This is a genomic window from Cupriavidus sp. 01T418, from assembly GCF_056398885.1.
This window is the reverse complement of sequence record NZ_JBFTQG010000008.1, coordinates 1-113,513: the sequence shown is the minus strand read 5'-3', so window position 1 is coordinate 113,513 and position 113,513 is coordinate 1. Positions and strand designations below refer to the sequence as shown.

At 64.1% G+C, this 113,513-nt stretch carries 103 protein-coding genes, 2 pseudogenes and 1 riboswitch (1 of these 106 running past the window's edge); of the genes and pseudogenes, 42 read left to right on the top strand and 63 right to left on the bottom strand.

Annotation, left to right across the window (positions count from 1 at the left end):
* Positions 1-483, bottom strand: the 5' portion of a protein-coding gene (locus AC1DQ3_RS11785; protein WP_477120374.1) for an RraA family protein. Its footprint begins 201 nt before the window's first position; the window shows 483 of its 684 coding nt (coding positions 1-483); the start codon lies at positions 481-483; its stop codon lies off the left edge, out of view.
* 62 nt (positions 484-545) lie between these two features.
* Positions 546-1,514, bottom strand: coding sequence for a tripartite tricarboxylate transporter substrate binding protein (locus tag AC1DQ3_RS11780; protein WP_477120373.1), 969 nt, complete (start codon positions 1,512-1,514; stop codon positions 546-548).
* A 97-nt stretch (positions 1,515-1,611) separates the two neighbouring features.
* Between AC1DQ3_RS11780 and AC1DQ3_RS11775 the strand changes: the two genes are divergently transcribed.
* Both AC1DQ3_RS11775 and AC1DQ3_RS11770 read left to right on the top strand, forming a co-directional pair.
* A complete protein-coding gene (locus AC1DQ3_RS11775; RefSeq protein WP_477120372.1) occupies positions 1,612-2,397 on the top strand; it encodes an IclR family transcriptional regulator in 786 nt (261 codons plus the stop codon).
* Between the two features lie 146 nt (positions 2,398-2,543).
* The gene (locus AC1DQ3_RS11770; protein ID WP_477120371.1) at positions 2,544-3,170 is read left to right on the top strand and encodes a LysE family translocator; all 627 of its coding nucleotides are present in this window, start codon (positions 2,544-2,546) and stop codon (positions 3,168-3,170) included.
* A gap of 46 nt (positions 3,171-3,216) precedes the next feature.
* Here AC1DQ3_RS11770 and AC1DQ3_RS11765 read toward each other — a convergent pair whose 3' ends face one another.
* From AC1DQ3_RS11765 to AC1DQ3_RS11720, 10 genes are all read right to left on the bottom strand, one after another.
* Positions 3,217-4,287: an MBL fold metallo-hydrolase gene (locus AC1DQ3_RS11765; protein ID WP_477120370.1), complete on the bottom strand. Its 1,071-nt coding sequence runs from the start codon at positions 4,285-4,287 to the stop codon at positions 3,217-3,219.
* Positions 4,288-4,756: 469 nt separating this feature from the next.
* Complete coding sequence (locus AC1DQ3_RS11760; RefSeq protein ID WP_477120369.1) at positions 4,757-5,299, bottom strand: CPBP family glutamic-type intramembrane protease; 543 nt, start codon at positions 5,297-5,299, stop codon at positions 4,757-4,759.
* Positions 5,300-5,317: 18 nt separating this feature from the next.
* Entirely contained in the window at positions 5,318-6,274 is a 957-nt protein-coding gene (locus AC1DQ3_RS11755; RefSeq protein WP_477120368.1) for an aldo/keto reductase, read from the bottom strand.
* Between the two features lie 9 nt (positions 6,275-6,283).
* Positions 6,284-7,699, bottom strand: a complete 1,416-nt coding sequence (locus tag AC1DQ3_RS11750) for a TolC family protein (RefSeq protein ID WP_477120367.1) — start codon at positions 7,697-7,699, stop codon at positions 6,284-6,286.
* 2 nt (positions 7,700-7,701) lie between these two features.
* Entirely contained in the window at positions 7,702-9,867 is a 2,166-nt protein-coding gene (locus tag AC1DQ3_RS11745) for a peptidase domain-containing ABC transporter (RefSeq protein ID WP_477120366.1), read from the bottom strand.
* Positions 9,825-11,093: an HlyD family secretion protein gene (locus AC1DQ3_RS11740; RefSeq protein WP_477120365.1), complete on the bottom strand. Its 1,269-nt coding sequence runs from the start codon at positions 11,091-11,093 to the stop codon at positions 9,825-9,827. The genes AC1DQ3_RS11745 and AC1DQ3_RS11740 overlap by 43 nt, the downstream gene beginning before the upstream one ends.
* A 108-nt stretch (positions 11,094-11,201) precedes the next feature.
* Complete coding sequence (locus AC1DQ3_RS11735) at positions 11,202-11,444, bottom strand: hypothetical protein (protein WP_477120364.1); 243 nt, start codon at positions 11,442-11,444, stop codon at positions 11,202-11,204.
* 87 nt (positions 11,445-11,531) lie between these two features.
* The gene (locus AC1DQ3_RS11730; protein WP_477120363.1) at positions 11,532-12,674 is read right to left on the bottom strand and encodes a cupin domain-containing protein; all 1,143 of its coding nucleotides are present in this window, start codon (positions 12,672-12,674) and stop codon (positions 11,532-11,534) included.
* Between the two features lie 566 nt (positions 12,675-13,240).
* Entirely contained in the window at positions 13,241-14,041 is an 801-nt protein-coding gene (locus AC1DQ3_RS11725; RefSeq protein ID WP_477120362.1) for a DUF1120 domain-containing protein, read from the bottom strand.
* A gap of 509 nt (positions 14,042-14,550) precedes the next feature.
* Positions 14,551-15,924 (bottom strand): MFS transporter, encoded by a 1,374-nt coding sequence (locus AC1DQ3_RS11720; protein ID WP_477120361.1) that lies wholly within the window; start codon positions 15,922-15,924, stop codon positions 14,551-14,553.
* A gap of 886 nt (positions 15,925-16,810) precedes the next feature.
* On the opposite strand from AC1DQ3_RS11720, the gene AC1DQ3_RS11715 reads away from it, so the two are divergent.
* Entirely contained in the window at positions 16,811-17,281 is a 471-nt protein-coding gene (locus AC1DQ3_RS11715; RefSeq protein WP_477120360.1) for a MarR family transcriptional regulator, read from the top strand.
* Between the two features lie 177 nt (positions 17,282-17,458).
* Here the strand turns inward: AC1DQ3_RS11715 and AC1DQ3_RS11710 are convergent, their stop codons facing one another.
* The 4 genes and pseudogenes from AC1DQ3_RS11710 to AC1DQ3_RS11695 form a co-directional block, all read right to left on the bottom strand.
* Complete coding sequence (locus AC1DQ3_RS11710; RefSeq protein WP_477120359.1) at positions 17,459-17,779, bottom strand: high-potential iron-sulfur protein; 321 nt, start codon at positions 17,777-17,779, stop codon at positions 17,459-17,461.
* Positions 17,780-18,011: 232 nt separating this feature from the next.
* Positions 18,012-18,362 (bottom strand): RcnB family protein, encoded by a 351-nt coding sequence (locus AC1DQ3_RS11705; protein WP_477120358.1) that lies wholly within the window; start codon positions 18,360-18,362, stop codon positions 18,012-18,014.
* Between the two features lie 413 nt (positions 18,363-18,775).
* Positions 18,776-19,972, bottom strand: a complete 1,197-nt coding sequence (locus AC1DQ3_RS11700) for a methyl-accepting chemotaxis protein (RefSeq protein WP_477120357.1) — start codon at positions 19,970-19,972, stop codon at positions 18,776-18,778.
* A gap of 85 nt (positions 19,973-20,057) precedes the next feature.
* Positions 20,058-20,448 (bottom strand): annotated as a pseudogene (locus AC1DQ3_RS11695) (transposase); the annotation flags it as partial.
* A 525-nt stretch (positions 20,449-20,973) separates the two neighbouring features.
* On the opposite strand from AC1DQ3_RS11695, the gene AC1DQ3_RS11690 reads away from it, so the two are divergent.
* The 4 genes from AC1DQ3_RS11690 (at position 20,974) to AC1DQ3_RS11675 (ending at position 25,347) form a co-directional block, all read left to right on the top strand.
* Complete coding sequence (locus AC1DQ3_RS11690) at positions 20,974-21,570, top strand: DUF6130 family protein (RefSeq protein ID WP_477120356.1); 597 nt, start codon at positions 20,974-20,976, stop codon at positions 21,568-21,570.
* 369 nt (positions 21,571-21,939) lie between these two features.
* The gene (locus tag AC1DQ3_RS11685; RefSeq protein WP_477120355.1) at positions 21,940-22,992 is read left to right on the top strand and encodes an alpha/beta fold hydrolase; all 1,053 of its coding nucleotides are present in this window, start codon (positions 21,940-21,942) and stop codon (positions 22,990-22,992) included.
* Between the two features lie 32 nt (positions 22,993-23,024).
* Positions 23,025-24,782: an FAD-dependent oxidoreductase gene (locus AC1DQ3_RS11680; protein WP_477120354.1), complete on the top strand. Its 1,758-nt coding sequence runs from the start codon at positions 23,025-23,027 to the stop codon at positions 24,780-24,782.
* 343 nt (positions 24,783-25,125) lie between these two features.
* A complete protein-coding gene (locus tag AC1DQ3_RS11675; protein ID WP_477120353.1) occupies positions 25,126-25,347 on the top strand; it encodes a hypothetical protein in 222 nt (73 codons plus the stop codon).
* A gap of 61 nt (positions 25,348-25,408) precedes the next feature.
* Here AC1DQ3_RS11675 and AC1DQ3_RS11670 read toward each other — a convergent pair whose 3' ends face one another.
* The 8 genes from AC1DQ3_RS11670 to AC1DQ3_RS11635 form a co-directional block, all read right to left on the bottom strand.
* On the bottom strand, positions 25,409-25,720 hold the full coding sequence (locus tag AC1DQ3_RS11670; RefSeq protein ID WP_477120352.1) for a Dabb family protein: 312 nt from the start codon (positions 25,718-25,720) through the stop codon (positions 25,409-25,411).
* A gap of 38 nt (positions 25,721-25,758) precedes the next feature.
* Positions 25,759-26,061, bottom strand: a complete 303-nt coding sequence (locus tag AC1DQ3_RS11665; RefSeq protein ID WP_477120351.1) for a YciI family protein — start codon at positions 26,059-26,061, stop codon at positions 25,759-25,761.
* 6 nt (positions 26,062-26,067) lie between these two features.
* Positions 26,068-26,949 (bottom strand): intradiol ring-cleavage dioxygenase, encoded by an 882-nt coding sequence (locus tag AC1DQ3_RS11660; protein WP_477120350.1) that lies wholly within the window; start codon positions 26,947-26,949, stop codon positions 26,068-26,070.
* Between the two features lie 74 nt (positions 26,950-27,023).
* Positions 27,024-27,989: a sugar ABC transporter substrate-binding protein gene (locus AC1DQ3_RS11655; protein WP_477120349.1), complete on the bottom strand. Its 966-nt coding sequence runs from the start codon at positions 27,987-27,989 to the stop codon at positions 27,024-27,026.
* 64 nt (positions 27,990-28,053) lie between these two features.
* Positions 28,054-29,022: an ABC transporter permease gene (locus AC1DQ3_RS11650; protein ID WP_477120348.1), complete on the bottom strand. Its 969-nt coding sequence runs from the start codon at positions 29,020-29,022 to the stop codon at positions 28,054-28,056.
* On the bottom strand, positions 29,019-29,975 hold the full coding sequence (locus AC1DQ3_RS11645) for an ABC transporter permease (protein ID WP_477120347.1): 957 nt from the start codon (positions 29,973-29,975) through the stop codon (positions 29,019-29,021). The genes AC1DQ3_RS11650 and AC1DQ3_RS11645 overlap by 4 nt, the downstream gene beginning before the upstream one ends.
* Complete coding sequence (locus AC1DQ3_RS11640; protein ID WP_477120346.1) at positions 29,968-31,476, bottom strand: sugar ABC transporter ATP-binding protein; 1,509 nt, start codon at positions 31,474-31,476, stop codon at positions 29,968-29,970. Before AC1DQ3_RS11640 ends, AC1DQ3_RS11645 begins: the two co-directional genes overlap by 8 nt.
* A gap of 85 nt (positions 31,477-31,561) precedes the next feature.
* The gene (locus AC1DQ3_RS11635) at positions 31,562-32,893 is read right to left on the bottom strand and encodes an amidohydrolase family protein (RefSeq protein ID WP_477120345.1); all 1,332 of its coding nucleotides are present in this window, start codon (positions 32,891-32,893) and stop codon (positions 31,562-31,564) included.
* Between the two features lie 324 nt (positions 32,894-33,217).
* Between AC1DQ3_RS11635 and AC1DQ3_RS11630 the strand changes: the two genes are divergently transcribed.
* Positions 33,218-34,132, top strand: coding sequence for a LysR family transcriptional regulator (locus AC1DQ3_RS11630; protein WP_477120344.1), 915 nt, complete (start codon positions 33,218-33,220; stop codon positions 34,130-34,132).
* Positions 34,133-34,154: 22 nt separating this feature from the next.
* Here AC1DQ3_RS11630 and AC1DQ3_RS11625 read toward each other — a convergent pair whose 3' ends face one another.
* The 7 genes from AC1DQ3_RS11625 to AC1DQ3_RS11595 form a co-directional block, all read right to left on the bottom strand.
* Positions 34,155-35,033 (bottom strand): NAD(P)-dependent oxidoreductase, encoded by an 879-nt coding sequence (locus tag AC1DQ3_RS11625; RefSeq protein ID WP_477120343.1) that lies wholly within the window; start codon positions 35,031-35,033, stop codon positions 34,155-34,157.
* Positions 35,034-35,088: 55 nt separating this feature from the next.
* The gene (locus tag AC1DQ3_RS11620; protein WP_477120342.1) at positions 35,089-36,156 is read right to left on the bottom strand and encodes a maleylacetate reductase; all 1,068 of its coding nucleotides are present in this window, start codon (positions 36,154-36,156) and stop codon (positions 35,089-35,091) included.
* Between the two features lie 235 nt (positions 36,157-36,391).
* Positions 36,392-37,798, bottom strand: a complete 1,407-nt coding sequence (locus AC1DQ3_RS11615) for a sodium:solute symporter family protein (RefSeq protein ID WP_477120341.1) — start codon at positions 37,796-37,798, stop codon at positions 36,392-36,394.
* A 130-nt stretch (positions 37,799-37,928) separates the two neighbouring features.
* Positions 37,929-39,101, bottom strand: coding sequence for a mandelate racemase/muconate lactonizing enzyme family protein (locus tag AC1DQ3_RS11610; RefSeq protein WP_477120340.1), 1,173 nt, complete (start codon positions 39,099-39,101; stop codon positions 37,929-37,931).
* A gap of 90 nt (positions 39,102-39,191) precedes the next feature.
* Positions 39,192-39,875, bottom strand: a complete 684-nt coding sequence (locus AC1DQ3_RS11605; RefSeq protein ID WP_477120339.1) for an SDR family NAD(P)-dependent oxidoreductase — start codon at positions 39,873-39,875, stop codon at positions 39,192-39,194.
* A gap of 93 nt (positions 39,876-39,968) precedes the next feature.
* Positions 39,969-40,910: a dihydrodipicolinate synthase family protein gene (locus tag AC1DQ3_RS11600; protein WP_477120338.1), complete on the bottom strand. Its 942-nt coding sequence runs from the start codon at positions 40,908-40,910 to the stop codon at positions 39,969-39,971.
* A gap of 24 nt (positions 40,911-40,934) precedes the next feature.
* The gene (locus AC1DQ3_RS11595; RefSeq protein ID WP_477120337.1) at positions 40,935-41,801 is read right to left on the bottom strand and encodes an IclR family transcriptional regulator; all 867 of its coding nucleotides are present in this window, start codon (positions 41,799-41,801) and stop codon (positions 40,935-40,937) included.
* 502 nt (positions 41,802-42,303) lie between these two features.
* Here AC1DQ3_RS11595 and AC1DQ3_RS11590 point away from each other — a divergent pair.
* From AC1DQ3_RS11590 to AC1DQ3_RS11565, 6 genes are all read left to right on the top strand, one after another.
* Positions 42,304-42,627, top strand: a complete 324-nt coding sequence (locus AC1DQ3_RS11590; protein WP_477120470.1) for a hypothetical protein — start codon at positions 42,304-42,306, stop codon at positions 42,625-42,627.
* A gap of 104 nt (positions 42,628-42,731) precedes the next feature.
* Entirely contained in the window at positions 42,732-43,835 is a 1,104-nt protein-coding gene (gene pdhA / locus AC1DQ3_RS11585; RefSeq protein WP_477120336.1) for a pyruvate dehydrogenase (acetyl-transferring) E1 component subunit alpha, read from the top strand.
* On the top strand, positions 43,828-44,805 hold the full coding sequence (locus AC1DQ3_RS11580; protein WP_477120335.1) for an alpha-ketoacid dehydrogenase subunit beta: 978 nt from the start codon (positions 43,828-43,830) through the stop codon (positions 44,803-44,805). Before pdhA ends, AC1DQ3_RS11580 begins: the two co-directional genes overlap by 8 nt.
* 20 nt (positions 44,806-44,825) lie before the next feature.
* A complete protein-coding gene (locus AC1DQ3_RS11575) occupies positions 44,826-45,929 on the top strand; it encodes a dihydrolipoamide acetyltransferase family protein (protein ID WP_477120334.1) in 1,104 nt (367 codons plus the stop codon).
* A gap of 60 nt (positions 45,930-45,989) precedes the next feature.
* Positions 45,990-47,171, top strand: a complete 1,182-nt coding sequence (locus AC1DQ3_RS11570; protein ID WP_477120333.1) for an FIST signal transduction protein — start codon at positions 45,990-45,992, stop codon at positions 47,169-47,171.
* Between the two features lie 14 nt (positions 47,172-47,185).
* A complete protein-coding gene (locus tag AC1DQ3_RS11565) occupies positions 47,186-48,202 on the top strand; it encodes a ribonuclease Z (RefSeq protein WP_477120332.1) in 1,017 nt (338 codons plus the stop codon).
* A 77-nt stretch (positions 48,203-48,279) separates the two neighbouring features.
* Here the strand turns inward: AC1DQ3_RS11565 and fumC are convergent, their stop codons facing one another.
* The 11 genes from fumC to AC1DQ3_RS11510 all read right to left on the bottom strand — a co-directional run bounded on the left by fumC (position 48,280) and on the right by AC1DQ3_RS11510 (position 59,988).
* Positions 48,280-49,683, bottom strand: a complete 1,404-nt coding sequence (fumC, locus tag AC1DQ3_RS11560) for a class II fumarate hydratase (protein ID WP_477120331.1) — start codon at positions 49,681-49,683, stop codon at positions 48,280-48,282.
* 154 nt (positions 49,684-49,837) lie between these two features.
* Complete coding sequence (locus AC1DQ3_RS11555) at positions 49,838-50,995, bottom strand: patatin-like phospholipase family protein (protein ID WP_477120330.1); 1,158 nt, start codon at positions 50,993-50,995, stop codon at positions 49,838-49,840.
* A gap of 234 nt (positions 50,996-51,229) precedes the next feature.
* Positions 51,230-53,323 carry a methylmalonyl-CoA mutase gene (gene scpA, locus AC1DQ3_RS11550; RefSeq protein WP_477120329.1) on the bottom strand — a complete coding sequence of 698 codons (2,094 nt, stop codon included), beginning with the start codon at positions 53,321-53,323 and terminating at the stop codon, positions 51,230-51,232.
* Positions 53,320-54,159 carry a Pnap_2097 family protein gene (locus AC1DQ3_RS11545; protein WP_477120328.1) on the bottom strand — a complete coding sequence of 280 codons (840 nt, stop codon included), beginning with the start codon at positions 54,157-54,159 and terminating at the stop codon, positions 53,320-53,322. Before AC1DQ3_RS11545 ends, scpA begins: the two co-directional genes overlap by 4 nt.
* Before the next feature lies 1 nt (position 54,160).
* Positions 54,161-55,447, bottom strand: coding sequence for an MSMEG_0569 family flavin-dependent oxidoreductase (locus tag AC1DQ3_RS11540; RefSeq protein WP_477120327.1), 1,287 nt, complete (start codon positions 55,445-55,447; stop codon positions 54,161-54,163).
* A gap of 81 nt (positions 55,448-55,528) precedes the next feature.
* Entirely contained in the window at positions 55,529-55,816 is a 288-nt protein-coding gene (locus AC1DQ3_RS11535) for an MSMEG_0570 family nitrogen starvation response protein (protein ID WP_477120326.1), read from the bottom strand.
* A 9-nt stretch (positions 55,817-55,825) separates the two neighbouring features.
* Positions 55,826-56,836, bottom strand: a complete 1,011-nt coding sequence (locus tag AC1DQ3_RS11530; protein ID WP_477120325.1) for a sll0787 family AIR synthase-like protein — start codon at positions 56,834-56,836, stop codon at positions 55,826-55,828.
* Positions 56,833-57,378 carry an MSMEG_0567/Sll0786 family nitrogen starvation N-acetyltransferase gene (locus AC1DQ3_RS11525; protein ID WP_477120324.1) on the bottom strand — a complete coding sequence of 182 codons (546 nt, stop codon included), beginning with the start codon at positions 57,376-57,378 and terminating at the stop codon, positions 56,833-56,835. Before AC1DQ3_RS11525 ends, AC1DQ3_RS11530 begins: the two co-directional genes overlap by 4 nt.
* Positions 57,375-58,508 carry an MSMEG_0568 family radical SAM protein gene (locus AC1DQ3_RS11520; RefSeq protein ID WP_477120323.1) on the bottom strand — a complete coding sequence of 378 codons (1,134 nt, stop codon included), beginning with the start codon at positions 58,506-58,508 and terminating at the stop codon, positions 57,375-57,377. Before AC1DQ3_RS11520 ends, AC1DQ3_RS11525 begins: the two co-directional genes overlap by 4 nt.
* Positions 58,459-59,475 (bottom strand): Nit6803 family nitrilase, encoded by a 1,017-nt coding sequence (locus AC1DQ3_RS11515; protein WP_477120322.1) that lies wholly within the window; start codon positions 59,473-59,475, stop codon positions 58,459-58,461. The genes AC1DQ3_RS11520 and AC1DQ3_RS11515 overlap by 50 nt, the downstream gene beginning before the upstream one ends.
* 30 nt (positions 59,476-59,505) lie before the next feature.
* Positions 59,506-59,988, bottom strand: a complete 483-nt coding sequence (locus tag AC1DQ3_RS11510) for an MSMEG_0572/Sll0783 family nitrogen starvation response protein (protein WP_477120321.1) — start codon at positions 59,986-59,988, stop codon at positions 59,506-59,508.
* Positions 59,989-60,392: 404 nt separating this feature from the next.
* Between AC1DQ3_RS11510 and AC1DQ3_RS11505 the strand changes: the two genes are divergently transcribed.
* Positions 60,393-61,784 carry an aminotransferase-like domain-containing protein gene (locus tag AC1DQ3_RS11505; RefSeq protein WP_477120320.1) on the top strand — a complete coding sequence of 464 codons (1,392 nt, stop codon included), beginning with the start codon at positions 60,393-60,395 and terminating at the stop codon, positions 61,782-61,784.
* Between the two features lie 247 nt (positions 61,785-62,031).
* On the opposite strand, the gene AC1DQ3_RS11500 is transcribed toward AC1DQ3_RS11505, so the two are convergent.
* Positions 62,032-62,379: a winged helix-turn-helix domain-containing protein gene (locus AC1DQ3_RS11500; RefSeq protein WP_477120319.1), complete on the bottom strand. Its 348-nt coding sequence runs from the start codon at positions 62,377-62,379 to the stop codon at positions 62,032-62,034.
* 110 nt (positions 62,380-62,489) lie between these two features.
* On the opposite strand from AC1DQ3_RS11500, the gene AC1DQ3_RS11495 reads away from it, so the two are divergent.
* Positions 62,490-63,056 carry a hypothetical protein gene (locus AC1DQ3_RS11495; RefSeq protein ID WP_477120469.1) on the top strand — a complete coding sequence of 189 codons (567 nt, stop codon included), beginning with the start codon at positions 62,490-62,492 and terminating at the stop codon, positions 63,054-63,056.
* A gap of 54 nt (positions 63,057-63,110) precedes the next feature.
* Here AC1DQ3_RS11495 and AC1DQ3_RS11490 read toward each other — a convergent pair whose 3' ends face one another.
* Together AC1DQ3_RS11490 and AC1DQ3_RS11485 are read right to left on the bottom strand one after the other, a co-directional pair.
* A complete protein-coding gene (locus AC1DQ3_RS11490; protein WP_477120318.1) occupies positions 63,111-63,989 on the bottom strand; it encodes a transcriptional regulator in 879 nt (292 codons plus the stop codon).
* A gap of 222 nt (positions 63,990-64,211) precedes the next feature.
* Complete coding sequence (locus AC1DQ3_RS11485) at positions 64,212-64,673, bottom strand: CopD family protein (protein ID WP_477120317.1); 462 nt, start codon at positions 64,671-64,673, stop codon at positions 64,212-64,214.
* Positions 64,674-64,961: 288 nt separating this feature from the next.
* On the opposite strand from AC1DQ3_RS11485, the gene AC1DQ3_RS11480 reads away from it, so the two are divergent.
* The 4 genes from AC1DQ3_RS11480 to AC1DQ3_RS11465 all read left to right on the top strand — a co-directional run bounded on the left by AC1DQ3_RS11480 (position 64,962) and on the right by AC1DQ3_RS11465 (position 69,998).
* Positions 64,962-66,935, top strand: a complete 1,974-nt coding sequence (locus tag AC1DQ3_RS11480) for a sensor domain-containing diguanylate cyclase (protein ID WP_477120316.1) — start codon at positions 64,962-64,964, stop codon at positions 66,933-66,935.
* A gap of 98 nt (positions 66,936-67,033) precedes the next feature.
* Positions 67,034-67,495: an N-acetyltransferase family protein gene (locus tag AC1DQ3_RS11475; protein ID WP_477120315.1), complete on the top strand. Its 462-nt coding sequence runs from the start codon at positions 67,034-67,036 to the stop codon at positions 67,493-67,495.
* 812 nt (positions 67,496-68,307) lie between these two features.
* Positions 68,308-68,658 (top strand): hypothetical protein, encoded by a 351-nt coding sequence (locus AC1DQ3_RS11470; RefSeq protein ID WP_477120314.1) that lies wholly within the window; start codon positions 68,308-68,310, stop codon positions 68,656-68,658.
* A 266-nt stretch (positions 68,659-68,924) separates the two neighbouring features.
* On the top strand, positions 68,925-69,998 hold the full coding sequence (locus tag AC1DQ3_RS11465) for an alpha/beta fold hydrolase (RefSeq protein WP_477120313.1): 1,074 nt from the start codon (positions 68,925-68,927) through the stop codon (positions 69,996-69,998).
* A 59-nt stretch (positions 69,999-70,057) separates the two neighbouring features.
* Here AC1DQ3_RS11465 and AC1DQ3_RS11460 read toward each other — a convergent pair whose 3' ends face one another.
* Positions 70,058-70,765: a GntR family transcriptional regulator gene (locus tag AC1DQ3_RS11460; protein WP_477120312.1), complete on the bottom strand. Its 708-nt coding sequence runs from the start codon at positions 70,763-70,765 to the stop codon at positions 70,058-70,060.
* A 205-nt stretch (positions 70,766-70,970) separates the two neighbouring features.
* Here AC1DQ3_RS11460 and araD point away from each other — a divergent pair, with 205 nt between their 5' ends.
* From araD to AC1DQ3_RS11425, 7 genes are all read left to right on the top strand, one after another.
* Entirely contained in the window at positions 70,971-72,710 is a 1,740-nt protein-coding gene (gene araD, locus AC1DQ3_RS11455) for an L-arabinonate dehydratase (RefSeq protein ID WP_477120311.1), read from the top strand.
* Positions 72,711-72,728: 18 nt separating this feature from the next.
* On the top strand, positions 72,729-73,457 hold the full coding sequence (locus tag AC1DQ3_RS11450; RefSeq protein WP_477120310.1) for a ribonuclease activity regulator RraA: 729 nt from the start codon (positions 72,729-72,731) through the stop codon (positions 73,455-73,457).
* An 86-nt stretch (positions 73,458-73,543) separates the two neighbouring features.
* Positions 73,544-74,548 carry a Bug family tripartite tricarboxylate transporter substrate binding protein gene (locus tag AC1DQ3_RS11445; RefSeq protein ID WP_477120309.1) on the top strand — a complete coding sequence of 335 codons (1,005 nt, stop codon included), beginning with the start codon at positions 73,544-73,546 and terminating at the stop codon, positions 74,546-74,548.
* A gap of 105 nt (positions 74,549-74,653) precedes the next feature.
* Complete coding sequence (locus tag AC1DQ3_RS11440) at positions 74,654-75,643, top strand: tripartite tricarboxylate transporter substrate binding protein (protein ID WP_477120308.1); 990 nt, start codon at positions 74,654-74,656, stop codon at positions 75,641-75,643.
* 82 nt (positions 75,644-75,725) lie between these two features.
* Positions 75,726-76,721: a Bug family tripartite tricarboxylate transporter substrate binding protein gene (locus AC1DQ3_RS11435; protein ID WP_477120307.1), complete on the top strand. Its 996-nt coding sequence runs from the start codon at positions 75,726-75,728 to the stop codon at positions 76,719-76,721.
* 69 nt (positions 76,722-76,790) lie between these two features.
* Positions 76,791-77,729, top strand: a complete 939-nt coding sequence (locus AC1DQ3_RS11430) for a 2-hydroxyacid dehydrogenase (protein ID WP_477120306.1) — start codon at positions 76,791-76,793, stop codon at positions 77,727-77,729.
* Between the two features lie 222 nt (positions 77,730-77,951).
* Entirely contained in the window at positions 77,952-78,089 is a 138-nt protein-coding gene (locus AC1DQ3_RS11425; RefSeq protein WP_477120305.1) for a hypothetical protein, read from the top strand.
* A 30-nt stretch (positions 78,090-78,119) separates the two neighbouring features.
* Here the strand turns inward: AC1DQ3_RS11425 and AC1DQ3_RS11420 are convergent, their stop codons facing one another.
* A complete protein-coding gene (locus AC1DQ3_RS11420; RefSeq protein WP_477120304.1) occupies positions 78,120-78,815 on the bottom strand; it encodes a GntR family transcriptional regulator in 696 nt (231 codons plus the stop codon).
* A 186-nt stretch (positions 78,816-79,001) separates the two neighbouring features.
* On the opposite strand from AC1DQ3_RS11420, the gene AC1DQ3_RS11415 reads away from it, so the two are divergent.
* The 3 genes from AC1DQ3_RS11415 to AC1DQ3_RS11405 all read left to right on the top strand — a co-directional run bounded on the left by AC1DQ3_RS11415 (position 79,002) and on the right by AC1DQ3_RS11405 (position 82,286).
* Positions 79,002-80,426 carry an amidase gene (locus tag AC1DQ3_RS11415; protein ID WP_477120303.1) on the top strand — a complete coding sequence of 475 codons (1,425 nt, stop codon included), beginning with the start codon at positions 79,002-79,004 and terminating at the stop codon, positions 80,424-80,426.
* Between the two features lie 43 nt (positions 80,427-80,469).
* Positions 80,470-81,465: a tripartite tricarboxylate transporter substrate-binding protein gene (locus AC1DQ3_RS11410; RefSeq protein WP_477120302.1), complete on the top strand. Its 996-nt coding sequence runs from the start codon at positions 80,470-80,472 to the stop codon at positions 81,463-81,465.
* Between the two features lie 37 nt (positions 81,466-81,502).
* A riboswitch (yybP-ykoY riboswitch) is annotated at positions 81,503-81,696 on the top strand.
* A 5-nt stretch (positions 81,697-81,701) separates the two neighbouring features.
* Entirely contained in the window at positions 81,702-82,286 is a 585-nt protein-coding gene (locus AC1DQ3_RS11405) for a TMEM165/GDT1 family protein (RefSeq protein WP_477120301.1), read from the top strand.
* Positions 82,287-82,307: 21 nt separating this feature from the next.
* Here AC1DQ3_RS11405 and AC1DQ3_RS11400 read toward each other — a convergent pair whose 3' ends face one another.
* Complete coding sequence (locus AC1DQ3_RS11400) at positions 82,308-83,378, bottom strand: MBL fold metallo-hydrolase (protein ID WP_477120300.1); 1,071 nt, start codon at positions 83,376-83,378, stop codon at positions 82,308-82,310.
* A 154-nt stretch (positions 83,379-83,532) separates the two neighbouring features.
* Positions 83,533-84,549 (bottom strand): AraC family transcriptional regulator, encoded by a 1,017-nt coding sequence (locus AC1DQ3_RS11395; protein ID WP_477120299.1) that lies wholly within the window; start codon positions 84,547-84,549, stop codon positions 83,533-83,535.
* Positions 84,550-84,743: 194 nt separating this feature from the next.
* Here AC1DQ3_RS11395 and AC1DQ3_RS11390 point away from each other — a divergent pair, with 194 nt between their 5' ends.
* Complete coding sequence (locus AC1DQ3_RS11390; RefSeq protein WP_477120298.1) at positions 84,744-85,577, top strand: class I SAM-dependent methyltransferase; 834 nt, start codon at positions 84,744-84,746, stop codon at positions 85,575-85,577.
* Positions 85,578-85,644: 67 nt separating this feature from the next.
* On the opposite strand, the gene AC1DQ3_RS11385 is transcribed toward AC1DQ3_RS11390, so the two are convergent.
* On the bottom strand, positions 85,645-87,042 hold the full coding sequence (locus tag AC1DQ3_RS11385; protein WP_477120297.1) for a J domain-containing protein: 1,398 nt from the start codon (positions 87,040-87,042) through the stop codon (positions 85,645-85,647).
* Positions 87,043-87,361: 319 nt separating this feature from the next.
* Between AC1DQ3_RS11385 and AC1DQ3_RS11380 the strand changes: the two genes are divergently transcribed.
* Positions 87,362-88,126 carry a flagellar brake protein gene (locus AC1DQ3_RS11380; RefSeq protein ID WP_477120296.1) on the top strand — a complete coding sequence of 255 codons (765 nt, stop codon included), beginning with the start codon at positions 87,362-87,364 and terminating at the stop codon, positions 88,124-88,126.
* Between the two features lie 114 nt (positions 88,127-88,240).
* On the opposite strand, the gene AC1DQ3_RS11375 is transcribed toward AC1DQ3_RS11380, so the two are convergent.
* The 5 genes from AC1DQ3_RS11375 to bglX form a co-directional block, all read right to left on the bottom strand.
* Positions 88,241-91,360, bottom strand: a complete 3,120-nt coding sequence (locus tag AC1DQ3_RS11375) for an efflux RND transporter permease subunit (RefSeq protein ID WP_477120295.1) — start codon at positions 91,358-91,360, stop codon at positions 88,241-88,243.
* Between the two features lie 6 nt (positions 91,361-91,366).
* The gene (locus AC1DQ3_RS11370) at positions 91,367-92,527 is read right to left on the bottom strand and encodes an efflux RND transporter periplasmic adaptor subunit (RefSeq protein ID WP_477120294.1); all 1,161 of its coding nucleotides are present in this window, start codon (positions 92,525-92,527) and stop codon (positions 91,367-91,369) included.
* Between the two features lie 2 nt (positions 92,528-92,529).
* Complete coding sequence (locus AC1DQ3_RS11365) at positions 92,530-93,822, bottom strand: TolC family protein (protein WP_477120293.1); 1,293 nt, start codon at positions 93,820-93,822, stop codon at positions 92,530-92,532.
* 163 nt (positions 93,823-93,985) lie between these two features.
* Positions 93,986-94,459 (bottom strand): cobalt-zinc-cadmium resistance protein, encoded by a 474-nt coding sequence (locus AC1DQ3_RS11360; protein ID WP_477120292.1) that lies wholly within the window; start codon positions 94,457-94,459, stop codon positions 93,986-93,988.
* Between the two features lie 141 nt (positions 94,460-94,600).
* Complete coding sequence (gene bglX, locus AC1DQ3_RS11355; RefSeq protein ID WP_477120468.1) at positions 94,601-96,889, bottom strand: beta-glucosidase BglX; 2,289 nt, start codon at positions 96,887-96,889, stop codon at positions 94,601-94,603.
* A gap of 174 nt (positions 96,890-97,063) precedes the next feature.
* Here bglX and AC1DQ3_RS11350 point away from each other — a divergent pair, with 174 nt between their 5' ends.
* Both AC1DQ3_RS11350 and AC1DQ3_RS11345 read left to right on the top strand, forming a co-directional pair.
* Positions 97,064-98,647 carry a glucan biosynthesis protein G gene (locus tag AC1DQ3_RS11350; RefSeq protein ID WP_477120291.1) on the top strand — a complete coding sequence of 528 codons (1,584 nt, stop codon included), beginning with the start codon at positions 97,064-97,066 and terminating at the stop codon, positions 98,645-98,647.
* Positions 98,648-98,799: 152 nt separating this feature from the next.
* On the top strand, positions 98,800-99,186 hold the full coding sequence (locus AC1DQ3_RS11345; protein ID WP_477120290.1) for a nuclear transport factor 2 family protein: 387 nt from the start codon (positions 98,800-98,802) through the stop codon (positions 99,184-99,186).
* On the opposite strand, the pseudogene AC1DQ3_RS11340 reads toward AC1DQ3_RS11345, so the two are convergent.
* Positions 99,181-99,352: pseudogene (locus tag AC1DQ3_RS11340) on the bottom strand (LysR family transcriptional regulator); the annotation flags it as partial. The gene AC1DQ3_RS11345 and the pseudogene AC1DQ3_RS11340 overlap by 6 nt on opposite strands.
* Before the next feature lie 150 nt (positions 99,353-99,502).
* Between AC1DQ3_RS11340 and AC1DQ3_RS11335 the strand changes: the two are divergent.
* The 3 genes from AC1DQ3_RS11335 (at position 99,503) to AC1DQ3_RS11325 (ending at position 101,396) form a co-directional block, all read left to right on the top strand.
* Complete coding sequence (locus AC1DQ3_RS11335) at positions 99,503-100,648, top strand: DSD1 family PLP-dependent enzyme (RefSeq protein WP_477120289.1); 1,146 nt, start codon at positions 99,503-99,505, stop codon at positions 100,646-100,648.
* Positions 100,638-101,060, top strand: a complete 423-nt coding sequence (locus tag AC1DQ3_RS11330; protein ID WP_477120288.1) for a RidA family protein — start codon at positions 100,638-100,640, stop codon at positions 101,058-101,060. The genes AC1DQ3_RS11335 and AC1DQ3_RS11330 overlap by 11 nt, the downstream gene beginning before the upstream one ends.
* A 135-nt stretch (positions 101,061-101,195) precedes the next feature.
* Positions 101,196-101,396, top strand: a complete 201-nt coding sequence (locus AC1DQ3_RS11325; RefSeq protein WP_477120287.1) for a DUF3606 domain-containing protein — start codon at positions 101,196-101,198, stop codon at positions 101,394-101,396.
* Between the two features lie 56 nt (positions 101,397-101,452).
* Here the strand turns inward: AC1DQ3_RS11325 and AC1DQ3_RS11320 are convergent, their stop codons facing one another.
* Together AC1DQ3_RS11320 and AC1DQ3_RS11315 are read right to left on the bottom strand one after the other, a co-directional pair.
* The gene (locus tag AC1DQ3_RS11320; protein WP_477120286.1) at positions 101,453-102,535 is read right to left on the bottom strand and encodes an SRPBCC domain-containing protein; all 1,083 of its coding nucleotides are present in this window, start codon (positions 102,533-102,535) and stop codon (positions 101,453-101,455) included.
* On the bottom strand, positions 102,532-102,915 hold the full coding sequence (locus tag AC1DQ3_RS11315; RefSeq protein ID WP_477120285.1) for an ArsR/SmtB family transcription factor: 384 nt from the start codon (positions 102,913-102,915) through the stop codon (positions 102,532-102,534). Before AC1DQ3_RS11315 ends, AC1DQ3_RS11320 begins: the two co-directional genes overlap by 4 nt.
* Positions 102,916-103,100: 185 nt before the next feature.
* Between AC1DQ3_RS11315 and AC1DQ3_RS11310 the strand changes: the two genes are divergently transcribed.
* A complete protein-coding gene (locus AC1DQ3_RS11310) occupies positions 103,101-103,622 on the top strand; it encodes a hypothetical protein (RefSeq protein ID WP_477120284.1) in 522 nt (173 codons plus the stop codon).
* Between the two features lie 54 nt (positions 103,623-103,676).
* Here AC1DQ3_RS11310 and AC1DQ3_RS11305 read toward each other — a convergent pair whose 3' ends face one another.
* The 5 genes from AC1DQ3_RS11305 to hppD form a co-directional block, all read right to left on the bottom strand.
* Positions 103,677-104,057: a RidA family protein gene (locus AC1DQ3_RS11305; RefSeq protein WP_477120283.1), complete on the bottom strand. Its 381-nt coding sequence runs from the start codon at positions 104,055-104,057 to the stop codon at positions 103,677-103,679.
* Between the two features lie 176 nt (positions 104,058-104,233).
* Entirely contained in the window at positions 104,234-104,614 is a 381-nt protein-coding gene (locus AC1DQ3_RS11300; RefSeq protein ID WP_477120282.1) for a DUF302 domain-containing protein, read from the bottom strand.
* Positions 104,615-104,664: 50 nt separating this feature from the next.
* Positions 104,665-105,867: an amino acid aminotransferase gene (locus AC1DQ3_RS11295; protein WP_477120281.1), complete on the bottom strand. Its 1,203-nt coding sequence runs from the start codon at positions 105,865-105,867 to the stop codon at positions 104,665-104,667.
* 58 nt (positions 105,868-105,925) lie between these two features.
* Positions 105,926-107,344, bottom strand: a complete 1,419-nt coding sequence (locus AC1DQ3_RS11290) for an amino acid permease (protein ID WP_477120280.1) — start codon at positions 107,342-107,344, stop codon at positions 105,926-105,928.
* Between the two features lie 146 nt (positions 107,345-107,490).
* On the bottom strand, positions 107,491-108,564 hold the full coding sequence (gene hppD / locus AC1DQ3_RS11285; RefSeq protein ID WP_477120279.1) for a 4-hydroxyphenylpyruvate dioxygenase: 1,074 nt from the start codon (positions 108,562-108,564) through the stop codon (positions 107,491-107,493).
* Positions 108,565-108,799: 235 nt separating this feature from the next.
* Here hppD and AC1DQ3_RS11280 point away from each other — a divergent pair, with 235 nt between their 5' ends.
* The 4 genes from AC1DQ3_RS11280 (at position 108,800) to AC1DQ3_RS11265 (ending at position 113,296) form a co-directional block, all read left to right on the top strand.
* Complete coding sequence (locus tag AC1DQ3_RS11280; RefSeq protein WP_477120278.1) at positions 108,800-109,273, top strand: Lrp/AsnC family transcriptional regulator; 474 nt, start codon at positions 108,800-108,802, stop codon at positions 109,271-109,273.
* A 52-nt stretch (positions 109,274-109,325) separates the two neighbouring features.
* Positions 109,326-110,528 carry a polysaccharide pyruvyl transferase family protein gene (locus AC1DQ3_RS11275; RefSeq protein ID WP_477120277.1) on the top strand — a complete coding sequence of 401 codons (1,203 nt, stop codon included), beginning with the start codon at positions 109,326-109,328 and terminating at the stop codon, positions 110,526-110,528.
* Between the two features lie 312 nt (positions 110,529-110,840).
* Positions 110,841-111,452, top strand: coding sequence for a DUF2760 domain-containing protein (locus tag AC1DQ3_RS11270; protein WP_477120276.1), 612 nt, complete (start codon positions 110,841-110,843; stop codon positions 111,450-111,452).
* Entirely contained in the window at positions 111,449-113,296 is a 1,848-nt protein-coding gene (locus AC1DQ3_RS11265) for an Hsp70 family protein (RefSeq protein WP_477120275.1), read from the top strand. The genes AC1DQ3_RS11270 and AC1DQ3_RS11265 overlap by 4 nt, the downstream gene beginning before the upstream one ends.
* Positions 113,297-113,513 lie beyond the last annotated feature (217 nt).

Sequence of the window (113,513 nt, the reverse complement as noted above, 5' to 3'; positions counted from 1 at the left end):
GGGATTGACCGTCACGCCGCCGACCGAGACCGGGTGCCCGATGCGTCCGCCTACTTCCTTGGTCGGGCCGTTGGGATTGGTTCCCACCGAGAATACCGGATAGTCCATCTCATCGATGTCCAGGCTGTCGCGCACCGCGCCATCCATCACCACGCCGGCGATGCCGCGCTGGCGCGCCGCATTCATCATGATGGTACCCATCAGTGCGCTGCTCTGGTCGCCCTTGCCGTCGATCACCAGCACGTCGCCGGGCTGGGCCAGCGCCAGCGCGGCGTGGATCATCAGGTTGTCGCCAGGGCGCACTTCCACGGTGAAGGCGGTGCCCGCGAGCTTCATGTGCGGCCGCAGGGCCCTGATCCGGCCGTGCAGCGCACCGCGGCGGCCGGCCACGTCGGCCAGGATCGCCGGCTGGAATTTCGCGGCCCGGGCGACGATGTCGGCGGGTACGCGGTCGAAAAATCTGATGATGTCGGGCAAGCTCATGGCAATGGCTCCTGGAACGCTTGGGGACGAGAGATAACTTGGGTGGTGAGGAATGGCGCGGATCAGTCGATCTGGGCGCCGGACGCCTTGACGGCAGCCGACCAGCGGACGATGTCCTTCTTCATCAGGGTGCCGAACTGCTCGGGCGTACCGCCCAATACCTCGGCGCCCTGGTCGTTCAGCTTCTTCTTCAGCTCGGGCACCTGCAGCGCCTTGTTGAACTCGGCATTCAGGCGCGCCACGATGTCCTTGGGCGTGGCTGCGGGCGCCACGAAGCCGAACCAGGTCACGGCCTCGAAGCCGCCATAGCCGGACTCGGCAATGGTGGGCACGTTGGGCAGGTCGTCCATGCGCTTGGCCGAGGTGACGGCCAGGGCGCGCATCTTGCCGTTGCGGATATGGCCGATCAGCGTCGGCACCGACGACAGGTACAACTGCACCTGGCCGCCGATCAGGTCGTTGACGGCCTGGGCCGCGCCCTTGTACGGCACGTGGGTGAGCTTGATGCCGGCCGTCTTCTGGAACAGCTCGCTGGTCAGGTGCGCCACCGTGCCGTTGCCCGGCGAGGCCATGTTGATTGCGCCCGGCCTGGCCTTGCTGGCCGTGACTACATCGGCCAGCGTCCTGTAAGGCGAATCCATGGTGGTCACCAGTACCAGCGGCGCGCTAGCCACCAGGCTCACCGGCGTGAGGTCCTTCGCCACGTCGTAGGGCAGCTTGCGGTAAAGCGTGGGGTTGATGGCCAGGTTGCTGGTCTGGCCCAGCACGATGGTGTAGCCGTCGCCGCTGGCCTTGGCCGCAGCATCCACGCCAAGGTTGCCACCCGATCCGGGCTTGTTGTCCACCACGAAACGCCAGCCCATGGCCATGGCCACCTTGTTGGTCACCTCGCGGGTAATGATGTCCGTGCCGCCGCCGGCCGGGAACGGCACGATCACGCGGATTGGCTTGGCGGGATAGGTCTGGGCCAGGGCCGGAAGGGCCAGGGCGCAGAGAATGGCGGTTGTCAGGCCGCGGCGCAGCAGGTTCATTGCTTGTCTCCGAATCTCGTTTTTTGTTGGAATGGATTCTGGATGTTCGTTGCACGGAGTACAATACGGTTTCACTGTACGCAACGCATTCCACGATATGGACTCATCGGACTCATCAACTCCGCTACCCGCCGGCGACGCGGCCGACGACGCCGGCGGTGGCGTCATTGCGGTAAGGCGGGCGCTGCGCGTACTGGAAGCCTTCGGCGTAAGCGATGCCCAGCTCACACTCGCCGAACTCAGCAGGCGCACGGGCTTCCACAAGACCACGGTGCTGCGCCTGGCGCGCACGCTGGCGGCCGACAACTACCTGGTGCAGAAGGAAGACGGCAGCTGGCGGCTCGGGCGTGCCGCTGGCTGGCTGGGCGCGTGCTACCAGGCCACCTTCAACGTGTATGAAGTGGTGGAGCCGGTGCTCCGGGAACTGACGATCAAGACGGGGGAAAGCGCATCGTTCTACGTGCGCGAAGGCCAGCAGCGCATGTGCCTGGTGCGCGTCGAGGGACCGCAGGCCATCCGGCACCATGTGCGCATCGGCTCCGCGCTGCCGTTGGACAGCGGCGCGCCGGGGCGCGTCATCCTCGCGTTCTCGGGAGAACCTGGCGAGCCTTATGAATCCATCCGGCGGCGGGGATATCACTTGTCGATGGGCGAGCGCGAGCCGGAAGTCTCCAGCGTTTCGGCGCCTGTATTCGGCCTGCATTGGCGGCTGCTCGGGTCCGCCTGCATCTCCGGGCCGACCTCGCGCCTGGACGAAGAGCGCTTGACTGCCCTGGCGCAAACGGTGGTGGATGCGGCCAACCAGCTTTCCTATGCGATGGCCGGGCGCCAACGTCCCTCGCCGGCGGCAGCTGCGGGCAGTCCGGCGACATGGCATCCGTGAGGCGTCATGCCGATGCGTCACCCTGACACGAAACGTTGTCAGGCTGGCAATTTCCGGATGGCGTTCCCGATGGTCCGGCCACGGCTTTCGCCCGGTACCGCATCGCAAATTGTGGCACTATCGGCAGCAACCGAGGAGTCCAATGTATGCCCCCGCTTGAGACACTATTGCCATTCTTCGGCATTGCCTTGGTGCTTGGCCTGACGCCGGGCCCGGACAATGTCTTTGTGCTGCTGCAATCCGCCATGCGCGGGCCCCGCGCCGGCATGGTCGTGGTGCTTGGCCTGTGTACGGGGCTGCTGGTGCATACGGCAGCGGTTGCCTTTGGCCTGGCCGCGCTGTTCGCCACATCCCAGGTCGCATTCGTGGCGCTCAAGATCGCCGGCGCCCTGTATCTGGCTTACCTGGCATGGCAGGCGTTCCGCGCCCCGGCGGGCGAGATGTCCCAAGGCAGCGCCGACAAGGTTGGCGTTGGCCACATGTATCGGCGTGGTGTCGTGATGAACCTGACCAACCCCAAGGTTGTGATCTTCTTCCTCGCGTTCCTGCCGCAGTTTGTCGCGCCGGACCGTGGGCATATCGCGCTGCAGTTCATGGTGCTGGGCGTGGTCTTTATCATCGCCACCCTGCTGGTCTTCTCCGTCATCGCCTGCTGCTCGGCCATGTTCGGCGCCCTGCTGCTGCGTTCGGCACGCGCGCAGCGCGCCTTGAACCGGTTCGCGGGGGTGGTGTTCCTGGGGCTCGCCGCGCGGCTGGCAACGTCGCGGATGTAGGCATGGGCCGCAATGCACGCGCTCAAGAAGAGCCTCTTGTCGCTGCCTACCACTCGCCGCGCCGATGGTTGGAAACCCAGCGATACATCCCAAGGATGTTGGGAAACCGCATCGAGTCATAAGCCGTCCACGACTTCACCTCGTCGCTGAACTTCACATTGCGGTACAGCTCATCCCATGACTGCCCTCGCCTGACCAGATCCAGCACCTGCTTGTGCAGATCGATCATATAGGCCCGCAGCGCACGCTCGTCCTGCAGCGTAGCGGGCGTGTAGTGCCCCACATCGATCACATCCACATCCTGCGCCAGCACCCAGTCCAGCGTTTCGATCCATCCGTCGTAATAGAAATCGAGAAAATCGTTGTACGGCATCGAATGGCTCTCGCACACATCCGTGCACTGCAATGCCTTGTACTTCGGAAACAGGATCATGATCATGCTGTTCGAATGGCTGGGCGCCACCCAATGCAGCAAGATGGTCTCGCCACCGAGGCGGATGGTCATGTCGCGATCGAATACGCGGTCCGGCAGGGCGGTGGGAATCCGCTCCCCCACGATCGGCTCGACCGCCCGCTGGTTCGCCACCACGATGGCCCCGTCGCGCTGGAAGACCTGGGCGCCGCTGATATGGTCCGCATGCCCGTGGGTATAGATCACGTACTTGACCCCCACCTTGAAGCGGTTCCGGATCTCGTCGCGCAGCCATGTGGCCGTGCAGGTCATGGCCGGATCGATGACCACTGCGCCTTCCCTGGTGATCAGCACCAGCCCGCTGTGCACGGCCAGGCCCGCCCCGGTGGTGTGCCGGTACAGGTTACCCTTGATCTGCACCAGTCCGCGCGGATTATCCGGGCAAGGCGCCGCGGTGAAGTCAGGCAGCAAGGGCCGCTTGGCGTAAGGGGCGCGATCGAGAGTCACGCCATCGTCCGTGGCCAGGGCTGCGCCCGCGAATAAGAACAGCGCGGCAACGGCCAGCACCAGCTTCCAGAGCGCGTTCATGAAAACGGAGTCGCCATCGCGGCCGAGGCCTGCGGTGATCCAGAAGATGTGGACTTCTTCCAGGGCTGGCGCGTGCTGAGTCTTGCGCCCATGGGGGACAGCTGTTCCTTCTGCCATGATCTACCTCGCATTGCTGACCGTGTTTTTGATCTTGTCGGCAAAGATACGTGGGATCGAAGCACGGTATCCACGGATCCAGCAAGCGAACGGAGCAGCGCCGGGGGGAGCGGCGCGATAGGTCAGGTATGCTGCATGTGATAGGGATAGTGCCCACCGCGATGGGCTGCAAAGACCTTTTGAGTATAGGGCACGGATCCCGAATCGGTTATGGTCCGCCAGCGGGCGGAAATAGTGCGCTACAACAGCCCTTTGCTTTGGATGCTGCAGCGCGGCAGCCGTCTCGAATCTCATGRCCGGAGATGTGGAAAGCCCCTGAGGTAAGGCTTACGACACGGTGAAACGCATATTGTAGGGCGGCAGAGCAGAGCCTTGTGCCCAGCGGTTTCTCGGACTATTTCTGCGATCAATTTCGATCGCAAGGGCCAGCGATGGCCCGCGTCCGCGGGCGAGTTAAAACCTTGAACGGTTAGATCGCTAGGGCCGAGAACACTATCGCATTGAAGAGCGCATGCACAAGAAAAGTCGTCGTAATTGGCCTGCCTTCCGACTTATGCCTTTCGATAATATACACTCCGGCTAACACCCCTCCGGCTATAGCCATACCAACAAACCAGCGTCCAATCGAGTCGTGGGCGCCTGCGAACACGACGATCGAGAGCAACCATGCCATTGGCCATCCCAGCCWCACCCGTCTAGCAGACGCAATCAATAGCCATTGAAAGATAAGCGTCTCGTAAAATGGCGCAATAAATACCCCAAATACGATTTGCAGCGGATAATTGTACTTCTCCAGTGGGTCTTCTGCCGTGGCGAAGTCGCCGAACAAGGCCCGGCTGGAAACTGACATTAACCATTGCAGGGCAAGAATAGCTAAAGCGGATACCGGCACCAGGATGACTCTAGACTCCGCCCATCGTGTGACGGCAAGACGCGCGAACGCGTAGCCTGCCCAAGAGTTCATATTCCCTAGACAATCGAGTAGAAAGCGGCTAGAACTGTTTTTCTTCATATCCCAACTGTCCGAATATCAGTAACCAACATCGCCGGCAGTGCATATGGCATAAATCTCTGCACGTTCAATAGTCGTCAGCTTCCATCGCTGGCTAGCCGTTACGTTATGAGCGAGTTGCTCCTGGTTGCTCGCCCCCGCAATCACTGTCGAAATGGGCTCCTCGGCAAGCAATAATCCGACGGATAACGCCACGAGGTCCATGCCCCTCTGATTCGCGTAGTCGAATAGCCTGTCTGTGATTGCGCGCTTATCTCGACTAAGATATCGCGCTGAGATTGTTGATGAATTACCCAACCTCGTGTTTGGTAGAGGTACCCTCCCGCCCCTGTACTTCCCTGTCAGAACACCACCTGCAAGTGGAAGAAAGGGGATCAGTGAGCGACCCACCCGAATTGCAGCGTCGCATTCTTGCTTCAAAAGAGAGGCCCGCAGCGCATTGCACTCCAATTGCGCAGCGATAAACCTTTCGCACCCATATTCTTCGGCCAAAAGATCAAATTTTTGCAACAGCGAGGCAGGTGCATTACAGCAGCCAATGTACCTCACCTTTCCATCTTGTTTCAAGATATCAAGGGTACGGAATACCTGTTCCATGTCATCTTCATTTTCCGGATAATGCAATTGATACAGATCGATATAGTCCGACCTCAATCGGCGCAAACTTAACTCTATAGAGTTTCTTATAAATATCGCCATCTGCCCGGGCACCTTATCGACATTTTTTGCTCCGCCGAATTTAGTGGCGATAAAAAATGATTCTCGCCCGCTTCTGAGCGTGTCTCCGAGAATAGTCTCAGCAGAACCTTGATTTCCATAAATGTCCGCCGTGTCAAAAAAATTAACACCGAGGTCCATCGCCTTTTTTATTATTGATTCGGCATCATCTCTGTAAATACGAGAACCGAATCCGTTGCATCCGAGCCCCACGGTGGACACAACCATATTTGTCTTTGCGAAAGACCTATATTCCATACCATTTCCTCACATTCTGCCTAATGCTAATGCGATCTGCAGCTTTGATAGTTCTATTTGACGCACGGCGTCGACATATTGCAGACGCGATGTAGACAAATCATCTTGCGCCCGAAGAACTTCAAAAACGTCGCCCACACCTGCCTTTTGTCTACCTCGAGCAACTTCGGAGCTTCTCTCGGCGGCCTCCAACAAACGCGACGCCGCTCTCAAGCGCTGAACTCCGCCTCGCCAGTTCACGTATCCTTGCCATGCATCCTCCGACGTTTTCCGCGTTAAACGATCTAACTCTCCTTGCCTTGCCAGTAGATCAGCCTTCGCAATCTGTATCTTTGACCGCTGTAAGAATCCGTCAAACAAAGGGATGCGCACTTGGATGACTGCGGTTTTCACTGTGGACGTTTGCGCAATCTGATCGCTTGGCAACGCGCTGCTACGCGATGCCGACATTGCGAGGGATAAAGTTGGCATCCCTTCTCGAGCGCTGGCGTGAAAAGAGTGCTCAGCCGATGCAACTTGGGCTTCTGCGGCGATTACCTTCGGGTTTCCGCTGATGGCACCGCGCGTCGCAGCATCGACAACGTCTGTATCGATTGTCGTTAGTGAATCAGGCTTCACCTCCGATAGCGTGATATCCACCTGCGGTCTTCCTCCGAGACCCACATAGAAGAGCAAATTACCCTTAGCAGCGTCAAGCGCTGTCTCTGCCTGGACTCTATTTAGAGTCGCCCTCTCGCGATTCGCCATCAACAGGAGCTCATTGGAGAGCTGTCCTATTCCAGCAAGGTGGTGTGCTGTTGCGAGCCGGAGACTCGCAATCGAACTACGCTCTGCCTCAAGATATGCATCCAGTCTCGACACCGCGGCCCGATACTCGAAGTATCTCTTCGCAGTCTCACTGAGGGTAACCTGTACCGCATCACTTAGATTCGAAGTAGCTGCCGACACAAGCCCCCGAGCTGCCGCATTCGATGCCTCGCGAGCTCCGAAGTCGTATATCAGCCATGACAAATTTGCTTGAACATTGTTTGTATTCACCCTGCTGCGCTCGCTGAAATCTATGTCATGGTATTTTATTTCCTTGTCCAGCGCTCCCACATATGCAGATGAATCGAGCTTCGGATAATAATAACTCTGATTCTGAAGTAGAATAGCGCGCCGCCTTAATATCTGTGCAAGCGATATTTTGATCTCCGGATTCCGGCATAGTGCAAGCGAAGAGAGTTCAGGCAGATCCATCTTCCTGCTAGTGTGAATATTATCACACGGGTCGCCATTCACCATTATGTCTTCGCTATTTGGCGGCGGCACCACCAAATCAAGCAAGGCCGCGTCGCATGGTATCAAAATCAAACATAATACGATGAAAAGAAATCGGTAAAAGAACACGCTGGCAGCTCGCCGACTCACAATTTTTGTCGACATCGTTAGGCGCTCACCATGTCGCTTTGGCGATTAAATATGCGGCCTTCGCGAAGTTCCACAATACGGTCAGCCGTTGCTGCCGTTTCCTCGCGGTGCGCGATCACAATTCGGGTAATTTTTAGTTTTCGCACTTCATCGTTAATCAGCTTTTCATTGAGTGGATCGAGATGACTCGTCGCTTCGTCGAGAAGTAGAATGCTCGGTCGCTTATACAGCGCACGCGCCAACATTAGTCTCTGCTTTTGCCCCCCGGAGAGACCCGTTCCAAGGTCACCTATATGGCTACGGTAACCCATTGGCATTTTTAGGATATCATCATCAATTTTAGCAATTCGACAGCATTCCTTGATCCACACAAGATCAGGATTATCCTGAAAAAATGAAACGTTCTCCTCAATGGAACCTGCAAAGAGAACGTCGTCTTGAAGTACAGCGCCGACTCTCGCGCGTAGGCCGTCAAGTCCAACCTCCGCGAGCGGGACACCCCCAATTCGGATTTCGCCTCCGGTAGGCGGATTAAGCCCTAGTATTAAATGGCCAAGCGTAGATTTTCCTTCCCCAGATGGCCCCACGATACACACTGATTCTCCGTTTTTTACTGAGAAATTGATGTCACGCAAAACGAAAGGGTCGCTAGGCGAGTAACGGAACGAAACTCCGCTGAACTGCAGTGAATAGTCGCCAAGCTCTGCGCTGGACCATGCGCGCCTTAACGACCCTTCTTGAGGAGTGTGAACAATATCCGAGAGTCGCTCCATTTGGACGTTTAGAAGCTTGAATTCGAAGAATTTATCTATCAATGACGTAATCTTCGAATCAAATTGATTCTTATAAGCGAGGTATGCGACAAAAAGCCCCGTTGTCATCTTTTCATCCATTACCGCATTTGCCGCAATCCATATGACTAGAATATTTTCTACGGCTGCAATTATGGCGTTCCCGGAGTGGAAAATAATCCCGATTTTCTGTATCGCAAGATTCGCATTCGTTTGGGTGACGAGCAGAGAGAGCCAAGCACTAACCCGTTCTGCCTGTCTAACAAAGATTTTTATTGTTCTGTGTCCGCGCAGCGTTTCCAAAAAATGGCTGGATACTTTGGCCCCGTGGATTGACTCCTCCAATGTAGCCTCTCGAAGAGGCATATATCGCAGCATTCGGCCAATCGCATAGAGGAACATGAACCCGATAGGAATCGCCGTCATCCAGGCGTTATAGTAAAGCATCAGACTTATCGTAGCGATTGCTACGAAACCATCGATAACTCCTTCTATCGCTGAGAGCGTAACGGTCCTCTGGATTATTTCTATGGTAGAAAACCGTGAAACAATATCTCCTGGATGCCGCTTGTCAAAGTAATCTGTCGGTAGCTTTACCAAATGATCCATAACTTTGGCTTTCCATTGCACGGCCAACGATGTGCCAAAGTACATTATTGCGTTGTATCGGGTAACGCTGACGATCTGTTGTACGATTGTTACAAGTAGAAATCCGAGCACGAGCAGATTCAGCAGGTCTCGATCAGATGTTACAAGTACTCCATCGATTACCCACTGTGTTAATAGAGGAACCGTGAGCGCAATGAGCTCCAGGCAAGCCGCCATCACGAATATTCTGAACAAGGAGTGCTTCAGGCCAACTAGCGCACCCCACAGTGACCCAATTGATACTGGCGGAGCCTTGGCCTTAGTCTCGAACTGCGGAGAGGGCCAAACCTCCAAAGCGACACCTGTGAATGAACGCGAAAATTCCTCGACATTTATACGTCGAAGGCCAATGGCGGGATCTGCTATAGCGTACTGCCCTCGTTTGATCTCTTTCAGGACCACGAAATGGTCAAACTTCCAGTGCAAAATCGCCGGTAGGCGTAGCTGACCTATCTCATCCAAGTCGACTTTCAAGGGCCGGGAGCCTAGATTCAGTTCTCCCGCGAGACTCATTAGCTGAATTAATGTGGTGCCTTTTAATGACTGTGGAAATTTCGTTCTGAGCTCTGATAAGCTAACTTCATGACCATAGCTTCGCGCGATCATTCCCAAGCAAGCAAGTCCACATTCACTCGATTCCGATTGAAAAATTGGAGAAAAAGTCTTTCCAAATCCAAAACTGAGCCGGTCTATAAAGTCGATCATAGTTTGCCAGAAACGGTAAACAGCGGTTCCAACGCCCATTCATATATGCGTCGTGTTTCCTGATAAATGCTTGCTTTAATTGTCATGCCAGCCTGCAGCGAGACGTCTTTTCCAAAAGCCCGGACAGTTTGTTCCTGCAAGGAGATAGTCACTCTATATACCGGCTCAACCGGGCGGCCATCTCTAGGTTCAGCAATTAGCGCCCCCGGAAGCTCATTTGGCGGTAGGGAAGTCCTCGACACGCTTGCGACCGTTCCGGACACGTGACCAAATTTTTGGTATGGAAAGGCTTGCAGTCGAATTAAGACTTCTTGGCCCGGGACGACAAATCCGATTGCACTCGAAGGCGCAAAGAGCTCAGCCACTAGGGGTTCATTGGATGGGACAACCGCCGCAATCGGTTTTGTGGAATCTGTCGATTGACCGAGATACGCTGTAATCGTCGTAACCATCCCGCTGACTGGTGAACGAATTTCCAGTTTCCCACGTGCCTCGGCCTCAATTTGATCTTCTCTTGTAAGGGCGATCTGCCTGTCCAACTGGGACGCATCATTCCTGAGCTTCAACTCCGCGGAGGCCGCCTCACTGCGGCGCGCGGTTATTTCCCTAATGACACCGATCAATTCGCGATTTAAGGCATTGACTCTTGCTTGTTGGTCAAGGTATTCTGCGCGTTTGATCTGATATTGTTCGTTTGTTACAAGATCCTGAGCGACGAGCGACTGATAGGAACCCGCAAGCTCTTTCGCAACATTGGCGCGTTCCATTGCCACCCGAATTTGAGTTCGAATCTGCTTGGTCTCCCGGACCAAACCAACGACGCGATCGTTCAGGGCACGCATCTCTTTTTGCAAAATTTCCGAAGAACGAGCGCGCTCATCGTGCAGTCTTGTCAAGCGCTCTTCGACCTGCCGCCCGATACCTTCCAAGGCGTCGCCGCGCGCAGTTATTCGATCGGTTGACACGCGAAACAACAGATCCCCCGCCTTCACAACTTGCCCTTCTTCCACCAGTTGGGCGGTTATCCGACCAGGTTGCTGCGTGTACACCTTCACAGTTCCATGCGTTGGGGTTAGTTGGCCAACTAACTCGGTGCGCCGAGTATATTTACCCAACACCATGAAAATCAGGATGCCGACAAAGACCAGCATCGCGAGCACCGCGACGGTTGAGTGTATCTTTTCACTGGCGAGAATAATTGGACCAACTTGGTGTGAAGATAGTGCTTCCGCTGCCTCGCGCCTGAACAGTTCGCTCTTCTGCATGATTCAGTAATTTCGTCGCGGCATCTAACGTGGCTTGGGGGAGCGTCACACCAAAAAAAACTAACACCAAAGGTGTGACGCTAGTTTACACATTAAGCTAAAATGCTATTAGCCATCATTGTCGGCAGTCGTCGGCGTGACCGGAATGTTGAAATCGCCCATGGCGTTATACATCGTGTCGTCCTGGATCGGCTTCGAATTGCTGTAGAAATAATCGGTAAGTTTGTTGACTCCTGCTAGCGTGTAATCTAATGCCTTACCAATAAACCATCCGATAACGGCAGCCCTTACATCGTCCTTGGGGCCACCCCCTGCAACTTGTCCGCAGGAAATTGGGTCGAGAACTTGCATAGTTATCTCCATAAAATTAGGAAAATTTACTGCCGCACGGCTGCAGAGCAATCCACAGCGCGATGCTCTTGTCCGCTTCTTAGTCGATTAGTTCGGTTGAGACATACTTATCAAGTCCTGCGTGACCATTGCCGACAGAATTGCGGAAAGCTCTTCATGACTAATACTCACAATCTCCGAAGCGATTCGGTGGAACGCTACGCCACGATGGTCTTTTGCGAGTATTGAAATTRTGTAATTAACCAATGCCTGCTCGAACCCAGTGTTCTTTATCTTTTTCTCGATACGATCACTGCGGACTGACCAATTCTTTGCGAAGATAGTATTTGCTGGATCAAACTTTGGTGTCTCTCCGAGCACGAAGTCGAGTTGATACGACGAGAACCATCGGTTGTTATTATCACGAGAGTTGCGAAAAGTCTTGAAATGCTCGTGATTGGAAAATAATGAGGCTATTCTTTCGCCGAGTTCGGCGAGCGATTCGGGAGAGCTTAATTTACTGTCCATGGAATTCCGGAAGTGGATGTCCTTTTCCATGACGGTGGATGTCAACCAGGTCACATAATCGATTATTCTGGGTGGATGCACGCCAACTGCAATGTGAAATGTTGGCTTGCCGGGCAGTGCCAGTGCGTTGTGCCACCATCCACGCGGGACGTAAAGAACGTCGCCGGGCTCTAAGATGGTTTCCAGGGCAGGCCCTTTTGGACATCGATCCTTAAATGGGCCACTTCGCTGGTCGCGGAGCGGTAACTCGAATGTTGGATTGTAAATTGTCCATTTTTTTCTACCAAATAACTGGACAGCGAATACATCATGTGTATCCCAGTGATTCCCGAAGGCCTGCTCGCCACCAATCGAAATATAGCCATTCGCCGCGGTTTCACTCGACACGTAGCGACCTATCTCTTGGCATATTCCTCGAATAGGAAGGCTGACACTTTCCATTCTATTGAAAATGATCGATGCACCGCTCTTTATGGCCTCGTAAAATTTGTCCTTTTGGATGGTTCGCCGGCGTTTCGCAATGTCCACGCATATCTCGGTATATTCACGCTCATCTAGAAAAGCTCCGCCTTTATGCAGGCGAATTCCGTCCCCCTCTTGCTCACCCAAATATAGGGTTTCTTCTATATCCCGAAAACCAAATTTTGTTTTTGTGAAGGCGTTGCGCATCAAACATGGCTTCCTCTCAAAGTATGAACGAAGAAACTCCTCACGATCCAGCATTTTGTCTCCCACATGGACTGTATAGGGGGAGCAGTCTAGTTAATTAGACGAGCTCCGACGAAACCGGCGAAATTGATCTATCGAGTCACTAATAAGCGCTAGCCACAGTTGGCAGCGCTTAATTCACGGTTTGATTAGTGAGCGCAAATTTTTATGGTAAGAGTGTGCGTAGAGGACGGACTTGGTCCCGTAGGAATGGTGGACCTGTTCGTTCAAGAATAGGAAATGTGGGCGCATGTTATCTCCCTGTATCACCAGCAGAATTTTTTTCGTTGACTTATTTTTTTGATTCTTCAGACTTTCGTGTGGGTGGTCGTACGCTTTCGCGCATGGCTTGATAAGGAGGAGCGTGGAACTGTACCGGCAGCTGCTTGGCGTGACTGCGCCCTCGATGGCACGAAACGCAGGCGACAGCACTGATGCTGAACCTGCTGTCGAATTCTGGCCGAAGCGCTCTTTTAATTCCGGATAGCGCAGAATTACTTGGACGCCACGCTGCTGCTGCACACGCGCATATGAGACGGTCAGCGGTATGTACTGACAGCGTGAGCGTGGCCAGACGAGACTTACAACATAATCAGCGTCACCGTGCCCGATCCGTCAAACTGGATGTTGGACGTGGCGGTATCCACCACGGACTTGCTTAGATTCAAACCCACGTTCACTTGACCGGAGACTTCAGTTAGTGCGTCAGGAGCGGTCGCATTGGCTCTTGCGACGAAGACGATGGACTTGCCCTTCGGAAAGTAGAGGTGCCCACCAGTGTAAGCCCAGGAACTGTTCGAGCCTGCAACGCCGGTCGTCATCAACCAGCCGGCCGGAGTCTGAAGCGCCCCCCCTACAGTTGTTTTGAACTTAAGCCCTCCCGCATAGAACCTCGCGTTGCCAATGTTCTGTCCGTTATACGTTCCCAAACCAAAATGACGATCGCCAGGTACATCAGGCGTGGCGATTGCAGTGCCATCCCGGTTGTCGGTAAAGGCCAATGCGAATTTGGTAGGCGCCGAGCAGATCACTGCCAGTGACATGCGGCCCTGTTGGGGGGGACGATAGGAGTGTCCAGAGTCAAAAGAGAGGGACCCTTTGGAAAGGCTTCCAAAGTCATTCACCCCACCGTTGCCCAGTGAAATGGTGCATGGGGACGGCGTAATGGTGCCTGCGATGGAGAAGCCGGCGGACTGCGCCTGTGCAGCGAATGTTGCCCCGGAAAACATTGCACCGACAAGTATTTTTTTGATCATGGAAAAATGCTTTCTTTGATAAATGGATAAAGTACTCAAGCCGGAGAATCCAGAAATAGGCAGAAATCGAAGCGTTTCAACCAATGCACTGCGCTGCTGCCCGGAATATTGTTGTTCTAAGGTCATAGGATTCCACTGCCTGACTCGCTCGAAAACACGTCACCCCACAAGCACTCCACTCAAAGGAGTACAGGCCCACGAAGCGTTGTGCCATACTTGGTCTTGCTTCGGCAACACAGGCGCGCCCTGCGCCCATGCAGGAACGTATCTTAGAGAACGAGGGCTCTCCTAAACATAGAATTAAATTTAAATACACGGGGAAATTCTGAGAGCCCATGGCCGGGGAGCTTCACGAACGGTGTCACGTTGGGCGACGGAGCGACCGGTCGGTCTTCCTGGCGCGCGGCGTGCCGGCGCTGGTTGCGCTGGGGGTGGCTGGCGCGGAAGCCGGGGATCACGTCGCCGATCCGCGGCGCCTCGAAGCCGAACCATATCGAGGACGCCGTGGCAGCGCAGTCGCTCGGGCTGACCGCCACCGGGATCGCCGCGCTGGCAGCACCGTACGTGTCGCACGCGCCGGTGGGGTTCTGAGCCAGCCGTCGTGATGGCCGGAACCGGTGGCTACCGGTGGCCGGTCACTCTCCCGCTGGTTGCATGGCAGCCGAGCTCGTATCGTTCGGATCCCGGGTGATCAGCCGCAAGCCGCTCGCGATGCTGGCCACCCCCGCGAAGCCCGCACCGATCGCAAGCGCCAGCGTTGGCCCGTGGCGTCCCGCGATGCCGAAGCTGAGCGCCACCAGCGCCGCGCCGGTGGCCTGGCCGAGCAGCCGCGCGGTCGCGATCACGCCGCTGGCGCCGCCGCTGCGCGAGCGCGGCGCGCTCGACATCAGCGCCTTGAGGTTGGGCGACTGGAAGAAGCCAAAGCCCGCGCCGCAGATGGCCATGCGGATGCCGATATCCAGCGCGCCGGGATGCGCCGGCAGCAAGGCCAGCGATGCCATCCCCATGCACATGACCGCCAGCCCGACGCCGCCAAGCAGGCCAGGCGGGTAGCGGTCCGACAACCGCCCCGCCAGCGGCGCCATCAGCGCGACGACCACCGACCAGGGCGTCATCAGGAACCCTGTTTCGATCGGGCTGCGCCCCAGCACGCTCTCGAAATAAAACGGCAGCGACACGAAGGCCAGCCCCTGCGCGGCGAACGAGCAGATCGCAGTCATGGTCGACAGCGCGAACATTGGGCGCTTGAGCAGGTCGATCGGCAGCATCGGCGCCGGATGGCCGCGCTCGCGGCGCAGCAGCAGCGCGAACGCCACGAGGAACACCGCCAGCGCCGCCAGCGACTGATGCAACGGCGCGCGCTGCGCGCCCTCCCCCAGCGCAAAGATCAGCGAGGCGAACATCACCACGTTCAGCCCCGCCGCGACCGGGTCGAAGCGATGCGCACCGCGCACCGTCTGCGGCAGCGCGGGCCACGCGATATAGAGCGCCAGCAGGCCGATGGGCAGGTTCACTGCGAACAGCCAAGGCCAGGGCCCGAGCGAAAGAATGATCGATGCCACCGTGGGTCCGACCGCGAACGACACGCCGACCACCAGCGCATTCAGCCCGACCCCGCGCCCCAGCCGGTGCGGCGGGAAGATCGCGCTGATCAGCGCCGCGTTCACGCTCATGATGGCGCTGGCGCCGACGCCCTGGAGCAGGCGGGCGGCGGCCAGCGTGGGCAGCGACCAGGACAGCGCGCAGACCACGGAGGCAGCGATAAACAGCATCAGCCCGCCCAGGTAAACGCGCCGGTGCCCGACGATGCCGCCGAGCGCGGCGAAGGGCAGCAGCGTGGCCACCATGGCGAGCTGGTAGGCATTGATGATCCACACGGATGCCGCGGGAGTCGCATGCAGGTCGGCCGCAATGGCCGGAAGTGCTGTGTTGGCGATCGCCGTATCGAGCGTGGCGAGCGAGACTGCCACCAGGATGGCGGCCATGCCGCGACGTTCGAGCGACGTCAAGGGCGCGTCCGCGGCGCGGGATGGAGGGTTGGAATCCGCAATGTTCGACACTGTCTGCACCGGTTACCGCCGCGGCCGGGTTGCGCCGATGCGCCACCGTCCTGCCGCTGATGTCTGATACATGCAGCATGGTTCGAGCGCGCTCCATGCGGAAAAATGCGCAGGAAACGCGAAAACCATGGCAAGCCGACACAATAAGGGAAAACGCGAATCTCTGCTGGCGGGGGGCTCGCCGGCGACAGCACGCGCGGGAACCGTTCGCGAATCGCCTGCCTGGATTACCCTGTATCCCTCGCAGGCCCTCTTCAGGGATTCGGTGGCCTGGCTGGACGAACGATTCCAGGCCGGCCACGGCGGCAAGACGGTCGTCATCACCCATTTCGCGCCGTCGCCGTTGAGCATCAGCCCCAGGTTCGCCGGCTCGCACCTCAATGCGAGCTTCGTCTCCGACCTGAGCCGGAAGATCGAGGCCCTGGCAGCCCGAACTCCGGGTACACGGCCACACCCACGACAGCTTCGACTACAAGGTGGGCGCCACCCGCGTGGTGTGCAACCCGCGGGGCTACGCGCGCGAAGGCAAACTAGAGAATCCGCGCTTCGATCCCAATCTGGTCCTTGAAGTGTGACGGGCGAGCGACAGATGCGGAGGGCTGGCCTGTTCGCATCGCGAACACCAGGTCGGGACTTTCCCTTGGTTTGCGGCACAAAGCGCACTCTTGGGCCATTCTGCCACCGGGGGCATCTCGCGATCCGCGCCATTGTTTGCTAATGTCTGCGCCGCAGGAACACAAGACGGGCGACGCCCGCCAGCACCCTGCGCCGCCCGGGCCGGCCAAGCACCGGCCCCTGGTCTGGCGGCAAGCTCGATAGACAGGAGACAATTTCAATGCGCCCCAGGGCTCTGGAACCGACCGAATCAGTACTTCTTGCCTTGATGGACAGCGTGCGCGAGTGGCAGCTCGTGCTGGACCAGACTCTCTCCGAAGCAGGACTCGACTATCCCGGATGGATCCTGCTGCGCGCGATCCGCCAGGAAGAGTTTGTTCGCCACGAGCCCTGCCTTGGGCCGATGCTGATTTCCGCTCCGCAATCGGAAAGCCTCTTGAACGCACTACACAAGGCGCAATGGATCGAGTTCGATCCCGCCGGGCAGCCCTTCATCCCCGTGGGAGCCTTGCCCCGGATGGACCGCGTGTGGAACGCGTTGAAGGCGCTGCACTCGGTATCGGTAGCCCCCTTCAGCAACGAGGAACGCACCACGCTTACCGCCTCCCTGATGCGCATGAAAGCCACGTTGCACGATCACAGCGTGCGCCTTGGCCGGCAGGCGGAACAACGGATCGCGACAACGCATTGAGGCAGGCATGCGGGTCCGCGTCCAAGCAGGCCGCCCTCCGGGGTTCGGCGCAGTAATGACAGGCTACAAGCGCCCCACCTGGCGGGACCGACGCCTTAGCGCCTGAGCGAAAGAACGGCGGGCGCGCCCAGACCGCGCGACCGCCGCTTTCGCCGCATCAAGCGTCCTCAAGCGTTATCAAGCCTTCTTTGCCCACGCGCTGCACCAGCCCTTGGTGGAAACCTGCTTGCCCGCGAAGAGCGGGCAGCCGCCACTGGCGTCCGTCGCCTTGCCCTGGAAGAGCTGACAGTTGCCGCAGTGCTGGGTGGCGTCATGTTGCGGGTACTTGGCTTTGTCGACCTTCGTGGTATCTGCCTTGTAGCCGAGGCCGACCGCCTGCGGGTCTTTTTCATCGACCATCGGGCCGCTGCCCTGGGCCCGGGACGCCAGGGGGACGCCCAGGGCACCCGCGGCCGCAATGATGGGAATGCCTTTCAGGAAATTACGACGAGTTGACATTTTCATATCCTTTTTTGTGGGGACTTGAAGCTTGCATGTCCGATACAGGGAGCCGCCGTGCTGGCCGGCTCCTGGCCTGTATCCCGTTGGAGGGTAGACGACGCCGGTTACGTCGACGTTGCACTCGATCATGGACGCAGATCGTCCGCGCCGCCTGCGAGCCGCGAGGGCTCCCGGGATAGGGATATGCAGGTAGAACTACATTGGTAAAACGCCCTAGTGCTCTAGTGGCCTAGTGGCCTCCGCCTACCTCGGCGATCGTGCCATTGGGCGCCACGAGGTAGAAATCGGCGCCTACCCCGACCCAGTGACGGCCTTTGGTTGGCTTCGGCAAGTTGTACTGTTGCCAGTCATCCACCACATATTGACGATCGCGGTACGCGGCGGGGAGCTTGTCACCCTTTTTCCACTGGGCCGGCACGCTCCCCGTATTGTTGCCGCTCGGTGCCATGCCGGCATCCTGTGGCTGCGATGACTGATATTGGTAGCCACGGGGGGCCTGCGCAAAACTCGAGGCCGAGACCAGGGCCCCCCCGGCGAGCATTACGCCCAGCAGCAGTCTGCTTCTCACGGTTTTCTTCATTGAGCACTCCTTTTTATTGGTCGCGATGGCCAAGGTGGGCCGCGATGGCCCTGCCAGGTCATCTCCTGCAGGGCGAGGCCACGAGCAGGCCAAGCAAACGGTGCGTCGCGAAAATGGAAGCTCGCAGCTTCGATGCCCTGATTAAGGATAGTGGCTCTGGCGAGGGATGGCGACGAGAAGTGCTGAAAACGTCGCCCACCAGACTGGCGGCGCCGCAATAAAGCAGGCTGGCGGAGAGGGAGCGGCCCGGCCGGGCCGGGAATGCCTGCCGGGGATGCAGGAACTTCAACCGGCGCGAAAACGAAAAGCAGCGCCGGATTCACAAAAAATGGCGTACTGATGACGCACCAATGGCGTCACCAGGCTACGGCGGGAAGGCGGCAAACGACGTCTTCAGCCACGCGCAGCCATGCTCAAGCGTGCGCGCCCCGTAGCGCGCCGGCAAAACCGACTTGCCCGGGCGCAGCGTCGTCTGGCGTGGCGTCCAGCTTGAACTCCCCCACCGCGTTCTGCAACTGGTGCGCCTGCTCCGCCAGTGCCGACGAGGCGGCGGCAGCCTGCTCCACCAGCGCGGCGTTCTGCTGCGTGACCGCGTCCATTTGCATCACGGCCTGATTGACCTGTTCGATGCCGCTGCTCTGCTGCGCCGAGGCCACCGAGATCTCGCCCAGGATGGCGGTGACCTGCCGGGAGGCGGTCACGATCTCGCGCATCGTCTGGCCGGCGTTTTCCACCCGCGCGGAGCCGTTGCGCACCTGCTCCGCGGAGTCGCCGATCAGCCCGCGGATTTCCTTGGCTGCCGCGGCGCTGCGCTGCGCCAGGGTACGCACCTCGCCCGCCACCACCGCAAAGCCCCGCCCCTGCTCGCCCGCGCGTGCCGCTTCCACGGCGGCGTTGAGCGCCAGGATATTGGTCTGGAAGGCAATGCCTTCGATCACGTCGATGATGTCGACAACCTTCTTGGAGCTGGCGCTGATCGCCTGCATGGTCTCCACCACCTCGCCAACCACGGTGCCGCCGCGCAACGCGATATTCGAGGCATTGGCCGCGAGGTCGTTAGCGGTATGCGCGCGCTCGGTATTCTGTTTGACCATGACGGTCAGTTCGCCCATGCTCGACGCGGTTTCCTGCAGCGCCGCGGCCTGCTCCTCGGTACGCTGGGACAGGTCGGTATTGCCCGCCGCGATCTGGGTCGAGGCGTCCGTGATGGAATCCGTCGATTCCTTGATCCGGGTCACCAGGTCGGTGAGCATGTCCTCCATTTCACCCATGCCGCGCAGCAGCCGGCCGAACTCGCCCTTGCGCTCGGTTTCGAACTCCTTGCTGAGGTCGCCGGCGGCCACGGTTTCAGCGATATAGACGGCCTCGCCCAGCGGTTGCTCGACGCTGCGCGCAATGCCGTGGGTAAAGACGGCACCCATCAGCAATGCGGCAAGCCAGAGCCCGAGCATCCAGGTGCGGGCAGAGGACACGCCCGGCCCGGCATTCCCCGCCACCACGTCCGGCATGGCATCAAGCCCCACCGCGATCGCCGCCGCCATCAGGATCAGCACCACTGCGAAGCCAGCGCCAAGGCGCATGCGGGTGCTCAGGTTGGCCAGTGACATCATTGTTGTATCTCCCTTTTCTAGTGGTTTTCGCCTGCATCGTCGTCTGGATATCGGCGGGACGCGAGAAAACTTTAGGGGAATACTTAGAGATTTCGTGAGCGACGATCAGATGGTGCTTGGCATCCACTGCAATCTGCACGTTGTAGCCGACCATTCCCGAGCCCTTAGCGCTTGTCGCCATCGAGCGCGCGTTCGGGTCCGTCATCGATATCTGGCCATCGGGCACCGTCTTGAGCTATTCCTTTACGTGGTAAAGGCTTTGCATCTGCTCGCGCAGTTGCGCGGCGGCGACTGTGGACCCGGTTGCGGTAGCCATGGATGTATATCTTCAGCAGGACTGCTGGATGATACGAGGGGCGACCTGTAGTCGAAGGAATCGCACCTTCGAACCCGAGTGATTCGAGTTCCAGCTCTTCAACAAGGGCGTCGATGATCCTGGCGGGGTTGTCCTCGGCAATCGGCACATTGGCGCAGATCGTATTGACGAGGCAGTGAACCGTGGCGAGGGCATGTCGCTGCCTCAACCGACGATTCGGGATCGCGAGTAAACGCTTCTTCGGCCAGTTTGCATCCCCATCGTCACGACTTGTGTGTAGTGCAATCGGGTTAGCACGCGCGGGTGTGCCGGGGTTGGATCGCTACGCTCAGGCTACCACCGATGATGAGCACGGCAGCAGCCATGATTCGAGTCGAGTTCATTTGGAAATTCCTTTGTCCTGGTAAATCTGGAATGGCATGGCTTACTTGAAATCAAATGCGGCGCGCAACTCGGAAATGGTCGCCGCCTTGTCCTGCAGGTGCGGATAATGGCCAATACTTGGAAGGATCTGAAGCTTCCGCTGCAGATTGCATATGCAACATTGAAGGCTGGATATGTATCTTATCTATGACGTTTGGCAGGCCCGAGCGTACCGTTACGTATCCCCAAACGCGGGTAATACATTGCCATAAAAAAATCAGATTGACGTACCGTCTGGGTCACCCCTCCAGCGCTGAGATCCTTGCGCTCGACTCGTATCTCGTTTTACGACACCCTCGCCACTTTCGTCGCCTGTGAACTCGCCTACCCTGTATTTACGCGCGAGGCCAGAGCGGGCTCGCATGTCGAGAAAACCCATCTGCGAAAGGAAAGAACCATGCGCTCCCTACTGAGACACCTGTCGGTCGCCGCGGCTGGTGCGGCCTTCTGCGTGACGGCTTTCGCGCAAGCTGCACCGGATGCCAACCGACCTCCGGCAATTCTTCCGCTCGCATCGGAAGCGGCACCAAAGCTAATCCCGTATCCGCCGCTGCCCGAACCATTGGCTCGCGGCGTTGTCATCGTGCAGTTCCGGACCGAGCATTTCCGAGTCATGCCCTTGTTCGGCAAGACCGCCGTCGAGCTATCGCCGCGTATCGGGCACCTTCATGTGACCGTTGACGACGCACCGGGCACATGGGCCCATACCAGCGAGGATCCCATCATCGTGGTGGGGCTGACACCGGGCGCGCACAAGCTTCGGCTCGAACTGGCCGATCCCAACCACAAGATCCTGGCCACGGAGATCGTGCCTGTCACCGTGCCCGATTTGAAAGCGCCGGCATCACATCAGCGTTGATCTTTTTGTACCCGTCTGTATCTCGCGCTTGCGTCGACGCATTTCACGACATGTGCGGGCCGACCGCCATACAGACGCGTTACAACCTTCGCCTTAAATAGCTTCGAAGGCAGCGAAAGGCCGCCACTCAGCGATTTCACGACGACCCGCGCTGGCCGGTCTGCTGCATATACACACATAGGCTGCCATGACTTGGAACGCACCAGCAATGCGTGGTACCAGTCCTTTACACAGGACATTGCACCAGTCGGGTGATTCAGCCGCTGCGCGGCAGCCATGCATCACGCGGTACGTTTTCTGGTATGCAAATGACCGTTGCGAGACTAGATTGGAGTATCCATGGATCACGTTCGACGTCAGCGGAGAACAATGAAAAAAGTTATCAATCTGCCACGACGCAAGTTCCTTGGTACCGCTGCCCTGACACTGGCGGCAGCGCAGTTTGAGGCGCTGCATTCCGCCATGGCCCAGACCGGCCAGGCGAAAGCCCCGCCTTTGCCTGCCACCACGCCGGGCACGCATACGGCCTTCGCCTCGATCCGGCAGATCAACGCCGGGTTGCTCAACGTCGGCTACGCCGAGGCGGGCCCGGCTGACGGCCCTGCCGTGGTCATGCTCCATGGCTGGCCCTACGACATCCACGCCTTCGTCGAGGTCGCGCCGCTGGTGGCGTCGCGCGGCTACCGCGTGATTGTTCCGTACCTGCGCGGCTATGGTTCCACAACCTTCCTGTCGAAGGACACCTTCCGCAATGGCCAACCGGCGGCCGTGGCGCTGGACATCATCGCGCTGATGGACGCACTGCGCATCCAGAAGGCCGTTCTCGCAGGATTCGATTGGGGCGCACGCACGGTCGACATCATGGCCGCACTGTGGCCGGAACGCTGCAGCGGGCTGGTCGCGGTCAGTGGCTACCTGATCGGCAGCCAGGCAGCGGGCAAGATGCCGCTGCCGCCCGTAGCCGAGCATGAGTGGTGGTACCAGTTCTACCTGGCAACCGATCGTGGCCGCGACGGCTATCAGAAATACACGCACGACTTCACGCGGCTGATCTGGCAACAAGCGTCGCCACGCTGGAAGTTTGACGACGCCACGTTTGAACGGAGTGCCGCCGCGTTCCGGAATCCCGATCACGTGGCCGTCAGCGTACATAACTATCGCTGGCGGCAAGGCCTTGCCGAAGGCGAAGCGCGGTACGACGACACCGAGAAACGGCTGGCAGCGGCACCTACCATCGGCGTACCCACGATCACCATGGAAGGGGATGCCAACGGCGCGCCGCATCCCGCGCCCAGTGCATATCGCAACAAATTTACCGGCAAGTACGAGCACCGGGACCTGACGGGTGGCATCGGCCATAACCTTCCGCAGGAAGCGCCAACGGCGTTCGCTCAGGCCGTGCTCGACGTCACCAGGCTCTGAGCGCGGATCGGTGTCGACAAGGAGAAGCGGCGATGAGTGGAACTTCAGAGTCCGAAAATGCAAAGCCCGGGCAACCATCGGCGGCCATCGACGACGACAACGTGGCCGACAACCTGATCGATGAAGACCCGAGTGTGCGCGATCACCCACGCCGCGCGCAGATGTTTCCAGTGCTCGCCGAGGACGAGATCGAACGGTTGCGCCGCTTCGGTAGCCCGTGCCATTACATGAAAGGCGAATGCCTCTACCGCTTCGGAAACGTTTGCCCGGGCGTATTCGTGATCCTGTCCGGTGCCGTGCGGATTGTCGCGCCCGAGGGGCTGAGCGCGAAGCGAATCATCCACACCTACAGGCAGCGCGGAGAGTTCACATCGGATATCTCCCAGCTTTCGAACAAACCCGCCGTGGTCGATGCCCATGTCATCGAGAATGTCGACGCGCTGTTGGTGCGCCCCGATGAACTCAGCGCCGTCATGGTCAGCGAGGCCGACCTGGGCGAGAAGATCATGCGCGCCCTGATATTGCGTCGCGCCCTGGCAATGGAACGCGGCCGCGGTGTCGTCATCGTCGGGTCCGCAGGCGATGCGCGGCACGTGGAGTTGCAGAACTTCCTGCGCCGCAACGGGTTCCCGAACATGGCCATCGACGCGGAACAGGACGCCGACACGATCACGTTCCTGCAACAGCTCACGCCGCAGCCCGACGACTTTCCGCTGGTGGTCTGTCCGGACGGCACCCTGCTGCGCAACCCCGACGTGGGGCAACTCGCCTCCTGCCTGGGACTGATTCCCGATTTCGATCCGAGGCACATATACGACGTGGCGATCATCGGTGCCGGCCCGGCGGGGCTTGCGGCGGCCGTCTACGCGGCGTCCGATGGCCTGTCCGTTGCGGTATTCGACTGTCGCGCCCCCGGAGGCCAGGCCGGCACCAGCGCGCGCATTGAGAACTTCCTGGGTTTTCCCATGGGCATTACGGGCCAGGAACTGGCGAGCCGCGCATTCATCCAGGCCCAGAAATTCGGCGCCCATATTGGCATTCCTTGCGAAGTGACTGCCCTGCACTGCGATACCCATCCACGCGTTGTCGAACTTGCCGATAACCGCCGGATCACCGCTCGCACCGTTATTATCGCGAGCGGTGCCGAGTATCGACGCCCCGACGTGGATGACCTTGAGCGCTTCGAGCACTGTGGCGTCTACTACTGGGCAACGCCGATCGAGGCCCGGCTATGCCGCAAGCAGCCTGTTCTGCTGCTCGGCGGGGGCAACTCGGCGGGCCAGGCTGCCGTGTATCTGGCATCGCATGCCGAACACGTGCACATGTTCATTCGCGGATCCCGCCTTGCCGACAGCATGTCGCGCTACCTGGTCGAGAGGATTCAGGCGCTTGCCAATGTGACACTTCATACTCGAGTCGAACTACGCGCGCTTGAAGGCGGCGCACGCCTTGAGCGCGTGCACTACCGCGGCGCAGGCGGTATCGAAGGGAGCATGACGACGCATCATCTGTTCGTCTTTATCGGTGCCCAGCCTAATACCGCGTGGCTGCAGCAATGCAGTGTGGCGCGCGATGCAAACGGATTCGTACTGACCAGTGCCGATCTCGGAGACGCCTTTGTGCCATCGTTGCCCTCCCAGACCAGCGTCGAGGCCGTCTTTGCGATCGGCGACGTTCGTTCAGGATCGACCAAGCGCGTAGCGTCGGCCGTCGGCGAAGGCGCTGGCGTCGTGGCGCAGATCCATCATTACCTTGCCCTCGCATGTTCCGAGAAGCAAGCGCACGGCTGACCTGACTCCTATTCGTGCATGCCGATCAACCGTACGCTCAATTCAGAGCGGCATAATTGACGCCACGTTGGCATAGGAACCCATCACGCAGCTCCCGCTTGAGCACCAGCCGTTGATTTGTAGGCCGAACGCCGACGCGAGATTCCTCGGCCGCCGATGCGCGATTACCGTCCTGCCGACGTCGCCGAGCCTTGCTGCGCCCTAGGATGGAATCAAGATCCCCGTCAGGAGCAGCCCAGGCAGGGAATGCAGAAAACCCAGGATGCAACTGGGACAACTGGGACAACTGGGACAACTGGGACAAGCGGGACAAGCGGGACAAGCGGGACAAGTGGAGTGGAACATGCAATCAAACATCACAAACCTGCATGCGATAGTGGCCAAATGGATCGCTGCGGCCGACGACCGGCCCGTGCGCGTCGCGCGTTTCGGCAGGATGCGCGCCGGACACGTGCCTTATGTCTGCGTCCAGCGGGCGGCCGACATGTTGTACTTCTTCCGTCACGGCGACGGCTCGTGGCGCGTTTTTCCGCCTGCGGCACAAGGCGCGGCGGCACGTGGCTGATAGCATGAATACGCTCGCCAGTGGGTGCTGGCCCGCTAGCGCCAGCGCCCCCGGCGCACCCTCACGCTGACGCCTCGTAGTCCACCTGGTGCCGTGCGATGCGCAGGTCGCCAAGCTCCGCCTTCACGCGCAGGTGCTCCGGATGGCTGGCGTAGCCCTCCAGCGCCGTTTTCGACTCGAACTCGGAGTACAGCACCACGTCGCAGGCGTAGTTGACCTTGCTGGAGTCCACGCCGACCTCCAGGTGCCGCAAGCCCGGAATCCGGCCGCGCAGCCCCTCGAAGGCAAGCTTCAGCCGGGCCACGGCGTCCTGCTTGTCCACTTCGGTTTCCCCGCGCAGGTTCCACATCACGATATGTTTGACGATGGACACGTTTCCCTCCCATTTTCCTGATAGCGAGCCACCTGATCTCAGGCCGGCGGAAAGCCGGCTTTCTGCGGCCACAGGTTGGTGAACGCATGCACGCTCGACTGCTCGTAGACACCCGCCCTGGTAAAGGGCTCCGCTTCCAGCCACGCCTGCGCTTGCGCCCGTGAGGCAAAATCGATCACCAGCAGGCTGCCGACCATGGTGGTGCCGTCGTCGCCCAGCAGGGGGCCGGCGAAGGCAATGCTGGCGGCCTTGGCGCCGAGATAAAGCTTGTGCTCCGGGCGCACGCGGGCGCGCAGTTCGCCGGTGCCGGGCTTGTCGAGAAGATGGAATACAAACAGCATGTGGACTTACCTCTTGGCTGAGCCCGGCGCGGCCGGGTTGAGTATGAAATCGAATTCCAGCGTGTAGAACGGCGTGGCCGATGCCGTGCCGTCCGGCGTGGTGCCGGCCTCGTGCTGCACCCAGTCCGCGACCAGGGAGCTGCGTACGCCGAAGACCGTATCGGATTCCAGGTATTCCCCGCCCTCGCGGAACACATGGGTGATCAGCGTCTCGTAGCCCGGCGCCGAGATCATGAAGTGCAGGTGGGCCGGGCGCCACGGATGGCGGCCCATGGCGTCGAGCATCCGCCCGACCGGCCCGTCATGCGGGATCGGATAGCACTCCGCGACGATGGACTTGAAATGAAAGCCGCCGCTGGCATCGGTAGTCAGCACGCCGCGCCCCTGGTGGCCGTCGCGCTGCGCCTGCTGCACGTCGTAGAAGCCATCCGAATCGGCCTGCCACACCTCCAGCCTGGCATGCGGCACGGCCTCGCCCGTCACGCTCCTGACCTCGCCGCGGACGTAGCACGGCTCGCCGGTCATGCCGTTGGCCACGTCGGCCCCCAGTTCATATTCCGGCGCGTCGTCCACATAGAACGGCCCGAACACCGTGGCTTCGGTGCAGCCGCGCGGCTTCTTGTGATTCTGCGCGGTGACCAGCGTGGACAGGCCCAGGGTGTCGGACAGCAGGATGAACTCCTGCCGGGTGTCGGTACAGGTGTGGCCGACTTCGGTCAGGAACTTGATGCCTTCGGCCCATTCGGCCTCGGTGAGCCGCACTTCACGGGCAAAGGCGTGCAGATGCTGGACCAGGCTGGTCATGATCTCCTTGAGCCGCCCGTTCGGCATGTCGGCATGCCGCGCAAGTACTGCCTGCGTGATGGTTTCTTCGTCTAGATTTCGCATGATGTCTGTGGGGTCTGTGGGGTCCGTGGGGTCTGTTTTCTGGGCGATGTGTGCCTGGCGCCGGGCTGCGGGCCTCAAGCCTTGGTTGCATCCTCCCAGCGCGGGCAGGTGCGCTTGCTCGCCGGGATATCGATGGACTGGTAGTTGGTCTTGTCCACCACCGTGGCCGGCAGCACGATGCTCTGTGTGACGGGCATGCCGCGCAGCTTGCGGATGGCCGCGATCGTGCCCAGGCAACCCTGGGCAAATCCATTGTAGTCACCGGTGGCGAGCAAGGTGCCGGCCTTGATCGCATCGATCGCCTCCTGGGTGCCGTTGATGCCGGACACCAGCGCCTTGCGGTTGGCGCCTTGCAGCGCCTCGATGGCGCCGATGGCCATGGCGTCGTTGGCGGCGAAGATGCCGTCGATCTGCGGATACGACTGCATCAGGTTCTCCATGACCTGCAGCGCTTGCAGGCGCTGGTAATTGGCCGGCTGCGACGCCAGCAGCTTGACGTTGGGGAAGGCCTTGAGCGCTTCGCGCACGCCCCTGACGCGGTCGACGTTGGTCAGCGATCCCTTGATGCCTTCGAGCACGATGACGTTGCCCTTGCCGCCCATGGCCTTGAACAGGTGGGTGGCCGTCTTCAGGCCGAGGTCGTAATCGCTCGCGCCCACGAAGGACACGAAGTTGCCGGTGTCGCTCTTGTCGGTGACGTTGACCACCGGGATGTTGGCCGCGTTGATCTTCTTCACGCCGGGTCCCATCGCCTTGTAGTCGACCGGAACGAAGACGATGGCGTCGGCCTTCTTGACGATCACGTCTTCGATCTGGCTCATCTGCTCCGGGATGCTGTCCGGCTTGGTGGGGATGTAGTGCGTGACGTGCGCGTTCATGTTTTTGGCCGCCGCGTCCGCGCCCTGGCGCACCACCTGGAAGAACGGGTTGGTCTGGTTCTTGGTGAACACCGCGATGCGCTCGCCGTCCGCGTGGGCCGGTGCGGCCAGGATGCCGAGGGCCAGCGCGCCGGCCAGCAGTTTCAAGCTATGTGCGTTCATCTTTGTCTCCTTTTTTCTTGGATGGGAAACCATGCGCGGCGGTGCGTCCGCCGCGCCGGGGGGCTTACGACCTGACGCCCAGCCGCTTGCGCGACAGCGTGTCAAGGAATACCGCCAGCACCACGATCACGCCGGTCACCAGCGGCTGCCAGTTGGCGCTGACGGTGAGCAGGTTCATGCCGTTGAGCACCAGTGTCAGGATGATGGCGCCGACCAGCGTGCCGGATACCCGGCCCACGCCGCCGAACAGCGAGGTCCCGCCGATCAGCACCGCGGCAATGGCGGGCAGCGTCAAGGCTTCGCCGATATCGCCCTCGGCCGAGTTGAGCCGGGCCAGGAACACCAGGCTGGCGATGCCGGCCATCGCGCCGCTCACCAGGTACACCAGCACCAGCCGCCGTGTCACCGGCACGCCGGAGAGCCGCGCCGCGACGGGATTCGCGCCGATGGCGTAGATCTCCTGGCCGTAGGTGGTCTTTTGCGACATGGCGGTGCCTGCCACCAGGAACAGCAGCATCAGGTAGACCGGAACGGGCACCCCAAGCAAATAGCCGCTGCCGATGGCGCGGAACGCCGGCGGAAAACCGTGGATGGTCTCGCCCGCCATGAACCAGTAGGTGACGCCATGCAGCACCCACAACATGCCGTAGGTGGCAATGAACGGCGGGATGCGCAGCATGGCCACCAGCAGGCCGTTGGCCAGCCCGATCAGCGCGCCGGTGCCAAGCCCCGCGCCTACGCCGAGCATGGTCGAGCCGGTGGCCTTCATCACGGTGGCCGCCACGCAGGCCGACATCGCCACGTTGGCGCCCACCGACAGGTCCAGCCCGCCTGTCAGGATCACCAGCGTCACGCCGGAAGCCAGCAGGAACAGCAGGCTGGCCTGGCGCAGCACGTTGAGGATATTGCTCAGCGTCAGGAACGCGTCGGAGGCAACGGCAAGCAGCAGGCATAGCAGACCGAGCGCAAACAGCCGGTAGGCAAACGAGCGGGCATCCGCCGAGAGTGGCGGGAACAGAGTCGCCGTGTTCATGCTTTCCCCTTGAAGGATTCGATCAGCAGCACCACCAGCACCAGCAAGCCGATTGCCGCCACCTGCACCGACGACTGCACGCCAACGAGATTGAGCCCGTTGCGCAGCACGCCTACCGCCAGCACGCCCAGCACCGTGCCGGGCAGCCAGCCATTGCCGCGGTCGAAGGTGGTGCCGCCCACCGCCACCGCGGCGATGGCATCGAACTCCAGCCCGATGGCCGCCGTGGGATGCCCCGCGTTCATGCGCGCCGTCAGCAGCAGCGCGGCCACGCCGGCCATCAGCCCGCCCAGCACGTACACGGCGATGAGATAGACGTTGATGCGCACGCCGGAGAACTTGAGCGCCTCGCGGTTGCCGCCCAGCGCGAACACATAGGCGCCGAAGCGGGTGCGGTACAGCAGCCAGTGGAACAGGCCGTAGAACGCCACGGCGATCCAGATGGGAAACGGAACGCCCAGCAGCTGCCCGGAATAGATCAGCGGGATGGTGTCGCCGATGCCGACCACGCTCTGGCCATCCGTGACCACCAGCGCCAGGCCCTGCGCGACGCCCAGCGTGCCGAGCGTGGCCACGAAGGGCGGGATCTCCAGCCACGACACCAGTGCGCCGTTGAGCAGTCCGAATGCCAGCCCGGTGAGCAGCGCCGCGCCCAGCGCCAGCGGCAGCGACCCGCTCGCCACCATCACCATGGCCATCACCACGCCGCACAGCGTCAGCACGGCGCCCATCGACAGGTCCAGGCCTTCGGTCATGATGATCAGCGTCATCGGCAAGGCAATCAGCAGCAGGATGGTGGATTGCGTGCCGATGTTCAGCAGGTTCTCCAGGCTCAGGAAGCCCGAGCCGGTCACGCTGAAGGCCAGTGAGAGCAGCAGCAGCACCCAGACCGAGCCGGGCAGCTTGCCGATCGACTGGCCCATTGGCCGCGGTAGCGTGTTGGTATCAAGCATCGTTCATCCCCAGTTGCAGAATGCGTTCTTCGGTCATCTCGCCGTGGGCGACCTCGCCGGCTATGCGGCCGCCGCGCATCACGTAGGTGCGGTCGCAGACATTGATGATCTCGGGCAGCTCGGAGCTGATCAGCAGCACGCCCGCGCCCTGCTTGACCAGGCTGTCGATCAGCGCAAAGATCTCCGCCTTGGCGCCCACGTCGATCCCGCGCGTGGGCTCGTCGAAGATAAACAGCTTCGCCTCGGCCACCAGCCACTTGCCGATCACGATCTTTTGCTGGTTGCCGCCGGAGAGGAATTGCGCGAGCTGGTCGCCGTTTGGCGTGGCGATGCGCAGCCGCGCGATCTCGCGCGCGGCCAGCGCCTCGGCCTTGTCGGCGCGATACCAGCGCGCGGGAAACGCCCGCCGCAGGCCGGCCAGCAGCAGGTTGTCACGCACCGTGCGGATCAGCGCCAGCCCTTCGGATTTGCGGCTTTCCGGGATCAGCGCGGCGCCCAGTGCGCGAGCGCGGTCCGGGCCGCCGGTGAGCCGCTGGCCGAATATCCTGATGTCGCCCTGCCGGATCGGGTCCGCGCCAAACACGGCACGGGCCACCTCGCTGCGCCCCGATCCCACCAGCCCCGCCAGGCCCACGATTTCGCCGGCGCGCACTTGCAGGTTGATGTCGGTGATGCCGCTGTCGGCGCTGACGTTGCGCACGTCCAGCGCCACTTCGCCCAACTGCGCGCTGCGCTCGCGGCTATAGCTCATATCGACCTTGCGCCCCACCATGCGCGCCACCAGTTCGTCGGGCGAGGCGTCGCCAGGCAGGCAGGCGCCCACCTTGCGGCCGTCGCGCAGGATGGTGATGCGATCGCCCAGCGCGAAGACCTCGGCCATGCGGTGCGAGATATAGATCATCGACACGCCGTCCGCTTTCAGCCGTTCGATCACGGCGAACAGCTTCTCGGTTTCCCGGTCGGACAGCGCGGCCGTGGGCTCGTCCAGCACCAGGATGCGCGCGTTCTGCGACAGCGCCTTGGCGATCTCCACCATTTGCTGCTGGGCCACGCCCAGTGCATGCACCGGCGTGCGCGTGCCCACCTCCATGCCGAGGATATCGAGGATGCGGCGCGCTTCGGCGTGCATCTTCGCGGTATCCACGGAGCCGGGAATGCGGCCGCTTGGCTCCCGGCCAAGGAAGATGTTCTGCGCGATGTCCAGGTAGGGGACCAGCGAGAACTCCTGGAAGATCACCGCAATGCCTAGCCGCATGGTGTCGGCCGGGCTGGTGATCGTCACGGGCTTGCCGTCGTGATAGAACTCGCCGGCGTCGGCTGTGTAGACGCCGCACAGGACTTTCATCAGCGATGACTTGCCGGCGCCGTTCTCGCCCAGCAGCATATGCACTTCGCCGGGGTAGATGGCGAAGGACACATCATCCAGCGCCTTCACACCGGGGAAGTTCTTGCAGATGCCGCGCATCTCGAACAGCGGTGTGATTTCGGTGATGGCGTTCATGATTCGAGCCTGAGGATCTTGCCGGCGCGGATGCCGTGCGAGGTGGCTTTTTTGTCCATGTCTCCTCCTTGTCGTTGGTGGTTTCTCAAGCGCTGGCGGCCAGCCGCTCACCCGATTCGCGCAATAACTCAAGCTTGCCCTGCAGCCCATCCACCAGCAGCCGCCCATGGCGTTTGCGCGCCTGGCCCGCCACGAACACGCTGTCGATATTGGCCAGGCTCGCCTGCATCACGATGGCGCTGACGGGATCGTGCAGCGGCATCATGTTGAGCTTGCGGGCGTCGATCAGCACCACGTCGGCCTGCTTGCCCACGGCCAGCGAGCCGATGCGGTCTGCCATGCCGAGCATTCGCGCGCCAGCCAGCGTGATCCAGTCCAGCGCGTCGCGGCAACTCACCGCATGCGCCGGAGCGATCTCACCATGCTGCTGCCGGTACTCCGCATGATCCAGCGCACGCTGGACCCCCAGTGCAATCCGCGCGGCGGTAAACATCTCGCCGGACAAACCCGACTCCAGGTCCACCCCAAGCGACGGCGCCACGCCCAGGCGCATCAGCCGGCCGGTGATCGGGAACCCATGGCCCTGCGTCAGCTCGTTCTCGGGGGTGACGGAGAAGCTCATGCCCAGGCCGACGAAGCGGGCAAGCTGTTCATCCGCCAGGTTATTGCCGTGCACGATATTGATATGCGGCCCGAGCAGCCCTGCCCGCTCCAGCCGCTCCCAACCGTGCGGCGTGCGCGCGCTACCGCCGCCCTGGTGCATGCTGGCCAGCAGCCCGAACTCACGCGCCAGCGCAAAATCGTGCAGCGCCACTTCCAGCGTCGAATAGTGCGGGCCAAGGATGGCCAGGCCGAGGCTCAGCAAGGACGAGCCTTGCAGCCGCCTTGCCAGGCGTGCCACCTCGCTGCGCGGGTGCGGCGTCTCCCAGAACGGCAAGGCGCCGGGTTTCGGATCCGGCTTGGGCGATCCGTGCAGGAACGCCGCGCGGATGCCGGACTGCGCTAGCGCATCCAGCGCGGCATCGCTATGCGCCGGGGTGGGGTTGTTGTGGCACCAGTCCACCAGCGTGGTGGTGCCGCAATCGAGCTGGTTCCAGGCGCCTGCGAGGGTGGCGATGCCGATATCTTCCGGTGTGAATCGCGTGGCCAGCCCCGCGTGCATCTGGCGAAAATATTCGGTCAGCGTCCAGCCGGAAGCCACGCCGCGCAGCGCGGTCTGCCAGGTATGCATATGCGCATTGACGAAGCCGGGCGCCGCGATAAAGCCGTGCGCCTCGATCCGTTCCGCGTCTTGCACGTCGATGCGCGGCGCGATGGCGGCAATGCGCTCGCCTTCGATCAGCAGGTCGCCGGTGAACTCGCCAAGGGTGGGTTCCATCGTGACCAGGGTCGCGCCGCGTACCAGGATGCGTGCCATGAGCGCGACCCTCCTTAACGCGAAAGACGAACAAGACGCGAGGGACAGGCGAAGTGAAATGCATGCATGGACTATGTCTCCGTAAGGTGGCAACGCTGCCGGTATCCGGTGCGTCGCTCTGGCTTTATTTCGGGTGCGCCGTGGTGCGGTGTGCATTTGCCGTTGTGTCGCCGTTTGTGGTAACGACAAGCACCTGACATGCGCTGGAACAAACTCTATACTCCCGACAAACGGAAAAAAACGACGCATCAGGAAATCTTCTTTCCACCTGGCGAGAGAATCCAGCGAGGGATCGAAGAAAAAGAGAACACCGGGAGACACCGCATGGACCGTTGGACCGAATTCGAACTCTTCGTCCAGATCGCCGAACTGGGCAGCATCACCAAGGCGGCCGAAAGCCTGGATATTTCCAATGCGGCGGCAAGCCGCTACCTCACCTCGCTGGAGCAGCGGCTCTCGGCACGGCTGATCGAGCGCAATACACGCCGGCTATACCTGACCGATGTGGGCCATGAATTCTTCCGGCGCTGCAAGGGCGTGCTGGCGGAAATGAAGGAGGCGGAGGCGGCCGTCAACGCCAATGTGCTGGAGCCGGGCGGCACGCTGACCATCACCGCCTCGCTGTCGTTCTCGATGAAGCACCTGGCACCCCTGCTGCCCGACTTCACCGCGCTCTATCCCAAGGTGGACGTCAATATCCTCGCGGCCAACCGCTACTACGACATCATCGACAGCGGCATCGACCTGGCCATCCGCACCCGCGAGTTCGAGCCCGACTCTGCCCTCACGGTGCGCCGGCTGGCCGAGACCCGGCGCGTCCTTGCCGCCGCGCCGCGCTACCTGGATCGCATGGGCACGCCGCGCGAGGTCGACGACCTGCTGCGCCACCACATGCTGATCTATTCCTACGCCAACCGCCCGCACGAACTGCCTTTCACCCGCAACGGCGAGGAAAAAACGCTACTGGTACGCAGCAAGCTGGAGTCCAACGACGGCCAGGTGATACGCGCCGCCGCGCTGGAAGGCCTGGGCATCCTGGTGCAGCCCAAGTACATCATCTACGACGATATCGTGGCGGGCCGGCTCATCCCCGTGCTGGATGATTGGGACTTGCCGCGCCTGACCATCAATATCGCCTTCCAGAGCCGCCGCTACCTGGCCGCCAAGGTGCGCCTGTTCATCGACTTCCTGGTGGCGCACTTCGAGCGCATGGACTACGAGCGCAAGTGGACGTCATGACGTCGTGACGCCGGGAACCATCTCAGCCATTGACGGCCGGCAGTCCGGCAGACAGCCGCGCCGACTTGATCACTGCCGCGTAATCGTCCGCGGCCATGCCCTGCGCCGCGGCGCCCTGCAGCATCTGGCCGAGCAGCGCCGTGAGCGACAGCGGCACGCGCAGCTCGGCGCCGGCGCCGAGGATCAGCCCGACGTCCTTGAGCATCTGGTCCACGGTGAATGTCGGCGTGTAGTCGTTCTCCACAAGCTGCGCCGACTTGGCCTTGACGATGGGCGCCGCCACCGCGCTGGCGGTGATCACCGACCACATGTCCTGCCATTTCAGGCCACCCTTGGCACCCAGCGCCAGCGCTTCGGCAAGCATGCCGGAGGTCAGGCCGATCATCAGGTTCACCACCAGCTTCATCAGGCGGGCTTGTTCGGCTTCGCCGAGGTAGAACTGGGTCGGACCTAGCGCCGCCAGCAACGGCCGCGCTATCTCATACGCTGCCGCCGGGCCGGAGACCATGGCAGTCAGTTGCGCGGCCTCCGCCATCTTGTTGTTGCCCGATACCGTCACGCGCAGGTACTGGACATGCCGTTTCGCAAGCACGGCAGCCACCCGCGCGGAGGCTTGCGGCGATACGGTGCTGGTATCGATATACAGCGTGCCCGGCGCGGCCAGTTCGGCCACTTGCGCACCGACCGCCTCGAAGGCCGCGTCGTGCGGCAAGGAGCTGAACACCACGTCCTTGCCGCCGGTTGCCTCTGCCAGCGAGCCCGCCGTCTTGAGCCCTGCCTGACGGGCAGCCTCCTGCACGGCGGGTGACAGGTCGAAGCCTTCGACCGAGTGGCCGGCCGCGGCCAGGTGACGTCCCATCGGCAAACCCATCTTGCCGATGCCAATAAAGCCGATATGCATGGCTTGTCTCCAGTGCGTTTATTGTGTGTGGCGCGGCTTGCGTGCCGGTTGCGCCTCAATCCGGGCACACGCCTTCAAAGGCAGCCTGCAGCAATTCGCGAATCGGCGCGCGCTCGATGGGGCGCGGATTCCAGTAGGGATTGGCCAGCGCGATATCGGCCGCCCGGTCCAGGTCCTCGCGTTGCATGCCGATATCGCGCAGCGCGGTGGCCGCGCCGTGGCGGGCAGCCAGTTCATGCAGCGAACGGGCCGCCGAAGTGTGCTCGCGGCCAAGGGCCCGCCGGATCCGCGCCATCGCATCCGGTGCGGCGCTGGCGTTATAGGCCATGGCGTGCGGCAACACCACCGTATGGGTCTCGGCATGCGGAAGATTGAAACTGCCGCCCAGCGTGTGGCACAACTTGTGATGCAGCGCCATGCCGACACTGCCCAGCACCGAGCCGCAAAGCCACGCGCCGTAGAGACAATCGGCGCGAGCCTCGGGGTCGGACGGCACTTCGCAGATACGCGGGATGGCGCTGGCGAGCGCGCGGATGCCCTCCTCGGCCATCAGCGACGTCACCGGGTTGGCGTCCTCGGCATACAGGCCTTCCGCCGCATGGGCGATGGCGTTCAGCGCGCTGGTCACGCTCATGGCGACCGGCAGGCCGAGCGTGAGCTCCGGATCGTAGATCACGGTGCGCGGCAGGACGCGCGGATCGCGGCCGGTCTTCTTCAGGCCGGCGTCGGTGATGCCGTAGATCGGTGTCATTTCCGAGCCGGCGTATGTGGTGGGAATCGCCAGGATGGGCAGGCCGGAAGTCAGCGCGATGGCTTTGGCAAGGCCGGTGGTAGAGCCACCGCCGACGGCGATCACGCAATCCGCGTCCAGCGCCAGGGCATGCCTGGCCGCCGCGTGCGCCGTCTCCAGCGGAACGTGCATGATGGCGCCAGCGTAAATGCCGGCCGAGAGCGGGCCCAGCAGGTCCGATACGCGCACCGCGTCCTCGGTCTGGTTCGGCGTGCAAAGCACCAGCGCGCGCCGTGCGCCCATGCGCTCCACCTCCTGCGCAACCTGGCTTAACGTGCCCGCGCCGAACAGTACGCGCATGGGTTGGGCGGCATAGACAAATGACTTTGGCATAGGCTTGGTCTCCTCCGGATCGTTCGGGATCTGCGCCCGCTCCGCGGGTCCTGCCCCTGGCCGGACCGCCCAGGCCTGCCCGGGCCGGGGTCATGGACAGACGCGTTCCCCACGTTAGCCTTCCACGCGGAGGAAAAAAATGCCTGAACGGGAAAACACTCTTGACGGTATCGGAAGAATCAGCCCGGGTTGCCCGAACAATGGGCCGCAAGCGCCGCCGCTTCCCATCCAGGACTCAGGCGGAACGGCCATAACCATCCGGCGCCTTCGTCTCGCGCCAGTGAAACAGCTTCTCGATAAAGATGACGACGGCAGGCGTCACCAGCGCGACATACATATTATCGATGCCGTAAGGGTCGCCCATCAGGTACCAGGCAGTGGTGGTGACAGCCGCCCCCAGCAGGCCCAGCGTGGCGCCGCGGTTGCCGTTGAAAAACGGCAGGTAGAAGCCAATCACCGCGACGATGGAGATCGACAGCCGCAACGCCCGCGTGAAGAACGACAGGTGCAGCAGGCCCGGCGCGAAGAACACGAAGATCAGCGGCAGGAAGCCGATAAACAGCGACAGCACGCGCGTCGTGCGGAATTCCCTCTGCGGCGTGGGCTTGAAGTACGGCACATAGAAATCGCGCACCACCAGCGACGAAATGGCCAGCGCGACCGTGCTGACGCCGATAAAGATCGAGGCCACCAGCGATACCGTGACAAACCCGGCGAGCCACACATTCATGCTCTGCAGGAACACCGGCAGCGCGTACAGGCTGTTCAGCTCCGGATGCAGGTAGCGCGCGGCCAGCCCGATGATGCCCAGCGCGACGCTGATGGGGATGCACAGTGCCGCCGCCACATAGGTGGAGCGGCGGGCGGCGTCGGGGCTCCTGGTCGAGGAAATGGCCTGGATGATGTACTGCGTGGAGAAGATCGCCCCCACGTTGCCGATGATCCACGCGACGATGGTGGATGCGCCGACATGGCCGTCCCAGGTGAAGTAGAACGACGGCAGCGCCTGCTGCATCGGCGCGAACCCCTTGGCAAGGTGCAGCGCCACGGCGGTGACGATCAGTACGCCGATATATTTGATGCCGCTGTGCAGGATGGAGACGTAGGCCACGCTCTTCATGCCGCCAAAGGCAAAGTAGAAGGTGCTGACGAAGGCGGTCACCAGCGCGGCGGTCGGCAGGTTGATCTTGAGCACGGTGGAAATCGCCGCCGCGCCGCTCACGTAGTTGCCCACGTTCACCAGCAACAGCGCATAGATCATGATCAGCGACACCACCACCTGCGTGGAGCGTCCATAGCGTTTGGAGATGGCGCCGGAGATCGTGAACTCGCCGGAGCTGTACAGCTTGCTGGCGAGGAAATAGCCGAACAACGGGAAGCCGATGGCGGCGCTCAGCACGGCCCAGGATGCCGCCATGCCGGACTCGAACGCCGCCTGCGCGGTGCCTATGGTCGATTTGGCGCCGATGAACTCGGACATCAGCAGTACACCGACCACCACGGTCGGCATCGCGCGCGAGCCGACCATGAATTCGCTGGACGTCTTGCTGCGCGAGCGCACCGTCAACCAGGTGGTAAAGAGGATATAGACGACCACCATCGCGATAATGATGGCGGTGTCCTTGAAGTTGAAGATTTCCATGATGCTTTGCGTCTCCTGCCAAGACTGCCGGCGCGTGCTGCTTGCGGCGCGCGGCCTCTTTTGTCATGTAGCGATGCGCGGCCGTCGCGGCGGCTGTCCTATTGTTTTCGTTTTCTGGTTTGGCCCACCCTCAAGGCTGCGCCAGCGCCGCCATCTCCGCATAGAGATCGGCCTTGCCCTCGAAACCGATGCCCGGCAGCTCCGGCATGGTGATATGCCCTTCGAGCACCTTCACGCCATCGGGGAAACCGCCATAGGGCTGGAACAGATCGGGGTAGCTCTCGTTGCCGCCCAGGCCCAGGCCGGCGGCAATATTGAGCGACATCTGGTGGCCGCCATGCGGGATGCACCGGCTCGGCGACCAGCCGAAGGTGTTCAGCACCGCCAGCGTGCGCTCGTACTCGACGAGGCCGTAGGACAGCGCGCAGTCGAACTGCAGGTAATCGCGGTCGGAGCGCATGGCGCCGTAGCGGATCAGGTTGCGCGCGTCCTGGTGGCTGAACAGGTTCTCGCCCGTGGCCATGGCCCCGGGGTAGTACTCGGCCAGCGTGGCCTGCAGGTGGTAGTCCAGCGGATCGCCGGCTTCCTCGTACCAGAACAGCGGGTAGTCGCGCAGCATCTTGGCGTAGGCGATGGCGGTATCGAGATCGAAGCGGCCGTTGGCATCCACGGCGAGCTGCGCGTCGGCGCCGATTTCCTGCAGCACGGCCTCGATGCGCGCGCTGTCCTCTTCCAGGCTGGCGCCGCCGATCTTCATCTTGACCACGTTGTAGCCGCGATTGAGGTAGGAGCGCATCTCCGCCCGCAGCGCGGACAGGTCCTTGCCCGGGTAGTAGTAGCCGCCGGCTGCGTACACGAACACGCGCGGGTTGGCCTTGACGCCATGGCGCTCGGCCAGCAACTGGAACAGCGGCTTGCCGGCGATCTTGGCCACCGCGTCCCACACCGCCATGTCGATGGTGCCCACCGCCACGGAGCGTTCGCCATGGCCGCCCGGCTTCTCGTTGGACATGGTGGCGGCCCACACGCGATTGGGATCGAGGTTGGTGCCGGCATCGTCCAGCAGCGAGTCGGGATCGGCGGACAGGATGCGGGGCGCGAAGCGCTCGCGGATCAGCCCGCCCTGGCCGTAGCGGCCGTTCGAGTTGAAGCCATAGCCGATCACGCGCTTGCCGTCGCGGAAGGCGTCGGTCACCACGGCGACCAGGCTGCTCGTCATTTTCGAGAAATCGATATAGGCATTGCGGATGGGCGACGAAATCGGCTTCGTCACTTCGCGGATGTCGATGATGCGGACGGACATTGCTTGACTCCAGTGTCTTTGGTATTCCGGTATCCCGGTAATCGGTTTTCGGTATTCGGTTTTCGGTTTTCGGTATCCCGGCGGGGTGCCCTACAGCGAACCGCCGCCGCAGATCACGATCTGCTGGCCAGTGATCGCGCCGGCGTCCGGGCCGAGCAGGAAGCTCACCATCCCGGCCACCTCGCCGGGATGGATAAAGCGCCCGATGGGCGGCATGCGCGGCGGCGTGCCCTTGCGGCCGGGATCGTTCAGCATGGGGGTCTCGGTCGCGCCCGGCGCCACCACATTGACCGTGATGCCGCGCGGCGCCAGCTCCGCCGCCCATGAACGCGCCATGCCTGTCAGCGCGGCCTTGGTCGCGGCGTACTGGCCGCGCCCCGGGGCGCCCGCCGCCGTGCGGCTGCCGATCAGCACGATGCGCGCGCCGTCCGGCAGCGTCGGCACCAGCGTGTTGGCCAGCACCGCGGCGGCTTCCACATGGATGCGCCACATGCCCTCGCCATCTTCAAGTCTCAACTCGCCAAGCACCGCCGTGCGCATGTAGCCTGCGGCATGGACGATGGCATCGACCCGCGGCAAGGCGGCCACGGTGGCGGCGAGCTTCGGCGCATCGGTCAGGTCGACCTCGATCGCAGTGAAGCCCTCGGCGCCGGCCGCCGGTGCGCGGTCAAGACCGGTCACCCGCCAGCCAGCGGACAGCAGGCGCCTGGCGATGGCGGCGCCGATGCCGGAGCTGGCGCCGGTGACAATGGCGTGCCTCGTGTCGTCTTGCATGGATTGGCTCATCAAAAGCCCCCTTGGAATGCGTTGCCGGCGGTCCGGCTCCCGCGCGCTGCCTGCGCGGCGGGATGCCGGACCGGTGCGGGATCAGGCCGCCGCTTTCTGGGTGATGCCGGCCAGTTCCAGCGCGGCCCGGATGGCGGCCAGTTCCGCGGCCGACGGCGCGTGGGTCGGCGGGCGCACGGTGCCATCGCTCAGGATGCCGGCCAGCGCCATGGCGGCCTTCATGCGGCCGTGCGCTTCGCCGGTGGGCTCGCCCGCGCCGTACACCGCGTCCTTGAGCGGGTTGATCAGGGCCTGCACACGCATCGCTTCGTGCAGGTCGCCGGCCTTGACCGCCTTGAGCAGGTCGTTGATCAGGCCGGGAATCAGCGAGGCGAAGCCGACCAGCGCGCCGTCGATGCCCTGCACCATGGACGAGAGCAGGTATTCGTCATGGCAGGTCATCAGCACCTTGGTGGGATCGGCGGCGCGGATCTCCTTGATGTCGCGCGCGTATTTGTTCATCTCGCGCTCGCCCATCTTGAAGGCTTTCACATAGGGCAGCTTTGCCAGTTCCGCGAGCAATTCCGAGGAATAGGAACCGCGCGTCCAGGCGGGGTAGATATGCACCACCAGGGGCAACCCGCTGGCCTTGCCGATGGCGTTGAAGTAGTCGAGGCAGTGTTCCGGCTTGAAGCCAAAGCGCAGCCAGTGATGCGGCGGCATGATATCGAGTCCGGCGGCGCCCGCTTCCTTGGCCCAGCCGGCTTGTTCCACGGCGTCGTCGATGCCTTCGCAGACCACCGACGAGATCACCGGGCAGATGCCCTTGCAGGCATCGGCGGTGATGCGGGTCACCTCGGCGCGCTCGCGCGGCGTCAGCGAGAAGACTTCACCGGTATGGCCATTGGTCATCAGTGCGGTCACGCCTTCCTGGCCGCCCAGCCATCTGGCGAAGCGGCGCAGCTCCGGCTCGTTGATGCTGTAGTCCGGTTTGAAGGGCACGGCGATGGCCGGAATGATGCCGCGGAAATTGATATCAGACACGTTCGTCTCCTGGTAAGGCTTGCGCTAACGGCGCATTACGGTGGTGGGCAAAGTGGGAGGAATGAATCCTCCGGAGGGTTGCAACGCACGGGCCAGTGCGGTAGCGGCATGCACTACCGCCGGGGCCGTGGTCGATTCGAAATCTTCAAGCGAGGTGTTCATCGCGGGGGCCGCCACGCTCAGGCCGGCCACCGGCACGCCATCCACATCCAGCACCGGGGCGGCGACCACATAGAGGCCCGATACGGTCTCCTGGTCCGACAGCGCGTAGCCCTTGGCGCGCACGATCTTCAGCCGCTCGAGAATGGTGTCGAGATCGGTCAGCGTGTGGTCGGTCAGCTTCTGGCGGGGCTGGGCATCCAGCACGCGGGCCTGCATGTCCTCAGGCAGCCAGGCCAGGATGGCGTAGCCGACGGCGGTGGAATACGCCGGCACCCGGCTGCCGATGCGGATATCGACGCCAAGCCGTGTCAGCCCGGCCTGGATGCGTTCCGCGTAGAGCACGTCGGGGCCATCCAGCACGCCGATGGAAGCGGCTTCGTTGATCTCCCCCACCAGCGCGCGCAGGATCGGCCTGGCCCGCGTGCGCAGGTCGGAATGGGCAATGGCGTCGAAGCCCAGGTCCAGTACTTTCAGCGACAGCCGGAACAAGCGCGTATCCGGCACGCGCTGCACATAGCCGATATCCACCAGCGTATTGAGGAAGCGGAAGGCGGTGGCGTTGTCCAGCCCGGAGCGGCGCGCCACTTCCGCCATGGTGAGTTCGGGCTCCTGGGCCGAGAACGCTTCGAGAATGCGGAAGCCCTTCGCCAGCGACTGCACCGTGTTCTTGGATGCGTCGCCCGCGCTGCTTGCCTTCGAGGCGGAACGGACTGTGTTCTCGGTAGCCATTTCAATCTCCACTGTCAGTTCAGTTGGTTCAGCTGGTTCAGCTGGTTCAGTTCGAACCCGGATCGAGTTCGGATTCCGAATTTTAATTCGCTGAACTGACAGTGGAAAGCCCTCGCTCAAGATAGGTGGATGGAAATTGGCACAGTTGCCTGGCCATTAAATTCGGATTGCGAATTTTTATTCGAAATACAGGAGGTAAAAATGGCGCCAAGTAACGGCACCTCTCTTCCCCCGCTTTACATCGTCAGACTACGTCTTCAAACGTCCTGCCATTTATTCGGATTGCGAACTTGTATTCGCGATATGAAATAGTTTAGACCTCGTTTCCGCGCATGAGCAAGCACGATTTTCTTGGGGTTTTCACCAAGACCAGACCTGGAACAAAGACGGGCAGGCTGCTGCACGCGACCGACCGCTACCCCACATTGCCGCCATCCCTTCGATAGCCCCAACCAACGCAATGGGGCTACACTGCAAACGAGACAACCTCTCGGAGCGGATGATGGACGGCATTGATCCTCAACGCACCTTTCGCGGTCTTCCCCTGACCCCGGAACAGGATGCGGAAGTCAGGCACTACATCAAGAAGCAAAAACAGCGTAGTGCGCCATGGGATACCCCTGAACTGGCCGCGATGCTCGCGGACATGCTGAGACCGCCGAGCAACGAGGACGAGGCCGAGGACTTCGATTCCAGCGCCGAAGAGACCAGGGCGGCATCCGAGCGCGCGGCGGCTTCGGTCGACGAGGACATGGATCCGATCGAGGCCGGCGAGGAACGGATCGCGGCCATGGAAGCCGAGGCGATGAAAGGCCCCAAGCATTGAGATGCAGGTGGAGCGTGCGCATTGCGGCTCCATGACTGGGGACGCGCACCAAGGAAAGTCAGCCCCCAGCGCAACGACTGGAACACAAGAACAAAGGGCATGCCATGGCAACCGTCGCGACATTCGAAATCGGGTACACACAGTTCCTCGATCCACGAGGCGAGCCAACCCAGGCGCTGCCGCCATTCGCGCTTGTTCCCGAGGCCCTTGTCCCGCTCTATCGGGCGATGGTGCTCACCCGCCAGTTTGACCTCAAGGCCATCGCACTGCAGCGCACCGGCCAGATCGGCACCTTCGCGTCCGCGCTCGGCCAGGAGGCGATCGGCGTCGGCGTGGCCAGCGCGATGCGCGCCGAGGACGTGCTGGTGCCCTCCTACCGCGACCATGCCGCGCAATTCCAGCGCGGGGTCTCGATGACAGAGAGCCTGCTGTACTGGGGCGGCGACGAGCGCGGCAATCATTTTGCGGCAGCACCGCATGACTTCCCGAACTGCGTGCCCATCGGCAACCAGGTCTGCCATGCCGCCGGCATCGCCTACGCGATGAAGCTACGCAACGAGCCGCGCGCCGCGGTTTGCCTGCTCGGCGACGGTGGCACCTCGAAAGGCGATTTCTACGAGGGCATGAATATGGCCGGTGCCTGGCACGCGCCGCTGGTGCTGGTGATCAGCAACAACCAGTGGGCCATTTCCATGCCGCGCAGCCAGCAGACCGCCGCGCAAACGCTGGCGCAAAAGGCCATCGCGGCCGGCATCCCCGGCTTGCAGGTGGACGGCAACGATATTGTCGCGGTGCGGCAGATGACGCTGGAAGCGCTGGAACGGGCGCGTGCCGGCGGTGGCGCCACGCTGATCGAGGCCATCACCTACCGGCTCGGCGACCACACCACGGCGGACGACGCCTCGCGCTACCGCGACAGCGAGCAGGTCAAGCAACATTGGCTGCTCGAACCGGTTGCCAGGCTGCGCAACTACCTTTTAGGGCTAGGCGCCTGGGACGCGGCGCGCGAGGAGCAGCTTGCCAAGACTTGCGCGGCCGAGGTGGCAGCCGCGGTAGAAGCCTACCTGGCCATTCCCCCGCCGGACACCTCAGCGATGTTCGACTACCTCCATGCCAGCCTGCCCGAGGCGCTGGATACGCAAGTGTCAACCGCGCGGCGCTTTGCACCGAACGCGCTGGCAAACGAGAGCGAGCGCGATCATGGCTGAACTCCATCTTGTCGAAGCCGTCAACCACGCGCTGGCCTATGCTCTGGAGCACGACCCGCGCGTGGTGTTGCTCGGCGAGGATATCGGGGTGAATGGCGGCGTGTTTCGCGCCACGGCGGGACTGCAGGCGCGCTTCGGCGCGCAGCGCGTGATCGACACACCGCTGGCCGAATCCGGCATCGCCGGGGCCGCCATCGGCATGGCGGCGATGGGGCTGGCGCCGGTGGCGGAGATCCAGTTCACGGGCTTTATCTACCCCGCCATCGACCATATCATCAACCACGCCGGCCGCCTGCGCCACCGCACGCGCGGCAGGCTGAGTTGCCCGATGGTGCTGCGCTCGCCTTTCGGCGCCGGCATCCATGCGCCCGAGCATCACTCCGAGAGCCCCGAAGCGATATTCGCGCATATGCCGGGCATACGGGTGGTGATCCCCTCGTCGCCGGCACGTGCCTACGGCCTGCTGCTGGCGGCCATGCGCGACCCCGACCCGGTGGTGTTCCTCGAACCGACCCGGCTCTACCGGCTGTTCCGCCAGGAGGTGCAGGACAATGGCGAGGCACTGCCGCTCGACGTCTGCTTCACGCTGCGCGACGGCGACGACATCACGCTGGTGAGCTGGGGCGCGATGCTGCAGGAAACACAGGCCGCCGCCGACCTGCTGCTGGACGAAGGCATCTCCGCCGCCGTCATCGACGTGGCCACGCTCAAGCCGCTGGACATGGGCACCATCCTGGAGTCGGTCGGCAGGACGGGCCGCTGCGTCATCGTCCACGAGGCGCCGCGCTGCGCCGGCTTCGGCGCCGAGATCGCGGCGAACCTGGCCGAGGCGGGGCTATATTCGCTGTCCGCGCCGGTGCAGCGCGTCACCGGCTACGACACCGTGGTGCCGATGGCCCGGCTCGAGTACGAGTACCTGCCCAGCGTGGCACGGATTGCCGACGCGGCCCGCAAGGCCATGGCCGCCTGAAGTCTTTCCTGGGAGCTTCGATGAAAATCTTCAAGTTGCCCGACCTGGGCGAAGGCCTGCAGGAGGCCGAGATCACCGAATGGCACGTCAAGCCCGGCGACACGGTCGCGGCGGACCAGCCGCTGGTTTCGGTCGAGACCGCCAAGGCCATCGTCGAGATCCCCTCGCCCTATGCCGGACAGGTCGCCAGGCTGTTTGCCCAGCCGGGCGAGATCGTGCACCTCGGCGCGCCGCTGGCGGGCTTCGAAGGCGCCGGCGAGCCGGAAGACGCGGGTGCAGTGGTAGGCGACGTCAAGGTTGGCAGGCAAGTGGTCGCGGAAGCGCCGGCTGCCTTGTCCCGTGGCGCCGGCGCGGTGCGGGCAGTGCCGGCCGTGCGCGCGCTGGCGCGGCAGCTCGATGTGGACCTGGCGATGGTCACCCCTTCGGGGGCAGACGGTGTCATCACCGCCGCCGACGTGCGGCGCGTTGCCGCGACGCTGGCGGACCTGGGGCCGCCGGAAGTCCTGCGCGGCGTGCGGCGGGCCATGGCGCAGAACATGGCGCGCGCGCAAAGCGAGGTCGCCGCGGCGACCGTGATCGACGACGCCGATATCCATGCCTGGGTGCCCGGCACCGACACCACGATCCGGCTGGTGCGCGCGCTGGTGGCCGGGTGCCGCGCCGAGCCTGGCCTCAATGCCTGGTACGAGAGCCAGACGGGGCGCCGCCACGTACCCAAGCGCATCGACGTGGGAATCGCGGTGGACCTGCCCGAAGGCCTGTTCGTGCCGGTGCTGCGCGATACCGGCAACCGCGACGCGGCGGACCTGCGGCGCGGCCTGGACCGCATGCGCGCGGACGTGCGCGCGCGCAAGATCGCGCCCGAGGAAATGCGCGGCAACACCATCACGCTGTCCAACTTCGGCATGATTGCCGGCAAGTACGCGGCGCCCATCGTGGTGCCGCCCACGGTGGCCATTCTTGGCGCCGGCCGCATTCACGACGCGGTGGTGGCGGCCGATGGCGCGCCCGCGGTGCACCGCATCCTGCCGCTCAGCCTTACCTTCGACCATCGGGTGGTCACGGGTGGCGAGGCCGCGCGCTTCCTGGCCGCGGCGATCGCCGACCTGGCCCTGCCGGCATAGACCCGAACACGCCTTGCCGGTCGAGGCCCCTCAATTTGCTGGATCGACCGCGGAGAGACCATGACTGATGCTTCTTTCGTCCATGCTCACGCAGCCCATGATGACTGGCAGGTGGCGCTGGCCGAATGCCGGGCACAATTCGACGCCCAGCTTGTGGCGCGCCAGGCCGGGCCAGGCGGGGCAGCCGCGCTGACGCTCGGCTGGTGCTACCTGAGCGATTATTACGCGCCGTCGGCGGAAGCCATACTCGCGGCGCTGCAGGAGAACTGGCCCGGCGTGGCCTGGGTGGGTACGGCAGGCGTGGGCGTCTTCGCCAACGGCATCGAGTACATCGACGAGCCGGCGATGGTGCTGATGGCGGCCGCATTGCCGCCCACCGCGTTCCGGCTGTTCTCCGGGATACAGCCCCTGCCCACCCACGCTGCCTCATTCGTGCCGCATACCGCCCTGGTGCATGCCGAGGGCAGCACGCCGGATGTCCAGGACCTGCTGCGCGAACTGAGCGGGCGGACTGCCACCGGCTACCTGTTTGGCGGCCTGTCGTCGGCGCGCAACCGTACCCTGCACATCGCCGATGGCATCTTCTCCGGCGGGCTGTCGGGTGTGCTGTTCGACGCGGGCGTCAACCTGATCTCGCGCGTCACACAGGGCTGCCAACCGATCGGGCCCGTGCGCACCGTCACCCGTGCCGCGCATAACCTGTTGTTCGAACTGGACGGCGAGCCCGCGCTCGCCTGCGTCCTGCAAGACCTCGGGCTCGGTCGCGACGTCCCGGAGGAAACCCTGTCGAGCGTGCTGTCCGCCACGCTGGTGGGCCTGAGCACCGGTGCCGAGGATGCGCTCAGCATGCCCGGCAGGTTCGGCACGGATACCCTGGTGCGGCATGTGCTCGGCGTGGACATGCAGCATGGAGTGCTGGCGCTGGCGGACGTGGCCGAGGACGGCATGCGGCTGGCTTTCTGCACCCGCAATCCCGCCGCGGCGCGCACGGACCTGGTGCGCGTTGCCACCGAGATCCGCGCCGAACTGGAGAGTGGCACCAGCGGCCACGCCCTGGGCGCGCTGTATATCAGTTGCTCGGGCCGTGGCGGCCCGCATTTCGGCGCGCCGCATGCGGAGCTGCAGATGGTGCGCAATGCGCTGGGCGACCTGCCGCTGGCGGGATTCTTCGCCGGCGGCGAGATCGCGCGGGATCACCTGTATGGCTACACCGGGGTGTTGACGGTTTTCACGGGGCAGTGAGTGAGTGAGTGAGCATGCGGGCGCTGTTGGAACCCGGGCTCGTCAATGAGGCCTTCGGCGACCCGGGTGTGTATGTGGATTTCCGCGACGAGCGGCGGGCCCTGCTGTTCGACCTTGGCGACATCACCGCGCTGATGCCTGGCCAGCTGATGCGTCTGTCGCATGTGTTTGTCAGCCACGCGCACATGGACCATTTCTCGGGCTTCGATCATTTGCTGCGCGTGCTGCTGGGGCGCAAGGCCGGCATCGTGCTGTATGGCGGCCCCGGGTTCCTGGCGCAGGTCGAGCACAAGCTGCGGGCCTATACCTGGAACGTGGTCCATCGCTATGCGGTCGCGCTGGTCATCGAGGCGCGCGAACTGCAACTGCAGGGACCGACACAGTGCGCAAGGTTCAGCAGCCGCAGCGGCTTTGCGCGCGAGCCCGCCCCGCCGATCGCGCGGCCCGGCGACGTGGTGCACGAAGAGGCCACCTTTCGCGTACGCGCCTGCTTCGTCGATCATGAGACCCCTTGCCTGGCCTACCTGATCGAGGAAAAGGCCCGGCTGGGCGTTGCCAAGGACCGGCTGGCGGCGCTGGGAATGACCACGGGCGCCTGGCTGCGGGCGCTGAAGCACGCGGTGCTGAACGGTGCCGCGGATGACGCGCCGATCCTGGTGCAATGGCGCGACCGGCAAGGCGAGCACACGCTGGCACGGCATGTGGGCGAGCTGAGCCATCTGGTTCTCGACATCGTGCCCGGGCAGCGCATCGGCTATGTGACCGACCTGCGGTACACCGAAGCGAACGTGCTGGCCTTGTCCGAACTGATGCAGGGTGTGGACCTGCTGTTCATCGAGAGCGTCTTCCTGGAGCAAGACAAGGAGCACGGCTTGCGCAAGAACCACCTGACGGCGGGACAGGCTGGACGGATCGCGCGCCGCATCGGGGCCCGGGCGGTAGTGCCCTTTCACTTCTCGCCGCGCTACCACGGGCGCCCGGCTGCACTGCTGGCCGAGCTGCAGGCGGCGTGGCTGGGAGACGGGAGTTAGGCGTCAGGTTCGTGGTTTTGGGGCTTCTGGCTACCAAGGCACCGCAGCCAGACGCCCCCCTCATTTAAACCGTCCCCTTAATCCTTATTGGGATGCGTCATCTCGATCGGCACAATCCAGCGCGCATATTCCTCCTCGGTCAGATACCCCAGCGCCAGCGCCGCGGCCTTCAGCGTCAGCCCTTCCTTGTGCGCCTTCTTGGCAATTGCCGCCGCCTTGTCGTAACCGATATGCCGGTTCAACGCCGTCACCAGCATCAGGTTCTTATCAAGATTCTCAGCGATCTTCGGCAGGTTCGGCTCGATGCCGACCGCGCAATGGTCGTTGAACGCGTGGCAAGCGTCGGCGATCAGCTCGATGCTTTCCAGCACGTTGTGCACCATCACTGGTTTGTACACATTGAGCTGGAAATTACCCTGGCTGCCGGCAAAGGCCACTGTCGCGTCATTGCCGAACACCTGCGCGCACACCATGGTCATCGCTTCGCACTGGGTCGGATTGACCTTGCCCGGCATGATCGACGAACCCGGCTCGTTCTCAGGGATGACGAGCTCGCCAATGCCGCAGCGCGGGCCGGAAGCCAGCCAGCGCACATCATTCGCCATCTTCATCAGGCCGCCGGAAAGCGTGCGCAGCGCGGCTGAGGTTTGCACCAGCGCATCGTGCGCGGAGAGCGCGAAGAACTTGTTCGGCGCATCGACGAACGGATGGCCCGTCAACGCGGCAATATGGGCCGCCGCCCGCGCTCCGAAGCGCGGATGCGCATTCAGCCCGGTGCCGACCGCCGTGCCGCCGATGGCCAGCTCGAGCAGGCCCGGCTGCGCCGTCTTGACGGCATTCAGGCCGAAATCGATCTGCGCCACCCAGGCGCTGATTTCCTGGCCCAGCGTAATCGGCGTGGCGTCCTGCAAGTGGGTGCGGCCGGTCTTGACGATGTCCTGGTACGCCTGCGCCTTGGCGGCGAGCGTATCGCGCAGGGCGCTCACCGCCGGCAGCAGCCTGGTGTGGATCTGCTCGACCACGGCGATATGCATGGCGGTCGGAAACGTATCGTTGGAGCTCTGCCCGCGGTTCACGTGGTCGTTCGGATGCACCGGCTTCTTGCTGCCGGTCTCGCCGCCCGCGATCGCGATGGCCCGGTTGGAAATCACCTCGTTGGCATTCATGTTCGATTGCGTGCCGGACCCGGTCTGGAACACCACCAGCGGGAAGTGCTCGTCCAGCTTGCCCGCAATGACCTCGTCTGCCGCCTGCACGATCAAGCGCGCAACCTCGTCCGGCAACTCGCCCAGCTCGGCGTTCGCCTCGGCCGCCGAGCGCTTGAGGATGCCCAGCGCGCGGATGACCGGCCGCTGCCAGCGGAAACGGCTGACACCGATCGGGAAATTGACGATGGAGCGCTGCGTCTGCGCGCCCCAGTAACGATCCGCGGGCACGTCGATCGCGCCCATCGAGTCGGTTTCGGAACGGAATGCGGGCATGGTGGTCACTCTCCAAACAAAACTACGTCAATGATCTATCCGGTGCGCTGCCAGGCTGAACGATATCCGAGACGCAGGCCACGGGCAATGCATCCCGACGCGCCGAAGGGATTCGTGCCCTGCTCCGCCAGGCAGGCCGGCCATGCTTGCGCGCTCATGCCGGCGCCACGGCGGTATCGTGCACGGCGATCCCCTCGATGGGATCCATGACGCCGCGCCAGGGCGCAAGTCCGATGGCGCGCCGGGCATCCTCATAGCCCACCCGCCAGCGCGTCTCGATGCCGCTCGCGGTGAAATCGATATCCTTGGTCAGATCCTCGCCCCCGAACGGCGGAGCATTCAGTTCCACCACGTGCATGGTGGTGTGACAGCCCCAGCTCAGCAGTTCCTTGACCGCGGCCGATTGCTGCTCCGGCTCCGGAATGTACCTGGCCAGCTCGCGGATCACATGCCGCAGCCGATGCAGCTGCTTTTGCCGCGCCAGCTGGGTCTCCGCCCGGCTCGCATATTGAATGTCCCTTTGGCGCCCCATGGCGGCCCACAGCGTCTGTGGCTCCGCCCCGCGCACCGGCCATAGCTGTACGGTAAATATCACCGAACTGCGGCGCGGATGATCGTCGAGCACGGCTTCGAGCGGTGTGTTCGAGCAGATGCCGCCGTCCCAGTAAGTCTCTCCGTCGATGCGCACGGCCGGGAAACCCGGTGGAAAAGCCGCCGACGCCATGACGTGCTCAATGCCCAGGGCGATGTCGCGATTGGTGAAGTAGCGCATCTGTCCGCTGCACACATTGACCGTACCGACGGTCAGCCGCGTGTGCTTCTGATTCAGGCAAGGAAAATCCACAAGCGAAAGGAGCGTCTCGCGCAAGGGCTCGGTCGCATAGAACCCGGCCCGTTCGACGCCGAGTTGCGCATGCAAGCCGAACCAGGCACCGGGATTAGGCGCGAAGAAGTTGGGGATGCCCTGCGTGACCGTGGCAAGGTCCGCGAGCTTGCTGTCGATCCCCGGCAGCAGCCTGGTCATATCGAACGGAGCGCGCTGGGCGACCAGCGCCCAGAACTGCCGCAGGCGGGCCAGCCGGTCCGCGGCCTTGTTGCCGGCGATAATCGCGCCATTGATCGCACCGATCGACGTGCCGATCACCCAATCGGGCTCGATCGCCGCTTCGTGCATCGCCTGGTAGACACCGCCCTGGTAGGCGCCAAGCGCGCCGCCGCCTTGCAGCACAAGCACTACCTGGCCGGGCATGTCCGCGCTGGACGGCTCGGGGATGCCTTGCTTGTCTTCACCGTCGCGCGCCTTGGTGTCCATGGTTTTCCCCTTTTGTCAGGCTGTTTCCCTGACCCGGTAAGGATCCAGGAGACCTGTCGGGCCGGGGAACTGGCGGTCTTGCGCGGCCCGTTGTCGTGCGTGGCCAGCTTTGAATCCTAGCACTTTGGTTTGATCTTTCCAGAGGCAACTTCCTGCTCACGGCGATATCCCCGAAGAACCACCGAATGGCTTTGGCCTGGCCCAAAATGTGAACTTCGAGTCCCGGCGACGGCGTCATAGCTGGGGCACCGCGCGCAGGACATGCCCGAGCACGGCCTGCGCAATCCCGGCCACAATGCGTTCCATCGTCTCCCCCGGCCCGAACACGGCGCGCACGCCAATGTCGCGCAATTGCCTGGCGTGGCTGGCGGGGATCACGCCGCCGGCGAAAACCGGTGTGCGCAGCCCGCGCTGGCGCAGGGCGTCGACCAGGCGGGGCAGCAGGTCCAGGTGGGCGCCGGCGAGCGTCGAGACGCCCAACGCGTCGAAACCACCCTGCGCGGCCAGCGCGGCAGCTTCGTCCGGCGTCTGGAACAGGGGTCCCAGCGTGACGGCAAAGCCGGCATCGGCGAGTGCCGCGGCCACCGCCTTCGCGCCACGGTCGTGGCCGTCCTGTCCCAGCTTGGCCAGCAGCATCCTCGGCGGGCGGCCCAAGCGCGCGTGCAGCTGGCGGACCTGCGCGCAGGCGGCTTCCCAGGCCGGCGCGGCGTCGCGCGCGGCGGCGTAGGCCCCCGCTGCGTAGGCCGGCACCATCGTGTAGCGCGGCCATACGTGCTCCAGCGCGCGCGTGCACTCGCCGACGGTCGCGCGGCAACGGATCGCAGCCAAGGTCAGCGCCAGCAGATTGCCTTGCCCGCAGCGCGCCGCTGTCGTCAGGGCATGCAGAGCCTGTCGCGCCGCCGTGCTGTCACGCCCTGCCCTCAGCGCCGCCAGCCGTTCGTACTGCTTCGCCCGGACCTGCCGTCCGTCGATCTCCAGGCAGCCTGGCGCCTCGTCGGCCACGGCCTGGTAGCGGTTGACGCCGACGATCACGCGCTGGCCGCCGTCGATCTCCGCCTGTGTCCGCACGGCGGCGCGATGGATCCGCCCATGCACCCAGCCCGACTCGATGGCCGCCAGTACCCCGCCGCGCGCGGCAATCTCCTCCATCAGCGCGCGCACCTTGCCGGCCACCTCGGCGGTCAGCGACTCCATCATGTAGGAACCCGCCCAGGGATCGGCCACCTCGCATAGGCCCATCTCATGCTGCAGGATCCGTTGCGTGTCCCGCGCCAGCCTGGCCGAATCGGCGCCGGGCAGCGCCAGGGCTTCGTCGTAGGCATTGGTGTGCAGCGATTGCGTGCCGCCGAACACGGCGGCCATCGCCTCCACCGTCGTGCGGACGATATTGTTCTGCGGCTGCGCCGCCGTCAGCGACCACCCCGAAGTCTGGCAGTGCGTGCGCAGCGCAGTGGCCCGATCCGTAGTGCCGCCGAGCCCGCGGACAATCTCGCACCACAACAGGCGGGCGGCACGCAGCTTGGCAATCTCAATGAAGAAATCCTTGCCCACGCCGAAGAAGAAGCTTAGGCGGCCGCAGAAATCGTCCACATCCAGCCCCCGCTCGCGGATCTGCCTGACGTACTCCTGCCCGTTGGCCAACGTCAGCGCCAGCTCCAGCACGGGGTCCGCCCCGGCTTCCTGGAAGTGGTAGCCGGAGATCGACATGCCGTTGAACTTCGGCGCATGGCGCGCCAGGTAGGCCACCACATCCGCGCAGATCCGCATCGATGGCCCGGGCGCGAAAATCCATGTGTTGCGGACCATGTACTCCTTGAGGATGTCGTTCTGGATCGTCCCGCTGAGTTGTCCGGGTGGGATGCCCGCTTCCTCGGCTGTCACCAGGAAGGCGGCCAGCACGGGCAGCACGGCCCCGCTCATCGTCATCGACACCGAGACACGGTCCAGCGCGATGCCATCGAACAGGCGCTTCATGTCCTCCACGGAATCGATCGCCACGCCCGCCATGCCAACGTCCGCCTGCGCCAATGCATGATCGGAATCGTAGCCGCGATGGGTCGGCAGGTCGAAGGCGACCGACAAACCCTGGGCGCCCTGCTCCAGCGCCTGGCGAAACGCCAGGTTGGAGGCGGTGGCATCGGCAAAGCCGGCATACTGCCGGATGGTCCACGGCTTGCCCGCGTACATCGAGCGATGTGGCCCACGCACGAACGGGGCCTCGCCCGGCAAGCTCCCGAGGTGTGGCAGCCCTTCCAGGTCGGTGGCGGTATAAACGGGCTTGAGCGGCACCGCGCGGCCCGCTTGCGACTGCTCGGCGTCAATGCTCATCGCACTCTCCACCGCTTGCGCGTCACGACATCGGCGATCTTCTCGCCATCGCCGCTTCGCCTGATCTCGCACCAGTGCGCGAGGCCGTCCTGCCGGATCTCCACGGCGGAAAACGACAACTCCAGCGTTTCGTCAAGGTTGACGTTGCCGTGGAAGAACAGGTCTCGCTCCGCTACCGTGGGTGGTTCCTCGAAACGCTTCCATTGCCACTCGGCACGATCGACAATGGCCTGGAAGTTGGCGAAGTAGAGCAGGTCCGCGCCATTGAAGTCGGTGTATGGGCAAGGCAGGTACCCGGCGGTGTGAGCGCCCTGGTGCCTGGCCTGTTCCAGGCCAAGATGCCGGCCCCAGTCTCCCGCGCGAAAGCGCTTGGCCAGTGCACCCATTTCCACCGCCGCTGCCGGCGGCGGCCCGTCCGCCGGCGCGTTGAACGCGGCCCTGACCACCGAGCGGTTGTCCCGCTCGCGCTGGCGCCGGATAAAGGTGGATACCATCGATACCTCCGCGCGTCTTGCACCCAGGCCATCGCCGTCATGCGTCAGTTCGTGCGTGCTGAAATGCCGCGCGCCGGCCACCCGCATCAACTGCGTGCTGACGGAAAACGCCGCGTTCTCGCCAAGCGCTTCGAGCGAAGCCTCCCGCACGCGGATCGCGGTGAAGGCCGCGTAGGACTTGTTGCCTTGCGCGTCCCGGAAATCCGGCAGCGCCTGGCCGGACAGTTTCGCCAGCCCCTGCCAGTGCAGGTCGCCGCACGCCTTGAGCAGCCAGTTCTCCGACAGGCCAGTGTAGGACAGGTTCGGCATGCCGGCGACATAGCTCGTGCGCGCGCGAAACATCTCAGGCCGCCAGTGCTTGCGCACCGCGCTTTTCGCGGACCAGGCCGGCCAGGTACTCGGCATCGCGGGCGATGCCGGAGAAGCGCCCGGAGCCCCAGGTGTGCAACCACGGCAGGCCAAGGAAGTACAGGCCAGCCTGCGCCGTCACGCCGCGCACGTGACCCGGATAGCCGCGCCCGTTGAAGACAGGCGCCTCCAGCCAGCCGAAATCCGGCCGGAAGCCGATGCACCAGACGATGGCGCCGATGCCGGCTTGCGCCAGGTCCAGTGCCCAGCGTTCCTCGCCCGGCGTCCATACCGGCGCATAAGTGCTGGGGGCCGGCGCGGCGATGCCGTGCTTGTCGATGTATTTGTCGATGCTGGCATTGATGCGATTGTAGGTGTCGTCCGCATCGTCGAGGTTGGCTTTCAGGTTCGGCGTGAAGCGCAGCTTGCCGTCATGGAAGTCTTCCAGCGAGCCGAACAACTCCATGCCTTCGGTGGCAAACCTGCGCAGGTCGATATCTCGCCCGCCATCGCGGCCGGTCACGTAGTGATTGGTGTTGTCGCGCACGCCTTCGCGCAGCGGATGCTCCTGCACCGGCATGTCGTAGTACTGCATGTCGGCCAGCCAGTCCACTACGTCGCGGCCACGGTAGAAGCGCGCGCAGCGCGGCGCCTGGCCAACGGCCAGGAACACTTTGCGGCCCGCCAGGTGCAGGTCCTCCGCGATCTGCGCGCCGGACTGGCCGGAGCCCACCACCAGCACGCCGCCCTCCGGCAGGGCTTGCGGGCTGCGGTACTCGGAGGACTGGATCTGCCGGATGCCGGCGGGCAGGCGCTCCGCCATGCGCGGCACGATCGGCCTGTGATAGCCGCCGGAGGCCACCACCACCTGCCCCGCGGTGAAATCGCCTTGCGTGGTGCAGACAAGGTAGCCACCCTGCTCCAGCGGCTTCACGCGACGGACCTCGGTATGCTCCAGCACGGGCGGGTTCACCATGCCGATAAAGCCGTCAAGGTAGGCGGTGATCTCGTCCTTCTTCATGAAGCCGTGGGGATCGTCGCCCCGGTAGGGATAGCCCGGCAGGGCGCACTGCCAGTTCGGCGTGACCAGGCAGAAGGCATCCCAGCGCTGGCTGCGCCAGGTGTGGGTGACGGTGTGCTTCTCCAGCACGAGATGGTCGATGCCGGCCTGCTTGAGGTAATAGCTCATGGAGAGGCCGGCCTGGCCGCCGCCGACAACGATGACGCTGTAGTGTTTGGGGGAGGTGGCCGCGGCCGGGGTTTCGCTGAGGGTGTCAGACATGATGCGTCCTTTGTTTATTGCTGTGCAGCCTTGGGTCATCGAACCCCGGCGTAATTTGAGCCACCACTGGTTTGCATCACGCTAACGGCCGAAGCCAAGCACGCGCACCGTGGCGCCCGGCTGCGCGCCGAAGCGCGCGGCGGTGTTCTCGATCTGCTCAAGCTGGTCCATCGCGGAGGAGCACGCATAGCCATACTTCGCCCTGACGCGCTCCGAAGCGCCCGTCAGCGCCTGCCTGGCAAGCCGCATGAACACCTCCAGCGCATAGTCCTGCCCCGCAACGAAGAACTCGCTGACCACCGACGACGGGGAATAGCAAGTGACTTCGGTCTGATCGGGCCAACGTACCCGGAAATAGGTGACTGGCATGGCCGCTCCTCAGGCATCGGTCAGGGTGGCATCCCGCGCCGGGGAACCGGCCTGCGGGACGATGAATGCATTGCGCGCGAAGTCCCACAGCAGCGCGCTTTCGCCAGCGCCACTGACCGACACCTGCCGCGAGTCGTCGATGACGCCGATCTCCGCGCAGGCAATGTCACGCGCCCTGAACCGGTCGCTCACGCGCTCCACGTCTTGCTCGCACACGGCCAGCAGGAACCCATAGCTCGGAAACGCCGTGAGCCAGCGCTCCAGCGGCACCCCCGCCGGTGCCGGCACGCGGTGCAGGTCGATCCGGGCGCCTACGCTCGAGCACTCCAGCAGCATCAGCGCCGTGCCCAGGGTGCCGGCCATGCTGATGTCCTTGGCCGCGGCGCACAGGCCGTCCTCGGCCAGCGCGGGCAGCAGTTCCAGGTCGGCCCGCAGCCGCGCACCCGGCGCCCCGGTGGAGGCGTTCCAGTAAGGATACGGCTCGGCAAAGGCGCCGCGCAGGTCGACCGCCATCAGTAACCGGTCACCGGGTCGCGCCGCGAAGCTGGAGAGCAGGCTGCGCGCGCGGCCGACGATGGCCACCGCGAGCTGCCCCTGATTGCTGCGCGCGTTGCTGTGGCCGCCTACGATCGGCACGCCATAGGCCGCCGAAGCCGCAGCCATGCCCTTGAGCACTTCGGCGGCTTGCGCCACGCCCTGGCTCCAGATGGCATCCACCACCGCCAGCGGGCGGCCACCCATCGCATAGATATCGCTGACGTTGACCATCACCGCGCTGTAACCCGCGAACCACGGCTTGGCATGGATGAACTCGCTGACCATGCCCTCGATGGCGAACAGCAGGTAGCCGTCGTGATCCGCAATGGCGGCGCAATCGTCGCCCACCGCAACGGCCTGTCCCAGATCGTGCAGCCCGCCCGGCAGCGCGTTGCCCAGCGACGACAGCACGCCGGCGATATCGGTCTTGTGGCCGAAGCCGCGGCTCGCGCGCAGGCTTTCCACGATTTGCGCGACGTTCATGTGCCGCTCCTGCCCAGCGTCGAGATGCCGATACGCGGCGTCAGGCAGGCCGGGTAATAGTCCAGGTTGGCCTGCATCAGGTGGTGCGAGCGGCCCAGCAGGGTTTCCTCCGCCAGCACGTTCCAGTGCAGACGGCGGAACAGCGGCACGTTCTGGCTCTGAACGTGCGCGAGGAATTTCGTGCAACCCAGTCCGTGCGCGCTGCTGACCGCGAGTCTGATCAGCGTGGCGCCGATCTTGCCGTGGCTGCGGTAAGCCGCATGCACGGCGAGCCGGGAGCCCCACCACACGCCTGGCCCGGCCTCATGAATGCGCACCGTGCCGACCACCATCCCGGGGCCGTCCACCTCGCATGTCATCGCTACCAGCAATTGCGCCGTGTCATCGGTCTCGTCGCGGTCGTCGCCGACGAAGATGCCCTGCTCGTGGCAGAACACCGCCCGGCGCAATGCCATGGCTTGCTCCGCCTCCCATTGCGCCCCAACCCAGCGGATGCGCAGTGCAGTCGCGGCGGGCACCTCCACGCAAAGATCGTCGTTCATGCCGCCACCTCTTCATAGGAGGACAGTGAGGAGCACGCGCCGCACTTGCCGCAGCCCGCCTTGATATCCGCCGAGCGCATCCCCGCCGCGCCGATCATGGCGCCGAGCGGCTTGAGGACCGACTTCATGAACTCGGGGGACGGCGCCGGATGATCTTCCAGCGGCGTGCCCGTGATGGGCACGAAGGGCACCACGAAGGGATAGACGCCAAGCTCCACCAGGTCCCGCGAGATCGACAGGATGGCCTGCGCGCTGTCGCCGAGCCCGGCGAGGATATAGGTGCTCACCTGCCCCCGACCGAACACCGCGACCGCGGCCTTGAACGCTTCCATGTATCGGCTGATGGGCACCGCCGCCTTGCCGGGCATGATCCGCTCGCGCAAGGCAGGCGTTACCACTTCCAGGTGCATGCCCAGCGTATCGATGCCGGATGCCTTCATGCGGTCGAACCAGCGGTCGTCGTCCGGCGGTTCGCATTGCGCCTGGATGGGCAGGTCGACGGCCGCCTTGATCGCGAAGGCGCTCTCGCAAAGAATGTGGGCGCCGCGGTCTGGCGTGGGCGGCGTGCCGGTGGTCAGCACCATATGCTTGACGCCATCCAGCAGCACCGCGGCTCGCGCCACTTCGGCCAGTTGCTCCGGCGTCTTGCGGGCAATGGTGCGCCCGGCGGCGAGCGATTGCCCGATCGCGCAGAACTTGCAGGTCTTGCGCCGGCTTTCGTAACGGATGCAGGTCTGCAGCACCGTGGTGGCGAGTACATCCGCGCTGTGCAGCGTGGCGATATGGGAGTACGGCACGCCATCCAGCGTCTGCAGCCCGTAGAAGCGCGGCGCCTTGGGAAAGCTGATATTCGCAATCGGGATGGTGCCCCGCATCAGCGCGCTGGTGCCCGTGCCATCCGGCGACGAAGCCACGAAGGGCGAATGCCAGGCGGTATTGGTATGCACCGGCACCATGATGGTCACGCCATCAATGGTCACCGCCTTGTGGTCGGACGGACCCGCACCGCCGCGCCGGCTGGCGGCGCCCGCCGACGGATCCAGCAGGCGCAGCCCTACCGATTGCAGCTCGGTCCGCAAGTCAGTTACCGACAGCCGGCTCGAGGCCGACATCATCTCGCTGGAGTTCATGCTGGGTGCTCCCGTGGAAGTTGGAGAAGGCGGCGGCCATGGGCGAAGCCGTCGCCGCCGGCCGATCGTTGATGGCGAGGCTGAGCAATTCGGGCCGGGCGTAGTGCCCCACCGAATCCATCATTCGCTTGCGCTTGGTGATGAGCGACATATCCAGGTCGGCAATCACCATGCCCTCGCCCTCGCGCAGCGCAGGCGCCAGGTGCTGGCCCTCCGGCGACACGATGGCGGTGTTGCAGCCACCGCGCAGGGCCTTTTGCAAAGCGGGGTCGGTGGTCACCGAGGCGATCTGCTCGTCGCTCAGCCAGCCGGTGGCGTTCACCACGAAGCAGCCGGACTCCAGCGCGTGATGGCGGATGGTGACTTCGATCTGCTCGGCAAAAATGGGCCCGACCAGCGAGCCGGGGAACTGGCTGCAATGGATTTCCTCGTGCTGCGTCATCAGCGCGTAGCGGGCCAGCGGGTTGTAGTGCTCCCAGCAAGCCAGCGCGCCCACGCGGCCGATGGCGGTGTCCGCCACTTTCAGGCCAGCCGCGTCGCCCTGGCCCCAGATCATCCGTTCGTGGAAGGTCGGCGTGATCTTGCGGCGCTTGAGCACAAGGCGGCCATCGGTATCGAAGATCAGTTGCGTGTTGTAAAGACTGCCGTGGTCGCGCTCGTTGACGCCGAGCACCACCACCATGCCGTACCGGCGCGCGCGCTCGGACACGGCATGGGTGACGGGGCCGGGCACCACCACCGCCTGCTCGTACAGGCGCATATGGTCGCTGCCGGATTGCACGGGCGGCCGTACGAAGGAGAAGTACGGGTAGTACGGCAGGAAGGTTTCCGGAAAGACGATGAGCTGCACGCCTTCCCGCGCGGCGCGGTCGATGGCCTCGCAGACCTTGCCGAGGGTGCCTTCGCCATGCTCGAGGTCCGGTGAGATCTGGACCGCGGCCGCGCGCACAATGCGTTTCTGTGACATGGTGGTGCCCGCCTTTTTCTATCTATCTCTTTAAACCGTCCAGGTATCCAGGATCAGCGCGTTCTCTTTACGGTGGATCAGCTTCAGGTCCAGCACATCGAGCGGGCTGATCGGGCGGATGCCTTCGATCAGCGAGGCTTCGCCGTGGCCATAGAGCGCTTGCAGCGCGAAGCGGCAGGCGTACACCTTGCCGCCCTCTTCCATGAACTTGGTGATCTGCTTGTTGAAGTTGAGATGGCCGGCGAAGGCTTCGTCGCCCAGCGTGGGAAAGCCGCGTTGCAGGCCGAGCGTCACGCCCGGGCCGTACAGCAGGATGGAAGTCTCGAAGCCCTTGCGTTGCAGGCGCGTAGCCTGCAGCAGGTTGACGAAGCCGATCGAGCCCTCGAAGGCGACCGTGTGGAAGGTGACCAGCGCTTTCTCGCCCGGATCCGCCTTCACGTCCTCGAAGACCTTCTCTTCGTAGTCGACCAGGAAATCGCCCTTCTTGTGGGCCGGTTTGTTGACTGCGGGCATGCTGTGCTCCATAGGGTAGGTGGGTCAGTCGATCGATCGATCGATCGGCCGGGGGGCCGACACCACTCCTTGAGCATGGCTCATGCCATCTGTCCTGCCGATCAATGCAATCAATTAGCGATCAAGTCGGGATTCGCCCATTGATTGCATGGATGATTTTCCGCATCGCGGAATCGGGGACAATCGGGGGACGATTGCTTGTGCAGTGGCCGGTACAGGCCAACTTGGGGCATGCACCGAGGCGGAGCGCGCCAGCGCCGCCCTGGCGCCCGGAAGCGGTGCAATCGACCGATCACGCACCATCATTGAGAAAACAAAAATACGATCATTTAGATAAAAACAAGCAATCATTGTGATAGCCTGCTGCCTCGGTACCTGAACGCATGAATCGCCTGGAGCCCGCGATGTCCGGTCTTGCCAGCCACTGGCTGAAACGCCTCTCCGAGAGCGCCAAACCCGCCTACCTGATGATCCCCGACCTGATCGAGGAGGATCTGGCAAGTGGCCGCCTGCAGGCCCGCGACCGCCTGCCGGCGCTGCGCGACCTGGCCGATGCGCTGCAACTCAACTACACCACCGTGGCGCGCGCGTACGCGGAAGCGCGCAAGCGCGGGTTGATCGATGCCAAGGCAGGGAGCGGCACTTTTGTGCGGGGGCGTCCGCCGGCGCTGCCGCTGCGCGCGGGCACCGGTGCCGAGATGACCATGAACATGCCGCCCGAGCCGCCGGTGCTGACCACGCGGCTGCGGGAATCGGCATCGCACCTGATGGGCGCCACCGATCCCTACAGCCTGCTGCGCTACCAGGATTTCGGCGGCACGCCGGCCGACCGCGCGGTCGCCACGGAATGGCTCAAGCGCTACGTGCCGGCCTGCCGCGCGGATGCGGTGCTGATCTGCCCCGGCATCCACAGCGCGCTGGTGGCGCTGGTATCGCTGCTGGCCCGGCCCGGGCAGACGATCTGCCTGGATACGCTGGCCTACCCCGGCATCAAGGCCATCGCCACCCAGCTTGGCGTGCAGTTGCAAGCCCTGCCCAGCGACGAGGAAGGCCCTCTTGGCCCGGCGTTCGAAACCCTGTGCAAGACGCAAAAGCCGAGCGCGCTGTACTGCAACCCGACGCTGCAGAACCCCAGCACCAAAACCATGCCACAAGGACGGCGCGAGATCCTCGCGGATATCGCCCTGCGCTACAGCGTGCCGATCATCGAGGACGACGCCTACGGCATGCTGCCGCAGCGCACGCCCGATGCCATGGCCACGCTCGCGCCCGAACTCACCTACTACGTAACGGGCCTGTCGAAGTGCTTTGGCGCGGGACTGCGCATTGCCTTTATCAAGGGCCCCACCGCACGCCAGGCCCAGCGGCTGGCCGGCACCTTGCGCGCCACCACGGTCATGGCAAGCCCATTCAATACCTTGCTGGCCACGTCATGGATCAAGGACGGCACGGCGGAAGACATGCTCAAGGCGATCCGCGCCGAGAGCGTGGCGCGGCAGCTGGTGGCTCGCGACGTCCTCGCGGGCCGGCCTTATGACGCCGACCCGGAAGGCTTCCATCTCTGGCTGCCGGTTCCGCGGGACAGCGGATGGCGCCCGTCCGAGCTGGCGTTGCACCTGCGCTCGCGCGGCATTGGCGCGGTCTCTAGCGCGGCCTTCTCCACCGACGGCAACCCGCCGGACGCGATCCGCATCTGCCTGGGCGGACCGGGCGACCGCGACGAGATCGAAGAGTCGCTGCAGATCGTGGCGGATACGCTGGACGATCCGCATCATCTGCATTCGGCGATGCTGTAACAGCCATGCCACGGGCGCGTGCCCGCCTCTACAGCAGCAAGTGATACGCTCAGGCGCCGGAATGCCCGGGCTCCCGCAGAGGGATCGCAAACGGGCTGAATCGCTGCTCGCACCGCGCCGCCGTCATTGAGCGCAAGCCTATGCAGGAAGTGTGTGATGCCGTCGGCGGACGGTGCGCCGCACATGAGCGCTCTTGCCACGCGTGCGCCGGACTTCGCCCGGCGCCCCGCACAGAAGTCCGACGAACCTATTTTCTTTCTGCCGCGTTCACCAGGCATTCAGACAGCTTGTCGAAATGGCGTAACGCCGCCTGCGTCAATTCGACCTGCTTGCGTCGCGTGTCTTCCGTGTCTGTCAGCATGATCCAGCCCTTCTCGCGCATGGATTTCAGGCGGGCATGCAGCGTTGCGGGCGAACCAAGCTCGCTCTTTGCCATCATGTCCCTGACCGAGAGTCGCTCCTGAGCCTGGCTTGCACGGGCAATCAATCCAAGAATGCGTTCCTCAAGAGGATCGAGCGCTGGCAACGAAGGAAGACCTCGCAATGCCTCCGCGAGCTGGAGAAAGCGCAAGTAGATGTCTGCCGGACGTGTCAAGACTGAGGCCCCGGAAAAATGGATCGCTGCAAATGGATCGCCGCTTACTGTGCGCGGATTCAATTATCATCGATGCCCAAGTTATCAACGCACTACCGCATTCTACCCTGATGCCCAATTTCCGCCTGCAGCTAAGTATGGTTCTCGCCACAAACATACTTTTCGTCCTGATGCTGGCGCTTAACGAGTGGCTCTTCCGGGAGTTGGAGTTCGTGCCGGGCATCAACTGGATCTACTTGCCGGCAGGGATGCGGCTACTCTGCACATTGCTGTTTGGCGGGGCGGGTGCGGTGGGATTGCTGATCGTTTCGTGGCTGGTAAGCTTCCTCTACTTCTTCCCGGACGACTTCTCTCGCTCATTCATGGGAGGAATCATCGCGGCGGTTGCACCCTATCTTGTCTATCGGCTTGCCCAACACATCTTCGGCTTGCGCGCGTCGCTTGCAAACTTGACCTCAAAGCGGCTACTGGCCTGCGTTTTGGCTTATTCGATTGCAAGCCCGCTGCTGCACCACATCTGGTTTGCGCTACGTGGAGACAGTGGCAACCTGATACAAGGCTTCCTGATCATGTTCGTCGGTGATCTGACCGGGACACTGATTGTGATTTACACCCTGAAGGGATTACTCGCTTTGTTGCCCCTCATGGTTGCCCGAGCCCCGCTCAACAACAAATAGATATGGATATCGCCATGCCCGGGAAGACTTTGCCTTGGGTCGTTGATCCAACGTCTACATGAATTGAGCAATGTATTTCCCCAGGGCTTCCTGCAACACGTCGGAATTCAGCCCCGAGGCACCGGCGAGCGGTGGACATATCAGCAAGGCGCCAGGCCCTTCGATGTGTACACTTATTGGCTTGCCCAAGTCTGCCGGTTGCAGGACGTGCTTCGATTCCTTGGCGCCGGTAAAACCAAATGCGCACAGGAAATCGTCCGAGTTACGCGTACCCAGGCAAACGATGACTTTGGGCTGCATACGCTTGCGCAACTCAGCCATGAATTTGAAACGCCTGCCTTCACGACAGAGCGCAAAGTAGCGCCCCTGAGGCGTCAGCGCTGGTTGATTCCAATGTGCCCTGGCCCAGCTTCTCGTGCCGATTTCGCCCGCAGGCAACGGGAACAAGGAAAGCTTGAACTCCCAGCCTGATGCGCCATAGAGGTGGCGGTCAAAATATTGCTTCGAATCACACCCGCCAGAATCCGCTCTTCCATTGCGTGCCGCCGCCACGATACGCGCGATCTTTTGCTGCGTAGCCAAACGGGGCAGGATCTCTCGATGCCGCAGCCGGAAATCCGCGTCCCAGGCAAGGGGCGCAGATACAGGTGACAGTGGACTCGCAAGCGGAACTGCTTCGCCATGTGATTTCACATCGCAGAACCATAGGTCAGCGGAGGGATTACCTTCCATGCCGACATAGGAGCCAAGGTATGCATCGAGAGACTGACTTGAGACGGGCACTTGCGGATGCCTCTGCAAGTCTTCCAACTCGTTGCCCCCTTCCACTGTCCCCATCCAGTTCGCAGGAGCAATCGTCTCTTTTGGCTCTGAATACTGCGGCCGGTCGCTGACCACAGGCCACACTTGCTGCGCTACACCCCGGTCACTCATGCTGCCCCTTGGTAATTGCTACGCCCAGGATATCCAGACCTGGGCGTCTGACGCCAAGCAATGCTGCGTCTCTTTTATTTTTGATATAAAAATTATAGCAATATTGGATGCAAGGAGGCACCACCAAACATCAAGGAGCGGCAGACGGCCAAAACATTTGGTGTAGAAACAACGGCTACGAACGCCTACCGTTCGGGACGGAACGCAAGGGCGCTGCCTGGACTAGGCGAGCAGCCGGCCCAGCGTTGCCACCGCGATGGTGAGCGCGCCGAGCAGCAGGTTCAGGCCCACTGTCTGCCTGATGCGGCCCAGGGCGGCGCCCGCGGCCTTCCAGTCCTGCGCGTCGACGGCACGGCGGAGTGCGCCGTAGGGGCCAAAGTACACATAGGCAAAGATCGCCATCATGACCAGGCCCATGCCGAACATGGCATGCCAATGCCTGGGAGCGGCGGCAAACCCGACCCCGGCAAGCATGGATGCGCCACTGACGGCGATCAGCGCGACCGCCACCCAGACCCAGGCCAGGAAGCGCGCTAATACGGCACGCCACAGGCGCAGCCGCTGTGGCGGCTCAAGCAGGGTGCCAGCAGCAGGGCGCAGGCAGACATAGGCGAAGAACATGCCGCCCACCCACAGGGTGACGCCGGCGATATGCAGGAAGCGGAGGATGGGATCGAGGGTCATGGGTAGGGATTTCCTGCCGGCGGGCCGCCGGACGGTTAGCGGATGACAGTTGACTGTTGACTGTTGACTGTTGGGGGAATGCCGCATTCTAGCCCCAGAAAGCCACATGCGCCCGAAAAAGCCAACGATAAGGCACGCAGGTCTGCGTAGTGGTAGCGGCAACAGCGGGACGGCCCGCCACTTCTGCTAACCTACCATCCGGGTCAGTCGCCCGCGGCGGAGGATGGGCAGCCGGGACGGAAGCGCCGGCGATCGGACAGACCGGGCAAACCGAAGAACTAGATACTCATGCGGCACTCCTTAAAGTACCGGGTTGCTTTGGCCACGGCTGTGGTGGTGACCTTCATCATCCTGGCGCGCGCGCTGTTCGCCCAGTTCTACGCCCTCCACAGCATCAAGGCAATGCGGCAGGCGCAGCAGGAGACGCTGGTCAAGCTGGTCGCGGAACAACTCGATGACAAGTTCGAGACGCGGGCTGACGACTTGCGCCGCCTGGCGCGCCAGCTGGCGCCCATGCTCGGGCACGCGCCCGCGGACATGAGGCGCTTCGCGGCCCAGGCCGTGGTCATGCCGCAAATCTTCAATGCCGTGTTCCTGGTATGGCCCGATGGGGATATGGCGTTCAGTACCGCCGTACCCGGCGGCCAACGCATCCATCTCGCCGACCGCGACTACTTCCGCGAAATCCTCAGCGGTTCGGAGTTTGCCGTGTCCGACCCGCTGCGCGGACGGACGACCGATTCGCCGGGCGTTGTGCTGGCTGTTCCCCTGCGAGGCCCGGATGGGAAGTTGCTCGCGGTGGTCGGCGGCGTGCTGAATTTCACGGAGAGCAACTTCCTCGGCCAGCTGGCGCACAGCCGGGTTGGCCTGACCGGCAGCTACTGCCTGGTCTCCTCCGGCACGAACCCACGCTATGCGATACACCCCGACCAGTCCAGGATATTGACGCCGGCCAGGGCGCTCGACGAGACCTGCGGGCTCGAAGCACCGCATTCCGCCTGGGAAGCACTCGATCCCACGCAACCCATCGTGGCGCGCTACCTGCTTGAATCCAATGGCTGGCATGTGGTTTCGGTCCTGCCGGCCGAAGAGGCGTACGCGCCCCTGTTCGAGGCGCGCCACAAGGCGGTCGTGGCCGCGGGCCTTTCGCTCGTCGTGGCCGCGCTGCTGATGTGGCTGGTGATACGGCGCCTGCTGGCGCCGCTGGAGTTGCTGCATCGCGTGGTGGGCGAGGTGCCCAAGGATCCCGCCGCGCTGGCCTCGCTGCCGACCGGCCGCAATGACGAGATCGGCGAACTGGCCACCACCTTCGGCGCGGTCATGCGGCAACTGTCCGAGCGGGAAGCCGCACTCTCCGCCGCCAAGGATCGTGCCGCCGAGAGCGAGAAGCGCATCGAGGCCATTGCCAACCATGTGCCCGACTTCGTCTCGTTCATCGACATGAACGAGCGCTATGCCTTCGTCAACGAGGCCTATGCGAAGCGCTTCGACCTGCCGGTGCGGCAGATCGTCGGACTCACGGTACGCGAACTGTGGGGCACGCCGGCCTACGTGGCATCGAGACCTTACCTGGAGCAGGCCTATCTGGGGACGCCGGTGACCTTCAGCCTGGAAGGCATCGACGGCGCCGAGTATATGGAAGTCACGTACCAGCCCGCATGGAACGACGGCAAGGACACGGTCCAGGGGCTGTATATGTTCGCGCGGAACGTGACCAGCGAGCGCCAGAAATTGCGCAGCCTGGAAGCGCAGACGCTGACTGACCACCTGACGGGCCTGCTCAACCGCAAGGGTTTCGACCGGCGCATGGCCGAGGCCATGGCCCGCGCCAGCGCCAACCGGGTCAACGCCGCTCTCTTGCTGGTGGATGTCGACGATTTCAAGACCATCAACGACACCTATGGGCATGCCGTTGGCGACCAGTTGCTGGCAGCGTTCGGCGAGCGCCTTTCCGCCTGCGCGCGCAATGGCGACGCGGTGGCCCGGATCGGCGGCGACGAATTCGGCATCGTGCTGGAAGACGCGTTCAATACGGCAATGCTGGAACGCATCGCCCAGGCCATCGTGCATACCGCCACGCGCGCGCATTTCATCGACGGCCATACCATCGTGTCGACCGCCAGCGTGGGCATGGCCATTCATTACCCCGAAGACGGCCAGACCGTGAACGAACTCTTCATGCGCGCCGATATGGCGCTCTATGAAGCCAAGCGCAGCGGCAAGGCCAGGTACACGCCGCCCACGCCGAGCAGCGCCGTCTAGCGCAGCTTGCCCCGGGCGGTCCTCGCCAGCCACAATGCGGGATGGCGGTACGCATGTGCCGCCATCCCGCCCGCGCACCAACCCCCGAGGATGACGCCGTGACCGACCCGATCCTGATCCGCCCCGCCGAGCCAGGCGATTTCAAAGCGTGGAAGGTGCTTTGGGATGGCTACAACGCCTTCTATGGCCGCAAGGAAGAGACGGCGCTGCCGGCCGAGATCACCCTGATGACGTGGTCGCGCTTCTTCGACGCCTATGAGCCCATGCACGCMCTGGTGGCGCAGCGCTCCGGCCAGTTGCTTGGCCTGGTGCATTTCCTGTTTCATCGCAGCACCATCCAGATCGGCCCGAGCTGCTATCTGCAAGACCTCTTCACGACCGAGGCGGCGCGCGGGGCCGGCGTGGGCCGCGCGCTGATCGAAGCGGTCTATCAGCGCGCGCAAGCCGCCGGTGCAAAGCGGGTTTACTGGCAGACGCACGAAACCAACACGACGGCGATGAAGCTTTACGACAAGGTCGCGGAAAAGTCCGGGTTCGTGGTGTATCGCAAGCCAGGCTAACCGGTCGGACTGACTATGTGAGTCGATCCGTGGTTGAGCAGACATCGCCCTCTGGCGGCCTGGACACTGTTTGAACATTAAAGCAATGGCGCCCAAGACCCCAGTCGACAGGTTCCTCAAATCGCTTGACAACACAAGAAAACTTGCGAACCGCCCCCCGTTTTTTGGGTCGTGTTATCCACAAATACTGTGGATAACAGGGGGCGCGCTCCCCGCAAACCGGCATGCAGTCGCCAATCCAATCGGACTGCCTATTGTTTCAGCAACTTGTAGGATTTGTGGCACATTGATGTCACATTCGTGACGGCGAGCGTGCCGGCCCAAGCGGCAGCGTTCGCTGAGTGAACATTCTTTCTTCCTTTTTTCCGTTTTCCGTCGCTTCCTTTTCTCTTGCGCTCTCCCTCGCGCGCCCGCTCGGGACTCTTGCCCCGGCCCCCGGATCCCCGCCCGGCCCCTTCGGCCCCCTGACCGGGACTCTCGCCTCATGGTTACCGCACGGTCCGTGGCCGACAATACCTGCTCGCTTAAGACCTGCACCGCCGCGCCACGCGATGCCGTTGAAGGAGGAGAGTCATGGCATTGAGGCAGCCGCGGGACGAGGGAGGACGCAGAAGGACATAAGGGCACAAGGGAATCAGTCATGCGCAGCGCCCCGCCCATGGATGGGATGGCCGCCGGTTCGCGTTGCGCTTATCGCCGTTGCACGGCCAGGGCGGTCACGTGCATCCAGGCGCTACCCGAGGAGATTGCCCACAAAAAAGGACTTGCCGGATATGGCCATGCCAGCACCGGCACGCCTGCTGGAGTCAGATATGCCTATGTATCTTGCGACCCTGCTCACCGCTGCCGCGTTGGCTGCAGGCCCTCTCTGCGCAGCCCAGGCCAACGCGGGCGTGGGTGACGTGGCTACGGCCAGCGTACACACGCACACCGGCCCGCGCGACGCCTTCACCGACGGCGCACGCTCCGCGCAAGCCGGGGGCATGGCGCCGGCAACGCTCGGCCGCCAGGGGTTTTCAGCATGCGTGTCCCGACCCTTCGATCCCTACCAGGATGGCATGCGCAGCGGCCAGACCGATCCGTACGCAAGCGGTGGAGAGTGCCTTGCAGCCCTGCAACCCATTGGACCGGCCACCGCGCCTGGCACCGGCCGCGCGGCATAGCAGCGAGTCTTCGCCATGGACAGGAGCCGGCGGCGCGGCCGGCTCGCAACACGGAGTGGAACGTCATGCGTGGCACCCATGCACACGGCAACAACTTGCCACGCGTGACACCTCCCGACTGGAAAGACCTGCCCGGCGCTTCTTGCCGAACACGGCACGTTCACCCAGGTTTTCCTTTGCTAAGCTAGGTGAAGCACGCGGTGCACCTCACGCGGCAGCCGTGCTTTGGCCTGTCGCGCCGGCAACACTTGCCCGCGTGGACACCCATGCCTACGCGCAAGCAACAGATCCGCCTATGCACCAGTCCGGATGGCGTGCGCCTCGCTTACGCCATCAGCGGCCAGGGGCCGCCGCTGGTCAAGGCGGCGAACTGGATGAGCCACCTGGAGTTCGATGTGGGGAGCCCGGTATGGAGCCATCTGCTCAACGAACTCTCGCATTGCCACACGCTGGTGCGCTATGACGAGCGCGGTTGCGGCTTGTCCGACCGCGATGTCGAACTGTCTTTCGAGGCATGGCTGCAGGATCTGGAGACCATCGTCGAAGCCACCGGCGTCGATCGCTTCCCGCTGCTGGGTATCTCGCAAGGCGCGTCGATCGCGGTCGCCTTCGCGGTGGCGCATCCCGATCGGGTCAGCCACCTGATCCTGCATGGCGGCTATGCGCGCGGCAGGCTCAAGCGGGCGCTCGACCCGCGCCTGCGGGAGGAGGCCGAGCTGATGAACCGGCTTGCCGAGATCGGCTGGGGCCAGGAGAATCCCGCCTTCCGCCAGTTCTTTACCACGCAGTTCATCCCGGGCGGCAGCGCCGAGCAGCACCGCTGGTTCAACGAGCTGGAACGGGTGTCGACCTCGCCCGCCAACGCGGCGCGCTTCATGCGCATCTTCAACGATATCGATGTGGTGTCCCTGCTGCCCCAGGTGTCCTGTCCCACCCTGGTACTGCACGCGGTGCACGATGCGCGCGTGCCCTTCGACGAGGGCCGGCTGATTGCCAGCCTGATTCCCGGCGCCCACTTCGTCCCGCTGGAAAGCGATAACCACCTGCTGCTGGAGACGGAACCGGCCTGGCAGCGCTGGCTCGACGAGGTGCACGCCTTCCTGCCCGCCACGCCGCCCAGCGCGGACCTTGTCTTCACCATGCTGACCCCGCGCGAGCGCGACATCGTGGAGCTGATCGCGCAAGGCCGCGACAACGCGCAGATCGCCGCGCATCTTGGCCTGAGCGAGAAGACCGTGCGCAATCACATCACCAGCGTGTTCGCCAAGCTCGAAGTGGAAAACCGCGCGCAGGCCATCGTGCTGGCCCGCACGTCGGGCTTTGGCCAGCTTGGCCCATAGCGCGGCCCGGCAGTGCGCATGGACGAAAACGATGCACTGGGTCGAACCGATCAAACCGATCAAACCTGTTGCAGATAGCTGCCGAAGCGAGCGCGGATCTGGTCGAGATTAGCGAGCGTGCCGGACAGATGCCGGCGCAGGCTGGCCTGCGCCGCTTCGGCATCGCCCCGGGCGATCGCATCGACAATGGCGGTGTGGTCCGCCACGACGGCATTTGCCTTGCCGGCGATCGGCAGGTGCAGGCGGCGCAAGCGATCCAGGTGGCCGCTCTGGCGGCGCACCAGCATCCACAGGTCCGGCACGCGCGCGGCCTCGTACATCTGGCGGTGGAAGGCCTGGTCGAACAACGAGAGCTCGGCAAAGTCCCGCGCCGCGAGCATGGCCTGCTGCCGCGCCACGCTAAGGCGCAGCCGTTCGATCAGCGCCGGATCGGGTTCTTGCGCAAGGGTACGCACGATTTCCACTTCCACCGAGCGCCGCAGGAAATGCGCCTGCTGCGCCGCCGCAACGCTGATGGCGCTGACCACGGTGGCGTGCTGCGGGAAGATGTCGACCAGTCCTTCCTCGCTCAGCCGCATCAGCGCATCGCGCACCGGCGTCTGGCTGATGCCGTATTGCGTGGCGAGATCGGCGCGCGACAGCACCGTGCCGGGGGGTAGCGTCATCGCGATGATCATGTCCCGCATATGCTCGAACACCTGCGGTGCGGCATGCCGCGTGCGGTCGAACTGGAAATGCATCTGGGGAGGGGACAGGGTGGCTTCCATCTGGTGATCGGGTTTCTACGGCAGGAGTGCAGCTGCGCACACAAAGTTGTGTGGTCGCGCCGCATTGGGTTGTCATTGGGTCATTCTAGTGGAAAGATTTCCGGTTTGACACACTAATATATTAGTGCTTTAATGGCCTGCATGAGATCAGTTGTCGTATCTCCCGTGAGGCGACGGTCCCGATAACAACACCATGGAAGTGACAATGACGTCCCGAAAGAAGACGCCTGACACACTGCGCAGCGCGCGCTGGTTTGCCCCCGACGACCTGCGCTCCTCCGGGCACCGCTCGCGCATCATGCAGATGGGCTACGCGCCCGACGAATGGCTGGACCGCCCGATCATCGCGATCATCAATACGTGGTCCGACATCAATCCCTGCCACTCCCACTTCAAGCAACGCGTGGACGACGTCAAGCGCGGCATCCTGCAGGCGGGCGGATTTCCCATCGAACTCCCCGCCATCTCGCTGTCGGAAAGCGCGGTCAAGCCAACCACCATGCTGTACCGGAACATGCTGGCGATGGAAGCCGAGGAACTGATCCGCTCCCATCCCATCGACGGCGCGGTGCTGATGGGCGGCTGCGACAAGACCACGCCCGGCTTGCTGATGGGCGCGTCCAGCGCGGGCGTGCCGGCCATCTATGTGCCGGCCGGCCCGATGCTGCGCGGCAACTGGAGGGGCAATGTGCTGGGCTCGGGCTCGGACGCGTGGAAGTTCTGGGACGAGCGCCGCGCCGGCAACATCAGCAAGACGGAGTGGATCGGCATCGAGGGCGGCATCGCCCGCAGCCACGGCACCTGCATGACGATGGGCACCGCCAGCACCATGACTGCCATTGCCGAGGCCATCGGCATGACGCTGCCAGGCGCCTCCTCGATCCCGGCCGCCGACGCCAATCACATCCGCATGTGCTCCGAGGCCGGACGGCGCATCGTGGACATGGTGTGGGAAGACCTCACCCCGCAACAGATCCAGACGCGCGCCTCATTTGAAAACGCGATTGCCGTGGCGATGGCGATGGGTTGCTCCACCAACGCCATCATCCACGTGATCGCCATGGCGCGCCGCGCCGGCCATGACATCGGGCTGGAGGATTTCGACAAGGCCAGCCGGCGCGTGCCGGTGATCGCCAATATCCGGCCCAGCGGCGACAAGTACCTGATGGAGGACTTCTTTTACGCGGGCGGCCTGCCGGCGTTGATGAACCGCATCGCCGACAAGCTCCACCTGGATACCATGACCGTCACCGGCCGCACCCTTGGCGAGAACATCGCGGGGGCGGAGGTCTACAACGACGACGTGATCCGTACTCCGGAAAACGCGCTCTACCAGGAAGGCGCGCTGGCCGTGCTCAAGGGCAATATCGCGCCGGATGGCTGCGTGATCAAGCCCAGCGCCTGCGAGAAACGCTTCTTCAGGCATACCGGCCCGGCGCTGGTGTTCGACGACTACCCGTCGATGAAGGAAGCCGTGGAGCGCGACGACCTCGACGTCACCGCCGACCACGTCCTGATCCTGCGCAACGCCGGCCCGCAAGGCGGCCCGGGCATGCCGGAATGGGGCATGCTGCCCATCCCCAGGAAGCTGGTGAAAGAAGGCGTGCGGGACATGCTGCGCATGTCGGATGCGCGCATGAGCGGCACCAGCTACGGCGCCTGCATCCTGCACGTCTCGCCCGAGTCCTATATCGGCGGCCCGTTCGCGCTGGTGCGCACCGGCGACCTGATCTCGGTCGACATCGACCGCCGCAGCATCCACCTGGAGGTGTCGGACGAAGAACTGGCGCGCCGCAAGGCCGAATGGACGCCGCCGCCGCCGCGCTTCGGGCGCGGCTATGGCTGGATGTTCTCCCAGCATATCCGGCAAGCCAACGATGGCTGCGACTTCGACTTCCTGCAAACCGACTTTGGCGCGCCCACCGGCGAGCCGAGCATCTACTGATCACCGAGCGGACCCGCCATGACCCAAGCCAGCAAGCTCAGCCAGCCCATCATCGACCAGCTCAAGAGCGTCAGCACGGCCACGCTGTGCACCGCGCTGTTCAAGCGCGGCCTGCGTAACCAGTTTATCCAGGACGTGCGTCCGCTGAACCCCGAGCGCGGCAATATGGTCGGCGAGGCCTTCACGCTGCGCTATATCCCGGCGCGCGAGGACCTGAACCCGATCGCGGTGTTCCAGGACCCGAACCATCCGCAACGGCAGGCGGTAGAGCAATGCCCGCCGGGCGCGGTGCTGGTGATCGACAGCCGCAAGGACGCGCGCGCCGCCTCGGCCGGCTCGATCCTGGTCACCCGGCTGATGCAGCGCGGCGCGGCCGGCATCGTGACCGACGGCGGCTTTCGCGATTCGCCCGAGATTGCCCGGCTTGCCATGCCGGCCTATCACCACCGCCCTTCCGCGCCAACCAACCTGACGCTGCACCAGGCGATCGAGATCAACGGCCCCATCGGCTGCGGCGACGTCGCGGTGTTCCCGGGCGACGTGGTGGTGGGCGATGCGGAAGGCGTGATCGTCATACCGCGCCATCTCGCCGAGGAGATTGCCGCGGAGGCCGTCGAGATGACGGCCTTCGAGGACTTCGTCACGGAGGAAGTGATGAAGGGCCGCTCGATCATCGGCTTGTATCCGCCGACCCAGGAGCAAAGCCGGCTGGACTTTGCGGCATGGCGCCAGGCTACCGGCCGCTGAGCGCTGGCTTCGCGCGAAGCGCGGGCACAACCATGAGACATGCCTGCCCCGGCGCTCGGGGCAAGGCCGCCACGGATGGAGACAAGATGAATCACAGTAAGCGAGGCGCGCTGCGCCGCGTTGCCGCCCTCGGCATGCTGGCTGCGGCCTGCGTCATCGGGATGGTTGGCGCCGGCGCCCACGCCCAGGACAAATGGCCGTCGCGCCCGATCACCTGGGTGGTGCCGTTCGCGGCGGGTGGATCGACCGACATCGTCGCCCGCACCGTTGGACAGGAAATCTCGAAATCGCTGGGCCAGCCGGTCGTGGTCGAGAACCGGCCCGGCGCGGCCGGCGCCGTGGGCGCGGGCTATGTCGCGCGTGCCAAGGCCGACGGCTACACACTGTTTGGCGGCACCATCAGCACGCATGCCATCAATGCCAGCCTGTACAAGAATCTTTCATACGACCCGGTCAGGGACTTCGAACCGGTCTGCCTGATCGCCTACGTGCCCAACGTGCTGATGGTCGATGCGAAGCTGCCGATCCACAACGTGAAGGAACTGATCGCTTATGCGAAGCAGCATCCGGGCATGAGCTTCGCGTCTTCCGGCGCCGGCACCTCGACGCATCTGGCCGGCGAGCTGTTCGCCGACATGATCAACGTCCCGATGACCCACGTGCCCTACAAGGGCAGCCCGCAGGCGATACAGGATGTGGCCGCCGGCCTCGTTCCGTTTCTCTTCGATCAACTGACCGCGGGCGACGCGATGATCAAGGCCGGCAAGCTGCGCGCGCTGGCCGTGACCTCGCCCAAGCGCTCGGCGCTGGCGCCCGATGTGCCGACCATGGCGGAGGCCGGCGTGCCGGGCTTTGAAATGGTGTCCTGGCAGGCACTGTACGCGCCGCGCGGCACGCCGAAGGACGTGGTGCAACGCCTCAACGCGGAAGTGGTGCGCGCGCTGAAACAGCCCGCCGTGCAGCAACGGATGACGCAGCAGCTTGGCATGGAAGTGGTAGGCAGCAGCCCGGCCGAACTGGCGACCTTCATGGGCAAGGAAATCCCGCGCTGGGCGGAGCTGGTGAAGAAATCGGGTGCGACGGCGAATTGAGGAAGCATCAGCCATTGCAACCCGCACGAAAGTCGGATGAACCTGAATTTGTACGCTAGCGCTAGCGCTACGGCTTCGGTAGAAGCAAAGCGCGCAGKAGACAACATGCCCTTCCACGCCAAACCCATCGCCCTCGCAGTAGCCGGCATCGCCGCCGCRCTGGCCCTCGCCGCCCCAAGCGCCCACGCCGCCGACACAACCTACCCCACCAGGACCATCACCATCGTCGTCCCCGCCTCCCCCGGCGGCGCCATCGACCTCGTGGCACGGCTGATCGGCCAGAAGATGACTGAGGCCTGGGGCCAGCCGGTGGTGGTGGACAACCGCACCGGCGCCACCGGCATCATCGGCACCGACCTGGTCGCCAAGAGCCCGCCGGATGGCTACACGCTGGCGCTGGTGGCCAGCAGCCACGCCATCAATCCCAGCATGGTGAAGAAGCTGCCCTTCGACACCATCAAGAGCTTCGAGCCCGTGGCCCTGACCCACGTGGTGCCGTTGATGCTGGTGGTATCCCCTTCCCTGCCCGTGAAATCGGTCAAGGAGCTGATCGCCTATGGCAAGGCCAATCCCGGCAAGCTGTCGTTCGCTTCCAGCGGCTCGGGCGGCGCGCCGCACTTCTCGGGCGAGCTGTTCAAGAGCATGGCCGGCGTCGACATGGTCCACATTCCCTACAAGGGCAGCACGCTGGCGCATCCGGACCTCACCAGCGGCCGCGTGTCGCTGATGTTCGACACCGTTGCCGCCATCGGACCGCAGGTCAAGGGCGGCAAGGTGCGCCCGCTGGCGGTGACCACCGCCAAGCGCTCGTCGACCGCGCCGCAAGTCCCCACCATGGCCGAAGCCGGCATGCCCGGCTACGAAACCAGCACCTGGGGCGGCGTGCTCGCGCCGGCCGGTACGCCCAGGGCGGTGGTGGACAAACTCAACGCGGAGATCAACAAGGCACTGGCCGCGCCCGATGTGCGCGAGCGCCTGCAGAACGCCGGCATCGAACCGGCGGGCGGCACCCCCGCGCAATTCGCCGGTTTCCTGCAGCTGGAGATGGGCAAATGGGCCAAGGTTGCCAAGGACGCCGGCATCCAGCCCGATTGAGCGGCACGCCGGCAACCGCTACCCCTCACATGCCGGCGCGCCATCGCGCCCGGCCATCAGGCAGTATTCCCGGAGACAAGACATGCGCTCGCTCATCCCCCTGCAACCGCGCCGCCGCGCGGCACTCATCGCCCTGGCCATCGGCGTCCTGGCACCCGCCGTACACGCCCAACCCGGCGTTGCGTGGCCGACCAGGCCCGTGACCATCATCCTGCCGTTCGCCCCTGGCGGCGGCACCGATGTGGGCACCCGCCTGGTAGCACTACGCTTATCGCAACTGTGGGGCCAGCCGGTGCTGGTGGACAACCGGCCCGGCGCGGCCGGCAACGTCGGGCTGGACATCGTCTCGCGCGCCAAGCCGGATGGCTACACGCTGGTGGCGGGCAATGTCGGCACGCAGTCCATCAATCCCACGCTCTACAAAAAGCTCAGCTATAACCCTGCCGCCTTCGTGCCGGTGAGCCTGATGGCAGAGCTGCCTTTCGCCCTGGTGGTCACGCCAACACTGCCGGCCAGGACGCCGAAGGAACTGGTGGCCCTGGCCAAGGCGCAACCGGGCAAGCTGACTTACGCCAGTTCCGGCAGCGGCGGCTCGCCGCATCTGTCTGCGGAGATCTTCAAGGTGGCCACCGGCACCGATCTCCTGCACGTGCCCTACAAGGGCGGCGGCGCCGCCATGACCGACCTGATGTCGGGCAATGTCGACATGCTGTTTGCCTCCATCCTGGAAACCGCCGGCCACGTGAAATCGGGCAAGCTGCGCGCCCTGGCCGTGACCAGCAAGGTCCGTTCGCCCGCGCTGCCGAACGTGCCGACGCTGGCGGAAGCCGGGATTGCCGGCGCCGAATCGGGATCGTGGGTCGGCCTGCTGGCGCCGGCGGGCACGCCCAGGGACATCGTCGACAAGATCGCCGCCGGTGTGAAAGAGGTGGTGGCCATGCCGGCGGTGCGCGAGCAACTGATTGCGCAGGGCGCCATTCCCGTCGGCAGCACGCCGGCGCAGTTCGCCGACCTGATCGCCACCGACCACAAACGCTACGCCAAGATCATCCTGGACAACAAGCTCAGCGCAGACTGACAGTGCCTGCCTGCTTGCCTGCCAGCTTGCCTCAAGCAACGACAACCCTCACCGCACGGATCTCTTTTCATGAAACAACGCCTGCTCCAGCACGGCCGCTTGCCGGCCGGCCTCGAAGCCAGCCTGGCCGAACACTATGACGTCCACCCCCTCTGGGCCGAGGCCGATCCGGCTGCCTTCCTCGCCAGCCAGGGCAGCGAGTTTGCCGCGCTGACCACGCGCGCCGCGATTGGCGTCGACGCGGCCATGATCGCGGCCATGCCGGCGCTGAAGGTCATCTCCAGCTTTGGCGTGGGGCTCGACAAGATCGACCTCGATGCCGCACGCGCGCGCGGCATCGCCGTTGGCTATACGCCCGACGTGCTCAACGATTGCGTGGCCGACACAGCCTTTGGCTTGCTGATGGACGTGGCGCGCGGCTTCAGCGCGGCCGATCGCTTCGTGCGGCGCGGCGAATGGCCAAAGGCGCAATTCCCCCTGAGCACGCGCGTCAGCGGCAAACGCCTGGGCATCATCGGCATGGGCCGTATCGGCCGCGTGATTGCCCGGCGCGCCGCGGGCTTCGACATGGAGGTGCGCTACCACAGCCGGCGCCCCGCGACAGATGCGCCCTACCGTCACGAGTCCTCCCTGATCGAGCTGGCCAGGTGGGCGGATTTCCTGGTTGTCGCCACCGCCGGCGGGCCTGAGACCCGGCAGCTGGTCTCCGCCGCCGTGCTCGAAGCGCTCGGGGCCCAAGGCTTCCTGATCAATATCGCCCGTGGCACCGTAGTCGATGAGGCCGCGCTGGTGGACGCGCTGGTGCATCGGCGCATTGCCGGCGCCGGGCTGGATGTGTTCGAGAACGAGCCGCAAGTCCCTGACGCGCTGTTCGCGCTGGACAACGTCGTGCTGCTGCCGCATATCGCCAGCGCCACGCACGAGACGCGCAATGCAATGGCGGACCTGGTCTTTGAAAACCTGCAGAGCTTCTTCGCCAGCGGCGCCGTGAAGGCAGCGGCTGCATAGCGCGGCCTCGATGGGAAGGCGACGGTCGCGGGTGAACGCTGCACTGCCCGCGACTGCCCCTCTTCCTCATGTCATGCTTCGCCGTCATCCCCCAATCGAGGCAAGTTTTCCCGCTATTTTTGCCTCACCCCCCTCCGCCGAGTGATAGCGGACCGGTCCTGCTTTTGCCCATACTGGCCCCATACCAGAAGAACATAACGCACGATCGACGAGGGGTCAGACATGGAAGCAGCACTTGCTTTCGGGGCGTATATCGTGGTCTTTATCGGGGCGCTGCTGCTCGGCGCAAGCAGCGTCAGCCGTCATCATCCGGCGCTGCGGCAGGACGCGCCCCAGGCCGTCGAGAGCCCGCAGCGATAAGCCAGTCAGGTCGCCGCGCCGATCGGGCTTTCATGGTTCAGCGATGGCCGGCGTGTCCTCCGTAGCGATCTGCGCCAGCGCCTTGAGCCGCGCCATGGAATTCCGGATATGCAGGCGGGCAAGATGCTCCGCCTGGTCGGCATCCCCGCCTTCGATGGCCAGCACGATCTGCTCGTGCTCCTCGATGGCGGCCAGCGCGCGATCCCGCGCAAACAGGATCCTGGGCGCGAACACCTGGGACGTCATATGCACGATGGGTACCTGCCGCGCCAGGTACTCGTTCGCTGCCAGGCCGATGATCGCCGTATGAAACTCGACATTGGCCGCCGTATACACCTCGGGCAGCCAGGGCTCGAGACTGCGCCGCTGCGTTTCGATGATGGCGCGCAAGGGCGCGCCGGCCAGCCCGCTGGCGCGCGACGCCGCCAGCCGCGCCGCCAGGCCATCGATGACCTCGCGCAGTTCGTAGGCATCCATCAACTGCCGGAAATCCGCGCTCACCACGGTGACGCCGCGCGCGGTCTCGGCGCTGACCAGTCCTTCCCGCTCGAGAATGCGCAGCGCCTCCCGCAACGGCGTGCGGCTGATCTTCAGGTCGTCGGAAATCTCGACCTGCCGCAGCGGCTTGCCCGGCGGATAGACGCCGCGGTAGATGCGCTGGCGCAGCACCTGGGCGACTTCCTCGACCAGCCGCACCCGGCCCTGCCATTCGAATGTCTCTGCCATTTGCCCCCTCTCAAGGCATCCAAGCGCGGCTCCCCGCCGGGTGATCACGATCCGGTTGGCGCAGTTTACAAGGGCTGCCCACGGGTCTACTATAGCCTCAAACACTGGATTCTGGATCCAAAAACCAAAGCCGTGCGTGGCGTGGCGTCCAGGACACCCCCGAGACCTTTCTGGAGACGCCCGCCGATGAGCGATGCGCTTTGCTTCCTGTCCGCCACCGAACTTCGCGGCCGCATCGCCCGCAAGGAAATCTCGCCGGTCGAACTCACGCAGGCCGTGCTCGGCCGCGCCGCCCGGCTGCAGCCCGAACTGAACTGCTTCATCACGCTGTGCGCCGATGACGCCATGGCCGCGGCCCGCGAAGCGGAACAGGCAGTCATGGCGGGCAAGCCGCTGGGGCTGCTGCACGGCATCCCGTTCACCGCCAAGGATCTCGTCAACACCAAGGGGGTGCGCACCACGTTTGGCGTGGCGCCGTATCGGGACAACGTGCCCGATCACGATGCGGTGGCCATCGCGCGCCTGCGCGAGCAAGGCGCCATCCTGATCGGCAAGACCACCACGCCCGAGTTCGGCTCCAAATGCCTGACCGATTCGCCCCTGTTCGGCCGCACGCGCAATGCATGGAGCCGCGAGCGCACCAGCGGCGGATCGAGCGGCGGCGCGGCGGTCGCCGTGGCCAGCGGCATCGCGCCGCTCGCGGTCGCCACCGACGGCGGCGGCTCCACGCGGATTCCGGCGGCATGCAACGGCGTGGTCGGCATCAAGCAGAGCAACGGCGTGATCCCGCACAGCCAGGCGCAAGACCTCTTCGGCAACCAGACCTATGTCACGCCCACCACGCGCACGGTTGCTGACACCGGGCTGATGATGCAGGTCATGGCCGGCGAGCATGCCTGCGATCCGTGGTCGATCGGCGTGCCGAAGCCCGACTATGTCGGCGCGGCCCTTGCGCAAGGCGATTTGCGCGGCCGCCGGATCCTTTACTGCCTGTCCCCGCCCGGGCGCCCGGTATCGGCCGAGGTTGCACGCGCGTTCGAGGCCAGCTTGTCGAAGCTGGCGGACCTTGGCGCGGAACTGGAGGCATTCTCCGGCGAAGGCTTCGACGTGGAGCCCATCTGGCGCGCCATCAACCATACGGTATGGCGCGCGCGCTTTGCCGCCATTGCGCAGGAGCACGGCGACCAGCTCAGCGCCACCTTCCTGAAGCAGGTGGCCTCCGCCGCGCAGGTCAGCGGCGTGGAGTACCAGCAGGCGATGTTCGATCGCTCGAAGCTATTCCAGCGCGTGCAGGCACTATTGCAACACGGCGATCTTCTCGCCATGCCCACGCTGACGCGCACGGCGCTGCCGGTCGAACAGGATCTGTTCGGCACCATCGACATCGACGGCCACGCCTTCGAAAACGTGCGCGCGCACTGGTTCCCATGGACGATGCCGTTCAACATGACCGGCCATCCCGCCATCAGCCTGCCTTGCGGCTTCGGCAGCGACGGCCTGCCGATCGGCTTCCAGCTGGTGGGACAGTTCCGCGGCGATGCCGAGTTGCTGCGCGTGTCGGCGCTGTTCGAAGCCGCGCACGGGTTGCTTGCCCGGTGGCCGCAGCCGTGACACCCCGCCCCTTCCTTTTTATCGTTTGATAACTGCCTCCGACATGACCCACGCTTTCCGCGGCAAACTTGTGATCAACACGCTGGCGCTGTCGGCAGCCGTCCTCGCCCTGCCCCGCCCGGCATCCGCCGCGCAAGGCGCGGATGTGCCGATGCATATCATCGTCGGCTACGCGCCCGGTGGCGCGGCGGACAGCCTCGCCCGGATCTATGCCGAGCAACTGCGCCAGGATGGACATGGCACCGTCATCGTCGAGAACAAGCCCGGCGCCTCGGCGCGCCTGGCGCTCGACTACGTCAAGCGCGCGAAGCCGGATGGCAAGACCATCTTCATCGGGCCTTCGCCGCTGTTCACCATCTTCCCGCTGACCTACAGGAAACCGGGCTACGACGCCGACAAGGACCTGGTGCCGGCCGCCGTGCTGACCGACGTGCCCACGGTGATCGCCGCCGGTGTCCAGCAGCCGTACCGGAACATGAAGGAATACGTCGAGTGGGCCAGGCGCAATCCAGGCGGCGCCAGCCTGGGGCTGGCGACCATCGGCAGCGCCGGCCACCTCGGCACGGTGGCGTTGGGCAAATCGCTTGGCATCAACATCACGCCCGCCGCCTACCGTGGCGCGTCCCCGATGCTGGTGGACGTGATCAGCGGCACGGTGTCGATCGGCTGGGATGCCGTCGCCAGCATGATGCCGCTGTACAAGGGCGGCAAGCTGCAGTTCCTGGGCGTCAGCGGCACGCGGCGCGCCAAGGCCCTGCCGGACGTCCCGACGCTGAAGGAACAGGGCTTCAACCAGTTCGAATACGCGACCAGCTGGTACGGCGCCTTCCTGCCCGCCGGCACGCAAGCGGATGTGGTCGCCAAGGTCGAGAAGATGTTTATCACCGCATCGGGCAACGCTGCGACCGCCGGCAAGCTCGAAGCCCTCGGCCTGGAGGTGGCTGCCGGGCCGGGCCAGGAGGCACGGCACCGCATCCAGCTGGAGCGCGCCGCGTGGAAACCGATCGTGGAGGCTACCGGCTTCGTCGCCGAGGACTGAGCGCGGCTCGATCGCCGTTCAGCGCAAGGTTGTGGTACCATCTGCGCCGTCTTAGGGGAGTAGCTAGCCTCCAGTCCCCCTGGAGGAGCCGACGTCAACATACTTGGTACAAAAAACCATGGCGCCGGCAGCCTGATTGGCTCAGCGAGACCTTTGACTTTTCTGTCCACCAGCTGGGGCTGGCACTGGGCAGCGGAGTCATTGGTTCGTGTGTTGCCGGCCCCTTTGGATATCTCATGGAAGCACTCGTTGCTTCATTCGGCATGGTCGCCCTGGCAGAAATGGGCGACAAGACCCAGCTCCTGTCCTTTCTCCTGGCCTCCCGGTTTCCCGGCAAGCAGTGGAGCATCATTGCGGGCATTTTCATTGCCACCATCTTCAACCACCTCTTTGCCGCCGCCTTGGGCGACTGGGCCGCGTCGCACGTCAGCCCGGATGTGACGCGCTGGGTGCTGGGCATCGCCTTCCTGGGATTCGCCGCCTGGGCCCTGATCCCCGACAAGCTCGACGATGATGGGAAGAACGGCAAGCGGGCGGGCGCCTTCGCCACCACCGTGGTGGCCTTCTTCCTTGCCGAGATGGGCGACAAGACCCAGTTCGCCACCATCGCGCTGGGCGCGCAGTACGCCAACCTGAGCATGGTCGTGGTCGGTACCACGCTCGGCATGATGGCGGCCAATGTGCCGGCGGTCCTGCTGGGCGAACGCCTGACCCGCATGATTCCGCTGAGCAAGATGCGCTTCGTCGCTGCCGCGCTGTTCGCGGTGTTCGGCATCCTGATCCTGTTCAAGGTGAATTTCGGCTTGAATCTTGGCACCTGAGCGTCAGGGCCGCCGCCGGCATCAAGCCTTGCGATATCGGGCAATGCCGTCCGCGCCCACTTCCATCACGGCCTCCCCCCGATGCACGAGGTAGTTCAGGTGGGCAATGCTTTCGCCCGTCGCCATGCCCAGCAGTCCGGGCTCGCCGTCGATGGGGCGCGAGAATAGCTGGGCGAAGACATCCACCGCCCGCCTTGGCTCGGACAACGCCTGCCGCAGCCGGTCGAGCGCCTGGTGCTGGCTGCGTTCCAGGTAATCGATGCGCGCATGCAGGCCGCGGAAGGGCTCGTTATGGGCCGGCAGCACCAGCACATCGTCCGGGACTTCCTTGCGCAGCTTGGCGAGCGAGGCCAGCCAGTCGCCCATCGGATCCGCGTCTGGCTCGGTGGGAAAAACCGACACATTGGACGAGATGCGCGGCAGGATCTGGTCGCCGCTGATCAGGATCTTCAACGCCTCGCTATAGAGGCAGGCATGTTCGGGCGAATGCCCGTTGCCGACGACGACCTGCCATTGGTGATCGCCAATCGTCAGGTTCTCGCCGTCGCGCACGCGCCGGTAGCTGTCGGGCAAGGCATGGACGTATTTACCGAAGCCGCCAAAACGCGCGCGGTAGGACTCGATGGCATTGTCGTCCCAGCCCGCGCGGCGATAGAAGCGCACGCCGTCCTCCGGCGCCTCGCGCCCTGTGTCCGCGGCGAGCACGCGGCAGTTCAGGTATTCCAGCCGGGTCATCCACAGGCGGCAGCCGAACTTGCGGGTCAGCCAGCCGGCCATGCCGATATGGTCGGGATGCATGTGCGTGACGAACAGCCGGGTCAGGCCGCCCTCCAGCGCCCCGCCCCGTGCAAAAAGATCGCGCCAGGCGGCGGCAGTCTCGCTGGTCTGCAACCCGGCGTCGACCCCCGCCCACCCGTCGCCGTCGCGCACCGCCCACAGGTTGATGTGGCTGAGCGCAAAAGGCATCGGCATCCGTATCCACAGCAAGCCCGGTACGATTTCCCGCACGCTGCCCGGTGCCGGTGCGTCTCCGCATGGATATTCGAGAACAGGTCTGCTCTCGGCGGAGGGGGTCAAACTCGCGTCGCTCATTTCGTCTTATCCTTTGGTTCCGTGCGGGATTCTACCGAGGTCCGGGCATTCGCACAGCAGTGCCGACCGCGCAGCGCGAATGCCCGTTCATGCCACGTGCCGCGGCGTGTTGTTCGCGTGCGAGGGGCTGACCGCTAGCACCGGGCTGCCGCTGCTATGCCGGTCCCGAGCGCTCGGATGCGGGTGCGATCGCCGCGCCCTTTCCACGGCACCTTCGCCAGCCAGCCGGCGGCAAGCCGAATTCGCGCTTGAATGCCCGGTTGAATGCGGCTTCCGACTCATAGCCGACGTGTTCCGCCACCGAGGCAACCGATTTTCCGTCGGCCAGGAGTTCCTGCGCCGCAATCCGCAGGCGCCAGTGCGCCAGGTATTGCATCGGCGGTTGGCCAAGCAGGTCGGTAAAGCGTTGCGCCAGCGCCGAGCGCGACAGCCCGGCAGCGCGCGCGAGTTCGTCAACGGTCCAGTCACGGGCGGGTTGCGCGTGGAGCATCGATAACGCCCGCCCCACGAACCGGTCGCGCACGCCGGCAAGCCATCCCTTCTTGTCCGCCGGCAACCCATCGATACAGCGGCGCACTGCCTCGACAAAGAGCAGTTCGGACAACCTGGCAAGGACGACCTCGCTGCCGGCCCGCAAGTCGGCGGCCTCGGCCGTCGCGAACTGGAGCGACGCATCCAGCCAGGCGGAGCGCGGATCGTTGCGCATATCGACCTTGAAGATACGCGGCAGCGCGGATAGCAAGGGGTTGCCCAGGATATCGTCGCAGGCCAGGAATCCGCACACGAGACGCGTGCCGGTTCCCCCGCCGCCGTATGACAACCTCATCACCTGGCGCGGCGCCGTCTCCAGTTGGGTGGCGAGCAACGGCCCCACCTGCACCGGGGATAGATCGAGGACGCTGGCCATGATGTGCGACTCGCCTTGCGGCACCACCAGCAGTTCGCCGGCAGTGAGATGAATGGCCGACATGGGATCGTCCGCAAGCCGTGCCCAGCAACTCCCCTCGGTAACCAGGTGGAATGACACGATGCGCTGGGTGCGCGGCAGGAACGCTTCGCAAAGCGCGGCATCCGCTTCGCCAAGCACGCACCACGGCGCGGTGAATTCTCCGTCGAGATAGACCGCGCCGCTCAGGCGTACCACGCGAAGGACATCGGAAACGGCATCCATGAACAGCGTCCGTCAATTTCCGGCGTCCCGCGCAAGAACGCTGGACGCCCGAGCATTCATCGGGGCAGGCAACGTCAAGATACTACACCCAGGCCCATCCGCGACAACACCCGATCTGGAGGGCTTTCGCATGGATACCGCCGGACAATCCCGCACCGGCAGGACGAGTGCAATCCACTATAAGGAGTACTGCCATGTCCGCTGTCCTTTCCAATCCCGCCCCCGTCATCGATCTCGCCGCGGTCAAGACCCGCCAGCAAGCCGCCTGGTCGACGGGCAACTACGCTGTCGTGGGCACCACGCTGCAGATCGTCGGCGAGAACCTGTGCGAGGCGCTCGACCTGCGCTCCGGCGCCCAGGTGCTCGACGTCGCCGCCGGCAACGGCAATGCCACGCTGGCGGCCGCGCGCCGTTGGTGCGAAGTCACTTCCACCGACTATGTGCCCGCGCTGCTCGAGGCCGGTCGGGTGCGCGCGCAGGCCGAAGGCCATTTGATCAGGTTCCAGGAAGCGGATGCCGAGGACTTGCCGTTTCCCGACGCGTCGTTCGACGTGGTGATGTCCACCTTTGGCGTGATGTTCACCCCCAGCCAGGAGCAGGCAGCGAACGAACTCGCGCGCGTCTGCAAACCCCGCGGCAGGATCGGACTGGCAAACTGGACACCCGAGAGTTTTATCGGGCAGGTGTTCAAGACGATCGGCAAGTACATTCCGCCCGCGCCGGGCGTCAAGTCGCCGGCATTGTGGGGCACCAAGGCCGCACTCGATACCTTGTTCGGCGACACCGCGCGGGCAATCCACACGGCCACGCGTGAATTCACCTTCCGCTACTACTCGCCGCTGCACTTTCTCGACATCTTCCGCACGTACTACGGGCCAATGAACAAGGCGTTCGCTGCGCTCGACGCCGACAAGCAGGCTGCCTTTGGACAGGACCTGCTGGCGTTGATGGGGAGCAGGAACCGGTCGGGCGATGGGACGCTGGTGTTGCCCAGCGAGTATCTCGAGGTGGTGATTGAGCGCAAGTGAGGGCACGAAAGGCGCGCGATGGTGGCGTGAACCGCGCCGGGCAGGCGAACGGATAGGCGGACGCAGCCTAGAACTCGTCCTCTGCAAGCCCGTATGTTTGCCTGCCCCCATCGCGGACTTTGTAGAGCGTCAACGTCGTCTCGCTGAACTGCGTGCCGTTGTAGACCTGCCTTTCCTCCAGGTTGAACAGCTCGGTGCGCGCCAGCCCCCCGGTGCGCAGGTCCCGGTAGCGCAGGTCATAGTTGCCTGCCGCGATGTTCTCGACCGTGAACCGGCCATGGGCCGGAATGTAGAAGGTCCGCGCGGGGTAGGCGTTGGCGCCATCGACCGAGACCAGCTTGGCGAAGACGTCCGAGTCGTTCCGGCTGTTGTCCACCGTGACCTTGGATAGCCCGTTTGCGTTGGCGCGAGGGTAGCCGCTCACATAGGCCGCGGTAGCCGGCCAGGGGACTCCGTTGGGCGCCGCCGCGGGCCGGGTGTATGCCGGACCGGCAGGCGCGGGGGCCGCCGACGGTAGCGCGCCGGTCGACGGCACCGCAAAATCGGGCTTCGACCACTGAGGCAGCGCGCTCATCAGCGCGTCAGGTGGGCGGCGCCACGTTGAACCGGACGACGTATTCCCGATCGCATACCAGAGACCACCGGCGACGGCGGCCGCCACGATGCCTTGCACGTAGAACGGCCTGCGCATCAGGCGCCACGCATCCTTGAGCCGGGCCCCGCCGGCGCCGCCCAGCGTGCCCAGCAGCTTCTCGATCTGGGCTCGCAGCGCGGCGCCCTCATCGTCGATTTCGTCGCCCCTCGCCTTCCTGGCCGGCTGCGGCTGCGATTTGACGCCGATCTGTTTCGCCAGGCCCAGGGCGTCCATGGCGATTGCACGCGCCATCTCTGTCTTGCCCGTGGCGGCGAAGAACCGCGCCTGGTGGGCTGCGAGCCGGGCGTTCGCACTGGCCTGCCGCTTGCCGCCGACCATGTTGGTGGCAAGGGCCTGGACGGAGTAGATCGGCCCCCAGGGAAAGCCCCACCAGCCGAGCAGCCAGGTGACCGCCGATGCCTTGAGGGCCTTCTTCTCGGCGCAGGCGCTGCAGAAGATGCCCTGGATCGCCGCGCGCTTCGTCAATAGCAGGAAGCTCTTGACTTCGAGGAAGACCGCGTATCGCGGCTGTGCGGTGACCTTGCCGCAGCAGGAGCAGACGACGGGATCGGGCACCTTGCGACTTTTGGCCGCGGGCTCCCCGACCGGATCGGCCGGCGCCGTGTCGTATCGGGCCCGGGAAACAGGATTGCCGAGGATCGCGTAGGCCTCGTTAAGCAGCTGGAACTGCCTTGTGGCATCTGCCGAACCATTGCGGTCCGGGTGAAGCTCCATCGCCTTGCGGCGATAGGCGGCCTTGACCTCGGCCGTGTCCGCATTGACGCGTACCCCCAGTATTGCGTAATACCCTTTTGGATCGCGGCTTCCCATCTCAATTGGCAGAACTTGTGGTCGGGAAATACTACCGTATGGCCACCAGGAATCGCTTGCGCCGCATGATCGCATGGCGCGTGAATGCAACACGGCTCGCCACACAGGACGCAACACACGGCGCCGGATTGCGGCGGATCGAGCGCTGCCGGCCTTCCCCCTCGAACGTAGGGCTAAAGTCCCGCCGCTTCCTGCCGTTATCTATCGTCTCACAGGGAAGCGTCCGGGTGCTTCGGCCGGGCTGTTCGCATAACTGACCAATACCGTCGCTGGAATCGAGACGCCGCCCTCGTCGATTCCGATTTTGTCGAAGGATTCCGTGAGCCTCAACCCCTCCAATGCCAGGCGCCAGGGCGAAGGCACGCAAGCGCCGGACGGCTTCCCATCCGATGCCCGCCATCGGCTGACCCTTCCCATGCAGATCAGTGCCGTGCTGCTCGACCTGGCCTGGCTGAAGTGCGTCGTCAGGCTACGCACGCGCGACGGCTACAGGATTGCCACCACATTGCTGAAGGTTGACCCTGCAGGCCGTACCTTCATCTTCGACGGATGCCGCACGGTGGCCGAGCGGGATTTGCTGCTGACATCGGACGAGATCGCTGTCTCCGCGGTGCTGCGCGATGTCAAGATCCAGTTTGTCATCGGAAAACCCTACCCGATCCAGTATCAGGGCGGCATGGCCTGCGCCGCAGCCTTCCCGACCCAGCTCTATCATTTCGAACGCCGTCGCCATCCCCGTGCGCGCCCGCACGCCGCCATGGGCTATCGCTGCGAGGTACGCACGCCCGATGACCAGCTTCTGAAGCTGGATATCGCCGACCTCTCGCTGTCCGGCGTTGGCCTTCGCACCAAGCTTGCGAGCACGGACCCGTTGCCGGCGGGCACGATCCTGCAGAAGTGCAGGCTCGACTTTCGCAGCCAGGGCGAACTGGAGTTCGACCTGCAGGTGGTCGGGCACGGCCTGGTATGGAGCGACCAGCGTGCCATGCACCATATTGGCTGTACCTATGTCTCCCTGGCACCCGCCCAGCAGACCTTCCTCCAGCGCCTGGTCTATCACATCGAGCTGGCGGGACGTGAGTGACCTGGGTCAGTCCGTGACCGCGAGCTCGTAACGGGAATACCGGAGCCGATGGATCTGGTCGTCGGGTCGCCTTATCCGACCGGACCGGTCACTCTGATACTACCTACCCGCAAATCACACCGGCACATCGCGCATCGGATCCGGCTTGCGGTTATCGAACCACCGGTAGAGCGTAGGCACCATCACCAGCGTCAGCAAGGTCGAGGTGATCAGCCCGCCGATCACTACCACCGCCAGCGGGCGCTGCACTTCGGAGCCCGGTCCGGTGGAGAACAGGAAGGGCACCAGCCCCAGCATGGCGATGGTGGCCGTCATCATCACCGGGCGGAAACGCTGGGTCGCGCCCTGGATCACCGCCTGGTCCAGCGACAAGCCCGAGTCGCGCAGCGTACGGATATACGACACCAGCACCACCCCGTTGAGCACCGCCATGCCCCACAGCGCGATAAAGCCCACCGAAGCCGGCACCGACAGATACTCGCCGGTAATGAACAGGCCGATGATGCCGCCAATCGATGCGAACGGCAGCACCGTGATGATCAGCGTGGCAAAGCGCGCCGAGTTGAACAGCAGGAACAGCAGGAAGAAGATCGCGGCGATGGTCACCGGCACGATGATCTTCAGGTGGGCCATGGCGCGTTCCATGTTCTGGAACTGGCCGCCCCACTCCAGGTAATAGCCTTCCGGCAGCTTGACCTTGCTGTGCGCGGCCTGCTGCAGCTCGGCGACGAAGCCGCCAAGGTCGCGGTCCTTGACGTTGATCATCACCACCACGCGGCGCTTGGCCATTTCGCGGCTGATCTGCGCGGGGCCGTCGGTCACCTCGATCTTCGCCACGCTTTGCAGCGGCACCTGGGCGCCGTTGGGCGCGGCCACCAGCAACTGGCGGATGGCTTGCACGTTGTCGCGGAACGCCTCGGGCAGGCGCACCGCCGCGGCAAAGCGGCGCTCGCCTTCGAAGATGTCCGTGGCGCGCTTGCCGCCGATGGCGATCTCGATGATGTCGTGGATGTCCGAAGCATTGAGCCCGTAGCGCGCAATAGCCTGCCGGTCGATCTCGATCGACAGGTACTGCTGCCCGGAGATCCGCTCGATGCGGATATCCTGCGCGCCCTGGATGCCGCCGGCCACGCGTGCGATCTCGCCCGCCAGCTCGCGCAACTTGTCGAGGTCGTCACCGAACACTTTCACCGCCACGTCCGAACGCACGCCGCTGACCATCTCGTCGACGCGGTCGGAAATCGGTTGCGCCATCACGATCTGCACGCCGGGGAGGGCCTTGAGCTTCTCCCGGATGGCGTTGGCGATATCGTCCTGCGTCCAGCCGACGGGCCACTCGTCGCGGTCCTTCAGGCTGGCGATCGGGGTCGATTCGTTCTGCCCCTGCGGGTCGGCCGGGCTCTCGCCGCGGCCCACGCCGGACACCACCGACTTCACGCCCGGCACCGACAGCACCAGCTTGTTGGCCTCCATCTCCAGCTTGACCGATTCCTCCAGCGAGATATTCGGCACGCGGTCCAGCGCCGGCACGATGGAGCCCTCCTTCATCTCGGGGATGAACGACGTGCCCAGCAGCGGCACGATGGCGATGGTGGCCATGAACGCCGCCACTGCGCCAATGACAGTCTTCCGGCTATTGTTCAGCGCCCAGTGCAGCATGCGCAAGTAGTGGCGCTTCATGAAGGCGATCAGCCAGGTATCGTGCTCCGCCCCGCCCTTGAGCAGGTAGGAAGACAACACCGGCGACAGCGTCAGCGACAGGAACAGCGAGATCGCCAGCGCGATCGAGATGGTGAACGCCAGCGGCGCGAACATCTTGCCTTCCATGCCGGTCAGCGTCATCAGCGGCAGAAACACCAGGATGATGATGCCCACGCCGACGATCACCGGCGTGGCCACTTCCTGCACGGCCCTGACCAGGATCTCGGTCCTGGTCAGGCCGCTCCTGGCCTGATGCCCAAGCCGCTCGAACGCGTTCTCCACCACCACCACCGAACCATCGACCATCAAGCCGATGGCGATGGCAAGCCCCCCCAGCGACATCAGGTTGGCCGACAGGCCCACCTGGTTCATCACCATGAAGGTCATCAATGGCGTGAGCACCAGCGTGGCCAGCACGATGACGGACGAGCGCACATCCCCCAGGAACAGGAACAGCACGATCACCACCAGCACCACGCCTTCGAGCAGCACCTTGGTGACGGTCCACAGCGCGGAGTCCACCAGCTCGCTGCGGTCGTAGTACGGCACGATCTGCAGCTTGCCCGGCAGCATGCCGCGCTCGTTGATCTCGGCCACGCGGGCCTTGACGCGGCTCACCACTTCCTTGGCATTGCCGCCGCGCATCATCATCACGATGCCGCCGACCGACTCGGTCTCGCCGTTCTTGACCAGCGCGCCCTGCCGTACCTCGTGGCCGATGGTCACGTTGGCCACGTCGCGCACATAGACCGGCGTGCCCGAGACCTCCTTGAGCACGATGCTGCCGAGATCGTCCACGCCACGGGCCAGGCCCACGCCGCGGATCAGGTATTGCTCGGCATAGTGCGGCAGCACGCCGCCGCCGGAGTTGGCGTTATTGCGCGCGAGCGACTGGTAGACCTGCTGCAGCGTGACCTCGTAATGGCGCATGCGGTCCGGATTGACCAGCACCTGGTACTGCCTGACGAAGCCCCCCTGCGAGTTGATTTCCGCCACGCCGGGGATCGAGCGCAGCAGCGGGCGCACCACCCAGTCCTGCGCGACACGCCGTTCGGTGAGCGCTTCGGTCGTCAGCGCACGGTTGCCATCGTCGGCGCGGTCCAGCGTGTACTGGTAGATCTCGCCCAGGCCGGTGGAGACCGGGCCGAGCACCGGCGTCACGCCTTCAGGCATGCGGCCGGCCACCTCGATCAGGCGCTCCATCACCAGCTGGCGGGCGAAGTAGACGTCCGTCGCATCGGTGAACACCAGCGTGATCAGCGACAGGCCCGCCTTGTTGAGCGAGCGCATCTCCTCCAGGCCGGGCAGCCCGGTCATTGCCATTTCCACCGGCACGGTGACAAAGCGCTCGACCTCCTCCGGCGAACGGCCGGTGGCTTCGGTGGCGATCTGCACCTGCACATTGGTGACGTCGGGGAAGGCATCCACCGACAGTCTGGTCGCCGCGCGCAGGCCGAAGAAGAACAGCACCACGGCCAGCACGCAAACCACCAGCCGCTGCTTGATAGCGGCTTCCACAAGGGCTTTCATCATGATCGATTACCCCTGTTCCAGGCGCTTGCGCTCATTGTCGAGATGGAAGGCGCCGTCCACCACGATGCGGTCGCCCTGCTTCACGCCGCTCTGCACCACGCGCATGCCGTCGCTCTCGGCGCCCAGCTTGACCTTGGCCAGGCGGTACAGGCCGCCGGCCTGCGCGATATACACCAGATCGTCATTGCCGTCGCGCACGATGGCCGACTCCGGGATCACCAGTTGCTCGGACGGCGCGCTGGCAATCAGCATGCTGGCCAGCATGGCTGGCTTCAGGCGCCCTTCGCTGTTCTCCACCTCGGTGCGGACCAGCACGGTGCGCGTTTGCGGATTCACGGTACGGCCCACGTAGATCAGCTTGCCGGTGATCTGCTTCTGGCCCGCGCCGTTGCCCAGCGACGGCACCTCGATGTCCACGCTCTGGCCTTCGGCCACCAGCGCGGCCTGTTGCTCGGGGACTTCCGCCACCACCCACACGCGCGACAGGTCGGCCACGGTATAGAGCGCGTCGGCAGGCTGCACCACCTGCCCTTGGGCCACGTTGCGCTCCACCACGGTGCCGCTGATGCTGGAAAACACCGGCGAGTAGGAATCGATACTGCCGCTGCTGGCGAGTTGCGCCACGGCGGCCGGCGACATGCCGAGCACGCGAAGCTGGTCGCGATAGGCGCGCATCTCAGCCGACGAGATCGCCAGCTCGCTCTCGCGCCGCTGCAGCTCGCCACGGCCGATCACGTCGGCGGCGAACAACTGGCGCGCGCGTTCGGCGTTGCGCACCTGCAGTTCGGTCTGGGCCTCGGCCTTCAGGAAGGCCATCTGGGCCGCGCCCAGCTCACTGCTATGCAGGCGTGCGAGGACCTGGCCAGCCTTGACCTCCTGGCCCAGGATGCCGTAGAGATCCGTCACGCGGCCCGTCACGCTGGCGCCGATGCGCGCCACGCGCTGCTCGTCGAAATCGATGCGGCCGGAGACCCGCAGCACTTCGCTGAAGGGACTGGTGGCGACCGATGCCACCTTGAGCGATGCCTGCAGGGTGCTCTCGGGCTTGACCACGCCCGGCGGCTGCCTGGGCGCCTCGGTGGCGGGCGCGGGCTCGTCGGTGCAGCCGGCCAGGGAAAACAGCAGGACGGCGGTTGCCGTCAGGGAAAGAAGGAAATGGGGATGCATGCTTAATGGGTTTCCGTAGGTGCCGAGGGAGCGGATGGAGCCGCAGGTGCCGCGGATTGCCCCGGTACGCTCGACAGCAGCTTCTCGATCTGGATGGTGGACGCCTGCAATTCGTATTGCGCGGCGATCAGGTCGCTGCGCGCGCCGCGCAGCACGCGCTGTGCATCCAGGTAATCCAGGATGCCGCGCTCGCCGAAGCGATAGGCCGACTCGGCCACCGCCAGCGCGGACTCGGCCTGGCGCACGATGCCGCCTTCCAGCGCGCTCACCTGCGCTTGCGTGATCTCATACTGCCGGTAAGCCGACTCCAGCTCCTGCGTGAGCTCGAACTCGCGCGCTTCCAGCGCGGTGCGGGCCTGGATCGCCTGCGCGGTCGCCTCGCCCACCGGGCCGCTGCGGCGGTCCCACAGCGGGATGGTGAGGACCAGGCCGACCTGCGAGACCGTGTTGTCGGGCTGGCGCTCGGCGCTGGCGCGCACCGCCAGCTCAGGCAGGCGCAGCGAGCGCTGGTAATCCACGCCCAGGCTGGCCCGGTCGGCTTCCAGGCGGCGCTGGATCAGTTCGGCATTGGTGCCGGTCAGCGTGTCGCGCAGCACAGGCAGGGCCGGCAGCGCCAGCGGCTGGTTCAGGCTGCCCGCGAGCGAATAGGCCGCCGGCAAGGCGCCGCCCACTTGCTGGCGCAACGCCGCCTTGGCCTGGTTGACGCGCAACTGGGCACTCTGCAGCGTCTTCTGCGCGCTGAGCAGTTCGGTTTCGGCTTTGATCAGCTCATAGCGCGGCGCTTCGCCAACCTCCACCCGCAGGCGGGCGCGGTCCTGGATCTGCCGCATCATGGCCAGGTCCTCCTTCGCCGCGGCCAGCTCCATCTCGCGGCGCAGCACGTCGAAATAAGATGTCTTGACGCGTGCGGCCAGGTCCGCCCGGAATGCCTGGCGGCCGGCTTCGGTCGCTTCCAGGCTGCGCCCGGCGATCTCCGCGCGCAGCTTGCGCTGCTGCGGATAGTCCAGCTTCTGGGTAATGGCCATGGTCGGCGCCGCGCCGCCGGTTACGCCGGAGGTGCGCGGCGACAGGCGGCCGACCATCACCTCCACCTGTGGATTGGGATAGGCACGCGCGCTGGTCACGGCGGCGCTGGCGGCATCGACGCCGGCTTGCGCCGCTTCGACGCCCTTGTTGGTGGACTGCGAGAGCGACAGCAGTTGCGGCAAGGTGAACGTTTCCGCCGCGAGAGCCGGCAAGGCTCCGAGCGACAGCAACGCCACCACGGAAAACATAGTGATCTGTTTGATCTGCATGACAAGAGGGGGCAGGCGAAACGGTTGCGCGCCCGCCGCCGGCACGCGCAGACAGCGCGCGCCAACGGTCAGCCAGCGATCGCGGACGCGATCGGGCCCAGGCGCCCAGGCAATGGGAACGCAGCCCGGGCACGCCGATGGCGCGCCGGGGTTGCCAGGGCTGTCAGATCAGGGAGATGGGAGGCTTGAAGAACGCCGCGGGCAAAGGACCCGGGCATGCAGGCAGCTGCTGCGCGATCTCGTTGGGAGGCAAGGAAACGCGCACGGCAGGCAGCGCGAAGAGCGCGCTGGATTCTTCGATCTCGTCGAGCATGTCGAGCGGGTCGAGCAAGTCGGCGGACCAGATCTCGCAGTAGCCGGGAGGATCGTCGTCCTGCGCCAGCAACTCAGCGGCCGGTTCACCCGCCAGGCCATCGTCGCCCGGCGCTACGATGCGATCCAGGCCGGCGCTGCCGTCCGGTTCGTCGAGGGTGCGGGTGAACGTGGATTCCAGGATCACGCGGTCGAACCGGTCGGACCGATCGGTCAGGCCAGGCTCGAATGCCGTCCCCGCGACACCGGCGTGCGCGCTCGCCGCTGCCCCGAGGGACAGCAAAGACAAGCACAGAACGGTCAGCAGCAACAGCAGGGATCGCATGAAACGGGGGCAATACGAAAGGGGCACAGGCCACGCCGTGGCGGGAAGCAGCCTGCCTTGCGACGAGGGTGCATTGTAACGCGAATGCAAATCATAGACAGGCTGGCACCTCGTGCGTTCCCGGGGGAACCAAACATCATGCTACTCGAGCACGAAACTCCGCTCCCGCACCGCCTCGGAATCGAGTCCGATCTGAACATTGACGTCGCCTGGCTCGACGACATACTCGAGTCTGGCGTTAAAGAATTTCAGTTTCTCTTCATCGATGGTGAAWTGCACCACGCGCTCCTCACCCGCCCTGAGCATGAGCTTGCGGAAGTCCTTCAACTCCTTCACCGGCCGCACAACGGAGGCGGCGACATCCTGGAGATAAAGCTGGACAACCGTTTCCCCGTCGCGCTGCCCGGTGTTCTTCACGGTCACGCTGGACTCGATCGTTCCATGGCGCGGCATGGTGCGGCTGGACAGCCTGATGTCCGATACGCTGAATTCCGTATAGCTCAGGCCGTAGCCGAACGGGTAGAGCGGGCCGGACGGCTCCTCGAAGTATTGTGAAGTGTAGTTCGGTGCCTTGCCTGGTACGAATGGGCGCCCGATGCGTGGATGGTTGTAATAGGTCGGGACCTGCCCGATCGAACGCGGAAAGGAAATGGGCAGCTTGCCCGACGGGTTGTAATCGCCGAACAGCACGTCGGCGATAGCATGGCCGCCCTCGGTGCCGGCGTACCACGTCTCGAGCAGGGCATCGGCATTCTCCTTCACCCAGTTGAGCGTGAGGGGGCGGCCGTTCATCAGTACCACCACCAGCGGCTTGCCGGTCGTCCTGAGCGCCTTGAGCAGGGTCTCCTGGCTTCCCGGCAGCAACAGGCTCGTGCGGGTCGACGCCTCGTGCGACATGCCGCGCGACTCGCCCACGGCCACCACGATCACATCGGCACTTCGCGCTGCGGCCACGGCCTCGGCGATCATGTCGCCCGGAGAACGCTTGTCCTGCACGATCTCGGGCTTGTCCAGATTCATGAAGTTCAGATATCCGACCACGCCGGCATCGTCGGTCACGTTCGCGCCGCGGGCATAGATCACGCGGCCCTGGCCGGCGACTGCGTCGCGCATGCCTTGCAGCAGCGTGACCGATTGCCGGGATTTGCCGGCCGCCGACCAGCTCCCCATGATGTCGATGGGGGCATCGGCCAACGGCCCGATGACCGCCACCGTGCCGGTCTTCCTCAGGGGCAGCGTCCGGCCGCGGTTCTCGAGCAGGACCAGCGACTTGCGCGCGGCGGCCAGTGCCGCCGCCCGGTGCAGGCGGCTCTCCGCGTCGACGTCGGCCGGGTCCTGCCCGGCGACGCCGATGCGCCGGTAGGGGTCCTGGAACAATCCCAGATCGTACTTGACACCCAGCACCTCACGCACCGCGTCGTCGACGTCGCGCACGGACACTTCGCCCGATTTCACAAGCCCGGCCAGGTAGGCCAGGTAAGCCGAGTCGTGCATGCTCATATCGACGCCGGCCTGGATGGCGAGCCTGGCGGCCTCGCGCCGGTCCTTTGCCACGCCATGCAGCGTCAGCTCGTCGATGGCCCCGTGATCGCTCACCGTGATGCCCTTGAATCCCCAGGTCTTGCGCAGCAGATCCCTCAGCAGCCACTTGTTCGACGTGGCCGGCACCCCGTTGATCGAATTCAGCGCGATCATGACCCCGCCGGCGCCGGCATCGACGGCGGCCCGGTACGGCGGCAGATAATCCTGGAACATGCGGATCGGGCTCATGTCGACCGCGTTGTAGTCGCGCCCGCCTTCCACGGCGCCGTATAGCGCGAAATGCTTGATGACGGCCATCACGCTGTCGGCATTGGCCGGCGATGTTCCCTGCAGCCCCCTGACGCTGGCCTGGGCGCACAGCGAGACGAGATAGGGATCCTCGCCAAACCCTTCGGACGTGCGCCCCCAGCGCGGATCGCGCGAGATGTCGAGCATCGGCGCGAAGCTCATGTCAAGGCCGTCCGCGCTTGCCTCGATGGCAGAGACACGTGCACTCTGCGCCACGGTCTCCATGTCCCAGCTCGATGCGAGGCCCAGGCTGATCGGGAATATGGTGCGGTGCCCGTGCACCACGTCGTAGGCGAAGAAGATGGGGATCTTCAGGCGGCTGTCCTTTACTGCCGCGTCCTGCATCGGCCGGTTGTCCTTGCGCGTCACCGAATTGAACGTGCCGCCCACCCGGCCCGCCGCAATCTCCTTGAGCAGCTGGGGCTGCGGCATGTCCTCGCCGATGCTGATGAGGCGCAACTGGCCGATCTTCTCGTCGAGCGTCATCCGTCCCATGAGATCGGCGATCAACGCGTTCTTGTTGTCGAGGGAAACCGACGCGGGACCGGCAAGAACCGGCGAACAGACCAGACTGGCCGACAGGGCCAGCGACGCGAGCATTCTCATCTGATGGTATCCAAGTGTCCAGGCGATGCGCACCTCCTGTTTTACAGGCATGCGAAGCCAAATACGTTATCTTTCTGCACTGCGCCCCAGTTTACCGCCACCACGCCGGCGGCTTTTCCCGCACGTGCCGCGGCAGCATTTCCCGGCGTGCATTATCTGGAGAGACTCATGGTTCTTGCCGCCTTCGCCGCGTCGCTGCGTACCAGGACGCAGACCGCCTTGCCAGCTCTCATGGCTTTGGCGCTGCTGTGCGGCAACCAGGCTTGCGCGTTCTCCCTGGACGACGTGACAACCCGTGCCAAGGCACTGGCGGACATGGCGTATGCCGCACCGGCCAGCAACCTGCCACCGGCATTCAGCCAGATGCAGTTTGGCGACTACATCAAGATCCAGCCCCGCAGCGACATGATGGAGTGGAAAGACCAGGCTACGCCGTTCCGCCTGGGCTTCTACCACCAAGGCATGCAGTTCGGCAGCCCGGTTCGCATCAACGAGATCGTCCGCAACGACGTCCATGAGATCAGATACGACCCGGCGCGGTTTGACTTCGGCGACCTGAAGTTCGGCAAGTCCGCGACCGGCAGGCTTGGCTATGCCGGCTTTCGGGTGCTCTACCCGATCAACCGCGCCGACAAGCTCGACGAGATCATGAGCGTGCTGGGCGCCAGCTATTTCCGGGTCATCGGCAAGAACCAGGTGTATGGCCTGTCCAGCCGCGGCCTGGCCATCAATACCGGGCTGCCCGCAGCCGAGGAATTTCCGGCCTTCCGCGAGTTCTGGATTGCGCGGCCCGAACCGCAGGACAAGCATCTCGTGTTCTACGCCCTGCTTGACTCGCCGAGCGCCACCGGCGCTTACCGCTTCGATCTCTACCCCGGCGAGGACTCGATCCTCAAGGTACAGGCACGCATCTTTCTGCGTGGGCCCGTGACCAAACTCGGCGTGGCGCCGCTGACCAGCATGTTCCTGTTCGGGCCGAACCAGCAACGCGATCCGCACAACTTCCGGCCATCCCTGCATGACTCCAACGGACTCTCCATCCACACCGGAAATGGCGAATGGCTGTGGCGGCCGCTGAACAACCCGCGCAACCTCGGCATCAGCACCTTCCAGGTCACGAACCCGAGGGGCTTCGGGCTGCTCCAGCGCGGGCGCGACTTCTCCGCCTATGAAGACCTGAAGGACCGCTATGACCTGCGCCCGAGCGCCTGGATCGAACCGCAGGGCGACTGGGGCAAGGGCAAGGTCGAACTCGTGGAAATCCCCACGCCGGACGAGACCAATGACAACATCGTCGCCTTCTGGACGCCGGACCGGTTGCCGCCCACGGGCCAGCCGCTGCAGGCCGACTACACGATGCACTGGACCATCAACGAGCGCGCCCTGATCGACAAGAATCTGGCCTGGGTCAAGCAAACGCTGCGCTCGGCGGGAGAAATCACGCAGGCCAACCTGATCCGCCGCCTGGATGGCAGCACCGGCCTTGCAGTCGATTTCGAAGGCCCCGTTCTTGCGAATCTTCCCGCCGGCGCGCAGGTCGGCGCGCAGGTCAGCGTGAGCGACAACGCCGAGCTCCTCGCCAACGTGCTGGAGCCCAACCCTGTCACCAAAGGCTGGCGGCTGAATCTGCGGATCAAGGTCAAGGATCCGCGCAAGGTAGTGGAAATGCGCGCTGCACTGGTGTCCGGCGACAAGACGCTAAGCGAGACGTGGAGCTACCAGCTGCCGCCATATTCGGTCGGGGGACAATAAGCGAGCGGCATCGCCGCGGCGTAGGGGGCATCCGCGATATTTGGACAGGATCGGATCGGCAAGGACCACGTACCTTGAATAGGACACCGTTGCGCTCTAAGTTTGAGACACCCGCCCCAGCGATGGCAGGGCGGAGCGTACAACCGGAGACAATGATGACCACCCCGATTTCTGTCGTGAAATCAGCCTATGAGGCGTATGGCCGCGGCGACGTCAATGCCATCCTCGATCTTGTGGCGGACAGGGTCGACTGGAAGATGGTAGGGCCGCCCCAGATTCCCTATACCGGGCAGCGCAACAACAAAGCCGAAGTCGCCAGCTTCTTCGCACAGCTCGCGCAGGCGGATGACACGCAACTTTTCGAGCCGCGCGAGTTTATCGAGTCAGGCGAGCATGTGGTCGTACTCGGCTACTTGCGGGGGACCACGCGTCCCGAAGGCAAGCTGGTTGAAACCGAATGGGCACACATCTTCACGGTCCTCGACGGCAAGATTCGTCGCTGGAGGGGCTTTGCCGATACGTCCCTGCGCTTTCTATGAAGCGGCTTCCGATATGGACGCTACTTCCCCCTCCTCAAGAAACGCCAGCAGCACCTGCACCCGTGCCGCAACGCCCCCGCCGCGTCCGCACCAGCAGCGTCACCGGCGCGCTGTCGCACTCCCAATCGGCAAGCACGCGGACTAGCGAGCCACGTGCCACCGCCTCCCCCCGCAGGTCTTCGACCTGGATCATTAAACTCTGCTTAACGATTGATGTTCGTGTATTTAACCACGAGCCACGTACTCCTTCCTACACTGAGGGCCTGTAACGCATCCAAAGACGCCAAAGACCATCCAAAGACCACCCAAAGACGATATGCCTATTTCCTCCGACACACTCGCGAGCCTGGAGACGCCGGCAGCGGTGATCGACCTGGCCCGCATGCAGCACAATATCCAGCGCATGCAGATGCGCATGAATGCACTCGGCGTGCGCTTCCGTCCGCATGCCAAGACCAGTAAATGCTCGCCCGTGGTGCACGCGCAAATCGCTGCCGGCGCGCGCGGCATCACCGTTTCCACGCTCAAGGAAGCCGCGCATTTCTTCGCCGATGGCATCACCGACATCCTCTACGGCGTTGGCATGGTGCAGAGCAAGCTGCCCCAGGCCCTGGCCCTGCGCCGGCAGGGCTGCCACCTGAAGATCGTCACCGATAGCGTGGCATCGGCCGAAGCCATCGTCGCGTTCGGCGCCGAGCATGGCGAAGTGTTCGAGGTCTGGATCGAAATCGACACCGATGGCCACCGCTCCGGCATCCGTCCCGACGAGGCGGCGCTGCTCGCGGTCGCCCGCGTGCTGCACCAGGGCGGCGCCCGCCTGGGCGGCGTGATGACGCACGCCGGCTCCAGCTACGACCTGGACACGCCCGAAGCCCTGGCCGCGATGGCGGAGCAGGAGCGGGCCGGCTGCGTCAAGGCGGCATCCCGGCTGCGCGAAGCAGGTCTACCCTGCCCGGTTGTCAGCGTGGGCTCCACCCCCACCGCACTCTCGGCATCCAGCCTCGAAGGCGTCACCGAAGTGCGCGCGGGCGTCTACGTGTTCTTCGATCTCGTCATGCGCAACGTCGGCGTGTGTACCACGGACGACGTGGCCCTGAGCGTGCTGACCACCGTGATCGGGCACCAGGCGGACAATGGCTGGGCCATCGTCGACGCGGGATGGATGGCCATGAGCCGCGACCGCGGCACGCAAAAGCAGAAGTGCGATTTCGGTTACGGCCAGGTCTGCGGCATCGACGGCGCCGTGCTGCCGGGGTACGTGCTCAGCGGCGCCAACCAGGAACATGGCATTCTCTCGCGTGAAGGCTCCCCGGAGCCTGACATCGTGGCGCGCTTCCCCATTGGCACGCTGCTGCGCATCCTGCCCAATCACGCCTGTGCAACGGGGGCGCAGTTTCCTGAATATCACGCGCTCGCGCAAGACGGCGAGCTCACTACCTGGAGCCGGTTCCATGGATGGTAATTCGAACCCCGCGGTGCGGACGATCTCTCCGGCCGGGCTATCCGCGCCCGGCGGACACTACAGCCACGCGACGGTCGCCAATGGCTTTGTCTTCGTATCCGGCCAGCTGCCGATCACGCCCGACGGGCAAAAGCTCGTTGACGCCCCCTTCGAGGAGCAAGCGCGGCAGGTGCTGGCGAACGTGGAGGCGGCGCTGATCGCCGCGGGGAGCGGCATCGACGGACTGGCCCAGGTGCGTGTGTATGTGGACGCCATGGAGAACTGGCCGGCATTCAACGCGATCTACACCGCATGGGCGGGCAATGCGCGCCCGGCGCGGGCGATCGTGCCGACCGGCCCGCTGCATTTTGGCCTGAAGGTCGAAGTGGAGGCCACGGCGATTGTCCTGCAAGCTGTCCTGCCAGCGCCGTAGCGCCCCCGGCCGCAAGTGGTAACTCGTAGCCATGCGCAGCCGATCAATGACTACAATGCAAGGCATCCTTTCGAAGGCAGCCTGGCCCGCCCACGACACCATGTGACGCGGCGGGCCGGGGCTTGGGAGAACCGCATGACCAACGATACGAAACGCTTCAGGCCATTGGACCCGGGCCGGGTCAATACGATGGACGCGCTTGAAGTCCAGTACTGGTGCACGGAGCTTAACTGTACGCAGGCCGAACTCCAGGAAGCCGTGTCGAACGCGGGCGATCACATTTCCGCGGTCCGGGCCCACCTGGAGACGCTGTACCCGGACAAGCGGCATGGGTAGCTGACTCGCTGCCGCATGGGGCGGGACTGTCAGGGCAGGCCCGATCGTCAGCCGTGTCAGCCGAGTTGCGGCTGCGTGGCGGCAAAGCTCGGCCGCGCGCGCATGACCGCCTGCGCGCGCCGCAGGTTTGGATACGTCTCCAGCAATGCAGCACCCTCGGGAAACATGCCGACGGACGTCAGGATCGGCACGAGGAACAGGTCCGGCATCGACATCGCCGTACCGACCAGGTAATCGCGATCGCCGTAAGCGGCGTCCAGCGCCTGCAATTGCGCGGCCATCTCCGGCAGCGCCGCATCGATCACCGCGCGATCGGGCTGGCCGTTTTCGCCCTTGGGGAAAACGTACTGCAGCACGTAGCGGCGGACCATCGTGTCATAGGCATGGCAGTTGATCAGGCTGATCCATTGCTCGGCGCGCGCACGGGCGGTGGGGCCCCATTGGGCCAGCAGGCTCGGTCCTTCGAAGGCTTCCTCGAGATAGCCCAGGATCGCGCGGGTCTCGTAGAACGCGATCGGTCCATCGGTCAGTACGGGGACGCGCCCGAACGGATTGTGCGCGAGCACCTTCGGCGAATGCGGCGGCACCGGCTGCAGCGTGTAGGCCACGCCTTTTTCCTCCAGCGCCATGCGCACCGTGCGGCAGTAGCTGCTGCGCGGATCGCCGATCACCGTGACGGTGCTGGCGCTGCCAGCCGGATCGAGGTAATCGCTGAGGCGGTTGAACACCGACTGCCATCCACCCATATGCGAATCGCGCTCCCGCACATCGGGGAAGCCGCTGTGACGCATATGCAGATGGGTACCGCCATCCTTCTCCGTCAGCGTGACTTCGATCAGCGTCCTGATTTCCTGCGGCATGGCACCGGATTCCCACGACCAGGTATAGGCGAGGAAGTCGGCCCGGTCGATCGCCTGGTACTCGCCACCCACGATGTGCCTCGAACCATCGCGCCCGCCCATCACGACGCGGTACTTGCCACCGACGCGCGCGTCGGCGCTGACTTCCAGCACGCTCATGCCGCGCGGGCAATGCCACTCGGCCAGCGCGGCCTGGCTGGTGAAGGCATCGAAAACCTTCTCGCGCGGGGCGCGGATAAAACGGTCCATTTCCAGGTGGAAGGTAGCAGCTTGGGTCATGATTTTTTCCCTCGGGCTTGGCCTGCATCGGGGGCGCCTTCGGTGGCGCCCGCCGCATGGGTGCGTTCGACGAACTCAACAAGGCGATCCAGGTTGCCTTCCCAATGGCGCCGGTAGGTACCCAGCCAGTCATGCGCGTCGCGCAGCGCATCGGCCCGCAGGTGGCAGATGCGCCAGCGCGCGTTGACTTCGCGCTCGATCAGGCCCGCTTCCGCGAGCACGCGCAGATGCTTCGAAATCGCGGGGGCGGATATCTCGAACGGACGCGCCAGCTCGCTCACCGGCGCCTCCCCTTCGGCCAGGCGCGCCAGGATCGCACGGCGCGTCGGGTCGGCCAGGGCGGCAAAGATCGTGGTCAGCGGGTCGATAAAGGTTGGCATGGATTCATTTAACCACCAGGTTAAATGAAAGTCAAGACAGAGGATCATGAGTGCCGCCCGCGACCGGAGGTGGTGGAATAATTTCCCCGCCAGAAGCGTTTACCTCAGGAGCAAGGGGGCGCGACGGGTGCATATGCGTGCGCATGCACTATGCTGAATGAGTTAGTCGACGCTGGAGAATGGTCATGCGATATCGCTTAGCCGGATGGGCGGCCGTGGCCGCTACCACGTTCGCGCTGTGTGCCTGCGCGAGCCTGGAACCCGTACAGACCGCGCAGAAAATGATCGGCAGTCCGCAAAATAGTGTGCGCGATACGTTCGGCGCCCCCACTGAGACCTACCAGCTCACCGGAGGCACCATCCGCTGGATCTACTCGAAGCAGCCGCTCGGATACGAGGTCTATGCCGCGGATTTCGACGCGAGCGGGAACCTGGCCAGCTTCCGCCAGATGCTGACCGAGAAGGAGATCTATGAAGCGCGGCCGGGCGTCTGGACCAAGCACGACGTGGCCGAGCGGTTCGGCCTGCCGCGCGAGCCGGTCCAGTATTACCCGCTCATGAAGCGCGAGGCGTGGTCGTACCGGCTTTATGCGGGCGGCTACTTGCCGGCCCACTTCAGCGCCTATTTTGACGACAGCGGCAAGCTGGACCGCACGATGATCATCCTCGACATGATCGGCGGCGACAGCCGCGAAGCCAGCAAATGAAGCCATTGGATTCGGGCGCAACCGCGCCCGAATCGCGGTTCAGCCGCTAGCCCGCTAGCCGCTGAATACCGCAACGCACTCCACCTCCACCCTGGCGCCAAGGGCCAGCCCGATGGCGCCGAGCGCGCTGCGCGCCGGGTACGGGGCCTGGAAGAAATCCTTGTAGACCTCGTTGAAGATCTGCCAATCGCCGATATCGGCCAGCATGATGGTGCACTTGGCCACATCCTTGAGCGACAGGCCGTTCGCTTCGAGCGTGCCCCGGATATTCATCAGCGTCTGCCTGGCTTCTTCGCGGATTCCGCCCGGCACAAGTCGGGTGGTGCCGGGCACGATCCCCATCTGCCCGGAGAGGTACAACAGTTCGCCAACCCGCACGCCCTCTGAGAAAGGCAGCCCTGCGGGAAGGATCTTGCCGGAGTTCAGGAATTCCATGGTGCGCCCCGTGTCGGTGATTGCTTCGGATGCCGCGCGCATGACCGCAGGGTGAAGCAGCGGCGGATGGCGGCGATGCGGTTTTCCAGTCTAGGACAAGCGCATTCAGGACCCCAACCGCCGGTTACCAAATAATGCTGCGCAAGGAATACGTCCGGCTGAGCAGCCCGCAGCGATCAGCCTTGCGCGCCCACGCTGCCTCGAATCAGATTTTCAGCCGCCGCCAGCGGTGTCGCACTGCCCGCGGGCAACGAATGCGTGTGCTCCAGTTCGCTGGCCTGATGAAAGCTCACCCAGGTGCGTCCCTGATCGTCATCGCGCACCAGCACGCGCAGCGGCAAGTCCAGCGCAACGCCTGGCACCGCCAGCATCAGCGGCGTACCGGCCTTGGGATTGCCGAAGATCAGCACTTGCGTGGGCGGCATCGCCAGCCCCGCATTGCGCGCGCTCTCGGCATGGTCGATGCGGGCAAAGACCGTGATGCCCTTCTCCTTGAACGCCGCGAGAAGGCGCTCCAGGGTGAGCGGAAAATCGTAGCGGCTGGCGATGGTTTCCATGGCGGTGACAGTATCCGATCAACGGCACCGGTTACTGTACACCGCAGTCCTTACGCAGTACGCGCCAGCACGCTGGCAATGGCTCCCGCCACCTGCGCGACATTGCGCTCGTTCAGGCCGGCCACGCACATCCGCCCCGAGCGCAGCAGGTACACGCCGTGCTCCGCGCGCAGGCGGTCCACCTGATCGGCCGTCAGGCCGGTATAGGTGAACATGCCTCTCTGGGTCAGGTAACGCGACAGCGCCTCGCCACTCACATGGCCTTGCAGTCTGTCGTGGATCGACCCGCGCATCCTGGCAATGCGTTCGCACTTCTGCGCCAGTTCGAGCTCCCACGTCACGCGCAGTGCCGGTGTGGTCAAGACCTTGGCCACCACCCGTGCGCCGTGCGTCGGCGGGTTGCTGTAGTTGGCGCGCACCGCGCCCGTCAACTGGCCCAGCACCCGGCCAGTCTCTGCCGCGTTGTCGCAAACCACGCTCAGCCCGCCGCAACGTTCGCCATACAGCGAGAAGTTCTTCGAGAACGAGTTTGCCACCAGGCACGGCACGCCTTGCGCCACCAGCTCGCGCACCGCAAAGGCATCGTCGTCCAGGCCGGCGCCAAAACCCTGGTAGGCCATGTCGACGAAAGGCAGCAACTCGTTCGCCTTCAGCAGCGTGATGAGCTTGCGCCACTGGTCCTGGCTCAGGTCCACGCCGGTCGGGTTGTGGCAGCAGGCATGCAGCAGCACGATGCTGCGCTTCGGGATGACCCGCAGCGCTTCCATCATGGCGTCGAACTTCAGGCCGCCGGTGGCGTCGTCGTAGTACGGATAGGAATTGACGGTAAAGCCCGTGCGCTCGAAGATCACGCGATGGTTTTCCCAGCTCGGATCGCTGATCCAGACTTGCGCCTTGGGGAAATAGTGCTTCAGGAAGTCGGCGCCCACGCGCAGCGCGCCCGAACCTCCCAGGGTCTGCACGGTCGCGATGCGTCCCTCCGCGCGCGCGCTGGATGCCTCGCCGAAGACCAGCGCCTGCACGGCGTCCCGGTAGCTCGCGAAGCCGGCCATGGGCAGGTAGGGACGCGGGCCCATGTCGGCCATCAGCTCGGCTTCGGCCTGCGCCACCGCCTGCATCACCGGCAGCCGGCCTTCGCCATCGAAGTAGATGCCGATGCTCAGGTTGACCTTGTCGGTCCTGGGATCTTGTTGAAAGCTTTCGTTGAGCGAAAGGATCGGGTCGCCGGGATAGGCATCGATATGTTCGAACATTGGATACTCTGGCTGGAATGGGTTGTGGCCGGCGGCCGGTGGGCCGCCAGGGTCATCATTATGCCGATACGCTCTGCTGCAGGGCCAACGCCGCGTTCTTTTGCCGCAAGCGATAGCTCAGGCCCAGGACGGCCAGCCATGCCGGAATCAGGTAGACCGAAATGCGCAGCCCCGGCGTGAGGTACATCACGTACAGGATACCCGCCAGGAAAGCCAGGCACAGGTAATTCGTGAACGGATAGCCCAGGCTCTTGAAGCGCGTTTCCTGGCCGGCAATGCGCTTGTCGCGGCGGAACTTGAGGTGAATGATGCTGATCATCGCCCAGTTGATGATCAGTGCCGAGACCACCAGGCCCATCAGCAGTTCAAAGGCTTGGCCCGGCATGAAGTAGTTGATCACCACGCAGGCCGCCGTGGCCAGTGCGGAAACGCCCAGCGCGGCCAGCGGAATCCCGCGCTTGTTGACCTTCAGCAGCGCTTGCGGCGCATTGCCCTGCCTGGCCAGGCCGTACAGCATGCGGCTGTTGCAATACACGCCGCTGTTATAGACCGACAGCGCGGCCGTCAGCACCACGGCGTTGAGCACCGTTGCCACGAAGTCGCTGTTCATCGCATGGAAGATCAGCACGAACGGGCTGCCGCCGGTCACGACCTTTTCCCACGGGTAGAGCGAGAGCAGTACGCCCAGTGCGCCCACGTAGAAAATCAGGATGCGGTAGATCACCTGGTTGGTGGCCTTGGGGATGGTCTTTTCCGGATTATCGGCCTCCGCCGCGGTAATACCCACCAGTTCCAGGCCGCCGAACGAGAACATGATCACCGCCATGGCCATGACCAGGCCGGAGATGCCGTTCGGGAAGAAGCCGCCGTGCTGCCACAGGTTGGACACGCTCGCCTGCGGCCCGGCGTTGCCGGATGCCAGCAGGTAGCCGCCGAATACGATCATGCCGACGATGGCCAGGACCTTGACGATGGAGAACCAGAATTCCATCTCGCCAAACGACTTGACGCTCGACAGGTTGATGGCGTTGATCAGCAGGAAGAACGCCAGTGCGGAGACCCAGGTGGGGATGTGTGGCCACCAGTACTGGACATAGATGCCCACCGCCGACAGCTCCGCCATGCTGACCAGGATATACAGCACCCAGTAGTTCCAGCCCGACATGAAGCCGGCAAAGTGCCCGCAATATTTGTTGGCGAAGTGGCTGAAGGAGCCGGCGACGGGTTCGTCGACCACCATCTCCCCGAGCTGCCGCATGATGAAGAAGGCGATGATGCCGGCTACCGCGTAGCCGAGCAGGACCGAAGGGCCTGCCATCTTGATGGTCTGGGCAATGCCCAGGAACAGGCCGGTGCCAATGGCACCGCCCAGCGCGATCAGCTGGATATGCCGGTTTTTCAAGCCGCGCTTGAGTGTCTCTTCCGTGCCCTTGGTGCTCTTGATGCCGCTCTTGCTGCTCTTGGAATTGGGAACCATGGTTTTGTCTCTACCCACTCTTTTGGAATATGGGCCTGCGCCTCTCGCGTTTTGCGGGCGCTTTGGCCATGGCACCGCCAGCGCGCAGCCGTACTGCCGCGCCGGACGGTGTTGTTGCAGTCAGTGTCTTGTTGACCTTGTGGGTCTCAGACCTTGAGGGTGCCGCGTTGGATCTGGTCGCGCTCCAGCGATTCGAAGAGCGCCTTGAAGTTGCCTTCGCCGAAGCCTTCGTCGCCCTTGCGCTGGATGAATTCGAAGAACACCGGGCCGAGCGCGGTCTTCGAGAAGATCTGCAGCAGCAGGCGCGGCTTGCCGCCTTCGGTGGTGCCGTCGACCAGGATGCCGCGCGTCTGCAGCTGGTCCACCGGCAAGCCGTGGCCCGGCAGGCGCTTTTCCAGACCTTGGTAGTAGTAATCGTTGGGTGCTGTCATCAGGGGCACGCCGGCCATCTGCAGGCGGTCGATGACTTCGATCAGGTTGTCGGTCAGGAAGGCGATGTGCTGGATGCCCTCGCCGTTGAATGCCATCAGGAATTCCTCGATCTGGCCGGCGCCCTTGGACGAYTCYTCGTTCAGCGGGATGCGGATCWTGCCRTCCGGSGCRGTCATGGCCTTCGAGGTCAGGCCGGTGTATTCCCCCTGGATGTCGAAATAGCGGATTTCGCGGAAGTTGAACAGCTTTTCGTAGAAATTAGCCCAGTAAGCCATGCGGCCACGGTAGACATTGTGCGTCAGGTGATCGATCAGGCGCAGGCCGTGGCCCACCGGGTGGCGGTCCACGCCTTCGATGAATTCGAAGTCGATGTCATAGATGGACTTGCCTTCTTCGAAGCGGTCGATCAGGTATAGCGGCGCGCCGCCGATGCCCTTGATTGCCGGCAGGCGCAGCTCCATCGGGCCGGTGGCGATTTCCACCGGCTGGGCGCCGAGTTCCAGGGCGCGCGCATAAGCCTTGTGCGAGTCCTTCACGCGGAAGGCCATGCCGCAGGCGCTCGGTCCGTGCTCGGCCGCAAAGTAGGCCGCCGGGCTGTTCGGCTCGCGGTTGACGATGAAATTGACCTCGCCCTGGCGGAACAGCACGACATCCTTGGAGCGGTGGCGCGCCACCAGGCTGAAGCCCATCTGTTCGAACAGCGGTTCCAGGAGGTTGGGCGTGGGCGAGGCGAATTCCACGAATTCGAAGCCCATCAACTGCATCGGATTTTCAAACAGATCGGCCATGGTGTACTCAACAAGAAGTTGGGGGACGAGAGAAATAATAGGGTGGCTGCTGTACGCCAACGCCTTGGTGCGCAGCGCCAGACACGTACGACGGGGGCTCTCGGCTCCCCATGCGTACCGTCAATGTGGAACTGAGTTTATATTCCGGCCCGGTAAATAGGATTTCGTAATCCACGCAGGCAAACCCTTGATCATGATATAAAATTTCCTTATTTACATGATCAGAGAAACAAAAGTGCACCATTCTGAGCTTGATCGCATAGACCGCCGCTTGCTGGCGGCGCTGCAGGAAAACGGACGTGCGTCCAACCTCGAACTGGCCGAGGCGATTCGCCTGTCGCCGGCCCAGACGCTGCGCCGGCATCGCCGCCTGGAAGAGACGGGCATCATCAAGCGCTACGAGGCCCGGCTGGACTCCACCAGCCTGGGGTTCGGCGTCACCGCCTTTATCCATGTCACGATGGAGCGTGGCCATATCCGGGATCTATCGAATTTCAAGGGGCTGGTCGCCGAACTGGCCCAGATCCAGGAATGCTTCTCCGTCACGGGAGATATCGACTACGTGCTGAAGGTAGTGGCGCGTGATCTCAAATCGCTTTCGGATTTCCTGCTCGACACGCTGATGCGCATCCCGGGTGTGAGCGGGGTAAAGTCCAGCGTCTGCCTGGATGAGATCAAGTGCACCAGTGCGATGCCCCTGGAACCGTGAGCCGTGAGCCGGACGGCCTATGCTTTGATGGGATCCCTGACTCACCCGCCCCGTGCCCCCTGCCCTGGAAACCGGCTGCCCCGTCATCCTGTTTGGTGCCTTCGATCGCCATAACTTCGGCGATCTGCTGTTACCCCATGTGCTTACGTGCCTGTTGAAAGGCCCGGCGCCCCACTATGCCGGGCTGGCGCAGCGCAACCTGCTGCCGCATGGCGGCCACCGGGTCGGTTCGCTGGCGCAGTTCGCCGCGCAGCCGGGCCTGCGCGGGGCGGACATCATCCACGTGGGCGGCGAGATTCTCTGCTGCGAGGCGTGGGAGGCGGCGGTGATGCTGCAGCCGCCGGAAGGGGCCGGGGCAGTGATCGCGCGGTTCCACGACCGCCCGGGGGAGCGCCAGGCCTGGGCGCACAGCGTGCTGGGCGTGGAAGATCTGGCGCCATACGCGCTGCCACGGGGACGGTTCCCCCAGGCACGGCGCGTGATCTACAACGCCGTGGGCGGCGTCGACCTGGACCAGCGCGACCCGGCCATGCAGGCCGAGGTGCTGGGCAAGCTGAAGGCCGCGGACCATGTCAGCGCAAGAGACGACCTGACCAGGCGCTTTTTGCTGGCCAACGGCATAGCAGCCAGCGTGCTGCCGGACCCGGCGGTCATGGTGGCGGCGCTGTTCACCCCCCGCATCCGCGATCGTGCCCGCCGCGGCGAACCGGCGCAGGTGATCAAGGCTTTCCCGCAGGGCTACCTTGCCGTGCAGTTCAGCGCGGACTTTGGCGACGATGAAACGCTGCGCGGCCTCGCCGGCCAGCTCGACCGCGCCGCACGAGCAACGGGATACGGCATTGCGCTGTTCCGCGCAGGTGCCGCCCCCTGGCATGACGACCTCTCCTGTTACCAGCGCCTGGCGCGGTACATGGGCACGCCAGCGCCGCACATCGTCCAGACCCTCGATATCTGGGACATCTGCGCGGTGATCGCCCATAGCCGCGGCTTTGCCGGCAGCAGCCTCCACGGGCGCATCGTGGCGATGGCATTTGCCCTGCCTCGCCTGAACTTCCTGCGCCCGGGGCAGGCGCCGGACACCGGCAAGCAGGCCGCCTTCGCCGCCACCTGGGAGCCGCCGGATGCCCCACGCACGGTGGCGGTGCGGGAGCTTGCCGCTGGCATCGGCCGGGCGTTGGCGCTCGAGCCCGCGCGGCTGGAACAGACCGCGAGGGAACTGGTTGCGGCATACCGGCAGGGCACCGTGGTTGGGTGAAACGCGGTGGATTGTTCCCGGCACCGCATAAAACTCACCGGGATGCTGTATAACCGGCGGGGCCGGCTTCCAGGGCCGCCATTCGGGTTCCGCCACTGTCGCGGCTCGGGTTGGCCGCGCAAGTTCCCGGCATTGGCCGGTTCGCGCGCGCGTTAGGGCAAAATATGGACCTGAATGGCCCCGACAGGGCCCAAAACAGATGACGCCGACACCCGGCTCGCGCCTCGGCATCCGAATTGCCTGAGCCCGCGGGGATTGCCCAGCGTCGCGCGAGGACAGCTCGTCCTTTGACAGAGCACACCAGGAGCATTGATGAGCGACTCGAACCTATCTTTCCTCGGCAGGATCTCTCTTGCCGTGGGCACTTTCTTCACCATCCTGGGCGACCGCGAGTTCGCGGCCGGCGTAAGGCGCCTGCGCAACGGCGAGGGTCTTGCCGCGGCAGCCCCGGCGCCGGTGTCGGCACCTGCACCCGCACCCGCACCTGCACGCGCACCTGCACGCGCACGCGCACCGCAACCGTCCGCGCCCGCGCTGAAGGAAGCGAGCCCGGTGGCAGCCCTCCAGCTCCTGGGATTGCTCCAGCGCGACGCGCGCTTTATCGACTTCGTCGAGGAAGACATCGCGGGCTATTCCGACACGGAAATCGGCGCCGCCTCCCGCCTGGTGCACGATGGCTGCCGCGCGGTGCTGCGCGAGCATTTCACCATCAAGCCGGTGCGCGAGGAAGCCGAAGGCAGCCGGGTGACGCTGGCCGATGGCTTCGACGCCACCGCCATCCGCCTGACCGGCAACGTGGTAGGCAGCGCGCCGTTCAGCGGCAGCATCAGCCACCGCGGCTGGAAAGTCGAGGAAGTCCGCCTGCCGCGCCTGGCCGAACGCCATGACGCCACCGTGATCGCCCCCGCCGAGGTCGAGCTATGAGCGACGCACGCTATGCCATCGGCATCGACCTGGGCACCACCCATAGCGCCCTCTCCTACGTCGACCTGACTGCCAGCGACGGGGAAAAGACCAGCCAGGGTGTCCTGCCGATCACGCAGCTTACCGCGCCTGGCGCCATTGAAGATCTCGATCTGCTGCCGTCCTTTCTCTACCTGCCGCACCAGAGCGAACTCGCCCCGGGGGACCTGGGCCTGCCCTGGATTGCCACGCGCGACTTCGCGGTTGGCGAACTGGCGCGCAGCCGCGGCGCCGCCACGCCGATCCGCCTGGTGTCGAGCGCGAAAAGCTGGCTGTGCCACCCCGGCGTGGACCGCCGGGCGGCGATCCTGCCGAACGATGCGCCGCCCGAAGTACCGCGCGTCTCGCCGCTCGATACTTCCGTCCGATATCTGACGCATCTGCGCGAAGCCTGGGACCACGCTCATCCCGAGGCGCCGTTTGACGAGCAGGAAATCACGGTGACGATTCCCGCATCGTTCGACCCGGCCGCACGCGAACTGACGGCCGAGGCCGCCGAAGCCGCAGGCTACGCACACATGACCCTGCTGGAGGAGCCCCAGGCTGCCCTCTATAGCTGGATCCAGAAGAGCGATGGCGTCTGGCGCAAGCAGGTAAAAGTCGGCGACATCATCCTCGTCGTGGATGTCGGCGGCGGCACCACCGACCTTTCGCTGATCGCCGTGATCGAGCGCGAAGGCAACCTCGAACTGCACCGCGTTGCCGTGGGCGAGCACATCCTGCTCGGCGGCGACAATATGGACCTCGCGCTGGCCCATGTGGTGGCGCGCAAGCTGGCTGCCCAGGGCACGCAGGCCGATCCGTGGCAACTGCGCGCGCTCACCTATGCCTGCCGCTCGGCCAAGGAAACGCTGTTGACCGACCCCGGCACGGATGATGTGCCGCTGGTCGTGCCCAGCCGTGGCTCCAAGCTGATCGGCGGCTCGATCCGCACGGAGCTGACGCGCACCGAACTCACGCAGACCATCCTGGAAGGGTTTTTCCCGCAAGTGGACGGCTCGGCCCGTCCGGTGAGCCGGGCACGCGCCGGGCTGACGCAGCTCGGCCTGCCCTATGCGCAGGACGCGGCCATCACGCGACACCTGGCCGCGTTCCTCGGCCGCCAGGTTGCCGCATTGACCGAACTCCAAGGCGTGCAAGCCACGCAGCCCGAGCACGCGACCTTCCTGCATCCCACCGCCGTGCTCTTCAATGGCGGCGTGTTCAAGTCGGGCTTGCTGGTGGACCGCATCCTGCAGACGCTCAATGGCTGGCTTGCCGCAGAAGGCGCAGCGCCGGCGCGCCTGCTGGAAGGCGCCGATCTGGACCTGGCAGTGGCGCGCGGTGCCGCTTACTACGGCTACGTGCGGCGCGGCAGGGGTGTGCGCATTCGTGGCGGCACCGCGCGTGCCTACTACATCGCCGTGGAATCGTCGATGCCCGCCGTGCCTGGTTTCGAGCCGCCCATCCAGGCGCTGTGCGTGGCGCCGTTCGGCATGGAAGAAGGTACCGAGGCTGCCTTGCCGCCGCAGGAATTCGGCCTCGTGGTGGGCGAGCCCGTCCACTTCCGCTTCTTCGGCTCGTCGGTGCGCCGCCACGACCAGGTCGGCACCCTGATCGACTACTGGTCGCCGGAGGAACTGCATGAGCTCGATGAAATCCGGGCCACGCTGCCGCCCGAAGGCCGCACGGCTGGCGAAGTCGTGCCGGTGAAGCTGCACGCACGGGTCACCGAGGCCGGGACACTGGAACTGGAAGCCGTGTCCAGCGGCAGCGGGGAACGCTGGAAGGTCGAGTTCAACATGCGCGGCAGTGCCAATGCCTGATGCCTGATGCCTGAATGAGGTCAACTACCCCGGCCTAAAGGCCGGAGCTTGTAGAGGCAACTGAACAAGCTCGGGTTGACCAGGCAAAGCGGTACCCAACCCGCTACGTTGCGACCAGGTGCAAGACCAACGTTGGGATGCTTCCTCAGTTCCAACCTCTTGAAGCCCCGGTTGCAGACAAGCGACAGGGTAAGCACGAAACGGATCGGGGCAGATC

What these genes read in the sequence shown, in the direction of transcription:
- AC1DQ3_RS11780 (WP_477120373.1), bottom strand. Translation starts at nt 1,514, where the DNA reads ATGAACCTGCTGCGCCGCGGCCTGACAACCGCCATTCTCTGCGCCCTG.
- AC1DQ3_RS11775 (WP_477120372.1), top strand. Translation starts at nt 1,612, where the DNA reads ATGGACTCATCGGACTCATCAACTCCGCTACCCGCCGGCGACGCGGCC.
- AC1DQ3_RS11770 (WP_477120371.1), top strand. Translation starts at nt 2,544, where the DNA reads ATGCCCCCGCTTGAGACACTATTGCCATTCTTCGGCATTGCCTTGGTG.
- AC1DQ3_RS11765 (WP_477120370.1), bottom strand. Translation starts at nt 4,287, where the DNA reads ATGGCAGAAGGAACAGCTGTCCCCCATGGGCGCAAGACTCAGCACGCG.
- AC1DQ3_RS11755 (WP_477120368.1), bottom strand. Translation starts at nt 6,274, where the DNA reads ATGGAATATAGGTCTTTCGCAAAGACAAATATGGTTGTGTCCACCGTG.
- AC1DQ3_RS11750 (WP_477120367.1), bottom strand. Translation starts at nt 7,699, where the DNA reads ATGTCGACAAAAATTGTGAGTCGGCGAGCTGCCAGCGTGTTCTTTTAC.
- AC1DQ3_RS11745 (WP_477120366.1), bottom strand. Translation starts at nt 9,867, where the DNA reads ATGGGCGTTGGAACCGCTGTTTACCGTTTCTGGCAAACTATGATCGAC.
- AC1DQ3_RS11740 (WP_477120365.1), bottom strand. Translation starts at nt 11,093, where the DNA reads ATGCAGAAGAGCGAACTGTTCAGGCGCGAGGCAGCGGAAGCACTATCT.
- AC1DQ3_RS11735 (WP_477120364.1), bottom strand. Translation starts at nt 11,444, where the DNA reads ATGCAAGTTCTCGACCCAATTTCCTGCGGACAAGTTGCAGGGGGTGGC.
- AC1DQ3_RS11725 (WP_477120362.1), bottom strand. Translation starts at nt 14,041, where the DNA reads ATGACCTTAGAACAACAATATTCCGGGCAGCAGCGCAGTGCATTGGTT.
- AC1DQ3_RS11715 (WP_477120360.1), top strand. Translation starts at nt 16,811, where the DNA reads ATGCGCCCCAGGGCTCTGGAACCGACCGAATCAGTACTTCTTGCCTTG.
- AC1DQ3_RS11710 (WP_477120359.1), bottom strand. Translation starts at nt 17,779, where the DNA reads ATGTCAACTCGTCGTAATTTCCTGAAAGGCATTCCCATCATTGCGGCC.
- AC1DQ3_RS11705 (WP_477120358.1), bottom strand. Translation starts at nt 18,362, where the DNA reads ATGAAGAAAACCGTGAGAAGCAGACTGCTGCTGGGCGTAATGCTCGCC.
- AC1DQ3_RS11700 (WP_477120357.1), bottom strand. Translation starts at nt 19,972, where the DNA reads ATGATGTCACTGGCCAACCTGAGCACCCGCATGCGCCTTGGCGCTGGC.
- AC1DQ3_RS11685 (WP_477120355.1), top strand. Translation starts at nt 21,940, where the DNA reads ATGAAAAAAGTTATCAATCTGCCACGACGCAAGTTCCTTGGTACCGCT.
- AC1DQ3_RS11680 (WP_477120354.1), top strand. Translation starts at nt 23,025, where the DNA reads ATGAGTGGAACTTCAGAGTCCGAAAATGCAAAGCCCGGGCAACCATCG.
- AC1DQ3_RS11675 (WP_477120353.1), top strand. Translation starts at nt 25,126, where the DNA reads ATGCAATCAAACATCACAAACCTGCATGCGATAGTGGCCAAATGGATC.
- AC1DQ3_RS11665 (WP_477120351.1), bottom strand. Translation starts at nt 26,061, where the DNA reads ATGCTGTTTGTATTCCATCTTCTCGACAAGCCCGGCACCGGCGAACTG.
- AC1DQ3_RS11660 (WP_477120350.1), bottom strand. Translation starts at nt 26,949, where the DNA reads ATGCGAAATCTAGACGAAGAAACCATCACGCAGGCAGTACTTGCGCGG.
- AC1DQ3_RS11655 (WP_477120349.1), bottom strand. Translation starts at nt 27,989, where the DNA reads ATGAACGCACATAGCTTGAAACTGCTGGCCGGCGCGCTGGCCCTCGGC.
- AC1DQ3_RS11650 (WP_477120348.1), bottom strand. Translation starts at nt 29,022, where the DNA reads ATGAACACGGCGACTCTGTTCCCGCCACTCTCGGCGGATGCCCGCTCG.
- AC1DQ3_RS11645 (WP_477120347.1), bottom strand. Translation starts at nt 29,975, where the DNA reads ATGCTTGATACCAACACGCTACCGCGGCCAATGGGCCAGTCGATCGGC.
- AC1DQ3_RS11640 (WP_477120346.1), bottom strand. Translation starts at nt 31,476, where the DNA reads ATGAACGCCATCACCGAAATCACACCGCTGTTCGAGATGCGCGGCATC.
- AC1DQ3_RS11635 (WP_477120345.1), bottom strand. Translation starts at nt 32,893, where the DNA reads ATGGCACGCATCCTGGTACGCGGCGCGACCCTGGTCACGATGGAACCC.
- AC1DQ3_RS11630 (WP_477120344.1), top strand. Translation starts at nt 33,218, where the DNA reads ATGGACCGTTGGACCGAATTCGAACTCTTCGTCCAGATCGCCGAACTG.
- AC1DQ3_RS11625 (WP_477120343.1), bottom strand. Translation starts at nt 35,033, where the DNA reads ATGCATATCGGCTTTATTGGCATCGGCAAGATGGGTTTGCCGATGGGA.
- AC1DQ3_RS11620 (WP_477120342.1), bottom strand. Translation starts at nt 36,156, where the DNA reads ATGCCAAAGTCATTTGTCTATGCCGCCCAACCCATGCGCGTACTGTTC.
- AC1DQ3_RS11615 (WP_477120341.1), bottom strand. Translation starts at nt 37,798, where the DNA reads ATGGAAATCTTCAACTTCAAGGACACCGCCATCATTATCGCGATGGTG.
- AC1DQ3_RS11610 (WP_477120340.1), bottom strand. Translation starts at nt 39,101, where the DNA reads ATGTCCGTCCGCATCATCGACATCCGCGAAGTGACGAAGCCGATTTCG.
- AC1DQ3_RS11605 (WP_477120339.1), bottom strand. Translation starts at nt 39,875, where the DNA reads ATGCAAGACGACACGAGGCACGCCATTGTCACCGGCGCCAGCTCCGGC.
- AC1DQ3_RS11595 (WP_477120337.1), bottom strand. Translation starts at nt 41,801, where the DNA reads ATGGCTACCGAGAACACAGTCCGTTCCGCCTCGAAGGCAAGCAGCGCG.
- AC1DQ3_RS11590 (WP_477120470.1), top strand. Translation starts at nt 42,304, where the DNA reads ATGGACGGCATTGATCCTCAACGCACCTTTCGCGGTCTTCCCCTGACC.
- pdhA (WP_477120336.1), top strand. Translation starts at nt 42,732, where the DNA reads ATGGCAACCGTCGCGACATTCGAAATCGGGTACACACAGTTCCTCGAT.
- AC1DQ3_RS11580 (WP_477120335.1), top strand. Translation starts at nt 43,828, where the DNA reads ATGGCTGAACTCCATCTTGTCGAAGCCGTCAACCACGCGCTGGCCTAT.
- AC1DQ3_RS11575 (WP_477120334.1), top strand. Translation starts at nt 44,826, where the DNA reads ATGAAAATCTTCAAGTTGCCCGACCTGGGCGAAGGCCTGCAGGAGGCC.
- AC1DQ3_RS11570 (WP_477120333.1), top strand. Translation starts at nt 45,990, where the DNA reads ATGACTGATGCTTCTTTCGTCCATGCTCACGCAGCCCATGATGACTGG.
- AC1DQ3_RS11565 (WP_477120332.1), top strand. Translation starts at nt 47,186, where the DNA reads ATGCGGGCGCTGTTGGAACCCGGGCTCGTCAATGAGGCCTTCGGCGAC.
- fumC (WP_477120331.1), bottom strand. Translation starts at nt 49,683, where the DNA reads ATGCCCGCATTCCGTTCCGAAACCGACTCGATGGGCGCGATCGACGTG.
- AC1DQ3_RS11555 (WP_477120330.1), bottom strand. Translation starts at nt 50,995, where the DNA reads ATGGACACCAAGGCGCGCGACGGTGAAGACAAGCAAGGCATCCCCGAG.
- scpA (WP_477120329.1), bottom strand. Translation starts at nt 53,323, where the DNA reads ATGAGCATTGACGCCGAGCAGTCGCAAGCGGGCCGCGCGGTGCCGCTC.
- AC1DQ3_RS11545 (WP_477120328.1), bottom strand. Translation starts at nt 54,159, where the DNA reads ATGTTTCGCGCGCGCACGAGCTATGTCGCCGGCATGCCGAACCTGTCC.
- AC1DQ3_RS11540 (WP_477120327.1), bottom strand. Translation starts at nt 55,447, where the DNA reads ATGTCTGACACCCTCAGCGAAACCCCGGCCGCGGCCACCTCCCCCAAA.
- AC1DQ3_RS11535 (WP_477120326.1), bottom strand. Translation starts at nt 55,816, where the DNA reads ATGCCAGTCACCTATTTCCGGGTACGTTGGCCCGATCAGACCGAAGTC.
- AC1DQ3_RS11530 (WP_477120325.1), bottom strand. Translation starts at nt 56,836, where the DNA reads ATGAACGTCGCGCAAATCGTGGAAAGCCTGCGCGCGAGCCGCGGCTTC.
- AC1DQ3_RS11525 (WP_477120324.1), bottom strand. Translation starts at nt 57,378, where the DNA reads ATGAACGACGATCTTTGCGTGGAGGTGCCCGCCGCGACTGCACTGCGC.
- AC1DQ3_RS11520 (WP_477120323.1), bottom strand. Translation starts at nt 58,508, where the DNA reads ATGAACTCCAGCGAGATGATGTCGGCCTCGAGCCGGCTGTCGGTAACT.
- AC1DQ3_RS11515 (WP_477120322.1), bottom strand. Translation starts at nt 59,475, where the DNA reads ATGTCACAGAAACGCATTGTGCGCGCGGCCGCGGTCCAGATCTCACCG.
- AC1DQ3_RS11510 (WP_477120321.1), bottom strand. Translation starts at nt 59,988, where the DNA reads ATGCCCGCAGTCAACAAACCGGCCCACAAGAAGGGCGATTTCCTGGTC.
- AC1DQ3_RS11505 (WP_477120320.1), top strand. Translation starts at nt 60,393, where the DNA reads ATGTCCGGTCTTGCCAGCCACTGGCTGAAACGCCTCTCCGAGAGCGCC.
- AC1DQ3_RS11495 (WP_477120469.1), top strand. Translation starts at nt 62,490, where the DNA reads ATGCCCAATTTCCGCCTGCAGCTAAGTATGGTTCTCGCCACAAACATA.
- AC1DQ3_RS11490 (WP_477120318.1), bottom strand. Translation starts at nt 63,989, where the DNA reads ATGAGTGACCGGGGTGTAGCGCAGCAAGTGTGGCCTGTGGTCAGCGAC.
- AC1DQ3_RS11485 (WP_477120317.1), bottom strand. Translation starts at nt 64,673, where the DNA reads ATGACCCTCGATCCCATCCTCCGCTTCCTGCATATCGCCGGCGTCACC.
- AC1DQ3_RS11480 (WP_477120316.1), top strand. Translation starts at nt 64,962, where the DNA reads ATGCGGCACTCCTTAAAGTACCGGGTTGCTTTGGCCACGGCTGTGGTG.
- AC1DQ3_RS11470 (WP_477120314.1), top strand. Translation starts at nt 68,308, where the DNA reads ATGCCTATGTATCTTGCGACCCTGCTCACCGCTGCCGCGTTGGCTGCA.
- AC1DQ3_RS11465 (WP_477120313.1), top strand. Translation starts at nt 68,925, where the DNA reads ATGCCTACGCGCAAGCAACAGATCCGCCTATGCACCAGTCCGGATGGC.
- AC1DQ3_RS11460 (WP_477120312.1), bottom strand. Translation starts at nt 70,765, where the DNA reads ATGGAAGCCACCCTGTCCCCTCCCCAGATGCATTTCCAGTTCGACCGC.
- araD (WP_477120311.1), top strand. Translation starts at nt 70,971, where the DNA reads ATGACGTCCCGAAAGAAGACGCCTGACACACTGCGCAGCGCGCGCTGG.
- AC1DQ3_RS11450 (WP_477120310.1), top strand. Translation starts at nt 72,729, where the DNA reads ATGACCCAAGCCAGCAAGCTCAGCCAGCCCATCATCGACCAGCTCAAG.
- AC1DQ3_RS11445 (WP_477120309.1), top strand. Translation starts at nt 73,544, where the DNA reads ATGAATCACAGTAAGCGAGGCGCGCTGCGCCGCGTTGCCGCCCTCGGC.
- AC1DQ3_RS11435 (WP_477120307.1), top strand. Translation starts at nt 75,726, where the DNA reads ATGCGCTCGCTCATCCCCCTGCAACCGCGCCGCCGCGCGGCACTCATC.
- AC1DQ3_RS11430 (WP_477120306.1), top strand. Translation starts at nt 76,791, where the DNA reads ATGAAACAACGCCTGCTCCAGCACGGCCGCTTGCCGGCCGGCCTCGAA.
- AC1DQ3_RS11425 (WP_477120305.1), top strand. Translation starts at nt 77,952, where the DNA reads ATGGAAGCAGCACTTGCTTTCGGGGCGTATATCGTGGTCTTTATCGGG.
- AC1DQ3_RS11420 (WP_477120304.1), bottom strand. Translation starts at nt 78,815, where the DNA reads ATGGCAGAGACATTCGAATGGCAGGGCCGGGTGCGGCTGGTCGAGGAA.
- AC1DQ3_RS11415 (WP_477120303.1), top strand. Translation starts at nt 79,002, where the DNA reads ATGAGCGATGCGCTTTGCTTCCTGTCCGCCACCGAACTTCGCGGCCGC.
- AC1DQ3_RS11410 (WP_477120302.1), top strand. Translation starts at nt 80,470, where the DNA reads ATGACCCACGCTTTCCGCGGCAAACTTGTGATCAACACGCTGGCGCTG.
- AC1DQ3_RS11405 (WP_477120301.1), top strand. Translation starts at nt 81,702, where the DNA reads ATGGAAGCACTCGTTGCTTCATTCGGCATGGTCGCCCTGGCAGAAATG.
- AC1DQ3_RS11400 (WP_477120300.1), bottom strand. Translation starts at nt 83,378, where the DNA reads ATGAGCGACGCGAGTTTGACCCCCTCCGCCGAGAGCAGACCTGTTCTC.
- AC1DQ3_RS11395 (WP_477120299.1), bottom strand. Translation starts at nt 84,549, where the DNA reads ATGGATGCCGTTTCCGATGTCCTTCGCGTGGTACGCCTGAGCGGCGCG.
- AC1DQ3_RS11390 (WP_477120298.1), top strand. Translation starts at nt 84,744, where the DNA reads ATGTCCGCTGTCCTTTCCAATCCCGCCCCCGTCATCGATCTCGCCGCG.
- AC1DQ3_RS11385 (WP_477120297.1), bottom strand. Translation starts at nt 87,042, where the DNA reads ATGGGAAGCCGCGATCCAAAAGGGTATTACGCAATACTGGGGGTACGC.
- AC1DQ3_RS11375 (WP_477120295.1), bottom strand. Translation starts at nt 91,360, where the DNA reads ATGATGAAAGCCCTTGTGGAAGCCGCTATCAAGCAGCGGCTGGTGGTT.
- AC1DQ3_RS11370 (WP_477120294.1), bottom strand. Translation starts at nt 92,527, where the DNA reads ATGCATCCCCATTTCCTTCTTTCCCTGACGGCAACCGCCGTCCTGCTG.
- AC1DQ3_RS11365 (WP_477120293.1), bottom strand. Translation starts at nt 93,822, where the DNA reads ATGCAGATCAAACAGATCACTATGTTTTCCGTGGTGGCGTTGCTGTCG.
- AC1DQ3_RS11360 (WP_477120292.1), bottom strand. Translation starts at nt 94,459, where the DNA reads ATGCGATCCCTGCTGTTGCTGCTGACCGTTCTGTGCTTGTCTTTGCTG.
- AC1DQ3_RS11350 (WP_477120291.1), top strand. Translation starts at nt 97,064, where the DNA reads ATGGTTCTTGCCGCCTTCGCCGCGTCGCTGCGTACCAGGACGCAGACC.
- AC1DQ3_RS11345 (WP_477120290.1), top strand. Translation starts at nt 98,800, where the DNA reads ATGATGACCACCCCGATTTCTGTCGTGAAATCAGCCTATGAGGCGTAT.
- AC1DQ3_RS11335 (WP_477120289.1), top strand. Translation starts at nt 99,503, where the DNA reads ATGCCTATTTCCTCCGACACACTCGCGAGCCTGGAGACGCCGGCAGCG.
- AC1DQ3_RS11330 (WP_477120288.1), top strand. Translation starts at nt 100,638, where the DNA reads ATGGATGGTAATTCGAACCCCGCGGTGCGGACGATCTCTCCGGCCGGG.
- AC1DQ3_RS11325 (WP_477120287.1), top strand. Translation starts at nt 101,196, where the DNA reads ATGACCAACGATACGAAACGCTTCAGGCCATTGGACCCGGGCCGGGTC.
- AC1DQ3_RS11320 (WP_477120286.1), bottom strand. Translation starts at nt 102,535, where the DNA reads ATGACCCAAGCTGCTACCTTCCACCTGGAAATGGACCGTTTTATCCGC.
- AC1DQ3_RS11315 (WP_477120285.1), bottom strand. Translation starts at nt 102,915, where the DNA reads ATGCCAACCTTTATCGACCCGCTGACCACGATCTTTGCCGCCCTGGCC.
- AC1DQ3_RS11310 (WP_477120284.1), top strand. Translation starts at nt 103,101, where the DNA reads ATGCGATATCGCTTAGCCGGATGGGCGGCCGTGGCCGCTACCACGTTC.
- AC1DQ3_RS11305 (WP_477120283.1), bottom strand. Translation starts at nt 104,057, where the DNA reads ATGGAATTCCTGAACTCCGGCAAGATCCTTCCCGCAGGGCTGCCTTTC.
- AC1DQ3_RS11300 (WP_477120282.1), bottom strand. Translation starts at nt 104,614, where the DNA reads ATGGAAACCATCGCCAGCCGCTACGATTTTCCGCTCACCCTGGAGCGC.
- AC1DQ3_RS11295 (WP_477120281.1), bottom strand. Translation starts at nt 105,867, where the DNA reads ATGTTCGAACATATCGATGCCTATCCCGGCGACCCGATCCTTTCGCTC.
- AC1DQ3_RS11290 (WP_477120280.1), bottom strand. Translation starts at nt 107,344, where the DNA reads ATGGTTCCCAATTCCAAGAGCAGCAAGAGCGGCATCAAGAGCACCAAG.
- AC1DQ3_RS11270 (WP_477120276.1), top strand. Translation starts at nt 110,841, where the DNA reads ATGAGCGACTCGAACCTATCTTTCCTCGGCAGGATCTCTCTTGCCGTG.
- AC1DQ3_RS11265 (WP_477120275.1), top strand. Translation starts at nt 111,449, where the DNA reads ATGAGCGACGCACGCTATGCCATCGGCATCGACCTGGGCACCACCCAT.